69 protein-coding genes, 3 tRNA genes and 1 pseudogene are annotated in these 87,688 nt (G+C 47.2%); 49 read left to right on the forward strand and 24 right to left on the reverse strand.

The genetic code is table 11. The annotated features are described in order from the left end of the window. Positions 1–159: pseudogene (locus BUB86_RS17935) on the forward strand (DNA-binding protein); the annotation flags it as partial. 68 nt (positions 160–227) lie between these two features. Next, the gene (locus tag BUB86_RS17560; protein ID WP_175549419.1) at positions 228–329 is read left to right on the forward strand and encodes a smalltalk protein; all 102 of its coding nucleotides are present in this window, start codon (positions 228–230) and stop codon (positions 327–329) included. 228 nt (positions 330–557) lie between these two features. Here the strand turns inward: BUB86_RS17560 and BUB86_RS05265 are convergent, their stop codons facing one another. Then, a complete protein-coding gene (locus tag BUB86_RS05265) occupies positions 558–1,124 on the reverse strand; it encodes a porin family protein (RefSeq protein ID WP_073206749.1) in 567 nt (188 codons plus the stop codon). Between the two features lie 122 nt (positions 1,125–1,246). Beyond that, a complete protein-coding gene (gene xerD, locus BUB86_RS05270; RefSeq protein WP_073206561.1) occupies positions 1,247–2,152 on the reverse strand; it encodes a site-specific tyrosine recombinase XerD in 906 nt (301 codons plus the stop codon). A 93-nt stretch (positions 2,153–2,245) separates the two neighbouring features. Between xerD and aroQ the strand changes: the two genes are divergently transcribed. The 13 genes from aroQ (at position 2,246) to BUB86_RS05335 (ending at position 13,836) form a co-directional block, all read left to right on the forward strand. Continuing rightward, on the forward strand, positions 2,246–2,671 hold the full coding sequence (aroQ, locus tag BUB86_RS05275; RefSeq protein ID WP_073206563.1) for a type II 3-dehydroquinate dehydratase: 426 nt from the start codon (positions 2,246–2,248) through the stop codon (positions 2,669–2,671). Between the two features lie 3 nt (positions 2,672–2,674). After that, on the forward strand, positions 2,675–3,304 hold the full coding sequence (locus tag BUB86_RS05280) for an O-methyltransferase (RefSeq protein ID WP_073206566.1): 630 nt from the start codon (positions 2,675–2,677) through the stop codon (positions 3,302–3,304). 42 nt (positions 3,305–3,346) lie between these two features. After that, positions 3,347–3,682, forward strand: coding sequence for a 30S ribosome-binding factor RbfA (gene rbfA, locus BUB86_RS05285; RefSeq protein WP_073206569.1), 336 nt, complete (start codon positions 3,347–3,349; stop codon positions 3,680–3,682). Next, on the forward strand, positions 3,679–4,908 hold the full coding sequence (locus BUB86_RS05290; RefSeq protein ID WP_073206572.1) for an FtsX-like permease family protein: 1,230 nt from the start codon (positions 3,679–3,681) through the stop codon (positions 4,906–4,908). The genes rbfA and BUB86_RS05290 overlap by 4 nt, the downstream gene beginning before the upstream one ends. 105 nt (positions 4,909–5,013) lie before the next feature. Continuing rightward, entirely contained in the window at positions 5,014–7,833 is a 2,820-nt protein-coding gene (locus BUB86_RS05295) for a M16 family metallopeptidase (RefSeq protein ID WP_073206575.1), read from the forward strand. Between the two features lie 20 nt (positions 7,834–7,853). Next, on the forward strand, positions 7,854–9,110 hold the full coding sequence (metK, locus tag BUB86_RS05300; protein WP_073206578.1) for a methionine adenosyltransferase: 1,257 nt from the start codon (positions 7,854–7,856) through the stop codon (positions 9,108–9,110). 6 nt (positions 9,111–9,116) lie between these two features. After that, entirely contained in the window at positions 9,117–10,133 is a 1,017-nt protein-coding gene (locus tag BUB86_RS05305) for a DUF4271 domain-containing protein (RefSeq protein WP_073206581.1), read from the forward strand. Between the two features lie 7 nt (positions 10,134–10,140). Continuing rightward, positions 10,141–10,890, forward strand: coding sequence for a uroporphyrinogen-III synthase (locus BUB86_RS05310; protein WP_073206584.1), 750 nt, complete (start codon positions 10,141–10,143; stop codon positions 10,888–10,890). 6 nt (positions 10,891–10,896) lie between these two features. After that, entirely contained in the window at positions 10,897–11,280 is a 384-nt protein-coding gene (rnpA, locus tag BUB86_RS05315; RefSeq protein ID WP_073206588.1) for a ribonuclease P protein component, read from the forward strand. Between the two features lie 4 nt (positions 11,281–11,284). Next, positions 11,285–11,515, forward strand: a complete 231-nt coding sequence (yidD, locus tag BUB86_RS05320; RefSeq protein ID WP_073206591.1) for a membrane protein insertion efficiency factor YidD — start codon at positions 11,285–11,287, stop codon at positions 11,513–11,515. A 47-nt stretch (positions 11,516–11,562) separates the two neighbouring features. Next, complete coding sequence (gene tyrS / locus BUB86_RS05325; protein ID WP_073206593.1) at positions 11,563–12,861, forward strand: tyrosine--tRNA ligase; 1,299 nt, start codon at positions 11,563–11,565, stop codon at positions 12,859–12,861. A 67-nt stretch (positions 12,862–12,928) separates the two neighbouring features. Then, a tRNA-Gln gene (locus BUB86_RS05330) sits at positions 12,929–12,999 on the forward strand. 33 nt (positions 13,000–13,032) lie between these two features. Further along, the gene (locus BUB86_RS05335; protein ID WP_073206595.1) at positions 13,033–13,836 is read left to right on the forward strand and encodes a gluconate 5-dehydrogenase; all 804 of its coding nucleotides are present in this window, start codon (positions 13,033–13,035) and stop codon (positions 13,834–13,836) included. Positions 13,837–13,911: 75 nt separating this feature from the next. Here the strand turns inward: BUB86_RS05335 and BUB86_RS05340 are convergent, their stop codons facing one another. Continuing rightward, complete coding sequence (locus tag BUB86_RS05340; protein ID WP_073206597.1) at positions 13,912–14,181, reverse strand: HU family DNA-binding protein; 270 nt, start codon at positions 14,179–14,181, stop codon at positions 13,912–13,914. Between the two features lie 245 nt (positions 14,182–14,426). Between BUB86_RS05340 and BUB86_RS05345 the strand changes: the two genes are divergently transcribed. From BUB86_RS05345 to secDF, 3 genes are all read left to right on the forward strand, one after another. Beyond that, on the forward strand, positions 14,427–15,374 hold the full coding sequence (locus BUB86_RS05345) for a rhomboid family intramembrane serine protease (protein WP_073206752.1): 948 nt from the start codon (positions 14,427–14,429) through the stop codon (positions 15,372–15,374). Further along, on the forward strand, positions 15,371–16,468 hold the full coding sequence (locus BUB86_RS05350) for an endonuclease/exonuclease/phosphatase family protein (protein WP_073206600.1): 1,098 nt from the start codon (positions 15,371–15,373) through the stop codon (positions 16,466–16,468). The genes BUB86_RS05345 and BUB86_RS05350 overlap by 4 nt, the downstream gene beginning before the upstream one ends. Positions 16,469–16,582: 114 nt before the next feature. Beyond that, positions 16,583–19,624 carry a protein translocase subunit SecDF gene (secDF, locus tag BUB86_RS05355; protein ID WP_073206603.1) on the forward strand — a complete coding sequence of 1,014 codons (3,042 nt, stop codon included), beginning with the start codon at positions 16,583–16,585 and terminating at the stop codon, positions 19,622–19,624. A 127-nt stretch (positions 19,625–19,751) separates the two neighbouring features. On the opposite strand, the gene BUB86_RS17565 is transcribed toward secDF, so the two are convergent. Next, positions 19,752–19,823 (reverse strand) — tRNA-Arg (locus tag BUB86_RS17565). Between the two features lie 50 nt (positions 19,824–19,873). After that, complete coding sequence (locus BUB86_RS05360) at positions 19,874–22,687, reverse strand: family 43 glycosylhydrolase (RefSeq protein WP_081373114.1); 2,814 nt, start codon at positions 22,685–22,687, stop codon at positions 19,874–19,876. A gap of 108 nt (positions 22,688–22,795) precedes the next feature. Here BUB86_RS05360 and BUB86_RS05365 point away from each other — a divergent pair, with 108 nt between their 5' ends. Then, a complete protein-coding gene (locus tag BUB86_RS05365; RefSeq protein WP_073206608.1) occupies positions 22,796–24,844 on the forward strand; it encodes a hypothetical protein in 2,049 nt (682 codons plus the stop codon). A 15-nt stretch (positions 24,845–24,859) separates the two neighbouring features. Here BUB86_RS05365 and BUB86_RS05370 read toward each other — a convergent pair whose 3' ends face one another. The 6 genes from BUB86_RS05370 to BUB86_RS05395 all read right to left on the reverse strand — a co-directional run bounded on the left by BUB86_RS05370 (position 24,860) and on the right by BUB86_RS05395 (position 33,639). Continuing rightward, complete coding sequence (locus tag BUB86_RS05370) at positions 24,860–26,020, reverse strand: MalY/PatB family protein (RefSeq protein WP_073206611.1); 1,161 nt, start codon at positions 26,018–26,020, stop codon at positions 24,860–24,862. Next, positions 26,017–26,862: a DUF3737 family protein gene (locus BUB86_RS05375; RefSeq protein WP_073206614.1), complete on the reverse strand. Its 846-nt coding sequence runs from the start codon at positions 26,860–26,862 to the stop codon at positions 26,017–26,019. Before BUB86_RS05375 ends, BUB86_RS05370 begins: the two co-directional genes overlap by 4 nt. Before the next feature lie 114 nt (positions 26,863–26,976). Continuing rightward, complete coding sequence (locus tag BUB86_RS05380) at positions 26,977–27,402, reverse strand: DUF3836 domain-containing protein (RefSeq protein ID WP_081373115.1); 426 nt, start codon at positions 27,400–27,402, stop codon at positions 26,977–26,979. Positions 27,403–27,496: 94 nt separating this feature from the next. Then, positions 27,497–29,761: a glycoside hydrolase family 3 C-terminal domain-containing protein gene (locus tag BUB86_RS05385; RefSeq protein WP_254795099.1), complete on the reverse strand. Its 2,265-nt coding sequence runs from the start codon at positions 29,759–29,761 to the stop codon at positions 27,497–27,499. A 110-nt stretch (positions 29,762–29,871) separates the two neighbouring features. Beyond that, entirely contained in the window at positions 29,872–31,686 is a 1,815-nt protein-coding gene (locus BUB86_RS05390; RefSeq protein ID WP_073206622.1) for a glycoside hydrolase family 2 protein, read from the reverse strand. Positions 31,687–31,701: 15 nt separating this feature from the next. After that, positions 31,702–33,639: a glycoside hydrolase family 97 protein gene (locus tag BUB86_RS05395; RefSeq protein ID WP_073206626.1), complete on the reverse strand. Its 1,938-nt coding sequence runs from the start codon at positions 33,637–33,639 to the stop codon at positions 31,702–31,704. 162 nt (positions 33,640–33,801) lie between these two features. Between BUB86_RS05395 and BUB86_RS05400 the strand changes: the two genes are divergently transcribed. After that, complete coding sequence (locus BUB86_RS05400; protein ID WP_073206628.1) at positions 33,802–35,097, forward strand: sensor histidine kinase; 1,296 nt, start codon at positions 33,802–33,804, stop codon at positions 35,095–35,097. Beyond that, positions 35,094–35,795: a response regulator transcription factor gene (locus BUB86_RS05405; RefSeq protein ID WP_073206632.1), complete on the forward strand. Its 702-nt coding sequence runs from the start codon at positions 35,094–35,096 to the stop codon at positions 35,793–35,795. The genes BUB86_RS05400 and BUB86_RS05405 overlap by 4 nt, the downstream gene beginning before the upstream one ends. Positions 35,796–35,918: 123 nt before the next feature. Here BUB86_RS05405 and BUB86_RS05410 read toward each other — a convergent pair whose 3' ends face one another. The 3 genes from BUB86_RS05410 to BUB86_RS05420 all read right to left on the reverse strand — a co-directional run bounded on the left by BUB86_RS05410 (position 35,919) and on the right by BUB86_RS05420 (position 38,622). After that, a complete protein-coding gene (locus tag BUB86_RS05410; protein ID WP_073206635.1) occupies positions 35,919–36,695 on the reverse strand; it encodes a hypothetical protein in 777 nt (258 codons plus the stop codon). 93 nt (positions 36,696–36,788) lie between these two features. Further along, entirely contained in the window at positions 36,789–37,778 is a 990-nt protein-coding gene (locus BUB86_RS05415) for a GNAT family N-acetyltransferase (protein ID WP_073206755.1), read from the reverse strand. 19 nt (positions 37,779–37,797) lie between these two features. Beyond that, complete coding sequence (locus BUB86_RS05420) at positions 37,798–38,622, reverse strand: glycerol acyltransferase (RefSeq protein ID WP_073206638.1); 825 nt, start codon at positions 38,620–38,622, stop codon at positions 37,798–37,800. A gap of 213 nt (positions 38,623–38,835) precedes the next feature. Here BUB86_RS05420 and mraZ point away from each other — a divergent pair, with 213 nt between their 5' ends. From mraZ to ftsZ, 13 genes are read left to right on the forward strand one after another with little or no spacing between them, the layout of a single operon-like run. Continuing rightward, the gene (gene mraZ, locus BUB86_RS05425) at positions 38,836–39,291 is read left to right on the forward strand and encodes a division/cell wall cluster transcriptional repressor MraZ (RefSeq protein ID WP_073206641.1); all 456 of its coding nucleotides are present in this window, start codon (positions 38,836–38,838) and stop codon (positions 39,289–39,291) included. Further along, positions 39,288–40,202: a 16S rRNA (cytosine(1402)-N(4))-methyltransferase RsmH gene (gene rsmH, locus BUB86_RS05430; protein ID WP_073206644.1), complete on the forward strand. Its 915-nt coding sequence runs from the start codon at positions 39,288–39,290 to the stop codon at positions 40,200–40,202. The genes mraZ and rsmH overlap by 4 nt, the downstream gene beginning before the upstream one ends. Beyond that, on the forward strand, positions 40,202–40,708 hold the full coding sequence (locus BUB86_RS05435) for an FtsL-like putative cell division protein (protein ID WP_254795100.1): 507 nt from the start codon (positions 40,202–40,204) through the stop codon (positions 40,706–40,708). Before rsmH ends, BUB86_RS05435 begins: the two co-directional genes overlap by 1 nt. A 9-nt stretch (positions 40,709–40,717) precedes the next feature. After that, positions 40,718–42,841 (forward strand): penicillin-binding protein, encoded by a 2,124-nt coding sequence (locus BUB86_RS05440; protein ID WP_073206649.1) that lies wholly within the window; start codon positions 40,718–40,720, stop codon positions 42,839–42,841. A 23-nt stretch (positions 42,842–42,864) separates the two neighbouring features. Beyond that, a complete protein-coding gene (locus tag BUB86_RS05445) occupies positions 42,865–44,316 on the forward strand; it encodes a UDP-N-acetylmuramoyl-L-alanyl-D-glutamate--2,6-diaminopimelate ligase (RefSeq protein WP_073206652.1) in 1,452 nt (483 codons plus the stop codon). Between the two features lie 11 nt (positions 44,317–44,327). Continuing rightward, on the forward strand, positions 44,328–45,599 hold the full coding sequence (locus BUB86_RS05450) for a phospho-N-acetylmuramoyl-pentapeptide-transferase (RefSeq protein ID WP_073206654.1): 1,272 nt from the start codon (positions 44,328–44,330) through the stop codon (positions 45,597–45,599). 8 nt (positions 45,600–45,607) lie between these two features. Continuing rightward, a complete protein-coding gene (gene murD / locus BUB86_RS05455) occupies positions 45,608–46,939 on the forward strand; it encodes a UDP-N-acetylmuramoyl-L-alanine--D-glutamate ligase (RefSeq protein ID WP_073206657.1) in 1,332 nt (443 codons plus the stop codon). A gap of 41 nt (positions 46,940–46,980) precedes the next feature. Further along, entirely contained in the window at positions 46,981–48,216 is a 1,236-nt protein-coding gene (locus tag BUB86_RS05460; RefSeq protein ID WP_073206660.1) for an FtsW/RodA/SpoVE family cell cycle protein, read from the forward strand. A 43-nt stretch (positions 48,217–48,259) separates the two neighbouring features. Then, positions 48,260–49,366 (forward strand): undecaprenyldiphospho-muramoylpentapeptide beta-N-acetylglucosaminyltransferase, encoded by a 1,107-nt coding sequence (gene murG, locus BUB86_RS05465; RefSeq protein ID WP_073206663.1) that lies wholly within the window; start codon positions 48,260–48,262, stop codon positions 49,364–49,366. Positions 49,367–49,371: 5 nt separating this feature from the next. After that, on the forward strand, positions 49,372–50,745 hold the full coding sequence (murC, locus tag BUB86_RS05470) for a UDP-N-acetylmuramate--L-alanine ligase (RefSeq protein WP_073206665.1): 1,374 nt from the start codon (positions 49,372–49,374) through the stop codon (positions 50,743–50,745). 6 nt (positions 50,746–50,751) lie between these two features. Beyond that, positions 50,752–51,516, forward strand: coding sequence for a cell division protein FtsQ/DivIB (locus BUB86_RS05475; protein ID WP_073206668.1), 765 nt, complete (start codon positions 50,752–50,754; stop codon positions 51,514–51,516). Positions 51,517–51,522: 6 nt separating this feature from the next. Beyond that, positions 51,523–52,977: a cell division protein FtsA gene (ftsA, locus tag BUB86_RS05480; RefSeq protein WP_073206671.1), complete on the forward strand. Its 1,455-nt coding sequence runs from the start codon at positions 51,523–51,525 to the stop codon at positions 52,975–52,977. A gap of 15 nt (positions 52,978–52,992) precedes the next feature. Next, the gene (ftsZ, locus tag BUB86_RS05485; protein ID WP_073206674.1) at positions 52,993–54,327 is read left to right on the forward strand and encodes a cell division protein FtsZ; all 1,335 of its coding nucleotides are present in this window, start codon (positions 52,993–52,995) and stop codon (positions 54,325–54,327) included. Between the two features lie 9 nt (positions 54,328–54,336). On the opposite strand, the gene recO is transcribed toward ftsZ, so the two are convergent. Continuing rightward, positions 54,337–55,062, reverse strand: a complete 726-nt coding sequence (recO, locus tag BUB86_RS05490; RefSeq protein WP_073206677.1) for a DNA repair protein RecO — start codon at positions 55,060–55,062, stop codon at positions 54,337–54,339. 104 nt (positions 55,063–55,166) lie between these two features. On the opposite strand from recO, the gene BUB86_RS17570 reads away from it, so the two are divergent. The 3 genes from BUB86_RS17570 to gyrB all read left to right on the forward strand — a co-directional run bounded on the left by BUB86_RS17570 (position 55,167) and on the right by gyrB (position 57,765). Continuing rightward, a tRNA-Glu gene (locus BUB86_RS17570) sits at positions 55,167–55,238 on the forward strand. Positions 55,239–55,395: 157 nt separating this feature from the next. Next, positions 55,396–55,650: a 30S ribosomal protein S20 gene (gene rpsT / locus BUB86_RS05495; protein ID WP_073206680.1), complete on the forward strand. Its 255-nt coding sequence runs from the start codon at positions 55,396–55,398 to the stop codon at positions 55,648–55,650. Between the two features lie 138 nt (positions 55,651–55,788). Continuing rightward, positions 55,789–57,765: a DNA topoisomerase (ATP-hydrolyzing) subunit B gene (gene gyrB / locus BUB86_RS05500; protein ID WP_073206683.1), complete on the forward strand. Its 1,977-nt coding sequence runs from the start codon at positions 55,789–55,791 to the stop codon at positions 57,763–57,765. 380 nt (positions 57,766–58,145) lie between these two features. On the opposite strand, the gene BUB86_RS05505 is transcribed toward gyrB, so the two are convergent. Beyond that, positions 58,146–61,022, reverse strand: a complete 2,877-nt coding sequence (locus tag BUB86_RS05505) for a two-component regulator propeller domain-containing protein (RefSeq protein ID WP_081373116.1) — start codon at positions 61,020–61,022, stop codon at positions 58,146–58,148. Positions 61,023–62,135: 1,113 nt separating this feature from the next. On the opposite strand from BUB86_RS05505, the gene BUB86_RS17940 reads away from it, so the two are divergent. From BUB86_RS17940 to BUB86_RS05535, 6 genes are all read left to right on the forward strand, one after another. Then, positions 62,136–63,302, forward strand: coding sequence for a glycoside hydrolase family 43 protein (locus tag BUB86_RS17940; RefSeq protein WP_410543928.1), 1,167 nt, complete (start codon positions 62,136–62,138; stop codon positions 63,300–63,302). A gap of 149 nt (positions 63,303–63,451) precedes the next feature. Then, a complete protein-coding gene (locus tag BUB86_RS05515; RefSeq protein ID WP_175549420.1) occupies positions 63,452–66,736 on the forward strand; it encodes a SusC/RagA family TonB-linked outer membrane protein in 3,285 nt (1,094 codons plus the stop codon). Between the two features lie 13 nt (positions 66,737–66,749). Then, the gene (locus BUB86_RS05520; protein ID WP_073206761.1) at positions 66,750–68,780 is read left to right on the forward strand and encodes a RagB/SusD family nutrient uptake outer membrane protein; all 2,031 of its coding nucleotides are present in this window, start codon (positions 66,750–66,752) and stop codon (positions 68,778–68,780) included. 156 nt (positions 68,781–68,936) lie between these two features. Beyond that, positions 68,937–71,186, forward strand: a complete 2,250-nt coding sequence (locus BUB86_RS05525) for a glycoside hydrolase family 88 protein (protein ID WP_410543927.1) — start codon at positions 68,937–68,939, stop codon at positions 71,184–71,186. Continuing rightward, positions 71,179–72,945, forward strand: coding sequence for a heparinase II/III family protein (locus BUB86_RS05530; RefSeq protein ID WP_073206691.1), 1,767 nt, complete (start codon positions 71,179–71,181; stop codon positions 72,943–72,945). The genes BUB86_RS05525 and BUB86_RS05530 overlap by 8 nt, the downstream gene beginning before the upstream one ends. Before the next feature lie 38 nt (positions 72,946–72,983). Further along, the gene (locus BUB86_RS05535) at positions 72,984–74,204 is read left to right on the forward strand and encodes a DUF2264 domain-containing protein (RefSeq protein WP_410543929.1); all 1,221 of its coding nucleotides are present in this window, start codon (positions 72,984–72,986) and stop codon (positions 74,202–74,204) included. A gap of 37 nt (positions 74,205–74,241) precedes the next feature. Here the strand turns inward: BUB86_RS05535 and bcp are convergent, their stop codons facing one another. Beyond that, positions 74,242–74,694: a thioredoxin-dependent thiol peroxidase gene (gene bcp / locus BUB86_RS05540; RefSeq protein ID WP_073206696.1), complete on the reverse strand. Its 453-nt coding sequence runs from the start codon at positions 74,692–74,694 to the stop codon at positions 74,242–74,244. A gap of 145 nt (positions 74,695–74,839) precedes the next feature. On the opposite strand from bcp, the gene BUB86_RS05545 reads away from it, so the two are divergent. The 6 genes from BUB86_RS05545 (at position 74,840) to BUB86_RS05570 (ending at position 82,361) form a co-directional block, all read left to right on the forward strand. After that, positions 74,840–75,991, forward strand: a complete 1,152-nt coding sequence (locus BUB86_RS05545; protein ID WP_073206698.1) for a hypothetical protein — start codon at positions 74,840–74,842, stop codon at positions 75,989–75,991. A gap of 3 nt (positions 75,992–75,994) precedes the next feature. After that, complete coding sequence (locus BUB86_RS05550; RefSeq protein WP_073206701.1) at positions 75,995–77,155, forward strand: class I SAM-dependent methyltransferase; 1,161 nt, start codon at positions 75,995–75,997, stop codon at positions 77,153–77,155. 70 nt (positions 77,156–77,225) lie between these two features. After that, positions 77,226–78,380 carry an N-acetyltransferase gene (locus tag BUB86_RS05555; RefSeq protein ID WP_073206703.1) on the forward strand — a complete coding sequence of 385 codons (1,155 nt, stop codon included), beginning with the start codon at positions 77,226–77,228 and terminating at the stop codon, positions 78,378–78,380. Continuing rightward, on the forward strand, positions 78,377–80,326 hold the full coding sequence (locus BUB86_RS05560) for a DNA topoisomerase IV subunit B (RefSeq protein WP_073206705.1): 1,950 nt from the start codon (positions 78,377–78,379) through the stop codon (positions 80,324–80,326). The genes BUB86_RS05555 and BUB86_RS05560 overlap by 4 nt, the downstream gene beginning before the upstream one ends. A gap of 89 nt (positions 80,327–80,415) precedes the next feature. Beyond that, a complete protein-coding gene (locus BUB86_RS05565; RefSeq protein WP_073206708.1) occupies positions 80,416–80,769 on the forward strand; it encodes a four helix bundle protein in 354 nt (117 codons plus the stop codon). Then, positions 80,766–82,361, forward strand: a complete 1,596-nt coding sequence (locus BUB86_RS05570; protein WP_081373117.1) for a S41 family peptidase — start codon at positions 80,766–80,768, stop codon at positions 82,359–82,361. Before BUB86_RS05565 ends, BUB86_RS05570 begins: the two co-directional genes overlap by 4 nt. Before the next feature lies 1 nt (position 82,362). On the opposite strand, the gene BUB86_RS05575 is transcribed toward BUB86_RS05570, so the two are convergent. The 7 genes from BUB86_RS05575 to BUB86_RS05605 all read right to left on the reverse strand — a co-directional run. Beyond that, positions 82,363–83,151, reverse strand: coding sequence for a Cof-type HAD-IIB family hydrolase (locus BUB86_RS05575; protein ID WP_073206710.1), 789 nt, complete (start codon positions 83,149–83,151; stop codon positions 82,363–82,365). Positions 83,152–83,155: 4 nt separating this feature from the next. After that, positions 83,156–83,563 (reverse strand): FMN-binding protein, encoded by a 408-nt coding sequence (locus BUB86_RS05580; protein ID WP_073206713.1) that lies wholly within the window; start codon positions 83,561–83,563, stop codon positions 83,156–83,158. A gap of 28 nt (positions 83,564–83,591) precedes the next feature. Then, on the reverse strand, positions 83,592–84,008 hold the full coding sequence (gene ybeY, locus BUB86_RS05585; protein ID WP_073206717.1) for an rRNA maturation RNase YbeY: 417 nt from the start codon (positions 84,006–84,008) through the stop codon (positions 83,592–83,594). A gap of 3 nt (positions 84,009–84,011) precedes the next feature. Continuing rightward, entirely contained in the window at positions 84,012–84,461 is a 450-nt protein-coding gene (gene coaD / locus BUB86_RS05590) for a pantetheine-phosphate adenylyltransferase (RefSeq protein WP_073206720.1), read from the reverse strand. A gap of 19 nt (positions 84,462–84,480) precedes the next feature. Then, the gene (gene ruvB / locus BUB86_RS05595) at positions 84,481–85,515 is read right to left on the reverse strand and encodes a Holliday junction branch migration DNA helicase RuvB (protein ID WP_073206723.1); all 1,035 of its coding nucleotides are present in this window, start codon (positions 85,513–85,515) and stop codon (positions 84,481–84,483) included. After that, positions 85,516–86,094, reverse strand: a complete 579-nt coding sequence (locus tag BUB86_RS05600; protein ID WP_073206726.1) for a LemA family protein — start codon at positions 86,092–86,094, stop codon at positions 85,516–85,518. It lies immediately after the preceding gene. A gap of 223 nt (positions 86,095–86,317) precedes the next feature. Continuing rightward, on the reverse strand, positions 86,318–87,688 hold a 1,371-nt coding region (locus BUB86_RS05605), incomplete at its 5' end, for an ABC transporter ATP-binding protein (protein WP_139261437.1).

The raw sequence follows: 87,688 nt of genomic DNA on the forward strand, positions 1-87,688 counted from the left end.
GACCTGAAGGACGAACTGGCCGCAACCGCCGTACAGATCAGCTGCTACGACCGCGACGGCAAGGAGGTGAAGCGCGTAACCAGCACCGACAGCGGCGACATCGAGAATCCCGAAGATGACGGCCCAACCGGCGGCCTCACCCCTAACCCTGGGGATTAAGGAGTAATCGGGGGTACCCCCGTACCCCCGCTACCGAAAGTACTAACCATTTAAAACAAAAAACAACTATGACCAAGAAAGAAACCATCAAATTCATCGTGCAGATTATTGCATCTGTGGCTACGGCCATACTGACTGCCCTCGGAGCTACCTCTTGCATGGGCGTATAACCTAAAATAAAAGCACTCGTTATGAGTGCTTTTTTTGGTGTGGGCCAAATGAGTGCATGCATTTTCTTTGAAGTAAGCAAGAATTTCCATATCTTTGTACCATGTTTAGTATTACGCATGCGCGTACATATAATATAAGTAAATTGAAGGTTATTTGGTTTTACACAGTATAAAAAAAATGCCCTCCCAGTTAGGGAAGGCATTCATTGTAATAATTACTATCCTAAATTAGAATGGGATCTTGTAACCAAGAGTGATTGTGAAGTAGCTGTGCTTAGAGTCACTATCCTTAGCGGCCTTAGTAATACCCCAATTGTAACGAGCGTCGAGAACAACGCCGCCGACCTCGTAAGACAGACCAACTGGTACGCTGAAAGCAAAGCCCTTAACACCATCAATATCTGCACTTGCGCCATCAGCGGTAAGCTTCTTCTTTACATTAAATCCAGGCTGAACACCGGCTTTGATAGCAAATCCACGAGCTACATAGTAGTTAGCCAGGACGGGGATGTTGATGTAGTCAAGCTTCATTGTAATACCATCGTTAATACCCTTACCCTTAGCACCCTGCATAGAATACAGAGCACCGAAACTGATCTCAAAATTCTCGGCTGCACCAACAGCAAATTCTGCACCTGCTGCCAAACCTACACGCATTTTTGTGTTATCGGCCTTTGTCATTGTAGCAAGGTTTACACCAGCCATTGGCTTAATTGACCACTGACCTACTTCGTTCTGAGCGTTTGCACTCAACGTTGCAACCATCATGGCTGCGATAAAAAATAGTTTTTTCATAATCATTGTCTTTTGTTAATTAATAGATTAATGTAAATATCACGGCGCAAAGATACGAAAATATTAAATACAAAGCACATTTTTTAACCTTTTTAACAAAAGCGGCGTTTTTTCGACAAAAATCACCTCTTCTTCATGTTCCTTGGGTGGTGCTCGAGGATTTCCTGGCGCAGGGTGCTGGTATCTACGTGGGTGTAGATCTCGGTGGTGCCGATATCCTCGTGGCCCAGCAGGGCCTGGATGAAACGCAGGTCGGCACCGCCCTCGAGCAGGGCTGTGGCAAAGGAATGACGAAGGGTGTGGGGCGAGATGGTTTTCTGAATGCCCGCTTCCTTGGCCTGGGCCTTGATCATAATAAGAATCATGGTACGCGTAAGGTGGGCTCCGCGACGATTCAGGAACACATAGTCTTCCTCGCCAGCTTTTATCTTCATCAGATTACGATCGCAGAACCAATACTTAAGCTCTTCGATAGCCTTGGGCGATATGGGCACCAGGCGCTCTTTAGAGCCTTTACCCATCACACGCACGTACTCCTCGTCGAGATACAGATCGGAAAGCTTCAGGTTTACCAGCTCGCTTACTCGCAGTCCGCATGAGAAAAGCACCTCGATGATGGCCCGATTGCGATGCCCCTCCCACTTAGAAAGGTCGATACTTGCCTCCAGGCGGTCGACCTCCTGGGTGGAGAGCACCTCGGGCAGGTGGTCGCCTATCTGTGGCGACTCGAGCAGCTCGGTAGGGTCGTCGTCGCGATAGCCATCGAGCTGTACGAACCTGAAGAAACTGCGTATGCCGCTGAGTATACGGCACTGCGAGCGGGGATGAATACCAATATCGTGCAATCCAGCAGAAAAATGTTCGAGATCCTGAAGAGTAACCTCGCAGATATCTTTCTGCTCGCGACTGAGATAATCGAGCAGTTTACGGAGGTCGCGCTGATAGGCATCGAGCGTATTGCCCGACATGTTGCGCTGCAGCTTCAGATAGCGCACATAAGCCCTTACAACATCTTTTTGGTTACTCATTTGTAAAAATTTGCTGCAAAGATACTATATTTTTTCTATATATAAAAAATATTTCGTACCTTTGCACCCGAATTAATGCATTAATAGAAAAAAATGAAGATTCTGATTATCAATGGTCCCAACCTCAACTTGTTGGGGCAACGGGAGCCAGGCATCTATGGTTCGTCATCGTTCGACAGCTATCTGCCGGAGCTGTGTAGGCGATTCGCCGACACAGCTATCGAGTACTTTCAGAGCAATGTTGAGGGTGAGCTGATCAACAAGATGCAGGAGGTGGGCTTTACCTACGACGGCATCGTGCTGAACGCAGGCGCCTACACCCACACATCTATCGCTCTGCAGGATTGCATCCGCTCGCTGAAGTGCCCTGTTATCGAGGTTCACATCTCGAACGTGCATCAGCGCGAGGAGTTCCGCCACAAGTCGATGATATCGTGCGCCTGCAAGGGCGTGATACTTGGCTTCGGTCTCGATTCATACCGTCTGGCCATTGAGGCTCTTAGAGGAGCGAAGGAGTAAGGAGTGAAGGAGTTAGAGGATTACATCCTGCAGCACACGGAGCCAGAGCCGGAGTATCTGTACCGGTTGTGGCGCGCCACCTACATACACACCATTCACGGACGTATGTCGAGCGGGCATCTGCAAGGCCGACTGCTCAAGATGCTGGTAAGGATGATTCGCCCCAAGAACATCCTGGAGATAGGCACCTTCAGCGGATACAGTGCCCTATCGATGGCTGAGGGACTGGACGAAGGTGGGCGCCTGTACACCTTCGAGATAAACGACGAGATGGAGGACTTTACCCGCCCCTGGATAGAAGGTTCGCCCTGGGCCGACAAGATTGAGTTCATCATAGGCGATGCACTACAGGAGGCCCCCAAGCTGGGCATAGAGTTCGACCTGGCCTTTATGGATGGCGACAAGCGCACCTACCAGGACTGCTACGAGATGGTGATGAGCATACTGAAGCCCGGAGGATTTATACTGGCCGACAACACGCTTTGGGACGGGCACGTGATTGACCACGCCTACGACAAAGACCGCCAGACACAGGGCATAGAGACATTTAACGACTACATAGCCCGCGACCAGCGAGTGGAGCAAGTGATACTACCCCTGCGCGACGGCTTAACACTAATAAGAAAGAAATAATGGTCAATGTTCAATGGTCAATGTTCAATAAATTAATATAACATGCAAGAGACAAGACAAAACAAAATTGCGAGAATGCTGCAGAAGGAGCTCTCGCTGATATTCCAGCAGCAGACACGCGCCATGCACGGTGTGATGATATCGGTGACACGCGCCAAGATATCACCCGACCTGAGTATCTGCACCGCCTACCTGAGCGTATTCCCCAGCGAGAAGGGCGAAGAGATACTGACCAACGTGAATGCCAACGCCAAGCAGATAAGATACGAACTGGGAACTCGCGTAAGAAACCAGATGCGTATCATCCCCGAACTGCGATTCTTTATCGACGACTCGCTCGATTATATCGAGCATATCGATGAACTGCTGAAGAAATGAATTTTCCCTTCTTCATAGCCCGAAGGTATCTGTTCTCAAAGAAATCCACTCATGCCATCAACGTGATCAGTGGAATTTCTGTGATTGGGGTTGCCGTGGCCACAATGGCGCTGGTGGTAACACTATCGGTATTCAACGGATTCCACGACATGGTAGCATCGTTCTTTACCAGCTTCGACCCGCAGCTGAAGGTGATGCCAGCCGAAGGAAAGACGATTGCGGCCGACGACCCGATACTGACAGAGATACGCCAACTGCCAGAGATAGAGGTGGCTACAGAGACCGTGGAGGACATGGCGCTGGCCATCTACCGCGGGCGACAGGCTATGGTGGTGATAAAGGGAGTAGACGACAACTTCAGCCAGCTAACCCACATCAACGAGATACTGGTGGGCGATGGCGATTTCAGTCTGCACGCAGCAGATATGGACTACGGCACCCTGGGCATACGATTGGCAGAGACGCTAGGCACAGGCTATACCTACGAAGAGCCCATACGCATATACGCCCCAAAGCGAGAAGGACAGCTGGATATGACCAATCCTGACGATGCCTTTGAAGAAGACGAGCTCTATTCGCCAGGCGTATTGTTCAACATGAAGCAGTCGCGCTACGACAAGAACTACATACTTACCAGCATCAGTTTCGCTCGCAGAATATTCGGACAGCAAGGCATGCTGTCGTCGCTCGAACTGAGACTGAAGCCCGGTAGCAACTTCGACAATGTAAAGAGCAAGATAAAGAAACTATGTGGCGAGAAGTTTGTGGTGAAAGACCGCTTTGAGCAGCAAGACGACACCTTTAAGATCATGAAGATAGAAAAGCTGATAGCCTACATCTTCCTGACCTTTATCCTGATGGTGGCATGCTTTAACATCATCGGCTCGCTATCGATGCTGATTATCGACAAGAAAGACGATGTGGTAACACTGCGCAATCTTGGCGCATCAGACAAGCAGATAGTCAGGATATTCCTATTCGAAGGCCGAATGATATCTGCCATCGGAGCCACCATAGGAATCGTTATCGGACTTACATTATGCTGGATTCAGCAACGATATGGTGTAGTGGCCTTAGGCTCATCCAGCGGCACATTTGTAATCAACGCCTACCCTGTAAGTGTGCATCCCGAGGATATCATCCTCGTGTTTATAACAGTACTCATAGTAGGTTTCCTCTCTGTATGGTATCCAGTACGCTACTTCGCTAAGCGATTATTAGTGTAGAAAAGTCAAGTTTAACGTAGCTTTAACGTAGAATATGCTGCAAATATAAAAAAAAGGTGTAACTTTGCACCCGATTATTACATTATGTAGCAACCAAAACTTAAAATGAAGATGAAGAAATTTCTATCGACCATTATGCTGACAATGTTCGGCGTAGTAGCAATGATGGCTCAGATGCAGATGCCATCAATTCCAAACGATCCCGATGTTCGCATCGGAAAACTTGACAACGGATTAACCTATTACATCCGTCACAACAACTGGCCTGAGAACCGTGCTGAGTTCTATATTGCTCAGAAGGTAGGTTCTATTCAGGAGGACGACGATCAGCGCGGTCTGGCTCACTTCCTTGAGCACATGGCCTTCAACGGATCGAAGCATTTTAAAGGCAACGAGCTGCTGCGCTGGTGCGAAAGCATCGGTGTGAAGTTTGGTACCGACCTGAATGCTTACACATCGATCGACCAGACTGTTTACAACATCAGTAACGTTCCAACAACCCGCGAGGGCATCGTAGACTCTTGTCTGCTGATTCTCTTCGACTGGGCCGACGGACTGCTGCTGGAGCAAGAGGAGATTGAGAAGGAGCGCGGCGTAATCCACGAGGAGTGGCGTCTGAGCACCGATGCCCAGATGCGTATGCTGGAGCGCGACCTGCCCAAGCTCTATCCCGGTTCTAAATATGGCTACCGCATGCCTATCGGACTGATGGAAATCATCGACAACTTTGAGCGCCCATTCCTGCAGGCATACTACGAGAAGTGGTATCGCCCCGACAACCAGGGTATCATTGTTGTAGGTGATGTTGACGTAGACAAGGTAGAACAGAAGATTAAGAATATGTTCAGCGGCATTGCACTGCCCAAGAACCCAGCAAAAGTTGAGAAATATCCTGTACCCGACAATGCTGAGCCAATCATCGTTATCGACAAGGATAAGGAGCAGCAGTACAACCTCATAATGATGATGATGAAGCACGAGGCATTCCCCGACTCGCTGAAGGGAACCATGGCCTACCTGCTGACCGACTACATGAAGGATGCTGCACTCACCATGCTGAACGACCGACTGAAAGAGTATGCCCAGAAGCCTGAGAGCCCATTCCTGCAGGCATCTACTTCGGATGGAGACTACCTGCTCTCTAGCACTGTAGACGCGCTCGATTTCAGTATCCTGCCAAAGGACGGACAGGCCGAAGCTGCACTCGAGGCTGTACTCACCGAGGCACGCCGTGCTGCTGAGTTCGGATTCACTCCTACAGAGTACAACCGCTTTAAGGCCGACTTCCAGAGCAGCCTCGACAAGCAGTATTCTAACAAGGACAAGCGATTCAACCGTCAGTTCGTAAACCAGTATGTTCAGCACTTCCTGGCTAAAGAGCCCATTCCAAGCATCGACTATACTCACGAGACGATGAAGCAGATTATACCGGTTATCCCCATCGAGGCAGTCAACGCACAGATTAAGGAGCTGGTATCTCAGAACGACAGCAACCTCGTATTGTTGAACTTCAACAATGAGAAGGAGGGCGCCACATATCCTACTGAGGACGGTTTCAAGAAGGCCATCGCTGCTGCACGCGCTGCACAGATCGAGGCATATGTTGACAACGTGAAGGACGAGCCTCTGATGACTACCCTGCCTAAGAAGGGCAAGATTAAGAAGGAGACTAAGAACGATAAGTTCGGATACACAGAGCTGACACTCTCGAACGGCGTGAAGGTTGTTCTGAAGAATACCGACCTGAAGAAAGACCAGGTCATACTGCGTGCCGAAGGCTTCGGAGGTTCAGCACTCTACGGAGAGAAGGACTTTGCCAACATCAAGATGTTCGACGACGTGATTGAGGCCAGCGGACTTGGAAACTTCTCGCACACAGAACTCGAGAAGGCCTTGGCTGGTAAGATTGCCAGTGCAACGCTCACAATGAGCACATACCGCCAGCTCATCAGCGGTAGCTCTACTCCAAAGGATGTTGAGACCATGCTGCAGCTGGTTTACCTCTACTTCACCAACATCAATAAGGACCAGAAGTCGTTCGACAACACAATGACCCTTGTTGAGACCGTGCTGAAGAACCGCCTGTTGGAGCCAGAGAATGTATTTAACGACTCGTTAAACGCAACTCTGAATAGTCACAACCCACGCTTCAGCACCATAGAAGCAGCCGACCTGAAGAACGTAGACTACGACCGCGTTCTGCAGATTGCAAAGGAGCGCACAGCTAACGCTGCTGCCTACGAGTTCACCATCATCGGTAACTTCGACGAGGCAACCATCCGTCCGCTCATCGAGCAGTACATCGCTTCGCTGCCTGCACAGAAGAAGGTGGTTAAGAGCAAGGAAGTTGACACCGACTTCACTGGCAAGCTTGTAAACAGCTTCAAGCAGAAGGCCGAGACTCCAAAGGCCATGGCAACTATGTACTGGTATTCTAAGGACATTCCTTATACTCTTGAGAATAGCGTAAAGGCAACCATCGCAGGACAGATCCTGATGATGGAATATCTGAAGAAGATACGCGAGGATGCCAGCGCTGCCTATACCGTTGGTGCTGGTGCCAACATGACCCGCAACGACTTTGGTTCACAAGTTTACCTCCTTGCCAGATGCCCCATGAAGCCAGAAAAGGCAGATGTTGCAACACAGATTATGCGCGACGAGGTGAACAACATGACTAAGACCTGCGATGCCGACAAGCTGCAGAAGGTTAAGGAGTATCTGCTGAAGAACCTGGGCGACCAGCGCAAGCAGAACAGCTACTGGCTTGGACGCATCAACACATGGCGCAAGTACAATCTGGACTTCGACACCGACTACGAGAAAGTGGTTAACGCCCAGACTACTGAGTCCATCAGTGCATTTGTAGCCGAACTGCTGAAGGCAGGTAACGCTGCAGAGGTAATCATGATGCCCGCAGAATAGTATTAATTAAAATATAAAGAATGAGTTATCTATTTTCATCAGAATCAGTATCTGAGGGCCATCCAGATAAGGTGGCCGATCAGATATCTGATACAATACTAGACCAGTTCCTGGCATACGACCCGAAGGCGCGCTGCGCCATCGAGTCGTTTGTCACTACAGGTCAGGTAGTAATCATGGGTGAGGTCCGCAGTGATGTATATATCGACCTGCAGACCCTGGCCCGCAATACCATCAAACGCATTGGCTATACCAAAGCAGAGTATCAGTTCGACGGTGATTCGTGTGGAATCCTGAGTGCTATCCACGAGCAAAGCGCCGACATCAACCGCGGTGTTGATAACGGCAACGAGGACGAACAGGGAGCCGGAGACCAGGGTATGATGTTTGGTTATGCTACTAACGAGACAGAAAGCTACATGCCAGTAAGTCTCGACTTGGCTCACCTGATTATGCGCACACTTGCCGATATCCGCAAGGAGGGTAAGGAGATGACCTATCTGCGCCCAGATGCCAAAAGTCAGGTAACAGTACAGTACTCGGACGAGGGAATCCCCGAGCGTATCGACACCATCGTTGTATCAACACAGCACGATGAATTCGATGAGGACGAGAAGATGCTGGCCAAGATCAAGGACGACGTGATCAACATCCTGATTCCAAGAGTTAAGAAACAGATTAACTCGCAGAAGGTGCTCGACTTGTTCGGACTCGACATCAAGTACTACGTGAACCCAACAGGTAAGTTTGTTATCGGTGGCCCTCATGGCGACACAGGTCTTACTGGCCGTAAGATTATTGTAGACACTTACGGAGGTAAGGGTGCCCACGGAGGTGGTGCCTTCTCAGGCAAGGATTCATCGAAGGTTGACCGCAGTGCAGCCTATGCAGCCCGTCATATCGCCAAAAACATGGTTGCTGCAGGTGTAGCCGACGAGATGCTGGTACAGATTAGTTACGCCATTGGTGTGGCTAAGCCTATGAACATCTACGTGAATACCTACGGCCGTAGCAACGTACAGATGAGTGATGGCGAGATTGCCAAGAAGATAGAGAAACTCTTCGATTTGCGTCCGAAAGCCATCGAGCGCACACTGAAACTGCGCCAGCCCATGTACAGCGAGACAGCTGCCTATGGACACATGGGGCGTAAGTGTGAAGTTGTGAAGAAGACCTTTACCAGCCACTACCACGAAACAAAGACCATCGATGTGGAGTTGTTTACATGGGAGAAGCTGGACCGTGTTGAGGACATACGTAAAGAGTTCGGACTATAATCGAATATGTTGCAGAACGATAGCATCCTAACTACTATATCTACTGCACGTACAGATACGATAGCAGTACATTCGGCAAAACCGCAGACACCCTACGAGGTGCTGCGGTTGTTGCCTAAAGATGCTACACCCGCCCAACAGGACTCAGCCATACAGGAATGGTTCGAGCCCAAAGAAATCCACTATAGCAGTAGGCCCGACACACTACATCTGCCTGGTCAGGAAAGACCTCGCGACCTGAAGGAAGTAAATCTTCCACATTATTATCGTGAGAATTTCTTTTCGAACAACACGATGTACCATCCAGAGTTGAGTACAGAACGAATTGGCACATCAGGCACCCCAATCCCCTACTCTTTTCAGAATGATAGCTTTGTAACAGGCATACTCATCATCTGTTTCCTACTCATCACCTTCGTTCTGTCACGAATATCAGATTTCCTGCTGCGACAAGCTAAGCATTTCTTCTCAACCCAGAAGTCAGAACAGACACTTACAGAAACCGGAAGCGAAATCAAGTTCCAATTCCTGTTTCTGTTTATCACATGTTTGCTTTATGCCCTACTCTATTTCTTCTACACCACCCATTTCATTGCCAACACCTTTATCTTCTCATCAGAATACATACTATTGGTCATCTTTAGTGGGGCAATAATTAGCTACATGGTCATTAGAATGTTGTTGTATACAATCGTCAACAATACATTCTTTACCAATAAGAAAAATTTACAATTACAAGAGTCATTACTACTCATAACCTCGTTAGAGGGAGTAGCATTATTCCCATTAGTACTACTGATGGCATATTTCCAATATCCACTTCAAAATGCCATCATTTATACCGTAACTATACTAATTTTTGCCAAAATACTAACATTTTATAAGTCTTATACTATCTTTTTTAATCAAAAAGGTGGTTTTCTACAAATATTTTTGTACTTTTGTGCCCTCGAAATGATACCTTTAATTGTGCTTTGGAGCGGATTACTGGTAATAACAGAAAATTTGAAAATAAATATTTAGGACACATATGATCAAAAAGATTCTGGTTTCACAACCCAAACCATCTAGTGAGAAGTCGCCATATTTCGATATTGCGAACAAGTTTGGTGTTGAATTGGTTTTCCGTCCATTCATCAAGGTGGAGGGAATCAGCTCAAAGGATTTCCGTGCACAGAAGGTGAGCATTTTGGATCACACTGCCATTGTATTCACCTCACGTCATGCTATTGACCATTTCTTCAACATGGCCAAGGAACTCAGAATTAACATTCCTGAGGACATGAAGTATTTCTGTGTTACCGAGACTATCGCACTGTACATCCAAAAATATGTTCAGTACAGAAAGCGCAAGATATTCTTTGGCGAGACAGGTCGTATTGACGATCTGATTCCAACAATGGTGAAGCACAAGACTGAGAAGTATCTCGTTCCACTGAGCGACGTACATACCGACAGCCTTGCAAATCTGCTTGACTCAAAGAAGTTGCAGCACACCGAGTGCGTTATGTACAAGACCGTGAGCAACGACTTCACTGAGGAAGAGGTAAAGAACTTCGATTATGACATGCTGATTTTCTTCAGCCCTGCAGGAATCGAATCGCTGACCAAGAACTTCCCCAACTTCAAGCAAGACAAGATTGCTATCGCCACTTTTGGTCCTGCAACAGCAAAGGCAGCTAAGGAAGCAGGGTTGCGTTTGGATATCGAAGCTCCTAACGAGAAATACCCATCGATGACTGGTGCTCTACAGCACTACCTGTTTGAAATACAAGATTAAGGATTGATGACGACGGCTCCTACATTCAAGAAAGAGGAGCGCATCGTCAGCAATCTGCTGATAGAAACGCTCTTTGAGAAAGGCAACAGCCAGTCGCTGGCAGCCTATCCTCTAAGAGCGGTATATCTAAAAACCGAGCATCGCGAAGGATGTGCCCCCGTACAACTACTGATCAGCGTACCAAAGAAAAAGTTCAAGCATGCCGTTGACAGGAACAGAGTTAAGCGACAGATACGCGAGGCATATCGCAAGAATAAGGCATTACTCGAAGGCACAGTAGCCGAAGGAAAAATGCTTTTGATTGCCATCATCTGGTTGAGCGATAAGCACTTCGCCACTAACGAAGTAGAGAAAAAAGTGATAAGCCTTCTGAAACAAATGGCAAAATAAAAACATGAAGAAGCTATCACACTACATATCTATATTATTGGTATTGCCAATACGCTTTTACCAGATATGCATATCTCCACTTCTAGGTCCCTCATGCCGATTCACTCCCACATGCAGCGAATATGCCAAGCAAGCCATTATGAAACATGGCCCCATAAAGGGGTTGGCCCTTGCTATCTGGCGAATACTGAGATGCAACCCATGGGGCGGATCAGGCTACGATCCAGTGCCATAGATTACCAGATATACCAGAAGTACTAGAAATAATAGAATAAAAGATATATGAAGAAAAATTTTGTAGAAGAACTGAAATGGCGCGGTATGCTGGCACAAATGATGCCAGGAACTGAAGAACTGCTCCAGAAAGAGATGGTAACAGCATATCTGGGTACCGATCCAACAGCCGATTCGCTGCATATCGGACACCTTTGCGGTATCATGATGCTCCGTCACCTTCAGCGTTGCGGACATCGTCCGGTGATTCTTGTTGGTGGTGCCACCGGTATGATTGGCGACCCCTCAGGTAAGAGCCAGGAGCGCAATCTGCTTAACGACGAGACACTTCGACACAACCAGGAGTGCATCAAGAAGCAGGTAGCTAAATTCCTCGACTTTGAGTCGAAGGAGCCAAATGCTGCTATTATGGTAAACAACTACGACTGGATGAAGGACTTTACTTTCCTTGATTTCGCTCGTGAGGTTGGTAAGCACATTACTGTAAACTATATGATGGCTAAGGAGAGCGTACAGCAGCGCCTGAACGGTACTGCCCGCGACGGTCTCTCATTCACAGAGTTCACCTATCAGCTTCTTCAGGGTTACGACTTCCTGTATCTCTACCAGCATCTTGGCGTAAAGCTTCAGTTGGGCGGTAACGACCAGTGGGGCAACATGACTACAGGTACAGAGCTTATCCGCCGCACACTTGGCAACGAGGTTGAGACATTTGCCCTCACCTGCCCTCTTATCACCAAGAGCGACGGTAAGAAGTTCGGTAAGACAGAAAGCGGTAACATCTGGCTCGATCCAGTGCGCACCACCCCATATAAGTTCTACCAGTTCTGGCTCAACGTGAGCGACGACGATGCTGAGCGCTATATCAAAATCTTCACATCGCTCGAGAAAGACGTGATCGACGCACTCGTAGAGGAGCACAAGCAGGATCCTGGCCGCCGTGTACTGCAGAAGCGCCTGGCAGAAGAGGTAACCGTAATGGTTCACTCTCAGGAGGCTCTCGACACTGCTATCGAGGCATCAAATATCCTGTTTGGCAAATCAACCAAGGAAGGACTTGAGAAACTTGACGAGCAGACACTGCTCGATGTATTCGACGGCGTGCCTCAGTTCGAAATCTCAAAGGATCAGCTTGGTCAGCCCGCTATCGAACTGCTCACCACTGCAGCACCAGTATTCCCATCAAAGGGCGAAATGCGCAAGATGGTTCAGGGTGGAGGCGTATCGCTGAACAAGGAGAAAATTACCGATCAGAATCGCGCAATCACAGCCGAGGATCTGATTGACGGCAAATATCTTCTGGCCCAGAAAGGTAAGAAGAATTACTACTTACTGATAGTAAAATAATAATAAGGTGGTAAAAATTTGGCGGATTGCCAAAAATTTACTACCTTTGCACCCGCATAGGATGCATTGGACGATGGTGTAATGGTAACACTACAGGTTTTGGTTCTGTCATTCCCGGTTCGAATCCGAGTCGTCCAACTACTAAAGAACAAATTCTAAAACAAACGAATTATGGCAAATCTATTTTCATTAGAAGGTAAGAATGCATGGATTACTGGTGCATCTTACGGAATTGGTTTCAACATTGCTAAGGCATTTGTTGCAGCAGGTATTAAGACAATTATCTTCAACGACATTAACGAAGCTGCCCTACAGCGCGGTCTCGACAACTACAAAGAGGCTGGCATCGACAACGTTAAGGGTTATGTATGCGACGTTACCGACGAGAACGCTGTTAAGGCTCTCGTAGAGAAGATTCACGCTGAGGTTGGTCAGATCGACATTCTGGTAAACAATGCAGGTATCATCAAGCGCATTCCTATGCACGAGATGAAGCGTGCCGAGTTCCAGCAGGTAATCGATATCGACTTGGTTGGTCCATTTATCTGTTCATCGGCCGTTATTCCTGAGATGATGGAGCGCCGCGAGGGTAAGATTATCAATATCTGCTCAATGATGTCTGAGCTGGGACGTGAGACTGTTTCTGCATATGCAGCAGCCAAGGGTGGCCTGAAGATGCTTACTCGCAACATCTGCTCTGAGTATGGTGAGTATAACATCCAGTGTAACGGTATTGGCCCTGGTTATATCGCTACTCCACAGACAGCTCCTCTGCGTGAGCGTCAGGCCGACGGTAGCCGCCATCCATTCGACTCATTCATCTGCGCCAAGACTCCTGCCGGACGTTGGCTCGATCCTTCAGAGTTGGGTGGCCCTGCTGTATTCCTTGCTTCACATGCATCAGATGCAGTTAACGGACACGTACTCTATGTTGATGGTGGAATCTTGGCTTACATCGGCAAGCAGCCTAAATAAGCACACTTGATACACAAAATAAATAATGGGGACCCTGAAAAGGATCCCCAAAATTTTTATTTACAATTTTGTAAATTAGAGAGCAGCAGTAAGCTCTGCACCAGCCTTGAACTTAGCAACCTTCTTAGCAGCAATATTAATCTTCTGCTTTGTCAGAGGATTGATACCCTCACGAGCAGGGCGCTCGCTTACACTGAATGTACCGAAACCTACGAGAGCAATCTTGTCACCCTTTGCCAGAGCGTCCTTAATAGCTACTACTGTTGCGTCGAGAGCTTTCTTAGCGTCAACCTTTGAGATGCCTGCACCTGCTGCAATCTTCTCTACCAATTCTGTTTTGTTCATAATCTTTAAAATTTTAATGAATTATTAATAGTAATAACTGTTGTATAGTCGAAATCTGTCGCAAATATAAAGCAAAGTATTCAAACAAACAACAAAAAAACAGAAAAAATTCGTTTTTTGATAAAAAATAGTTGTATTCGCGCACTTTTTGGCCTTTAAAACAGATATTTTTAGTAATTTTGCCGCCAAAAGATAACAAAAGGCGTATTTGCCGAATAATTATTAATTAATAAGTAAAAGTTATGATGTTCCGCATACCACCCATTACAAAGAATCTGCTTATCATTAACCTGATAGCATTCTTAGCTACCGTAGTTTTGCAACTGCGAGGTGTAGACTTGGCAGATATTGGAGGTCTGCATTTCTTTATGGCAAACGACTTCCATTACTATCAGTTCATCACCTATTTATTTCTTCACGCCAATTTTATGCATATTCTCAGCAATATGTTTGGCCTATGGATGTTTGGTTGTGTCATCGAAAACGTATGGGGGCCAAAGAAATTCCTTTTTTATTACATTACATGTGGCATTGGAGCCGGAATCCTACAGGAAATAGCTCAATTGGGACAGTTCTATATGACTATCACCGCTCAAGACCCAAGTGTTACTTTTAGCGAGATATTTGCTATTGGTCAGCAACTAAGCGGACAACTTAATGCCTGGACCACCATTGGTGCATCAGGTGCGGTATATGCAGTAATCCTAGCATTCGGTATGACATTCCCCAACGAGCGATTGTTTATCATTCCATTCCCCTTCCCTATCAAGGCCAAGTGGTTTGTATTAGGATATGTGGCCATCGAGTTCTTCTCGGCCTTAGGTTCTAGCGGCGATGGCGTGGCTCACACGGCTCACCTTGGCGGCATGCTTTTCGGATTCCTGATGATTCGTTATTGGAATCGCCATCCTAACTCTGGATTCGATCGCGGTCGCGGCCAACAGTTCTTTGAGAACTTGAAGCGCAACTTTGAGCAGCGCCAGAGCAATCAGGGTAGCGGATATAGCAATCCCAATATGCATGCCAATCGTGGCAGCAGAGCTACCAAGGACGACGATATGGAGTTCAACGCCCGCAAACGCCAGAATCAGGCAGAAATCGACGCTATTCTTGACAAGATACGCAAGAGTGGTTATGATAGTCTTACAAAAGAAGAGAAGAAACGACTCTTCGATGCAAGCAACCAGTCATGATTAAGCAGCTGAAAACGCTTACTGTCAACATGGTAGCAGGAGCCAACGTGGCTACAATCCTGCTCATGGTTCTAGCAGGATATGCCGACCGCATAAACCCTGTTGAGCACCCCATGCTATCGTGTATGGGCATGACATTCCCTATATTTCTTATTGCCAACATGCTGTTTGTATTCTTCTGGCTCACGTTCAAGTGGCGCAGAGTGTGGATTCCCATTGTGGGCTATATCATTGTATACGGTCCGCTTACGCTCTACATGCCTCTGCATCTTGCTCAGGAGGAACCTAAGGAAGGTACAATAAAAATCATATCCTACAACGTTTGCACCTATGGCGGTAACTATAAGTACGAACAAGGATTTGAAACCGTTTACGACTACCTGAGTCGGCAAAACGCCGACATAGCTTGTCTGCAAGAAGACGTTGACACCTGGCGCCGATACGTCAAGAACTGGTACGAAAAGATCTACCCGTACAACGATACCGTCATCTTCAACCCTAACGATGGGGCTATCAATGGCGTAGGCATTCACACGCGTTTTCCTATTATCAGGAGAGAACGCATACCTTATGAGTCGCACGCCAATGGTTCTGTTGCCTATTTTTTAAAGGTTAACAAAGACACTATCATCGTGATTAACAACCACTTAGAGGGAACACACCTCAGCAATGAGGAGCGCGACAGATACAAGCAGATGATATCGGGCAAAATGGAGAAGGATACTGCTAAGGCCGAGACGCTCTACCTGTTCGAAAAACTGGGCAAATATGCCGCAATACGTGCTCCTGAAGCCGAGGCTGTACACGAGTTTATCGAGGCCCATAAAGAGTACCCGATAATCGTGTGCGGCGACTTCAACGACAACCCCATTTCGTACGCTCATCGCACCATCGCGAAGGGGTTAACCGACTGCTATGAAGCCACTGGAAAAGGCATCGGTTTGTCATATAATCAGAAAGGATTTTATGTGCGCATTGACAACATTTTGGTGTCAAGTCACTTTGAGCCATATAACTGCCGAATTGACAATAAAATGGACGCAAGTGACCATTATCCCATCATTTGTACCCTAAAAATGAAGGATAACCCCTAAAATTCTAACGAATTTTGCCAATAAATTTTTCCTTGTGAAAAAAAAAGCCTATATTTGCACGCTATTTTATACGCGAACAAAATAAATTATAAATATACAACAATTAAAATCAAAATGCAAAACAAAGGAATTGTAAAATTTATCGCAGTGCTTTTGGTTCTCGTGTGCTGCTTCTACCTTTCCTTCTCGTTCGTAACACGCCATTACGAAAGTAAGGCTGCTGCTATGGGCGAAGAGGCAGGTGCGGAGTACCTCGATTCAATCAACAACGAGAAGGTGTACATGGGCATCTATTCTCTTAAGCAGTGCCGTGAGATGGAAATTGGCCTGGGTCTAGACCTGAAGGGCGGTATGAACGTAATTCTTGAGGTATCAGTACCTGATGTGGTTGACGTACTTGCTGACCACAAGACCGATGCCGCCTACAAGAAGGCTATGGAGCTGGCCAAGAAGGAAGAGGAGACAAGTCAGAACGACTTCATCTCTCTGTTCATTAAGTATTGGAAGCAGGAAGGCAACGGCCGTCCACTTGCTGCCATTTTTGCTACCCAGCAGATGAAGGGCAAGGTTAGCACATCGTCAAGCGACTCAGAAGTTGAGAACGCTCTTCGTGCCGAGGTGCAGAGTGCCGTTGATAACTCATTCAATGTAGTTCGTAACCGTATCGATAAGTTCGGCGTTGTACAGCCAAACATCCAGAAGCTTGAGGGCCAGAGCGGCCGTATCATGGTTGAGATGCCTGGTATCAAGGAGCCTGAGCGTGTTCGTAAGCTCCTCCAGGGTTCAGCTAACCTTGAGTTCTGGGAGACATACAACTCACAGGAGGTTACTCCTCTGCTCTCTCAGCTCAACCAGCGTTGGGCAGCTCAGGGTGGCGAGGTAGTAGAAGATTCTGCTGCTGTAGACAGTGTTGCTACTGCTGCCGTTGCTGATAGTGCTAAGGCTACAACTGGCGATCTGGCATCTAAGCTGGCTAAGAAGGATAACGCTAAGGACAACAAGGCTCTTGAGCAGGCTAAGAAGCAGAACCCTCTGTTCTCTATCTTCCAGCCTACACAGGGCAACTCACTGGCCGTAGTTGGTTATGCTAACGCTCGCGATACTGCCGAGATTAACAAGATTATCTACTCTGAACTGGCTAACCGCATCTTCCCTGCCGAGCTGAAACTTCGCTGGGGTGCTCAGCCAGAGGACTTCGGAGGTCAGAATACTAAGGGCGACATCTTTGAGCTCTATGCTCTGAAGGTTACTGAGCCTTCAGGTCGTGCTCCACTGGAGGGTGATGTTATCACCAGCGCTAAGGACGACTTCGACCAGATGGGTCACCCTTCTGTATCAATGCAGATGAACTCTGACGGTGCACGTCGCTGGAGCCAGATCACAAAGCAAAACATCGGTAAGGCCGTAGCTATCGTGCTCGACGATGCCGTTTACTCTGCTCCACGTATCCTCACTCAGATTGACGGTGGTAACTCTCAGATTACTGGTAACTTCACCATCGAGGCTACTAAGGACCTTGCTAACACTCTGAACTCTGGTAAGATGCCAGCTCCTACACGTATCGTACAGGAGGAGGTTGTTGGTCCTTCACTCGGTGCTCAGTCAATCCAGCAGGGTATCATCTCGTTCATCGTTGCATTCGTGCTGCTGATGATTTACATGATCATGCTTTACGGCTTTGTTCCTGGTATCCTTTCAGATATCGCACTGCTGTTCAACCTGTTCTTCACTCTGGGTATTCTCACCTCGTTCCAGGCCGCTCTTACAATGCCTGGTATCGCCGGTATCGTACTTACTCTGGGTACTGCAGTTGACGCCAACGTGCTTATCTATGAACGTATCAAGGAGGAGCTGAAGAAGGGTCTTGGTGTAAAGGAGGCTCTGAACAAGGGTTACTCTAACGCTTTCAGCGCTATCTTCGACTCTAACTTCACTTCACTGATTACTGGTATCATCCTGCTCTACTTCGGTACAGGTCCTGTTAAGGGATTCGCTACCACTTGGATCATCGGTATTGTTATCTCATTCTTCACAGCTGTTTACCTCACACGTGTGGTTTACGATTACATGCTGAGCAAGGATAAGTGGACAAACCTCACCTTCGTAACTGGTTACTCTAAGAACCTGATGCAGAACGCTAAGTTCAACTTCATGGGTTCATATAAGAAGACTTATGGTATCTGGGCTGCTGCAGCTGTAGTTTGCATTGGTTCGTTCTTTGTTCGCGGCTTGAGCCAGAGCATCGACTTCACCGGTGGTCGTAACTACGTAGTAACACTCGACAACCAGACTCCTGTTGAGGAGGTTCGTAAGGCTATGGCCGGTGCATTCATCAACACCATTGGCGAGAAGGCTAATCAGGAGGCTAACACCTCTGTTATCGCTCTGGGTACTGATGGTAAGACCGTTCGTATCTCTACCAACTGGGATATCGAGAGCAACAATCCTGAGGTTGACGACAAGGCTGAAACAATCCTGTTCAATGCTCTGAAGAAGGCTGGTCTCGTTAGCCAGTCAAGCGTAGAGAAGTTCAAGAATCCTGATGTTCGCGAGGGTGGTTCAATCATCAGCTCTGCCAAGGTAGGTCCTTCAGTAGCTAAGGATATCACTCACGGTGCTATCATCAGCGTATGTATCGCTCTGATTGCTATCTTCCTCTACATCCTGCTGCGTTTCCGCAACCTTGCATTCTCAGTAGGTGCAGTTGTAGCTCTGGCTCTGGATGCTCTGCTCGTAATCGGTGTTTACTCACTGTGCTGGGGCTGGGTTCCAATGTCGCTCGAGATCGACCAGGTATTCATCGGTGCTATCCTTACCGTTATCGGTTACTCTATCAACGATAAGGTGGTTGTATTCGACCGTATCCGTGAGAACCTTGGCCTCTACGCTAAGCGCGACCGTCAGCAGCTGTTCAACGAGTCACTAAACCAGACTCTGGCTCGTACCATCAACACCTCTGTAACCACTCTGATTGTGCTGCTGGCTATCTTCATCCTTGGTGGTGATAGCATCCGCTCGTTCTCTCTGGCCATGATTCTTGGTGTTGTATTCGGAACTCTCAGCTCACTGTTCATCGCTGCTCCTACAGCATTCCTGTGGATGGGCCGCACCATCAAGGACGATGAGACTCTGCCTGAGGCTCCTGCTGCAAAGTAAATAGAACTTTTATAGCATTATTGTCATAAATGAGAGCTGCATTCCAACATCGGAGTGCAGCTCTTTTTTTATTGCCATCATAAAAAAAATACACGTACGCATACGCGCACGTGTACATAAATAAGAGTACCCCGACCGCGAATCGAACGCGGAACTAAGTCTTAGGAGGACCTTGTTATATCCATTTAACTATCAGGGCAGCGTGTGTTTCTGCGTGCAAAGGTACGAGTTTTCCGTCAATCAACCAAACTATTGGGCAAAATTCTGCTCGAAACAGTCGAATTGGGCCATCGATGATGAGGTTTTACGCCTAGACTTGACTTGGTCTGTAGGCTCATAGCAGAACAAACCTACACGGATACCCTTCCAATATCCTCCTCGCATGCTGAAAGACGAACCAGCAGGATGATAATTTCTGCCATCAAAACTATAATAGAACTGGTGGCGATTCTGTTCTGAATCATTGGCAACCTTTAACCACACTTCTTTATATATACCTTTTTTTATCACCTTGCGCTTTCCACCAAACTCCACAAAAACTCCGTTTTTACAGAGCCCTACGCCACAAAACAGCTTTCCAGAACAGAAGAGACCGGCATAACTGGAACCTGAGACACTCACCTTGGTGATACTCTCACTTTGAAATCCAACAACTTTTTGAGTTAACATATTTCTAACCTGCTTTAAACTATCAGCAGGAAGTGCCTTAAGTGTGAGCCATCCCTTACGGTCAGTAAGATTCCAATGTGTATCAACAGGATTATGATTCCACTGCCATTGTAAACCCAATGAACCAGAGAAGTCGTCAGAGGTTTTCAAAGGGGTTGATACGGGCGATGAAATTGGCTTTTTCCATGCAGCAACTGGCTCACCTACACCGTTCTTGTCGTAATCTACGCCAATGACAGGCCAATCTGCCTCCCAACGGGCTGGCTGCAGATGAACCACACGCCCCAAAACAGGTGTCTCCTGAAAGTGGTAGAACCACCACGAACCATCGGGCGCATCTACAAGTGCACCTTGATGAGGACCATTTATCCGTGTAGAACCTTGCTCTAACACAATACGTCCCTCATAAGGGCCATAGATACTACGAGAACGCAATACTGTTTGCCAACCAGTACCTACACCTCCCTCTGGAATGATCAGATAATAGTAGCCATGCCGTTTCATAAACTTTGTTCCTTCGGCTACAGGACCTTCGTAAACTGTCTTACCCTCATCGAGCAGTGTTTTACCATCTGCCGACATGCGATGAACGATAATCGGACCTGCTCCATACTGACTACGGCCTAGATAAGCCTGTCCATCTTCATCCCAGAACGGGCACGGATCCTCCCACTTGGCCACGCGCTTAACAAGATGCAAAGGCGCCCAAGGGCCTTTAGGATCTTTAGCTGTAGACATATAGAGTCCTTCTTCGGGCGTACAGAAGTAGACGTAGAAAAGACCATTATGATAGCGAATACTTGGCGCCCACGAACCACCGGCATAATGCTGGTTTGCATCCCACCCCGGCTCATCAAAACGATGATAAATCTGGCTGATATAGCGCCAGTTCACCATATCATCGCTCTTCAGTACCTGCATTCCCATAAAGTGGAAATCAGAAGCCACCATATAATATTTATTTCCCACGCGGATAACGTCGGGATCAGAGAAATCGGCATTAAGTACAGGATTATGATAGGTGCCATCACCCTGATCTCCCCACCCCTGAGCATCAACCTCAACAAAATCAGGGCGCACATCTGGTTCATCAGTTAGAATATTTACATTTTCAAACTGTACATTACGAGCATGACGCACATAGAATCCCTTGGCTGGCAGATTGCCCCACATGGTTGCCTCAGGATAACTAGAAGCCTTTTCATTGGCGATAGAATCAGCAATTTCCGCTAACTGAGAAGTCTTTACCCCACCCTTATGATGCAGCGTAATATTAGAAAGCCACACGTTACGAACAGGATGACCAGGCAATCCTGTTACCGAACAGCCCATAGAGCCTGCATGACGAATCTGAACATTATCAATCCTAACGCCATCTATATGTCCCACATGGTCAATATGCAGCCCCGCCTTATAACCTCGACCACGATTGCCCAAACGGACAAAGATGGGCGATTCCGTTCCCTCTACAGTAAAATCAGAGATATTAACGTTCTCCATCACACCTCCGTCAACTATTTCGAGCGAAACAGCAGATGAACCAATCCACTGCCCGAAGAACTTTTCGTGCTGATTGTAACTAGGTTTCACCACGATGCCGCTGATATTGATATTACGGAAACCACCATTTGTCTCAGTACCCAACTTCACAGCGTTACAATGACTCGACACCACACAATCGCTGATACGCACATTCTCGCAAAGGCGTGGCGAAGTGCTTTTAAGCGTAATTCCGTCATCATCGCTATCAGCTATCATCCCCCGCACTATTACCTCGTGGCAACCATCTATATCGAGTGCATCATTATTATAATTGTTGCGATTAAAAACCTTAATTCCATTGATAATAAGGCGATCGCAGGCCAGATAGTGCTGCATCCAGCAACCTGAATTACGTAATGTAACACCCCGCACCATAATATCCTGACTCTGGATGAAACGAATGAGATGTGGACGGGTGATGCCCTCATCGTTCCACGATAGTTTCTTGAAAGCCCTACCACGACCATCGATAGTACCCAAACCATCGATCGACACATCCTGAACACCATCGGCATAGATGAGCTGAATGGTTGTAGTCTGCGTGCGGAGCGACAAATAATCCGATTTCATCGGGATATAATCATCTAATCGGGTACTTCCAAAGAGCGTAGCACCCTGTTCCAGATAAAGATGCACATGGCTTTTAAGTTGTATGGTACCTATTTTGTACATACCAGCAGGAACCACCACTCTACCTCCACCTGCCTGCGAACAAGCATTGATAGCACTCTGAAGTGCATGAGTACTAAGCACTGTGGTGTCGTTTTTGGCACCATAATCCTTGATGTTATAGTCGGCTGCGTGCATAGATAATGCACACGCTGACATGAGAATAGTTACAATTACTTTCATATATGTTGCAAAGTTAAACAATTCAGCGTAATAACGTAGCTTTAATGATGGTTTTTTACTATCTTTGCAAGCAAAATATCGAAATTAAAATCAATTTACCCCTATTTTATGAAGAAACTATTTATTCTACCTCTGCTGCTATTTGCCGCGTTGTCGGTCAACGCACAGAACCCCTATCTCCCACTCTGGGAACATCTGCCTGATGGCGAACCACGTGTTTTCGAGGATCCCGACAACCCAGGCAAACTGCGTGCATACATCATCGGATCGCACGACACCAAATATACTGATTATTGCGGTAGCGACATACGCATGTGGTCGGCACCAGTTGAAGACCTGACCCAATGGCGCGATGAGGGACCGATATTTACCTATTATGTTGACGGACAATGGGACACCATGTTTGCCCCCGACCTGGTAGAGGTGAAGGACAAGGCTACTGGCAAAAAGACCTACTACCTTTATCCTCACTCTCGCGGATGGCAGCGTGTGCCAATGGTTTGTAAAGGCGACAGGCCAAACGGACCTTTCACCCCTATCAATCTGACAGAGGATGGCCGTAAGTGTCTTCCTGGTTCGCTTATCGATTTCGACCCATCGGTATTCATCGAGAACATCACCAATAAGAAGGATAAGGACTACGACAAGGGCTACCGTGCCTACGTATTCTATGGATTCCAGCACTCTACAGCCTGCGAGCTGGATCAGAACACCATGTACTCTATGCGTCCGGGCACAGAACTGCACGACTACTTTATCCCCGCATCGGCCAGCTACGGCAAGGTGCGCGATCCAGAGGGCACACAGTATCCTGCACTCTATAAAGGTCAGAACCCTGGCGAATTCAACTTCTTCGAGGCTTCAAGCATCCGTCAGGTTGGCAACAAGTACGTCATGGTATTCTCAGGCTATAGTGGTCCTGAATACGGACAGGGTTCAACAAACTCTGCGCTTCGTTATGCCTTTGGCGATTCACCCTTAGGTCCCTGGCGCTCTGGTGGTGTATTGGTCGACTCGCGTGGCGTAGTTGAGGGCGAGAACAGCGCCAAACTTATCACCACTAACGCCGCACACAACACCCACGGCTCGCTACAGGAAATAAACGGCCAGTGGTACGTGTTCTATCATCGTCCGCCACGTGGTTTCGGCTACGCTCGTCAGGCAATGGTAGCCCCGGTAAAGATAACCTGGGACAAGAAACCTGTTGCAAAGGGCGGTACTGTAAAAATAACTGGTTATGACCCATATACCGATAAGGCAGGTAACAACGTGTGGACAGCCAAGGCTAGTGATGGCACAGAGTATACAGGCGCAGAAGTAACATCTGAGGGATTCCAGATCTATGGTCTGCCACCATACGCCTACTATTCTGCAGGTATTGCCTGCTTTATGACTGGAGGCACAAACAGCAACGAGTGGATGCAAGATAATCACGACATTTGGAACAACTCTATGGATCTGGCAGGCATCACCAACACAGGCATCGTAGGCTTTAAGTACTTCGGATTTGGTGGACTGGTGAGGGACACCAAGGGTATCAAGGCCTTTAAAGGAGCACAAAAAGGCGATGGAACCACACTGAACCTGAACCTGACTCCTGGCGGACACGGTGCATTTAAGATTCACGTACGCCTCGACAACGCATGGAATGGCGAGGAGATTGCAGTAATCGATGTACCAGCCGATGCACCACGTACAGCAAACATCTACAAGGTAGCCGTTCCTGCCGTTGAGGGACTCACAGGCAAGCACGCCATCTATCTGGTAGCCGAAGGTGCTGACATCAAGACTCCTGCGCGCCCACAGTGGGGCCCACGTCGTGGACCTCAGCGCCCACAGGGATTGTTCGATCTGCACGGAATCGGATTCTCAAAAGCAGGCGAGAAGTTCGAGGCACCAGCAGTGCCTCAGGTTACTATCGAACTCAATGGCACCAAGTTGATTATCCCTGACACACCAATCCGCTTTACCAATCAAAACGGATATACCGACCAGACACGTTATCAGGTTTATGGCAAGACGGGAAAGGATGGCAACACCATCAAGTGCTCTGCTAGTGCACCTGGAGTAACTTTCAAGATCGGAAACGTTGTAGATGGCCGTTGTGCCATCAAAGCAACATACAACGGACTGACTAAGATTTTCCTGATTAACTAAATAAAGGATGCACTTTTAATCGAGTGCATCCTTTATTCTTTTCAAGGCTTCCATCAAACGTGAGCGTTGTGTTGCTATGTTTATTCGCACATACCCCTCACCCGATTGCGGACCATACATGGTGCCTGGATTAAGCCATACCTTGGCTTCACTTAACAGACGATCGCATAAATCTTGTGAAGTTTCGCCCATCTGGCTGATATCTACCCAACACAAGTAAGTGCCCTCAAGCTTACAAACATGCCACTGAGGAATGTTCTTCTCGATGAAATCGCACAAAAACTGGTAATTACCATATAGATATTCATTAAGTGCGTCAATCCAATCCTCGCTATCGTTATAGGCCGCTTTTAAAGCAACAGGGCCAAATGGGTTCAGGTCACACACTTCATTGATATTGATGGCACGATCCAAACGACGGCGCCACTCGGGTTGCGAGCAGATGATATTAGCCACCTGCAATCCTGCGATGTTAAACGACTTGGAGGGGGAGTTAAGTATCACGCTATTTTGGCGGCACGACTCGCTAACCGCAGCAAAAGGTTGGAACTTACTTCCAGGCATCATCAGCTCGCAATGGATCTCGTCGCTTACCACTTTAACACCATACTTAAGACATATATCGTTCATATGCATTAACTCGGTCTTACTCCAAACACGCCCTGTGGGATTGTGAGGGTTGCAAAGCAAGAAAACAGTAGTCTTCTCATCAGCACACTTAGCCTCAAAATCAGCCCAGTCAACCTCAAAGCTATCGTCCTTTCTCACCAAAACGGTTTCAAGCACCTCACAACCGTTATTGCGGACGGAAGAGAAGAAACAGTTATAATCAGGCGATAGAATCAGAACTTTCTCACCGGGCATAGTCAAGGCCTTGATGGCCACAGACATAGCAGGAACAACACCAGTAGTATACAGAATCTCTTCGCGCTGTATAGCCCAGTCATGACGACGCTGGAACCACGAGATTACAGCATCATAGTAGCTATCGTCTACGTGAGTGTAGCCAAACACACCGTGTTCAGCACGCTTACGGATGGCTTCCTGAATGGCAGGTGCAGCCTTGAAGTCCATATCGGCCACCCACAGAGGAATGACTTCATCGCACTCCATCTCATCCCACTTAACGCAGCCCGTGTTGCGTCTATCAATTAACTCATCGAAATTGTAGTTCATTGCCTTGTTTCTATCTTACAACTATTAGGTTGGCGTACGTTTTCATCGATGGTAATGCTACCGATGGAATCGGCAATAATGTGGCCAGAAGTAGGATTCTTGATGTTCTCAATATGTCCCTTAATATCAGCCTCGACCTCAGCATACTCGAATACACGATCGCACGCTGCATCGAAAGTACAACTCTCGAGCACCAGATTCTGAGCGTAGCAAAGCAGCTGCTCGCCAGCCAGATGGCAGTTAACCAATCGCACATTCTTAGAATGCCAGGCCAGGTACTCGCCATCGAGGGTAGAATCGTAGATAGTGATGTTCTCGCACTCCCAGAACGAATCCTTTGTAACAATGTTAGCATTGTGAATCTCTACATTCTTACAATACTGGAACACATATTTGGCATCGCTCTCTAATCCATCAACATAGATATTCTGCGAAAACATAAAAGGATAAGTGCCTTCGTGCAGCTTAACATTCTTAAGTTTCAGCCCGTCGACCTTCCAGAAGGTTTCATCGGCATCGTTAATCACTACGTTTTCAAGTTCCACATTCTTCATCTCGCGGAAGAACTTAGGGCCATCGATGGTGCAGTCTTTCATCACCAAATCGTTAGTATACCAGATGGCCGAACGAGAACCTGGTGCAAAATAGCAGCGCTCTATACGTGCACCATCAACATGCCACCAAGGATACTTTCCATAAAACTTGCTATCATAACACTCCATGCGCTGGCATTGTTTAATACCAGATTCGCCATCAACAATCACGATGTTCTCTAGTCTAAGATCGTGAGTTGCAAACAGAGGTCGCTCACCTCCAAATTCTTTGTCTTTTATCAGTTTCATTGTTTTTGTATATATTCGTCTGCAAAGGTACAAATAAAAATCCGTAATCAGGTTACCCCAATTACGGATTCTGATACCCATTTAAGGGTTTTTATAATTTAAAGAGAGAGAATTCTACTTCACAGCAAGAAGATTGCCATCTAGCGGCTCCATAACAACCATACGCGAGGTAAGATACATATTATCATGAGTCTCGTTCATCTTGTAGGTCTTAACCGATGTGAGATTTGGAGCCTGTGAACGATAGAGTGTAACCTCTGATGGGAGATCGTAGGCCTGTTTGTCAGCATTCCACGAGCTAACCTCTACGTTATAGCCATTCTTATAGTACTTATAAGTAAGACGGCTGCTCTTCTGCCACTCTTTTGTGGCCTCATCCCAGCTCAGAGTCTCCTTGTTGGAGAGTCTTCCCTGCTCATCATACTCATAGCGATACTCGATCTTCTGAGCTACAGTGTTATCAGTGCTCTGTGCATTTGCCTTGAAATTAGCGTTGAAGTACATTGTCAGTACCATTGCTGCTGTGATGATTGCTTCCATATCTCTATAGTTTTAATTGTTATTTTATCTGTTTGACGTTGCAAAGGTACGAAAAGTTGCACGAGCGTTGAGTTATCTTAATGTTATCTTTAGGTTAAATCTGTTTTACCTCCGAAAAATAGTACTTTCTCAGCGGGATATTAACAGCTTCGCCAGTCAGATTTATCTGCTGTTGCAACCTGATATCCTGCGACGATGCACCTATCTTAATAATATACTGTCCTGCCTTGATATTCCACTGGCGCTGGCCCTCATGACTGTAGTAGCCAAGCTGCTCGGTGTACATCTTAACACTGATCTTCTTGCTCTCGCCTGGCTTCAGCGATACACGGGCAAAGCCTTGCAGCTGGATGGGGCGGATGTTTTTATTTCCATCAGCTGGCGACAGATAAATCTGAGCCACCTCATCAGCTGCCATTTTACCGCTATTCTTAACATCGAAGGTAATGTTAAAACTCTCGTCCTTGGTAGTAACCTCAGGAGTAACCTCAAGGTTAGAGTACTCGAATGTGGTATAGCTTAAGCCATAGCCGAATGGCCACTGAACACGAGGATCCTTCTCAGCAGAGTAATTATAGCAGATAGGCTCGTTGATTTCGACATTAGGATAGCTGACAGAGAGCTTAGCTGATGGAGAAATCTTTCCATAAAGGATATCTGCCACAGCGTTTCCTCCTTCCTCGCCTGGATACCAGGCCTGGATGACAGCAGCGCACTTCTCAGCAAGACCTGAAACAACCTGAGCACGTCCACCAAACATCACCAAAACTACAGGCTTACCTGTGTTGATGAGTTCCTGAACATATTCCTCCTGTTTTCCTGGCAGGCGCAGTCCCTGACGATCGCGGTTCTCACCACAAAGCATTACGTTCTCGCCTACAGCTGCAACAATCACATCACAGTCCTGAGCCATACGCAAAGCCTCAGCCTTATCAGTACGCTCACCAGCATCAACCTTACGATGCAGGAGGTTATACTCCCAGGCACGTGCATCGCCCAGCTCGCTGAACTTAGTCTCAATCTCTTCAGTCCAATCGCAACCACGAGAATACATCACGTTCATACCCTCTGGCTTGCGAGAGGCCATAGCCTCAAGCAACTTAACAATATGAGGATTCTCCGATTTATAGTCGAGCATCTTCCAGAAGTACGACATGGCAGGATAAGTATAGTCGCCACACATTGCCCAGATAGAGTTGGCATTAGGACCAGTAAGCAGCACATTCTTTACACCCTTCAAAGGCAGTACGCCATTGTTCTCAAGCAGAACAATCGACTGACTGGCAATATCGTAAGCTGTCTGACGCTCCTCAGGGGTATCAAGTTTGATATCCTCCTTAGAATAGAGATAGGCATCCTTATCAAAGAGTCCAGCACGGAACTTAACACGAAGTACATTCTTAACAGCACGCTCCAGTACCTCAGGCTTTACAAGGCCTTTGTCAATAGCCTCCTGCAGATGCTGATAGTTGGCACCAAAGGGGAAGTCGACATCGTTGCCTGCATTGATGGCAGCGGCAGCCTTCTCAAGGGCAGTTTCGATGTTTGGAATCTGATCGATAGCTGTATAATCGCTAACCACCATACCATCGAAACCCACATATCCCCGAAGAATATCCTGCAGTATCTCGCTATTAGCAACACATCTGGTGCCATGAACATCATGATATCCTGGCATCACAGCTACGCTACCAGTAAGACGGATCATCGTCTCATGAGGCAGAAGAATCTCTTCCATCATCTCCTTCTCGTCAGCATCGCCTCCGCCACCATAGCCCAGATAATGTTTTGAGCAAGCACCAACGCCCTTCTTCATGTTGCCCTGCTGCAAGCCCTTAACAAAGGCTGTACCCATAACGGCTGAAAGATAGCCATCCTCACCATACGATTCCTCCAAACGATTGAAACTTGGTGTGCGACATACGTCAACCATTGGCGAAAGGGCCAATATACCCCCCATCTTACGCAACTGAGTACTTGTCTGACGAGTTTTGAGTTCAGCCAATTCAGGGTTAAACGAACCTGCCTGACCTATCTGCTGAGGATAGATAGTAGATCCTAGGGTATTGATACCAGAGAGTACCTCCTCGTGCAGAAGAGCAGGAATGCCGTTGGGCGTATTGTGCATCAGCCAGTCTTGAATGGCAATAGCACGATCGCGAAGATCCTGAGGTTCGCGAGGCTGCTGCATACAGAACTGCGAGAAGTGACCGATGCCAAAGGGTATCAACTCCTTGCACTTGGCCGTATCGAGTTTACCCTGTTCATCGAAGAGTTCATCCATATACATACTCTTCAACTGTGCAATGCGCTCCTCCTGAGGCATCTTCTGGTAGAGTTCATCAATTTGCTGTTCCATGTCTGTTGCTTGAGTGTTACAACTTACTAGTAGTGCAGAAAGCCCCGTTATGACCAAACTGCCAATAGTATTTAGATTCTTCATCATTGGATTTATTACCTTATTTATTATTACTTGCTTTCATACCACTTTTTCAACACATAGAAGGCCTTCTTCTTCTCGCCCTTGTCGCTGAACAAGCCCTTACGGTTATAGTAGTCCTGAACACCTGGCAGTACTCTACGAGGCGAACGGAAGTCTTTCAGAATCCAAGGAGTAGTACCAGCAAGACCCTCAATCTTATCGAGCATAGCAATATTCTCGATATACAGATTCTCCTGGAACTCCTCAGTCCATCGCTGGTTCTTGGCGCCATGATAACCATATCTGGCTCCACCACCAAACTCGCTGATGATGACTGGCTTATTGTATGGAATCTCCCACTTCATCTTGGGTGCATCGTTCACATCGCGATACCAACCAATATACTGGTTGAAGCTAACCACATCAACATACTGATTCATGTTATCGTTCAGGCGATTAACGTAGTTTGAAGCACCTGTTACCTCCATAGCCATAGAGATAAGACGCGTATTATCTAAGCTACGTGCATACTTGGCCAGACGACCCAAGAAATCATCGCGCTGAGCTGAATGAGGTGTCTCGTTGGCGATACTCCAGATGATTATATTTGCACGATTATGGTCGCGAGCAATCATATCTGTGAGTTGCTGCTTAGCATTCTCGAAAGTCTTAGGATTGGTCCATGCGATAGTCCAATAGCAAGGAATCTCCGACCACACCAGGATGCCCTGACGTTCAGCCTCGCGAACCATATTCTCACTGTGTGGATAGTGAGCCAGACGAACGTAGTTACAACCTAACTCCTTAGCCCAACCTAGCAGGGTACGAGCATCCTCAACAGAATTGGCACGACCACCTCCATTTGGTTTCTCTTCATGGATAGAGATACCCTTCAGGAAGATAGGTTTACCATTCAGCAGTATCTGCTTGTCGCGAGTCTCAATCGTGCGGAAGCCTATCTCGTCAGTAAGCTTTGATGTGTCGAGCGAGAGGTTAACCTGATAGAGTTTGGGATTCTCAGGGCACCAGAGCTGGAGTTTCTTAGCTGCCACCTTGAGTGTAGCGCTCACTTTGCCTTCAGCATCAGTAGTAAGCTGCTGTTCCAGTTTCAGTTCTGGTATATGTACACAAACCTTGTGCCCTGCCTCCTTGACGTTAAGCTTTGCAGTAAACGAGATTTCTCTCTGCTTGGCCTTATCGGCAGCCTTCTTGAGTTGCAGGCTATAGTCCTCGAGATATGTCATGGGCACCTTAACCAGCTTCACATCGCGAGTGATACCACCATAGTTCCACCAATCGAATATCAACGTGGGCACATCTTCAGCATGACGCTTGTTGTCTACCTTTACAACCACCACATTCTCGCCATCTTTCAGCAGATTGGTGATGTCGTAGTTGAATGGTGTGAAACCACCCACATGGTGACCTGCCCTCTTGCCGTTAACCCAAACATAACTATCGTAGTTGACTGCGCCAAAATACAAGAAGGTGCGATAATCGCTCATGGTCTTTGCCTCGAAGCTCTTCTTGAACCATACAGTTCCCTCGTAGAAGAACAAGCGCTCGTCCTGAGTATTCCAGTCAGAAGGAATCTTCATGGTTGGCGACTTATCGAAGTCGTACTCAATCAAGTCTTCTGGCTTCTGTGGCTTGGCATTCTTAAAGAATCCATACGCCATTGGTTTCATACGATAATCGTAGTAGCCCTCTTCCTGAACATCTACGATATAATTCCAATCGCCATTCAGCGAACAACTCTCGTATGCATTGATATTCTGAATCAATGGCAACGTTACTTCCTCAGCTGAAGCTGTGAGCACAAAGCCCACTGCCAGCATCATAGCAGATAGTAATTTTTTCATATTACTTCGTATATTTTATTTAATAATCAATCCTCCATTGGGTTGGATAGTAATCTTTGCTATTCCTTTCTTATCCACCTTAACAGTAGTCTTAGTAGGTTCGCCCTTCTGATTGTCTACATAAAGAGTAGCAACCTTTCCTGCAAACATCGGGAGCTGAAGATTCAGCTTAAGTGGCTCCTTCTGAGCGTTCAGCCCAGCGATATACCAATCGGCACCGTGACGACGAGCCAGAACAACATACTTGCCAGGATAGCCATCTACGAACTGAGTCTCATCCCATGTAGCAGGAAGCTGACGCAGGAAATCGAGCTCGAACTGAGGCAACTCTGTGAGGTTGTTTGGATACATAGCCACACACTGGATTGAAGTCTGGTTGGTGATACCAGAAGCCATCTCGAAGATATCGGTAGTCTTGCGAGAGTGACGACTCTTGTTGTCGCGACTCATGTGCTTATTCATAATCACTCCACCCCAATCCATCGAGGCGATGGCGTTACGACAGAATGGATGCAGACACAGATCGAATGGCTCATGGATAGCAGCACCCTCGCCAAAGAATACATTCTCGCTGGCCAAAACTGCCTCTGATGCTACGTAGTTAGGGAACATACGCTCCCATCCGCGAGGCAGAGTGCAACCATGGAAAATGACCTGAATATCATAGCGATTGGCATCAACCATGATATCCTCGTAGAGGCGCAGCGTTTCCTGCTTGTCGCCTCCAAAGAAATCTACTTTGATTCCCTTTACGCCAATCTTCTGCAACCAAGCAAACTCGCGATTGCGTGCAAGCGATGAGTTCAAGCAATTACGTGGTCCCTGAGGTGCATCGTTCCAAGCGCCATTAGAGTTATACCAAAGCATCAGCGATACGCCCTTGCTCTGAGCATACTTTGAAAGTTCTACCATACGGTCGCGACCTATCTGGGCATCCCAAAGGGCATCAACCAAGCAATACTCATAGCCCATAATAGAAGCAAGGTCGATGAGTTTTACCTGATCATCGTAGTTCGTGGCGCCATCCTGCCAGAGTAGCCAACTCCATGTATAGCGTCCCGACTTATAATCGTAAGCAGGTTCGTACAGAGGATCCACCACGTCGTAGCTTACTGTAGTCTCTACAATTGGCTTCAAAGTCTTACCAACGGTAATGGTGCGCCAAGGAGTCTCAGCAGGCAACGACATAGCCACGAACTCAGAGCCGAAGCCACCATTCTCGCCTTTATCAGGAAATGCGATGGTATAGCCGCTTTCTGGCTGATAGTCAGACAGATGCGTTCCACAATAAGTGCCAGTAGTACCTGTCTCGCTTACCAAAGCCCATCCTTCAGAAAGATGGAACAAACATGGGAAGGTATAGCCACGACCATAGTGTGACTTATCTGTCAGCTTACCATCAACGCTGTAACCCTCTTCGTAGCTTGGTTTTGTCTGAGCCCAACCTGTTTCAGGTCCAATCTGTGGAGTGATAAAAGTAGTGGTTCCATCGGGGAAATTAAAACTGGTGGCCTCACCAAATATCAAAGTACGCTGCTTGTCGCGTGGGCCTTTCTTGATGCCATATCTGAAAGCCACATCGTTATCAGACACCATAAAGGTGATGTTCATCTGGAGTTTCTGCTGATTCTCGAGAGTCAACACAAGCTTGTTGGCTTTATAGTCAACATGTGATGTCTTGATATTGCGAATATCATACTGCTTCTCAACAGCCTCAGTCTTGCTGCCAACAATCTTCAGTCCGTTGATAAGATCGCCAATGCTAGTGTTAAGGCCCAGATTTGATTTTGTTACCATCTGCTTACCATCAAGCGACACACAATAAGTGGCCTTTCCGCCTTCATCGCTTATGGTTACTTCAAGATTTCCACTTGGAGATTTCACCTTTACCTCTTCAGCCCGACAAAGGCCTACAGCCATTAAGGCTGCTACAAATAACAATTTTCTGGTCATACTACTTCTATTATTCTGGTTTTTGGTTGCAAAGATACGAATTATATATTAAGGTAGGAAGTCCCCCTGCGTTAACAAATTGTAAAAATCACACTTCTAAGATAGTCTTTTCTATTATTGGGCGTCTTATCTGAGAAAAAAGAATTAATTTTGCAAACAGTTATGCATACGGGTAAGTATAAATATGTGTCGATAGTAAGCGCAGTAGCAGTATTACTGTTGCTGGCTCTATACATGTGGATGACCTACCGCTCTGTAACCAAGGACATCACAGAGCGTGCAGGTAACCAGCTTACTTGGGCCATGTTCTACGAGAGTTACACTCGAGCCGATATCGTAACTAAAGGCGATACGCTCAATTTGCCTGATGCCAGAGGAAATCTTTCGCTTGCCTCATCAGTAGAGGGAATGAACGATGCCTTGAGCGCCAAGTACCACTCAGAGATATCGCTGGATACAGTAGCCATCTATGTAGATTCACTCCTAAGTGTGGCAGATATTAATCGCAATGTAACCATCTTGGAGGTTGATGCTTCGAGAAAGGTGCTCAGACGAAATAACGATAGAAACACATCCTTTTCGCTCCTGACTCATCCAGTCAGCATCCGCAGAGACCAATCAAAGGCGATACAGATAGCACTTAACAACCCCTACCCAGAGTTGGCGCAAAAGCTGAGTCCGCTATTCCTGATTAGTGCCATCATCCTTGGTTTCTTTGCCATCATCATCGTCCAACTGCTAAGATTCATCACAGAGCAGGAGCAGATGGCAGAACTACGCAACGACTTCTCGTATGCGATGGTTCACGACATGAAATCGCCGCTTTCATCGATAATCATGGGTGCTCACTTCCTGCATAGCGGCAAGGTTGACGACAAGCCACAAATCAAAGAAAAGTACTACACGATTATCGAGGATGAGGCAGAACACTTGTTGGCCCTAGTCAACAAGCTGCTCACCATCTCTAAACTCGAGAACAAAAAACTCATTCTGAACAAGTGGGACATCTATCTTGAGCCAATAATCAACGATTTAATCGACAAAACCAAGGCTAAAGCCACCAAACCGCTTGAGATTGTAACAGACCTCAAGGTAAAGAATGTTCTGGCTGATGAGCAATACCTGACTGAGGCCATAGCTAATCTACTGGACAACGCCATCAAATACTCAAGAGAAGAGATAAAAATCAAGATTTCAACGATAGATACAGACAAAAACGTGCTCCTGAAGGTGCGCGATAACGGTATAGGTATCACCAGGGAAGAACAGAAGATTATCTTCGACAAGTTCGGACGTGCTGCTATCCACGAGAAGAATCGCAAAGGCGGCGTTTCAGGCTTTGGATTAGGTCTGAACTACGTAGACCAAGTGATGCAAGCCCATGGAGGAAAGGTGACTGTATCAAGCGAGAAGGACAAATTTTCAGAATTTACACTTTATATCCCAAAGAACGTATGATCAAGTTATTGCTAGTTGAAGACGACGAATCGCTCGCATACATCGAGAAGACAGGTCTGGAAGACATTATTGGTGGCTACGAGGTAAGCACAGCCAAGAATGGCAAGGAAGGTGTGAAAGCATGGGAAGAAATTCACCCAGACGTTATCATCTCAGATATCGACATGCCCGTAATGAATGGCTTCGAGATGGTAGAACGCATCCGCGAGACTGATGGCGATGTCATCATCATCTTTACCTCGGCCCTCACATCGCCAAACGATGTCAAGGCTGGCTATCGCTTAGGCATCAACAACTACGTCAAAAAACCATTCGTTCCAGAAGAGCTCGACGCTCATATCCAGGCACTTATGAAGATGCGTGGAGGCGCCAAGACCCAGAACGAGACAAGTCACTATAAGTTAGGCAAATACACATTGGATGCCAACCACGCCACACTTCGCAATGATGAAACTGGCGCCACTCAGACTATCACTCAGCGAGAGGCGCAAATTCTCCAATTACTGGCTGAGAACAAGAACAATGTGGTGCGTAGAGAAGCCATCTTGAGCCGCTTCTGGAATACAGAAGATGACTACTTTGCATCGAGAAGTCTCGATGTATTCATCAATAAGCTTCGCAAAGTATTGGCAGACGAACCCAAGATCAACCTCAAAACCGTTCGAGGCATCGGCTTGCAATTGCTAGTAGAAGCCTAATTCATTACTTAAGGGCAGCACCAGTACTTACGTAGGCGCACTCCAGTACTTCCGTTAGAGGACTCGAGTACTTTAGGCAGAGGACTGCAGTCCTTCAGTAGGAGGACTGAGAGCGCATAACTACTAATCAATTGGTTTAGTAGGCTCTAACACCTTCATAGCATAAACAAGGAAATAAATTGTTGCTACTAAAGGAAGGAAAGCAAACCAACCCCAAGATGTTCCTATCGAACTAAGAATAACAATCCAATAGGCCACATCTCCTATTATAACGGGTACTACACTACGCGAATACTCATAGATCCAGCCTTCGGCCAAAGCAATAATGAAACCTATAGTTGCAAATGAAGTCTGAGATACAAGAATTAAAAAAACACCCATAACACCTGCATAAAAAGGAATTATCACAACGGGGCGATGTTTCCAATCCAATATCTCACGCAGCACAGCACCATATATAACAAGGTTATCCGTAGCTTCTATGATAACAATCAGCAAAATTGAATAAACGGGATGAGAGCGCATCCATCCAATTGACTCCTGCACCGAATCGCCCCAGAAAAGCTCTTGCGAAGGCATCGCATTATTCAGTATGGCAATAGTTGCAAAGAAAATGACCATACACACATAAACCTTCAAACGAGACTTCTTTGGCGCACGACCTAAAGTATAGCTGGCAAAACCAAGCTTCAGGAACACCCAGTTAAGTATGATGCACAATAATAATATCAATGCGGAACCTGCATAAACCATCACACTCATTGATGTGGTAGTTCCCACCTCATTTCCATAGAATCCATCGATGAAACCGGCAATTAATCCCAGCATAGCACCACCTATGAATATCACAACGAGTGTGATACCCAACGCCAAAAGTAGATACATCATTGCCTTCTTCATCGCCTTTGCATTCTTTTATCTGGGTGCAAAGGTACGATGAAAATCTTAAAGTAATATAAAAAGGAATGTTATCTTTACGTTAAATCTTTTAACTTACTTTTCTTTGTAGATAACTTTGTTAGCTCCGCTGGTAATCTTCAGAGCCTCAGGATGTTCCTTGATAAACGAGTCGATGTGACGCACACGCTTCTCCTCAAGAATCTCATCCACAGCAATCAGGATACCAGTTTCCTCAACATCGCCAAAGCCATAGTTGATAGCAGTACCAAACAGCTTCATGGTTGGCGAAAGACTCATGTAGGCATTAACTAATGGTGGGATGTTATAACCCAACTTGCGGATTTCGCCATTAAGCACCCTATAGTCATCTTTAAACGATTTTCCTGCAAAAAGATTCTCCAATTCCTTCGGATCTGTATCCAATTCTAGCGGTTTCATCGGTATAATCAGCTTCTCCTTGTCATCAAAATGTTTCTTCAAGAAGTAGAGAATCATATCGCGACCCTTGCGGATATACGAAGGATACATAGTCATTTTACCAAAGAAATACTTAACGTTTGGCTTGATAACCGTAAGCGCACCAAGTCCATCCCACAGATTATCTAGAGCAAACAGACTCTTGGCTCCCATACGAGAACTCTGATAAGGAAGAGAGACAAATGAACGTCCGAGTTCGATGGTCCAAGGCGCATATTCCTTAATAAACTTGTCAGAGAAATGGAACATATGACTGGTAGCCAGAATGGGCTGGCCCTTTTCATCGTAATCCCAGTCGGTACCAAGCAGATATCTATAGCCACCAATAATCTCTTCAGCCTCAGGGTTCCACACTATCAACTGCTTGTAACAGTTTTCACAAATATCGAATTCATCGATATCCATATCCTTACCGGTACCACCACCTGCCTCGCGGAAAGCTATCTCACGAAGTCGGCCTATCTCCTTCATCACATTAGGAGCATTATGAGCTGTTACGACATAGATTTCATTGTGGCTCTTGTTCGTCATACGAAGCTGACGATCGGGAGTGAGTTCACTCTTGAGCACTTCTTTGGCTATAGGCTGGATAATTTCTTGTTCCATTCTCTCTTTCTTAAGTTGTTTATAGTTTATAGACTTGTTCACGCACAAATTCTGCCCATTCCATCGGAGTTTTTGACTTATCAAACGTCTGCCAGGGAATAGGCTTACCTATCTTTACTTCAAAGCTCTTGTGTACATTTTTGTACATTTCATCGACAAGAAACAGCATAGCCAGATTAAATGGCAGATGCTTATCGCTGAAGTTGGCCAAGCGATAGAAGAACTTACTGTTCTCGCCACTAAAATGAATGGGCACCACATCGCGCTGATATTCTACACTCTTTGAAATAAAGGTCTTTTTCCAAGGGATATCCTGAATAACACCATTCTTCTTACGAGAACAGATGCCAGCAGGGAACATCAGCATGTGATGATCGCTCTTGAATCCTGCTTCAACCATTGCTGGGAAGTTGCGACTCTGGTTACCCGTCTTGTTGATAGGGATACACAATGGAGCAAGACCTGGAAGATTCATCAACAGATCGTTAACCAGATAACGGAATCGCCCATCATAAAATCTGCCAATAATGGCTCCAAGTGCCACACCATCTTCACCGCCCAATGGGTGATTGCTTACAAAAGTATATAGTTTGCCATCGTTGGGGTCAGGTAGATTCTCCTTTCCAACGATGTTCAGAGTCATATCGAGGTATCTAACACATTCCTCCAACCACTCTACACCAACCTTATCACGACTCTCCCAAAGAAAAGCGTTAACCTGGTCTTGATGGGCTATCTTTTTTAGCCAATTAACCAATGGACGAGGCACAAATTTAGCCTTCGCGCCCATCTTTCCTTTGAGGATCTGATCAATGTCGATCGTTTGCTCAGTTACTGTTGTCATTTCTCTCATGCACTAACGCGTTGCAAAAATAGCACATTTCTTTGAATAATGAGCAAAAAAAGAAGAAAAAACTTTGTTTTTAAATGTATTTAGGACTGAAAGGGGGGCGTAATCAACAAAAAAAGGTTAAAAACAAAAAAAAGTGGGGAATTGTGGCGTAAAGTGGGGAAAAATGACTAACTTTGCGCCAAATTTATTATTAAATAGGTACGTATGCGATTTATAGGTAATATAGAGGCCAAAACAGACGCTAAGGGAAGAGCCTTCCTGCCAGCCGTTTTCCGCAAGGTGCTTCAGGCATCTGGCGAGGATGGGCTGGTGCTGAGAAAGGATGTCTTCCAGAACTGTCTGGTCCTATATCCTGAAAGTGTATGGAACGAGCGACTCGACCTTTTGAAATCACAGCTCCGCCCATGGAAGCAGGCGCACCAGCAGATATTCCGCCAGTTTGTATCCGAGGCGGAGGTAGTGACACTTGATGGCAACGGAAGATTCTTAATCTCAAAGCGACTGATGAAAGTAGCCGAGATCGAGCAGGACCTCCAGTTTATCGGAATGGACAATACCATCGAGATTTGGGCACCCGAAAAACTTAAAGAAACATTAAAGAGCGAAGAGGAATTCGGAATCGAACTTGAGAACATCATGAACGTCAGCGACAATCTATGATTATTACTGCCGAAACATATCACGTACCAGTGCTACTCAATGAGAGCATAGACGGACTTGCCATCAAGTCCGATGGTGTCTATGTTGATGTAACCTTCGGAGGTGGAGGTCATAGCAAGGAAATATTACGCAGACTGGGTGAAAAGGGACATTTATACAGTTTCGACCAAGATCCTGATGCTGAAAAGAACATTGTTGATGACAATCGCTTCACTTTTGTCCGTAGCAACTTCAGATACTTGAAGAACTGGATGCGCTATTACGGTGTAGACCACATCGATGGATTGCTGGCCGACCTTGGCGTATCAAGTCATCACTTTGATGACGAAACACGCGGGTTCTCATTCCGTTTCGACGCTCCATTAGACATGCGAATGAACAAGCGCGCAGGAACCACTGCTGCTGAGATACTTAACAACTACGACGAGGAGCAGTTGGCAGACATCTTCTATATATATGGAGAGCTGAAGAATGCCAGGAAGATTGCTTCAACCATCGTAAAGACTCGCAACGAGAAGAAGATAGAAACTACTGGCGACTTGATGAATGTCACAGAACGACTATTCCAGCGTGAAAGAGAGAAGAAAGAGATGGCAAAGATGTTCCAGGCCCTGAGAATAGAGGTCAACCACGAGATGGACGCCCTGAAGGAGATGCTGAATGGAGCGATGGACATGCTATGCGAAGGTGGACGCCTCTCAGTTATCACCTACCACTCGCTCGAAGACCGTATCGTAAAGAACATGATGAAAGCAGGCAATGTGGAAGGTAAGATTAAACAGGACTTCTTTGGACGCATTGAAGCCCCCTTCCGCCTAGTTAATAATAAGGTAATAGTACCCAGCGACGAGGAGCAGCAGCAGAACCCACGAAGCAGAAGCGCCAAACTGAGAGTGGCCGAAAAGATATAATGAAGAGAAAAGAGATGGAGAATAAGGACAGCATAGAACTGGAAATGCAGGAAATCATCGAGGAGCAACCAGCGACTAAAGAGGAAGTTAGTCTAAAGGAAGAAGCCTCTGAGATGAAGGAGCATGCCAAGAAAACCATCCAGAAGATTAAGGAACAAGTGAAGGAAGAGGATACTCGTCCCACGTCGTCCTTGAACCTCAGGACTATTCTTGGTGGCGACTTCTTGACTGCAGAGATGGTGCGCAAACAGATTTGGCTAGTTGTGCTCATGGTGTTCTTTACCATCATCTATGTGGCCTCAAGATACCAGTGCCAGCAAGACCTGATTGCCATCGACAAGCTAGAGAAGGAATTGCTTGATGCCAAATACAAGGCACTATCAAGTTCAAGCACTCTCACAGAGATGTGTCGCGAGAGTCACGTACTGGATGCTCTCAAACAGAATAACGATAGTTTGCTGCATATTTCAGACCAGCCACCATATATAATTAATGTACCAGAATAAAAAGAAGAGATGAGTAAGTTCAATAACGATAAGGTCATGCCACGCTACTTCGCTATCGCAGTAGTACTTACGCTTATTGGTTTTGCCGTAGTAGGCAAGGCCATGTACATCATGACTGCCAAAAAGGATTATTGGACTCAGGTAGCATCTCGTTTGAAACGCGATAGCGTGGTTGTTAAGCCTAATCGCGGAAACATTCTAAGCTGCGATGGTCAGTTAATGGCCAGCAGTATTCCTGAATACAAGCTTTATATGGACTTCCAGGCTGGAGCCGACGATTCTACAGGCATGCACAACCGCGACTCCATCTGGGCAGCAAATATCGATACCATCTGTTACGGATTGAACCAAATATTTCCACAAAAATCTGCAGCAGAATTTAAAGCCAACCTGATGGAAGGCAAGCACAAAGTACAAAAGAACGGAACTGTTGGCGCCCGCCATTGGGATATATGGCCAAGACGCGTAGACTACAACACGTTCTGTGAGGTACACAACCTGCCTATCTTTAAAGAACGCACATATAAAGGCGGATTCCATTGGGAGACCTACAACTCTCGTCGCAGGCCTTTCGGAACATTGGCTCGACGTACCATCGGAGAGATGTTTGGTGCTAAGGATAGCGCCAAAAACGGTCTGGAACTATCACTCGACACGCTGCTCCGAGGCAAAAACGGCTTAATGCATCGCAGAAAGATTCTGAGCAAGTATCTTGACATTCCTGTGCTATCGCCAGAAGATGGTGTGGATGTAGTAACAACCATCGATGTTGGCATGCAGGATTTAGCTGAGCGTGCCCTTATTGATGAGTTGAAGGAGATTAACGGTGAGATGGGCGTTGCCATCCTGATGGAGGTAAAAACCGGCGATGTAAAAGCTATCGTAAATATGACCAGAGGTCAGGACGGTAATTATTATGAGATGGTGAACAACGCCATCAGCTATCGTTGCGAACCAGGATCAGTATTCAAGGTAGCTTCGTTCCTTGTAGCGTTAGACGATGGAGTGATTGATACTACCATGACCATCCCTACAGGATGCGGCGTGATGGAGATGCACGGCCGCCCCATGAAGGATCACAACTGGCGTCGTGGCGGATATGGAACCATCAATGTGGCTCGTGCGCTCGAAGTAAGCTCGAACATCGGAGTGAGCTACCTCATCGACAAGTATTACGGCCACAACCCTAGAAAATATGTTGAGGGTCTGTATCGCATAGGTATTCACGAGGATCTGAAGCTGCCGTTGGTAGGTTATCACACCCCAATGATTCGTATGCCAGACACCAAGACAACAGACAAATCAAAATATTGGAGTAAGACCACCCTGCCCTGGATGAGTATAGGTTACGAAACCCAGATAGCACCCATCAACACCGTTGCATTCTATAATGCTATCGCCAACGATGGCAAGATGATGCAGCCTCGCTTCATCAAACAGTTGGTAAAGAACGGCGAGGTTATCAGGGAGTTCGAGCCCGTAGTACTGAAGGAGCGTATTGCCAAGCCCCAGACCATCAAGACCATGCAGACCATCTTGGAGCATGTGGTAAGTCAGGGATTGGGAAAGAAAGCTGGTTCAAGATCATTTAAGGTTGCAGGTAAAACAGGTACAGCTCAGGTGGCCGACCAGTACGGAAGCTACCACTCAGGCGTTACCCGCTATTGGCTCAGCTTCGCAGGATTCTTCCCTGCTGACAATCCACGCTACACCTGCATCGTATGTCTGAAGAAATCAGGCCTTCCTGCTTCAGGTGGTGGTATGAGTGGTGTAGTATTCCATCATATAGCCGAAGGCGTGATGGCTCAGAATCTGAAACGTAGTGTTGATGCTGCACGCGACGCATCATCTGTTTTGACGCCAGATGTAAAGAGGGGCGACAACACAGCTGCCAACCTTGTTTTGGCAAGTCTCGGAACAAAGGCCTCGAATCAGAGTAGCACCAACTATCGCGAGAGCAGCAAGCGCCTAGTACCCGATGTTACGGGAATGGGTGCGAAAGATGCCGTATATCTGTTAGAAAGTAGGCACATAAAGGCCAGAGTAAAAGGTAGAGGAAAAGTAAAGTCACAAAGTATCCACGCTGGAACTGCCATTAAGCAGGGCATGGTGTGTGAACTCATTTTAGATTAATATATATAATAAGGTATAGAGATATGAGATTAAACGAATTGCTCAAAAATGTAGAAGTAATTAACACCTTTGGGAATACAGAGGTGGAGATTACTGGTGTCAATATCGACTCTCGTCGTATTGAGAAAGGCCATCTGTTCGTTGCCATTCCAGGCACGGTAACCGATGGCCACAAGTTCATCCCAAAGGCAATTGAACTGGGAGCAGCTGCTGTTCTGTGCGAGAAGATGCCAGAAGAGCAGACTGCAGGAGTAACATACATCCAGGTAGCATCAACAGAAGATGCTGTAGGTAAGGTCGCTACCCTATTCTATGGCGACCCTTCGAGAAAATTAAAACTTGTAGGAGTTACAGGTACTAACGGCAAGACCACCATTGCCACCTTATTATATAATATGTTCCGCAAGTTCGGACATAAGTGTGGTCTGCTGTCTACTGTATGCAACTATATCGAGGGTGAGGCAATACCTGCCGACCATACTACCCCTGACCCCATCGAGCTGAACCGCTTGTTAGCCCAGATGGTAGATGCAGGTTGCGAATATGCCTTTATGGAGTGCTCAAGTCACGCCATCGCACAGAAGCGTATCGGCGGTTTGAAGTTTGCAGGTGGATTATTCACCAACTTGACACGCGACCATCTTGATTACCACAAGACTTTCGAGAACTATCGCGATGCCAAGAAGGCATTCTTCGATGGCCTCGACAAAGAAGCCTTTGCCATCACTAATGCTGATGACAAGAACGGAATGATTATGGTTCAGAACTGTAAAGCACAGGTAAAGACCTATTCTACCCGTACTATGGCAGACTTCAAGGCCAAGATTATCGAGTGTCACTTCGAGGGCATGTATCTCGACATCAATGGCAAGGAAGTTGGCGTGCAGTTCATTGGCAAGTTCAACGTCAGCAACCTGTTGGCAGTATATGGAGCAGCTGTTATGCTTGGCAAGAAGCCTGAGGACATTCTGCTGATTCTCAGCACACTGAAGAGCGTTAACGGACGTTTGGAGCCCATCCACTCACCTGAAGGCTATACAGCCATCGTTGACTATGCTCACACGCCAGATGCCCTTGAGAATGTGCTTAACGCCATCCACGAGGTTCTTAACGGCAAGGGCAAGGTTATCACCGTATGTGGTGCTGGTGGCAATCGTGACAAGGGTAAACGCCCATTGATGGCCCAGGAGGCTGTTAAGCAGAGTGACAAGGTGATTATTACATCCGACAATCCACGATTCGAGGAGCCTCAGGATATCATCAACGACATGCTGGCCGGCCTCGACCAAAAGCAGATGAAGAAGGTGCTAAGCATTGTTGATCGTCGTGAAGCCATCCGTACAGCCAGCATGCTGGCCGAGAAGGGCGATGTCATCCTTATAGCAGGTAAAGGCCATGAGGACTATCAGGAGATTAAGGGAGTGAAGCACCACTTCGACGACAAGGAAGTAGTAAAGGAAATCTTTAATTCTTAATACCATAGCTTATGTTATACTATCTGTTCAGATTCCTCGATCAATACAACATACCAGGATCGCACATGTGGGCCTACATTTCATTCCGCTCACTATTAACGCTGATTCTGTCGTTGCTTATCTCTGCATGGTTTGGCGAGAAGTTCATCAAATGGATGAAACGCAGAAGCATCTTTGAGACAGAGCGCGATCCAAGTATCGACCCCTTTGGAGTAGAGAAGAAAGGCGTGCCAACCATGGGTGGCATCATCATCATCATGAGCATACTTGTTCCTGTATTACTTTTCGGACGTCTCCGTAACACCTATCTTATCCTGATGGTCATCACCACCGTATGGCTGGGATTCCTTGGATTCCTCGACGACTATATTAAGATATTCAAGCGCAACAAGGATGGCTTGAAGGGAAAGTACAAGATTGTAGGTCAGGTAAGTATTGGGTTTATCGTAGGCCTTACACTATGGCTCAGTCCCGATGTTGTGGTACGCGAGAACGTCAACGTTCAGCAGCAGAACCAGGAGATCGTAGTCAAGCACAAAAAAGATGCTGTAAAATCACTCCACACCACCATACCATTTATCAAGAACCACAACTTGAACTACTCTAACATCATGTCGTTCTGTGGTAAGTATAAGGTAGCAGCAGGTTGGGTACTCTTTGTGCTGATGACCATTCTGGTTGTAACAGCAGTATCTAATGGAGCCAACCTGAACGACGGTATGGATGGCATGTGTGCAGGAAACTCCGCCATCATAGGCGTCGCGTTAGGCATCCTGGCTTATGTATCATCACACATAGGCTATGCCTCGTATTTCGACATTATGTACATCCCGCACTCTGAAGAGTTGGTAGTCTTCCTCTGTGCCTTCATCGGAGCCATGATCGGTTTCCTTTGGTACAACGCTTATCCCGCTCAGGTGTTTATGGGCGATACAGGTTCACTTACCATTGGTGGTATCATTGGCGTTGCAGCCATCATCATCCACAAGGAGCTGTTGCTCCCCATCCTCTGCGGTATCTTCTTCGTTGAGAGCCTGAGTGTAATTATCCAGACCCAGTGGTTCAAGATGATGAAGCGCAAGGGTCAGCGTGTTCGCGTGTTCCGCGCTACACCTATCCACGACAACTTCCGCAAGCTCGATTCTCAACTTGATGCAACCAGTAAGTATATTCTGAAGGGCTGGCCTCATCGTCCGTTCCACGAGTCGAAGATTACCATTCGATTCTGGATTACCACGATTATTCTGGCAGCACTCACCATCATAACATTAAAGATGCGATAAATATAGATATGAAAAGAATCGTTATATTAGGAGCAGGCGAAAGTGGCGCAGGAGCCGCTGTTCTCGCCAAGAAAGAAGGATTCGACGTGTTTGTATCAGACATGTCGAAGATTGCCGACAAGTACAAGAAGCAGTTAGACAACCATCAGATTGAGTGGGAAGAGGGACAGCATACAGAAGAGAAGATTCTGAATGCCGATGAGATTATCAAGAGTCCTGGTATCCCTGATACCGCTCCTATGATCCAGAAGATCATTGCCAAGGGCATCCACATCATCAGCGAGATTGAGTTTGCCGGTCGTTACACAAACTCTAAGATGATCTGTATCACAGGCTCTAATGGCAAGACCACCACTACCTCGCTTATTTATCACATCTTTAAGGAGGCAGGCTACGATGCAGGTCTGGCAGGCAACATTGGTAACTCTCTGGCACTTCAGGTAGCCGAGGATCCACACGAATACTATATCATCGAGTTGAGCTCATTCCAACTCGACAACATGTACGATTTCCGTGCCGATATCGCCATCCTGCTGAATATCACCCCCGACCATCTGGACCGTTATAACTTCGAGATGCAGAACTACGTAGATGCCAAGATGCGTATCATCCAGAACCAGACTCCAAAAGATGCATTCATCTACTGGGCCGACGATCCTATCATCAAGCGCGAACTGGAGAAATACGACATCAAGTCAATCCAGTATCCATTCTCTGAGCTGAAGGAAAAAGGTGTGATTGGTTATATCGAGGAAGGACAGTATAAGATTGAGAAGCCCGAGCCATTCAATATGGAGCAGGAGAGCCTCAGCCTTACTGGTAAACACAACATCTATAACTCTCTGGCCGCAGGTATCGCTGCCGACATTGCAGGTATCAAGAAAGAAGAGATTCGCAAGAGTCTTAGCGACTTCCCTGGCGTGGAGCATCGTCTGGAGAAAGTTTGCACCGTTCGTGGCGTGCAGTATATCAACGACTCAAAGGCAACCAACGTCGATGCTTGCTGGTATGCACTCGAGGCCATGAAGACCAAGGTTATACTGATTATCGGCGGTAAGGATAAGGGTAACGATTACAATCCTATCAAGCCACTTGTTAAGGAGAAGTGCTCTGGCATCGTATATCTCGGTGCCGACAACCAGAAACTGCACGATAACTTCGACAATCTGGGGATCCCCGTTCGCGACACCCACTCTATGAAGGAGTGTATGGAGGCCTGTTACGAGATGGCTCAGCCCGGCGAGACCGTATTGCTGAGTCCATGCTGCGCTTCTTTCGACCTCTTCAAGAACATGGAAGACCGAGGTGAGCAATTTAAAGAATTAGCAAGAAGTCTCTAGAAGAAACTAGAAATACTAGTCATACTAGATATACTAGAAATATGAACAAGAAAATAGGAAACATCTTTAAAGGAGATAAGGTCATCTGGATGGTATTCTTCTTCCTCTGCATGATCAGTATCGTCGAAGTATTCTCTGCTTCGAGCAACCTGACATACAAGAGCCAGAACTATCTGGGTCCTATCGTCTTCCACACCGTCACCATTATTCTTGGTGCCGTGGTAGCGGTAGTAACGCTCAACATCCCGTGCCGATACTTCAAGCTGATGACGCCTTTCTTGCTCATTATCACCGTCATCCTGTTGCTATGGGTATTGGCTACAGGCGAGAAGACCGGCGATGCCAGCCGATGGATTAATATCTTCGGCCTTACCTTCCAGCCCTCTGAGATAGCCAAGGGAACAGTAGTATTGGCAACGGCACAGATACTTAGCGCCATGCAAAGAGAGAATGGTGCCGATAAAAAAGCATTTAAGTACATTCTCTGTATCGTAGCACCTATAGCCATGCTGATTATGGTCGAGAACCTGTCTACCGCAGCCCTGCTATGTTCAGTAGTATTCCTGATGATGTTTATCGGGCGCGTTCCGCTTATTCAGTTAGGCAAGCTGATGGGATTTGTTGTAGGCCTCACCTTAATAGGATTACTGCTGATTATGGCAGTAGGTAACGACAACAATGTAGCTGTAGATAAGGCTAAGACCGAACAAGTATCAGCTCCAAAGGAGAAGAGCAAACTTGAGAAGATTCTACACCGCGCTGACACTTGGAAATCGCGTATTAAGAAGTTCTCTAACAAAGAGGTTATCACCCCCGACCAGTACGACCTTGACAAAGATGCCCAGGTGGCTCACGCTAATATTGCCATTGTATCGAGTAACATCATCGGTAAGGGGCCAGGTCAGTCGGTAGAACGCGACTTCCTGTCACAGGCATTCTCCGACTTCATCTTTGCTATCGTCATCGAGGAATTGGGAATCATCGGTGCATCGTTCGTCGTGCTGCTATACATCGTGTTGCTATACCGTACAGCACGCATTGCCAGTAAGTGCGAAAACAACTTCCCTGCCTTTCTTGCTATGGGATTAGCCCTCCTACTTGTCATTCAGGCTGCCTTCAATATGCTGGTGGCAGTTGGTATCGCTCCTGTTACCGGTCAGCCACTCCCACTTATCAGTAAAGGTGGTACTTCTACCATCATCAACTGCGCCTACATTGGAGTTATATTAAGTGTTAGCCGCTCTGCGAAAAAAAGGCAGCCAAAAATAGCTGAATAAGAAATATAATTTGTAATTTTGCACGCAACAATTAAAAAAAGATATGGAAGAACTTAGAGTCATCATTAGCGGAGGCGGTACTGGGGGACACATTTTCCCAGCCGTTTCAATAGCAAATGCCGTGAAATCACTTCGTCCAGATGCTAAGATTCTATTTGTGGGCGCACTTGGACGTATGGAGATGCAACGTGTACCTGCAGCAGGCTACGAGATCAAGGGTTTGCCTATCTGCGGTTTTGATCGTAAGAATTTACTGAAGAACTTCAAGGTTCTTTATAAGATATGGAAGAGTCAGCGCATGGCCAAGTCTATCATCAAGGACTTCAAGCCTCAGGTAGCGGTAGGAGTTGGTGGTTATGCCAGCGGCCCAACTCTTAACAAGGCGGCTGCTATGGGCATACCCTGCCTCATTCAGGAGCAGAACTCGTATGCCGGCGTTACCAACAAGCTGCTCGCTAAGAAAGCCGAGAAGATTTGTGTGGCTTACGAGGGAATGGAGCGATTCTTCCCCGCTGAAAAGATTATTCTGACCGGCAACCCTGTTCGTCAGGCATTGCTCGACACCAAGATCTCACAAGAAGATGCTATCAAGTCGTTCGGACTCGATCCTTCAAAGAAAACCATTCTGTTGGTAGGCGGTAGTCTGGGTGCCCGAACCATTAACGAGAGTGTACTCCAGCATCTCGACCTGATCAAGGCTGCCGATGCTCAGTTCATCTGGCAGACAGGTAAATACTACAGCGCTGAGATTGCCGAGAGACTCAAGGGCGAAAACATCCCTAACCTCAAGGTTACCGATTTTATTACCGATATGGGTGCCGCCTACAAGGCAGCCGACCTCGTTATCAGCCGTGCAGGCGCCAGCAGTATCTCTGAGTTCTGCCTGATTGGCAAACCTGTTATCCTGGTACCAAGTCCGAATGTGGCCGAGGATCACCAGACCAAGAATGCATTGGCTCTGGCTAACCGCGATGCAGCCATCTACGTGAAGGATGCCGATGCTCCAGCCACATTGCTCGAGCTGGCCATCAAGACTGTTGCCGACGAGCAGAAGCTCAAGTCGCTCAGCGAGAACGTTTTAAAACTCGCTCTGCCCGATTCAGCCGACATCATTGCAAAGGAAGTCATCAAATTGGCAGAGAAAAAGTAACGATTATGGAATTAAAAGATATCAAAGCAGTATATTTCGTAGGAGCAGGTGGCATTGGAATGAGTGCCATCGCCCGCTATTTTATTAAGAAGGGACTTGTTGTAGCTGGCTACGACAAGACGCCATCCGACCTTACAAAACGACTCGAAACCGAAGGCATGCTCATTCATTATGAAGAGAATGTCGATGAGATTCCGCATGAGTGCAAGAAGAAAGAGTCATGTCTGGTCATCTACACGCCAGCTATCCCTGCCGAGCACCAGGAGCTGAAATTCTTCCGCGAGAACGGATTCGAGATTCAGAAGCGTGCTCAGGTTCTTGGCACACTCACTCAGAGCCACAAGGGCCTTTGCGTAGCAGGTACTCATGGCAAGACCACTACTTCTACCATGTGTGCCCACATCATGCACCAGAGTCAACTTGACTGTAATGCCTTCCTTGGAGGTATCTCTAAGAACTATGGCACTAACTATATTCTGTCAGATTCTGACTTTGTAGTGATTGAAGCCGACGAGTTTGACCGTTCCTTCCATTGGCTCCGTCCTTGGATGAGCGTCATCACTTCTACCGACCCCGATCATCTGGACATCTATGGCACCAAGGAGGCTTATCTCCAGAGTTTCCGTCATTATACTGAACTCATCCAGCCAGGCGGTGCCCTGATTATCCATCGCGATCTGGAGATGAAGGAGAACATTCAGCCAGGTGTGCGTCGTTACGACTACGGTCTCACCGAGGGCGACTTCCATGCCGAGAACATCGTCATTGAGAATGGCGAGATCACTTTCGACTTCATCTCTCCTATCGAGAGCATCAAGGGTGTACAGCTAGGCCAGCCAGTGCCCATCAACATCGAGAACGGTATTGCTGCTATGGCAATGGCACAGCTCAACGGCTGTACTGCTGCAGAGCTGAAATATGGTATGCAGACCTATGGAGGTGTCGACCGTCGTTTCGACTTTAAGATTAAGACCGATAAGATGGTATTCCTGAGCGACTATGCTCACCACCCCAAGGAGATCTACCAAAGCGCTAAGAGCATCCGTGAGTTGTATAAGAACAAGCACATCACAGCTATCTTCCAACCTCACCTCTATACCCGTACACGCGATTTCTACAAGGACTTCGCCGATGCGCTGAGTCAGCTTGACGAGGTTATACTCACAGAAATCTATCCTGCTCGCGAGTTACCCATCGAGGGCGTCACCTCAAAACTCATCTATGACAACCTGAAGCCAGGTGTCAAGAAAGAAATGATACAGAAGGCTGATGTACTCGACTACATCAAGCACCACGACTTCGAGGTACTCATTGTTCTCGGAGCTGGCGACCTTGACAATCAGGTTCCTCAGATTACAAAGATTTTAAACAACAAATAATCATTGATGACTATCAACTTCAACTGGAAACAGATTCTCATCGTAGCCTGCAACGTTATCGTTGGCATCTACTTGGTACTGGCCGTCACAGCTTTCAACAACCCCGACGAGGCCATGGCCGAGCAGTGCACAGAGGTGAAGATCGACATCGAGCAGGAATCGATGGAAGGTTTCCTGAATCCAGGCGAAGTCAAGAAGTTACTCTCACAGTATAAGCTATACCCACTATCTCAGCCCATGAACACCATCTCTCCACGAAAGATGGAAGAGACGCTACTGAAGAGTCCGTTTGTAGAGAAAGTCGAGTGCTACAAGACACTAAGCGGACATGTATGTATCAACATCAAGCAGCGCATACCTGTCATCAGAATCATGGCAATCAATGGAGATAGCTACTATCTCGACCATCATGGCAACATCATGCCAGAATCAGGTTACGCCACCGACATTCTGATAGCAACAGGAAATATCACCAAAAGATACGCTCAGAACGTATTATCGAAGGTTGCCAACAAGATTGTCAGCAACAGTTTCTGGCGCAATCAGGCTGTGCAGCTTAACGTACTGCCCAACCAGACTCTTGAGATGGTACCACGCGTTGGCGACCACATCGCATTTCTTGGCAGTCCAAACAACATCGACACCAAGCTCGAGCGTCTTCGCAAGTTCTATATCTACGGATTGAACAAGGCCGGATGGAACAAGTATAACTATATTAATGTGGAGTTTAACAACCAGATTATATGTAAAAAGAATAACAGACAAATATAATAAGAGATGGCAGCAAAGGAATTTATTGTAGCAATTGAACTCGGTTCGTCAAAAGTAACCGGAATCGCGGGACAGAAGAATCTCGACGGCAGCATCAATGTGCTTGCTATGGTCAAGGAGGAGTCTTCTTCGTTCATCCGCAAAGGTGTGGTTTACAATATCGACAAGACCGCACAATGCCTTACCAGTATTATCAAGAAACTGGAGAATCAGCTCAAGACCCAGATCACACAAGTCTACGTAGGCGTAGGCGGACAATCTATCCGCAGCGTTAAGAACGTAGTAACCAAAGATCTTCCTGGCGAAACCATCATCACTCAGGACATGGTGATAGAACTGATGGATGCCAACCGCAACATGACATACCCCGACCAGGAGATTCTGGATGCTGCCGTACAGGAATACAAAGTAGGAACCCAGTTCCAGCTGGATCCCGTGGGCATTCAAGCCACCCATCTCGAAGGCCACTTCCTGAACATCCTGGAGCGTAAGGCTTTCTATCGCAACCTTAACAAGTGCTTCGAAACAGCCGGCATCAATGTTGCCGAAATGTACCTGGCACCACTTGCACTTGCCGACAGCGTGCTGACCGAGGTTGAAAAGCGCTCAGGCTGCGCACTCGTCGATTTGGGCTACGACACTACCACCGTATCCGTTTATTCTAAGAACATCCTGCGCCATCTTGCCGTCATTCCCCTTGGTAGCAACAACATCACCAAAGATATAGCATCACTCCAGATGGAAGAGAGCGATGCCGAGCGCATGAAACTGAAATACGGTTCAGCATATACCGAAAATAGTGATATAGACAATGATCTGAAATACTCTATCGATCCCGATCGTCAAGTAGAGAGCCGCAAGTTCATCGAGATTGTCGAGGGACGCCTTGAGGAGATTATCGAGAACGTATGGTACCAGATTCCATCTGAGTACTACGACAAGCTGCTCGGAGGTATCATTCTGACCGGTGGCGGCTCGAATATGAAGAACATCGAGAAGGCATTCGTAAACCATACTCATGTCGACAAGATCCGCATTGCCAAATTTGTATCGCAGACCATCATTACTAACAACGAGGAGATTAAGTCGCACAATGGCATGCTGAACACCGTATTGGGACTGCTAGCAAAGGGCGACATCAACTGCGCAGGCGATGCCTTCGATCCTAACGGCGACCTGTTTGCCAGTCTGAAACCTCAGACACTTCACCCCACTAACGACCAGCGCCCTGCCCGTCAGGCAACCGATATCCCTGCAGGTGTAATCCGTACCGAAGCCGAGAAACAGAAGGCTGAAGAAGAGAAGCGCCGCCAGCAGGAGGAGGAAGAGCGCGCACGCCAGGAGGAAGAGCGCCTGAAGCAGGAAGAAGAGGCCCGCATCCGCAAGGAAAACAGCACTTGGAACAAGCTGAAGAAGGGTATCCTGAAGTTTGGTAAGTCGATTGTCGAAGAAGAAGATTAAAAAAAGCAGAAGATTATGGAGAACAATATGAACGTAGATATCCTTGACTTCGGAGCACCGGAGAAGGAGCATAGCATCATCAAAGTTATTGGTGTTGGTGGTGGCGGCGGCAACGCAGTTAACCACATGTACCGTGAGGGCATTCACGATGTAACATTCGTGCTTTGCAACACCGACAACCAGGCACTTAACGATTCGCCCGTACCCGTACATCTCCAGTTGGGTAAGGAGGGACTAGGAGCAGGCAACAAGCCCGAGAAAGCCCGCCAGGCAGCAGAAGAGAGCATCGAGGACATCCGTACCATGCTGAGCGACGGCACCCGCATGGCCTTTATCACTGCCGGTATGGGGGGTGGCACCGGCACCGGTGCAGCTCCAGTTATCGCACGTGTTTCCAAGGAGCTTGGCATTCTTACCGTTGGTATCGTCACCATCCCCTTCCGTTTCGAGGGCGATCGCAAGATCGACCAGGCTCTCGACGGTGTCGAGGAGATGTCGAAACACGTTGATGCACTGCTGGTTATTAACAACGAGCGCCTTCGCGAAATCTATCCCGAACTCTCTGTACTCGACGCTTTCGGAAAGGCCGACGACACACTGAGTGTGGCTGCCAAGTCTATTGCAGAGATTATTACCGTTCACGGACTCATCAACCTCGACTTCAACGATGTAAAGACCGTACTGAAGGATGGTGGCGTTGCTATCATGTCAACCGGTTATGGCGAGGGCGAAGGCCGTGTTAAGAAGGCTATCGAGGATGCACTGAACTCACCTCTGCTCAACGACAACGACATCTTCAACTCTAAGAAGATTCTGCTCTCTATCTCGTTTGCAGGTTCTAAGGATGGTCAGTCATCACTCATGATGGAAGAGATGAACGACGTAAACGACTTCATGGCCAAGTTCGGCAACGACTTCGAAATCAAATGGGGACTTGCAACCGACCTTGAACTGGGCAAGAAGGTAAAGGTAACCATTCTGGCCACAGGTTTCGGCATCGAAAACGTAGATGGCATGGGCGGCCACCTCAAGAAGCATAGCCAGGAAGACATCAACCGAATTGCTGCCGAGCAGGAGAAGGCTGCCGAACGACAGGACCGTCGTAACCGCTACTATGGCGGCGAGGGCGCTACCAAGCGTTATAAGCGCCGTCCTAACATCTACCTGTTCCGTCCTGAGGATCTTGACAACGACGATGTCATCTCAGCTGTAGAGCAGACACCTACCTACAAGCGCACCCGTGAGATTCTTGACAGCATCAACTCGCAGGCCAGCAACGAGGTAGTTGTTATCGACGAGGCTGCTCAGGATCCACAGGAGCCCATACAGGGCACCATCAAATTCATGTAAATTCGCGCCTTACTGATATAAGGCTTGCAATACTTCTATCGACTTCATCTCTGGAAAATCCGGCAGATGAAGTCGATAATAGTTAATCGACACTTCGAGCAGGCGGTTCCTGTCGTCGTGCGACATACGGAACAGATGCATCGTCGGAAAATCCATACGCATCATCAGCTGCACCTTCTGCGCCTCCTCAGGATGCAAAAAGTCGCGATGTACGGGCGGATTCCTCATAAACTCACTCTCTCTAAGGTCAAAGTAATCACCAGCCTCGTAGTCATCCAGATTAGGATAGAAGCCCAGGAATCGTGTCAGTCTCATCAGAAACACCAGATGGAAGTTGGCAAAGTTACTTTGCTGCCCATCCAGCCATACGATACTATACTCCAGATAATCGTATAGCAGGTCATTACGCTGTTCCGACCGCAGCGCATAATACAGAAACTCTGCCACAAACAGCGATATAGCCAGCTTATCAGGCTCAAAGGGGATAGATGCAAAAGGCGTCATCATCCTCACATCATTCAACTTCTGCAGCTGCAGCTTAGGGCGTATGTCGGTTTCAATCTCCAATAGTGTAAGAGGCTGAAAAAATTGCTTCTTAATCTTGCTTTTAGGTGCCTTGGGTATGCTCACGATAAACGACTGCCTACCAAACGCTTTGGTAAACATATCCACAATCAGTCGCGACTCGCCATACTTGAGCGAATGTAGCACAATAGCCTGAGTTTTCGTCAACATATCGGTGCAAAGATACACATTTTATCTGTAAAATGTTATTTTTTACTAAAAAAATTTGGTAGAATGGAAAAATAGTAGTACTTTTGCACCCGCATTTCATGGACGGTCCCTTCGTCTATCGGTTAGGACGAGAGATTTTCATTCTCTAAAGAGGAGTTCGACTCTCCTAGGGACTACAAATTTAAATCTTCCATCTGCACAGCCATGTGCTACCATACTCTAAGGATGGGACAAGGTGGTAGAGGGCTCCTTCCGAGAAGCCCGCCCAGGGCAGCCTTAACGACGTAAGACCCATAAGCTTTATAATTAACAATTTAAAATTTCAAAACAAACATGGCAAATCACAAGTCATCAGTGAAGAGAATCCGTCAGGAGAAGAAAAGAGCACTTCACAACCACTACTACGCAAAGACAATGCGTAATGCAGTTCGCAAGCTCCGTGCTACCACAAACAAGGAAGAGGCTGTAGCTCTGTATCCAAAGGTACAGAAGATGCTGGACAAGCTGGCTAAGACCAACGTTATCCACAAGAACAAGGCCGCAAACCTGAAGTCAAGCCTTGCACTGCACGTTAATCAGCTGGGATAATTTTCTACCCATTGATAAGATTTAAGCCGTAGCCCGATAAGGGTTGCGGCTTTCTTTTTTGGTTTTTTAGCAGATAAACTATGTTTATCTGAACTTTTTTTTGTACCTTTGCAACCAATTAGTGCAATTAAGAACAAAATGACAGAAGAACAACTGAACCAAGAACAAAATTACTCCGCGAGTAACATTCAGGTACTCGAGGGTCTGGAAGCCGTACGTAAGCGCCCTGCTATGTACATTGGCGACATCAGTGAGAAAGGTCTCCACCATCTGGTAAACGAAACCGTCGACAACTCTATCGACGAGGCGATGGCTGGCTATTGTACTCACATCGAAGTAACTATCAACGAAGATAATTCTATCACCGTACAGGATAACGGTCGTGGTATCCCTGTAGACGAGCACGAGAAGATGCACAAGAGTGCGCTCGAGGTAGTAATGACAGTGCTCCACGCCGGAGGTAAGTTCGACAAGGGTTCCTATAAAGTATCAGGAGGTCTGCACGGTGTGGGTGTAAGCTGTGTTAACGCCCTCTCTACCCACATGATGTCGCAGGTATTCCGTAATGGTCATATCTACCAGCAGGAATACGAGAAGGGTAAGCCCCTCTACGACGTTAAGATTGTAGGCGACACTGATAAGACCGGTACCCGCCAGCAGTTCTGGCCCGATGGCAGCATTTTTACCACTACCGAGTATAAGTACGACATCATCGCTAAGCGTATGCGCGAGCTGGCCTATCTTAATGCCGGTATCACCATCACACTGACCGACCTTCGTCCTGATGAGGAAGGCAATCTCCGCCAGCCCGAGGTGTTCCACGCCAAGGAGGGATTGAAGGAATTTGTGCGCTACGTCGATCGTCACCGCACCTCAATCATCGGCGATCCTATCTGTCTGAAGACCGAGAAGGACGGTGTGCCCATCGAGGTAGCTCTGCTCTACAACAGCGACTATTCAGAGAATATTCACTCTTACGTTAATAATATCAACACCATCGAGGGTGGTACCCACCTCACAGGTTTCCGTATTGCCCTAGCCCGTGCACTGAAGAAGTATGCCGACGAGGACGATCAGCTGCGCAAGCAGATTGAGAAGGCCAAGATTGAGGTGGCACAGGACGACTTCCGCGAGGGTCTCACAGCTATCATCTCTGTAAAGGTAGCCGAGCCTCAGTTCGAGGGCCAGACAAAGACCAAGCTGGGTAACAGCGAGGTAAACGGAGCCGTACAGAAGGCCGTAGGCGAGGCTATGACCAATTATCTGGAAGAGCACCCCAAAGAGGCTCACACCATCTGCGAGAAGGTTATTCTAGCCGCCACAGCACGTATCGCAGCCCGCAAGGCCCGTGAGAGCGTACAGCGCAAGAATCCTATGACCGGTGGTGGTCTGCCCGGAAAGCTGGCCGACTGCTCTAACAAGGATCCCAAGGAGTGCGAGATCTTCCTCGTCGAGGGAGACTCAGCCGGTGGTTCTGCCAAGCAGGGCCGCGACCGCCACTTCCAGGCCATCCTGCCCCTGCGTGGTAAGATTCTGAACGTAGAAAAGGTACAGTGGCACCGTGTGTTCGAGGCAGAGTCGGTTATGAACATCATCCAGAGTATCGGTGTACGTTTCGGCGTAGACGGCGAAGACTCTAAGGATGCCAATATCGACAAGCTGCGTTACGACAAGATCATCATCATGACCGACGCCGACGTCGATGGTTCTCACATCGACACACTGATCATGACACTCTTCTATCGCTTCATGCCACAGGTTATTCAGGGTGGCCACCTCTACATCGCTACTCCACCACTCTACAAGTGTACTTATAAGAAGACCTCTGAGTACTGCTACACCGAGCAGCAGCGTCAGGCCTTTATCGATAAGTATGTAGCTGGTAACGGCGACGACAAGGCACTGCACACTCAGCGCTACAAAGGTCTTGGTGAGATGAACCCCGAGCAGCTGTGGGAGACCACCATGAATCCCGAAAACCGCTTGCTCAAGCAGGTAACCATCGAGAATGCTGCCGAGGCCGACGAGATCTTCTCAATGCTGATGGGCGATGACGTAGAACCACGCCGCGAGTTCATCGAGAAGAACGCCACCTACGCCAATATCGACGCATAAGCAACATATTTGCTATCATATACCGAACCACCCCCATAACTCTATGGGGGTGGTTTTTGTTTGCTCGCCAGTCCTCTGCCTAGAGGACTTGAGTCCTCCTACTAAAGGATTGCAGTCCTCTAGGCAGAGGACTGCAATCCCGATTACGTAAAGACTGAGCTTACTATTAATCTATCCTTCCTAGAAAAAACATATTAATACGTTTTCGTTTTTTAGCATCACACTTATTATATTACACAAAAACTCTGGCTATTCATATTTTAAAGAATTTAATAACCATTCGTAAAACAAGAGCTTCTCTTCTAGGACTCTTAGCGATTTGTATTGACTATCAACAACTATTCTTAGTTTATTGATTAATTCGAGAGCAAAGATATGCATTATTCTTCGTCATAATTTAGGTACTCGCTGGGGAGCATGCCGAACTCTTTCTTGAAGCACTTAGTGAAATACTTGGGGGTGTTGAATCCAACCTCCATGGAGAGTTCGGTCATCTTGATGTCGGGGCGCTGGCGCAATAGTCTGCAGGCCTCCTTCAGGCGTATACTGTTGATGAAGCCTGTTACGTTCTGATCGGTCAGTGCTCGAAGCTTATTATAAAGGGTTGACGACGAGACACACATGTCAGAGGCAAACTGCTCGCGGTCGTAGTCGCTATCGTTGATATGCTGCTTCACGCAGTCGATGGCCCTGCTCAGAAATTGCTCATCGGGCGACGAGTGCTGCTGCTCCTCGGCCTCGAGGGCCTTGCGTGCGCCTTCGTACTGCTGCATCACCATCAGCTCGCGATAGTGAAGCAACTCACTCACGCGCTGCTGCAGGCGGGCTCGGCGGTTTACCCTGGCCTTATACCACTCCTTAACGCCATAGATAGCGGCTACAAGCAGAACGGCATAGATGATGTAGGCCCACCATGAGCGATACCAAGGTGGAAGCACCTTGATCTCGATGGGATAAGGCATCTCTACCACACGTCCGTAACTATCGGCTGCGCGAAGTTTCAGGCTATAAACGCCCGGTGGCAGATTCTGATAGGTGGCAGCACGGCTCTGTGCATCGGTATTATGCCAGTCGCGGTCGTAGCCCTCAAGGAAATAGGAATAACGGCATTGTTCCTGATTCTGATAGGTGAGCAAGGCAAACTCGATAGAGAACTTGCGAGTATCCGATGGAATCGTGATTTTTTTAGTAAAGAAAGGCTGTTCTTGCGAGATGGCGTTGCGCTTCAGTGAGTCGTTCCAGAGATAAGGATTATCGTCGATAATCAACTCGGTAACAACCAGCTTGGGCGATGTGCCCTGCTGCCAGCGTTCTATCTCGGAGGTGTTAAACGAGAAGAAGCCCTTGGCGCTGCCATAGAACAACTCGCTACCGAAGCTGAAGGCGCCGTTCGACGAGAAGTTAATGGCCTCGATACCGTCTTCCATATTATAGGTGGTAGTGCCCTGGCCGTTGGCCAACGTGAGACGTACCAATCCCTTATCGGTAGAAAGCCATATCTTGCCGTTATCATCGCCCTGTATAGAGTAGATACTACCCATACCAATATAATATCGGTGGTTAACGGGCTCGAACCGATCGGTTTCATCGTTAAGCAGAAACAGTCCACCGCTATTGGAGATAGCCCAAAGCTGACGGTTGGCATCCTCGTAGACAGTAGTAGCCTCGTCGATGGCGTAATTCTGCGCTGCAGGCGCATACTGATGGTAGGTCCACGACTTAGGATTATCAGCGCTACCCGTAATACGTATGATGCCATGATCCTCGGTAGACACCCAGATACGATGCTGATGATCTTCGGATATAGACAACACATGACAATTGCTGAAATCGCGTCCTGATTCGTTCATCTTCAGTATCTGCCCCTGGGTTTCAGAGAAGGCGATGCCTATTCCATTATTCTGCCCTACAAGTATCGATCCGTTTTTCAGAACATGAAGGGCGCTTACCTCGCTATCGCCTAAGAAAGGCGTACTGCCACGAGCCAACAGATGGGCTGGGCGGCCTTCATGCCACACCAGTATGCCGCGCGAACTGGCCAGCCAGATTGAGCTGTCAGGGCGCACTATCATGTCGGAGATGGTATGTACGTAGACACCCTGCTGGCCTGTCATGCTTTCCAAACCAGGGATATGATTGTTGTACAACACGCTACCAGCTTGACGGTCGTACAGAGCCAGACCATAAGGTTGCAAGCCCAACCAGAAACGATTGCCATCGGTGGTAAAGACCTTCTGAACACGGTTTACCGGCAACTCGAGTCCATCAGGGTTCAGATGATAGAAGTGGAAGGGAGAAGGGCGGGTGCTGAGGTGCACGATACCATTATCGCGGGTAAGTGCCCAAAGATTTCCCATTCCATCGGTCACCATGTCATAACAGAATGACAGTATGGGGTAGTTTTGTACGTCTGTCTCATCGTCAAGGTCAACACGGGTAAGGCCCTCAATACAGCAGCCCCACACAGCATGACTCATGGAATCTTCTACTAAACTATGGAATGTACGGAAATCGACTCTGCCATCGTTCATCTTATGCATATCAGGAGACTTCTCGTTGTCAGGATGGTCAAGCCGCACTATGCCATGTTCCCATGTACCAATCCATAGCCGCCCTCTACTATCCATCAACATGGTCTGGGCTGTATTGCGCTCGCTTAAACGAGGATAACCTACAATCTTCCCACTTTTCTTGTTAAGACGAAACAGTCCTCCCTCCCAGGTTCCAATATAGATATTTCCGCGATTATCCTCTGCAAACGAGATAACACCAAAAGAGATGTTGATATCGATGAAACCGTCGGTTTTCTTATCATATCTAAAGACACCGGCATTTGTACCAGCCCAAACAACACCTTCTTTATCGGTATGAAGAGCGTTAATTAATCGGGCTTGATTACCTGGCAGATGATATATCTTGAACGTACCCCTACGGCGATCATAAAGTGCAAGTCCGTCGCGAGTTCCTATCCAGAGACCATCATTAAGATCTTCTGCTATCGAGCGTACATAATTATTGGGGAGTATGCCTGGAGTATAGGCATTATTACGATAGTATTTGAAACTATATCCATCAAATGATCTGAATCCCTGGTCTGTACCTACCCACATCATGCCATAGCGATCGAAGATGAGCTTTCGTGCTTCCTCGATGCCCTGGACAGGCGTCTGCGACATGATTCTGAGTGATACGCGACAGGCACAGACCACCTCACAAATTCCAAAAACTGCTATTAATAGTAAAAGTACACGTTTCATTAGTTAGCTATTTTCTGCCCGCAAAGGTACTAAACTTTTGCCAATCATCAAAGAAAAAAGCAAAAATAACAATATGTTTACCCTAAATAATGATATTGAACCATTGATATAAATCAATTATTGTACTTTTGCACCTGCAAAACCAAATGATAACTCAAAATGAAGAAAGGATTACTATTCGCATCGTTGCTTCTGGCCTTAGTTGCTCAGATTGATGCCAAAACAAAAAAAGTGCTCACAGAAAAGGACATGGGTGCTTACCTGTTTACGTACTTTAACGACCCCACACACTCGTTGTTTATGGCTATCAGCTACGATGGATATACTTTTACGGCTGTGAATAACGGCGAGCCCATCATTTCTGGCGATTCAATCGCAGACCAGAGGGGAATACGCGATCCACATATCTATAGAGCTCCGAATGGCAAATTCTATATCGCCATGACCGACCTTCATGTTTTTGGTCGCGAGATGGGATTGCGTGCCACACAATGGGAGCGTCCTGATGAATTCGGATGGGGTAACAATCGCGGACTGGTATTGATGGCCAGCGACGATTTGATACATTGGACTCACCATGAGGCACGTATAGATAAGCTTTTCCCTGAGAAGTTTGGCAAAATTGGATGCGCATGGGCTCCACAAACCATTTGGGATCCAGCTGTAGGCAAACCAATGGTGTACTTTACTATACGTCAGCATGCAGGCGGGCGTACCAAACTGTATTACAGTTATGCCAACGAGGAATTTACTACGCTCGAGACCGAGCCTCAACTGCTGTTTGAGTATCCCGACGAAAAGATTCAGGTACTTGATGCCGACATATGCCCAATGCCCGACGGACGCTACTTTATGAGCTATGTGGCCCAAGAGAACCCTGGTGGCATCAAATACATGATTTCAGACAAAATCAATCATTTCAACGATTATCATGCCGAGCAGATAGATGGTGAGAACAGAGGCTGTGAGGCACCTAACGTATGGAAGCGCATAGGTCAGAAGAAATGGGTGGTGATGTACGACATCTACAGCGTGAACCCTCATAACTTCGGTTTCGTAGAGACTAGCGACTTCAAGACCTTTAAGCCTTTGGGCCGTTTCAACGAGGGTGTTATGAAAGCCACCAACTTCTCATCGCCCAAGCATGGCTCGGTGATCCACATCACAAAGGCAGAGGCTAAGCGCATAGAGAAATACTGGAACGAGCAGCAGAAGAAGCCAAAGATGATTCGCTCTGGCGAAATATGGCCCGATGCCAGCGGACGTCATATCAATGCGCACGGAGGTGGCATCATGAAGTATGGCGACACTTATTACTGGTTTGGCGAAAACAAGTGCGACACCACCTCATCGGCTATGATTGGTGTACAATGTTATTCGTCGAAAGATCTGCTGAACTGGCAGAACCGAGGCGTTGCACTCTACGTGAGCGACGACAGAAGGAGCGACATTACGCGTGGTTGCGTGCTAGAGCGCCCCAAGGTTATATATAATAAGGTAACAAAGAAATTCTGCATGTGGTTCCATCTGGAGCTGAAGGGTAAAGGTTATAGCGCTGCCCGATATGGTGTAGCCGTGAGCGACAGACCAGAAGGGCCATATAAATTCTTGTATTCACAGCGTGCAAATGCAGGTACCTATCCCGTTGAATTCGGCAAAAACGAATTGGCCGTTGTTGATACACTGAACATTGACAACTTTAAGAAGTGGTGGACACCTACCTGGCTTGAGGCTATCAAGAAAGGACTGTTCCTGAAGCGCGATTTTGGTACAGGACAGATGGCTCGCGATATGACGCTTTATATCGACGATGACGGCAAGGCCTACCATATCTTCTCGTCAGAAGACAACCTGACGCTTCATATAGCAGAGCTGACTAATGATTATCTGCACCACTCAGGTCGTTACACCCGCGTAGCCCCTGGAGGACAGAACGAGGCACCTGCCATCTTCAAGAAAGACGGTACTTACTGGATGATTACCTCTGGTTGTACCGGTTGGGCACCTAATGCTGCACGCATGTTCTCGGCTCCTAGCATCTGGGGACCTTGGACTCAGCATCCTAATCCTTGTGTAGGCCCTAAGTCGGAGATTACCTTCGAAGGACAGTCGACCTATATCCTGCCCTACGGCGATGAGTTTATCTTCATGGCCGACATCTGGCGCCCTAAGCACCCAAGTGATGCACGCTACATCTGGTTGCCTATAGAATTTGAGGGAGGAAAGCCTGTTATCAGGTGGCGTGATGCGTGGAATCTCAGTGAAATGGGGAAGAAATAACGATTTGTTCCCCAAATTTCACGCATTGTTTCCCTTGATTTATATCAATCGTTGTATCTTTGCACCCGAGATTTTTTTGAACTGATTATTGTAATCATACATATTAATTATTATACTAACATTAACAGTAAAACTAAAAACAGTATCAAATGAAGTATGCTAATTTGACACTTCCATCCAAGAAGCTATGCTTCGTGATGGCGTTGGCAGCAGGAACCATGTCGTTCCCATTGTCAGCAACGGCAGAACCGGCTGTTCAGGCTACACAGCAAAGTGGAGTTCTGAAAGGTCAGGTCGTTGACAAGCAGGGTGAGCCCGTTATTGGTGCTACCATTAAAGTAAAGAATGTCGAAAACGTAGGTACCGTTACCGATTTCGATGGTTATTTTGATTTAAAAGGAGCCCCCTCCAGTGGAACGATTGTTGTTTCATACATCGGATTCAAGACTAAGGAGGTAACCTTCAAGAGTGGTCAGACTCTGAATATCATAATCGAGGAAGATTCTGAAACACTTCAGGAGGTAGTAGTAGTAGGTTATGGTACTATGCGCAAGAAGGACCTGACAGGTTCGGTAGTACAGATTGACCCAAGTAAGCTAGCCGATCAGAATCCTGGCAGTGTACAGGACCTGTTGCGTGGCACACCTGGACTGCAGATTGGTTTCGACTCATCGGCTAAGGGTTCAGGAGCCAGCATCCAGCTACGTGGTCAGAACTCTCTTTATACCGACGGTTCGCACAACTCTCCACTTATCATCCTTGATGGTATGCAGTTTGCTGGCGAATTGTCAGAGATTAACCCTGACGACATCGAGCAGATTGACGTTCTTAAGGATGCCTCATCTGCAGCCATCTACGGTGCTAAGGCTGCAAGCGGTGTCATCATCATTACCACAAAGAAGGGTAAGAACGGCAAGCCAACTATCAATGTTAGCATGAATCTTGCAGCTAACACCAAGGCAGCCTATCGCGATGTATTCAAACCCAGCGAGTATATGACTTACCGTGAGGATTGGTACAAGGCTCAGACTTATGGTTACCGTGAGGACGGCACATGGGGATATTATGGTAAGGACAGTGGAATACCTGTAGGTTATTATGATAACTTCAATAATCTATCACAGTATGGTATCTCACAAGACCAATGGGCAAGCAATGGTCCTAAGACCCAGCAGGCAGGCGAGTCGATGTTGAGTCTGTACGCACGTCGTATGGGATTTGATGCAGATGCAGCTCTGGTTATGGAGAACTTCCTGGCAGGTAAAACCTACGATTGGGAAGACGCTACTTTCCGTACAGGATTTAACCAAGATTACAACGCTAGCATTTCAGGCGCAACTGAAAATGTAAATTATTACCTGGGATTTGGCTACCTTAACAAACAAGGTGCTATTCAGGGTGATGAGTACAAGGCTTATCGCGCTAACATGAAACTCAATGCAAAGATTACAAACTGGCTCGAAGTTGGTGCTAACGTTAACTTCCAGGATCGTAGTGATACCTCACAGCCTGTACCTCTGGGCAGTAACTACTGGGATGACAACCAGCTCCGCGAGTCGCCATACGCTTCACGCTATGATGCTAATGGAAACGAGATTCAATATCCTCGTACAGGTAACCCGACAAATGGCGGTTATAACTATCACTTCCAGCAGCAGTATATCGATCTGGAGAAGGGCTACACTGTTCTTAATACCATTTTTAATGCAAAAATAACATTACCATTCGGTATTACATATCAGTTTAATATTGCTCCACGCTACCAGTGGTTCTATGACCGTTACTGGATGTCGGCAGAGTTGCCAAACAGCAATGCCTCTGATCGCGGTTCAAACCGTAACTCTTCGAAAACATTCAACTGGAATCTCAACAATACTCTGACATGGGATCGTACATTTGCTGATCTTCATCACATTACACTGACTCTTGTTCAGGAAGCAGAAGATAACAGATATTGGAGTGACAACATCTCTGCCCGTAATATCACACCAACCGATGTGCTTGGCTTCCACTACATTTCTGGTGCCAACAAAGAGCAGAGCTCATTCTCAACCAACGATACACACTATTCAGCAGCAGCATACCTGGGACGTCTGTTCTATGGATTCATGGACCGCTATATGGTAACAGCTACTGTACGTCGCGATGGTTACTCTGCTTTTGGTCAGAACAATCCATGGGCTAACTTCTGGTCACTGGGTGCTAGTTGGATTCTCTCTGAAGAGAAGTTCGCAAAGGATTGGAAGTGGCTCGACATGGCTAAAGTACGTCTGAGCTATGGTACTAATGGTAATCGTTCGCTCAGCGATACTTATCTTGCTCTTTCTAATCTAGCCAACGGTGGTCTGTATGCTTACTACAAATACGGCTCAACCACACAGGAAGTACTGAATGCCTTGAGTGTAAGCCGTCTTGGTAATCCTAACCTGGAATGGGAGAAGACCTCTTCTTGGAACTTTGGTGTAGACTTCTCAGTACTTAGCAAGCGACTCTCTGGTAGTATTGATGTTTACCACAAGCGTACTCATGATATGATTATGGCTCAGCGCCTGCCTAACTTTACTGGATTCTCAAGCATCACAACTAACCTTGGTGAGGTAACCAACACAGGTTTTGAAATCACTCTGAATAGCCGCAATATTGATACACCAGACTTCAAGTGGAACACATCTGTGGGCTTCTCTTACAACAAGAACAAAATCAAACATCTGTACTACGAGTATGACGAGGATGGCAAGGAAATGGACGACACAAGCAACGGTTGGTTCATTGGCAAGCCTATCGGCGAGATCTGGTATTGGAAGACCGACGGCATCTGGCAGGCCAATGAGGCTGAACAGGCTGCTCTCGTCAATCAAAAGCCTGGCGATCCAAAGGTAGTAAACGTTTATACAGAGGACGACAAGATTCTGTCGGATGGAACAAGAGTACCTGTATACAACGATAAGGACCGAGTATATCAGGGAACAACCCAGCCACCAATTTACTGGAATATGCGAAATGACTTCACATTCTTGAAGGACTTCACATTCTCATTCTCTATGTACAGCTATATGGGCCACAAGAGTCGTGCCGGTTACTGGCTGAATGGTGACAACTCTGGTTCTATGTTTACACAGACCTGCAATACATTTAAGAAAGAATACTGGACACCAGCCAATCCAACCAACGAGTATGCTCGTCTGAATGCTGTTGGCCCTTCAGGTGTAACAGGAATCGAGAAAGTATACAACCGTAGTTTTGTTCGTCTTGACAACATTACGCTTGGCTATACACTGCCACGCGAGCTGACTAACAAATGGGGTATTCAGCGCGTTCATGTAACTGCTGGTATCAACAATGTTCTCACTATTGACAGTTGGGAATACGGCGATCCAGAGACAGGAGGTTTTGCTAACCGTCAGTTCCAGTTCGGTCTTAATGTAACACTTTAAAATGATAAATCGTATGAAAATCAATAAGAACAATATATTCCGTGGAGGACTTATGATGGTCCTTGCAGGAACCATGGTAGGCTGTTCGGATAGTTTCCTAGAGCAGGATCCGCTGTCATTCTATGAGCCAGCTACCACTTACAGCACAGAAGCAGGTCTACAGGCTGCCCTTGCACAATGTGACAAACAGTTGAAAACTTACCGTATTGATGGTAACTGGAATAACGTTGGTATCTTTACCAACTACCTGATGTCGGATGTTGGTATGTATGCCAAGACCGACATGGGTGGTGGATTCCAGGATAACTTCGATGCCAAGCTTACTCCTACATCAGGTATGGCCGGTGGTGGCGACGGCAACTACATGCAGCGTTTCTGGGATCAAGGTTTTAGCATGGTAAAATATGCCAATACTATTCTTTCGTATATCGATAATGTGAAAGGACTTGACGACGCTACACGAGATGCCTATAAAGGTCGTGCCTACTTCCATCGCGCTTATGCTTACTATAACCTCGCTCTTCAGTTTGGCGATATTCCTTTGGTAACAAAGCTTATCAGCGTGCCTAAGCGTAACTATACATCAGCCAGCAAGGAGGCTATTTTCAAGATGCTGGTTCACGACCTGGAGTTTGCTGTGCAGCATGTTCCAGCACAAGCCAATATGAGCTATGTGGGTCAGGTAAATCAGGAAGGATGTATGCACCTACTCGTTAAGTGCTACCTCGCTGTAGGCGAATATGCTAAGGCTGAAGCTATGGCTACCGACTTGATTAACAATCACGGTTTGAAGCTGATGACTGAGAACTTCGGTACATGGCAGCCATCAGGTGAGGAGAATACATGGAAGGTTACCCGTAACGTGGTTTGGGACTTGCATCGCACTCCCAATATCGCTAACCCTGCCAACAAGGAGACCATCATGATGATCTCTAACTCTAACGATCAGGACTTCACCACTTATAATGTAATGCGTGCTTGCTTCGCACACTGGAGTAATGGTATCATCCGCGATCCTCATGGACTTGGCGGTCCTGGACAGAACATTGCACGTAATAACGGTGACTACAATGCAGAACTCGACTGGGTACGCGCTGCCGGACGTGGTATTGCTGTAAACCGTACTTCTTACTATTATAACAAGACCATCTGGAACTACGATGGAGAGACTGACTGGCAAGACCTACGCCACAACCGCGAAGTTGGTAACTGGATGGAGATGGAAGACTTTAAGTACAACAACAAGAAGTCTGATTTCTACGGTAAGAACTATCAACTCTATGCTACTGAGGACTATGTTGATCCATCAGATCCTTCAAAGGTTCTCGTACACAAGGGCGACATTCTCTGCTCTGATACTATCCGTAGCTGGTATCCAACTCCTCTCTATCAGGTATACATCCTCGATACTCCTAACGAAGAGAATATGGGCGCTAACCAGTTCCAGGGCGCATCAGGTAAGGGCGCAAATGGTGACATGTACCTGTTCCGTCTGGCAGAGACCTATCTGCTGCGTGCCGAGGCCCGTTTCTATCAAGGAAATGCCACTGGTGCTGCTGATGACGTAAATGCAATCCGCAAACGTGCAAATGCCAAGAAGATGTTCACTACAGTTACTATTGGTGACATCATGTCAGAGCGTGCTCGTGAACTCTATCTCGAGGAATTCCGTCAGGCTGAAATGGTTCGTGTTAGCTGGTGTCTTGCCCGCAGCGGAAAACCAGATGAGTGGGGCAATACCTACGACCTGAACACATGGGACAAGCAAGAAGGCACAGACCTTAAAGGCGGTAGTTATTGGTTCCGTCGTTGCACTACTTATAATGTATTCAATCACGACTACGGTAAGGGTCAGCAAGGTAACCAAACTTTCGAGTACAAGATCAATAAGCACAATCTGTTCTGGCCTGTTCCTAATTCGGCTATTACAGCAAACAACAAAGGAACTTTACGACAGAATTTTGGTTACGACGGCTATAACGACAACATCCCAATGTGGACTAATTGGGAAGAAGCTGTTGCCGACGAGGAGTCAGCTAATTAAATACTGATTTTTCTAGACATAATTAGGTTATAAGTTAGTATTTCTAAGGCGAAGGGGCGGGCTATGTAATTGTAGACTGCCCCTTTTATTAAGAATTAACTAAATTATCATGCGGTAATATAAAAAACTTTGTATTTTTGCACGCGAATTAAAACAATGATTATGAGGAGACTACTTATGGCTATCTGCATCTTCTCGGCTGCCACATTGCAGGCTAAACAATGGACGACAGAAGAAGTAAAGGATGCAATTAAAAAGGTTAATACTTACTGGCAGACCAACAATCCTGCCGAGGTGCGTTCGTTCTGGGATAATGCTGCCTATCATACAGGCAACATGGAGGTGTATAAGCTGCTGCAGGATAAGCAGATGCTTAATTACAGTATCCGTTGGGCAGAGCATAACAAGTGGAAGGGTGCTACTGAAACCGACCCTGCCAAGTGGAAGTACAAGCAGTATGGCGAAGGGCAGGATTATGTGCTCTTTGGCGACTGGCAGATATGTTTCCAGACGTATATAGACCTATATAACCTCAAACCCAACAAAAAGAAAGTGGCTCGTGCCAAGGAGGTAATGGGCTATGAGGCCGATTCGAAAGCCAACGACTACTGGTGGTGGGCCGATGCGCTCTACATGGTGATGCCTGTTATGACCAAGATGTACAAGCTGACTGGCGACGAGAAATACCTCGATAAGCTCTATGCAAACATCTGCTATAGCGACAGCATCATGCTGGACAAGGATACAGGGCTCTATTTCCGTGATGGCAAGTATGTTTATCCCAAGCATAAGACTGCCAGTGGACAGAAGGATTTCTGGGCGCGTGGCGACGGATGGGTGCTGGCAGGTCTGGCTAAGGTGCTGCAAGATATGCCCAAAACGTACAAGCATCATGCTTTCTTTGTACAAAAATTCATGAATCTGGCTCAGGGCGTTAAGAAGCTTCAGCAGCCTGAAGGCCACTGGACTCGCTCTATGATGGATCCCTATCAGGCGCCTGGTTACGAGACATCGGGTACAGCTTTCTTCTGTTATGGCATACTGTGGGGTGTGAACAACGGCTATCTGCCAAAGAAGGAATACGACCCCGTGATTGCGAAAGCATGGGATTATCTCTCAACAGTTGCCTTGCAGGCCAATGGTAAGATTGGTTATGTTCAGCCTATAGGCGAGCGTGCCATTCCCGGACAGAAGGTTGATGCCAACAGCGAGGCAAACTTCGGCGTTGGTGCTTTCCTGCTGGCTGCCTGCGAATACTACAGGTATCTACAGGCACCCAAGGTAACGCTTACTTTCAATAACAAGAGCAATCAGCAGCGCCAAGAGGTGGTTGAGGTTTCTTGGCAGGACATCTGCAAACAGTTAGGCATTAGCTCTGACGATGACATCGTTATAGAAAACAGACTAGGACTAGAGGTTGACTATCAAAAGACATACGACGACAAACTACTACTTTATACATCACTGCATCCTAACGGGAAGGCAGTATACACCGTTTGTAAGGGCAAGCCCTCTGAAGCCAAGGCTTATACAATGGGAAAGGTCTATCCCTATCGTAAAGACGATCTGGCTTGGGAGAACGACCTTGGCGCCTATCGTATCTATGGACCTGCATTGCAGAAAACAGGTGAGCGCTCTTTTGGTATCGACGTATGGGTAAAGAACACACCTGAACTGGTGGTAGAGAACCGCTACCTAATGGACCGCTACGGAAATACTCTGGAAGATTCACTCAGAAAGGCAGGACAGAAGGTGGCCCTGAGAGATATCGATAATCGCACATCGTTCCACTACGACCATGGTAATGGCATGGATGCCTACGGTGTTGGTCCATCGTTAGGCTGTGGTGCACCAGCACTTGTCAAGAACGACAAGCTGGTTCTGCCTTATTGCTATCAGACTTACCAGATACTAGACAACGGTCCACTGCGATTCACCGTAAAGCTGGACTTTGCTCCTAATGCCGACGGTATTACCGAGCACCGACTGATGAGCTTGGACAGAGGAACTCATTTTAACCGCATGACGGTATGGTACGACGGTATTAAACAGCCCATGGGCTTTGCATCGGGTGTGGTTTTACATGGCGACAAGAGTCTGATTCTGGGTAAGAACTACGTTCAGTATGCCGACCCTACAGACCACCCTGACCTCAATCAGTCGCAGGTTTATGTAGCAACTCTGTTCCCTGAAGGTGTAGATGAAACTTGTATGCAGGAGGGTGAGTTGAATCATGGCTTGGGCATTGTGCGCAATTATAAGGGTGAGCCTTATACCTATTACTTCGGTTCGGCATGGAGCCGTTATGATGTAGGCTCGCAAGCCCAGTGGCAGGTGGTTATCGATGATTTCTTTAATCGCTTGCAACAGCCTATCGTATATCAGATAAGTAACATACATGAATAAAAAGATTCTCCTCCTCTTTGCTTGCCTAGCCTCGGTACTGACTGCTAGCTCACAGCAATCATCACTGCTGCCTAAGGCAGATGATGCTTTCTGGCGCGACTCTATCCCCATGGAGATGCGCCAAAGCTATATTGAATATGGTGAACAGTATCTGGGCCATTCATGGACAGTGCTGCCATGGACTGTGTTTGCCGAGAACAAGATAAACGGCAATCGCGTAAACTACGAGAAGATATGTTTCGAGAAGCGACGCCAGCTGGCAGCACTTGTGATGGCTGAGATCATGGAAGGCAAAGGCAGATTCACAAATGACATCATTAATGGAATGGGCAGTTTCTGCGAGGAGACCTGGTGGGGCATTCCTGCCCACTATGGAAAGCGCATTCCATTGACGAGACTACAGGAGGTAGACCTTTTCAATGCTGAGACTGCCAGCCTCATAGTATGGACACGATACATGCTAGAGAAACAGTTCGATACATTCTCGCCCGATCTCTGCAAGCGCATAGACCGCGAAATAGAGCAGCGCATACTGATACCAGCAGTTGCCAACAACTACTGGTGGAAGACGGCAGGCATGAACTGGAACCCATGGATATGCAGCAACTGGCTAACATGTGTGCTGATATGCGAGAAAGACGAAACACGTAAGGCAGAAGCCATCGCACAAATAAAGAAGGCCACACAAGCCTTTATCGATGCCTATCCAGAAGATGGAGGCTGCGATGAAGGACCTGGCTATTGGGACCGTGCTGCTGCCTCGATGTTCGAAGTCATGCGACTTCTGAACTATGGTGCTGACAATCCCAAAGTTCGCAAAATGGCTGCTTATGCCTATAAGACATATATCGGCAACGACTACTGCGTAAACTTTGCCGATGCTCATGAGAATAAAGCCATTCAGCAGGTTAACATCGTTTATCCGTTCGGACTATGGCTTGGCGATAAGACCATGCGTGAGTTCGGGGCCTATCTGGGGCGCCAGAAGCATGTGCTTAACAAGCCTGCAGCACTATACGACAAGAGCGGAAATTTCCCTACTCTTGGTCGCGAACTGATGTTTCTACGGCATATCCGTGCATTCATTGCCGAAAAGCCACACGAACCATTATTGAAAGACGTCTGGTTGCCCGACCTACAGATCATGACTGCCCGCAGGAGCCAACTATTTGTTGCCATGAAAGGCGGTCATAATGGCGAGAGTCACAACCATAATGATGTAGGTTCATTTATTGTTTACGCCAACAACGAACCTCTATTCATTGATCCAGGCGTAGGCGAATATACTGCCAAGACATTTGGTAAGGATCGTTATAATATCTGGACCATGCAGTCGCAGTATCATAATCTGCCACAAATTAATGGTGTTGACCAGAAAGACGGCAAGAAATATTCAGCCAAGGTGATTAGCCACAAAGACGGTGTGCTGTGTCTTGACATTGCAGACGCCTACCCTACCGAAGCAAAGGTAAACACATGGAAACGTACAATTTCAACAGGCAAATCGGCCATCACCGTTACAGAGGAATACCAACTGGCCAACTATAGCCAACCTACACGTATCATGCTCATCACACTCGACCCAGACGCTGTGAAACGTATACATTACAACACCAACGAGCTATCGGCATCGGTCGAGGACATCAGTCATTTGCTCGATCCATTGTTACAAGATATATGGGGAAAGAAGATGTACCGTATTGTATTAACAGTAAAATCGACAAAAACAAACAATAAAATTAAATATTCTATCCAATGAAAAGAGTCATTGTACTGATAGCAGCCATAGCACTGCTTATGCCTCTACAGGCAGCCAAGAAGGCAAAACAACCCCAACAAACCGACCGTGAGTATTGGTGCTCTATCGCCTATAAGATGGCACAGCCCGTACTGGAGAACATGGCTAAAGGCGAACTACAGAAGAACATGAAGACCGAGTTCTCGCCATCGTTCGATAATCGCGACCGTAGTGTAGTCTATATGGAAACATTCGGTCGTCTGATGGCCGGCATTGCTCCCTGGCTCACTCTGCCTGATGACGATACTGCCGAAGGCAAGCAACGCAAGCAGCTACGCGAGTGGGCATTGGCATCGTATAAAAATGCCGTAGATCCAAATTCGCCCGACTATCTGTGCTGGGGTAAGGCCGGTCAGAATCTGGTTGATGCTGCTTACATCGCCGAATCATTTCTTCGTGCTTGGGACACCCTTTGGCTCCCCCTCGACAATGTAACCAAAGAACGATATATCAAGGAGTTCCAGAGTCTGCGTAAGATTGACCCGCCATACACCAACTGGTTTCTCTTCTCGTCAACCATCGAGAGCCTGCTGGCCAAGGCAGGAGCTCAGTACGATGAGTTCCGTGTAAATACCACTTGTCGCAAAGTTGAAGAATGGTATGTTGGCGACGGCTGGTATGCCGACGGCCCAGTGTTTGCCTTCGACTACTATTCCAGCTACGTGTTCCATGCCATGTACCTTGAAACACTTCAAGCCATGGTCGATGCCAAGGCCAACACACGTCTGGACTATCAGAAGTACTACGACCGAGCCTTGAAGCGCGCCCAGAAATTAGCTATCATCCTGGAGCGATTCATCTCGCCCGAAGGAACCTTCCCTGTATTTGGTCGCTCTATTCCTTACCGTACAGCCGCTATGCAGCCTTTGGCCCTGATGGCATGGTATCAGAAGTTGCCTAAGGAGCTTAGCAACGGACAGGTACGTGCAGCACTTACCAAGGTACATCATCGTATGTTCGATATACAGAAGAATTTCAACGATGCTGGCTATCTTACGATTGGTTTCTGTGGGCATCAGCCTGAGGTGGCCGACTGGTATACCAACAACGGTTCACTCTACCTGACAAGTCTTAGCTTTATGCCATTAGGCTTGCCAGCCAACCATCCTTTCTGGACAGATGAAGCACAGCCTTGGACACAGGTAAAAGCATGGAATGGTCAGTCTTTCCCCAAAGATCACCGCTGGTCAGACGATATTAAGACTTATGACAAGTGGTAATCGCTTGGACGGATGCCAAGATGTGCCGTTTGCTTTTCTATCGGTTCAGTATCTGTTCGGCATGCTCTTTGGTTTTAACCTGCTTACCAGCAAAGATCTGTTCGATGAGACCCTCTTCGTTGATAATAAAAGTAGTGCGGATGGTGCCCATGGTCTTCTTGCCATACATCGATTTCTCACCCCAAGCGCCCATCGCCTCAAGCAAGGTGTGGTCAACATCGGCAATCAATGGAAATGGCAACTCATGTTTTTCTTTAAACTTGACATGTGAGGCTGCAGAGTCCTTACTTACGCCAACAACCTCATAGCCAGCACCTTGCAACTCGCTAAACCTATCACGCAGATTGCAAGCTTCAGCCGTACAACCACTCGTATTGTCCTTAGGATAGAAGTACAACACCAGCTTACGCCCCTTGTAATCACTCAGCCGGATTTCACGTCCCTGCTCGTCCTTGCCCAATACCTCAGGCGCCTTGTCTCCGATATTCATAATCCAATGTTTTTAGTTTAACCGTTGCAAATATAGCGCATTTCTGTTAAACAACCAAAGATTCGAGCACTTTTGACTTGTTTTAAAGATTTCTTTCGTATCTTTGCAGCCAGAATAATATAACATCAGTAAAACTCAACAACTTATGGATATAGCCATCTACACACTTACATCCGAACTACACGACGAGAAAGCCGTTGGAGCTGTTACTCAAGAGTTTCTGAGTAGCCTTGGCATTGATTACACCCTGAAGGGCAATGATTATACCGACTATGGTTGTCATACGCTGTCAGTCATTTATGTCCGCACAGGCGGTACCGAGGGTATTTTCAAGCGTCTGTTACCTCAACTCAGACAGCAGTCACAGGCTCCATTCTATCTGCTCACATCAGGTAAGAGCAACTCGTTGGCAGCATCGATGGAAATCCTGTCTTATCTGCAGCAGAACTACATGCAGGGCGAGATTATCCACGGTAGCGCTGACTATATCGCCCAGCGATTGGCAACACTATCTAAAATGAGCGAGGCCAGAAAGAGGTTGAAAGACACTCGCTATGGCATCATCGGCCAACCTTCCGACTGGTTGATTTCCAGCGCAGCCGATCCCAAAGCAGTAAAAACCAGGCTGGGTATCGACTTGATAGAAGTGCCCATTGAAGAACTGATTGAGGGGATCGACAAGATTGCTGAGGGCGATATGCCCAATCGGATCTACGAAGCCCTGAAAGTGATTGTAGACAAGTACCTATTACAAGGTTTTACACTGAGATGTTTCGACTTACTGACAGCAGTTCACAACACTGGCTGTCTAGCTTTGGCGCGCTTGAATGCCGAAGGGATTGTTGCAGGCTGCGAAGGCGATGTGCCTGCCATGTTGTCGATGGCAATCACCAATGCATTGCTTGGTGTATCAGGATTCCAGGCCAATCCATCTCAGATTAATCCAGAAACGGGTGAAATGTTGTTTGCCCACTGTACCATACCATTAAATATGGTAGAACGGTACGAACTTGACACGCACTTCGAATCAGGCATTGGCGTTGGAATCAGAGGCTACATGAAGGAAGGACCAGTAACCATCTTCAAGGTATCGGGCGATTTGAAACGCAATTTTATGGCTGAGGGAAAACTTGTCAGGAATCAGGCAAAACCTGACTTATGTCGCACTCAGCAGGTTATACAACTCACTGACAGTCAGCAGGCAAGCTATTTCCTGACGCGTCCTATTGGCAACCACCACATCATCACGCCAGGCAACAACAGCAAGCTGTTTGAAGATTTTATGGCATCACTTTAAGCTATGAACGAGGCAACACTCGAGTTTATCCGTATTCATGCTAACGAGGATGTACGTCAGTTAGCTTTCTTAGGGAAGAAACACCCTGAGGTTGACATGACGTATGCCCTTGACCAGATATCAGGCCGACAGAAAGCCCGTACAAAGATACCATCGTGGGCCGCTATCGATGGTATCGTGTATCCGCCCCATCTCTCTATGGAGCAGTGTTCAAGTGAGAGAACTGCCAGATACAAAGCCCAGATAGCAGGCCAAGGAACTAAGATTGTAGACCTAACAGCTGGGTTCGGCGTTGATATGGCATTTATGTCGGCAGGGTTCAGCGAGGCAGTTCACGTAGAGCAGCAACCACAATTATGCGCCATTTCATCGGAGAATTATAAACGTTTGGGGTTAAATCATATCCAAGTAGTTTGCAGCGATGGCGTGGCGTATCTTCACCAGATGGAGCATGCCGATTTGATATTCATCGATCCTGCCCGTCGAGACCAACATGGTGGTCGCACCTATGGTATAGCCGACTGTACTCCAAACGTTTTAGAAATCATCGATGAAATGCTGGAAAAATCAAACCGTGTTATCATCAAGTTATCACCCATGCTTGATTGGCAGAAGGCTGTAAGCGATGTCAACCATGTCAGCCAGGTTCATATCATATCAGTAGGCAACGAATGCAAGGAGCTGCTTTTGGTAGTGGAGAAAGAAGAAAAACCACTTCAGGTATTCTGCACTAACGATGACAGTGTGTTCAGTTTCTATCCTAACGATGAAATCGGCGATTTTTATTCGCCTTCAGAATCCCCCAAATACCTGTACGAGCCCAATGCATCAGTAATGAAGGCCGGTTGTTTCAATCTTATCTCAGAACATTTCAACATCATTCAGCCCGACTCCAACAGCCATCTATTTATATCAGATAGGATAGTAGAAGACTTTCCTGGTCGAGGGTTCGTTATTGACCGGGTTTGCACCATGAACAAACGAGACCTGAAAGAGACACTTGCAGGCATCGACAAAGCCAACATTGCCACCAGGAACTTCCCACTATCAGTAGCCGACCTCCGAAAGAGACTCAAATTGAAAGATGGTGGCGAGGTGTATATTTTCGCCACAACCGATACAAAGAAGGGCCATCTGCTCATGGTTTGCCGAAAAATATCTTAATATTTTTTGTTATTTGCCGCTTTTTCTTTATCTTTGCAACGTTTTTATGCTTAACGAACAAAGATAGAGTATGTCTGCAGTAGAAATTAGAAAGGTTACAGATAAAAAGAGCCTTAGGGCCTTTATCGACTTCCATTACGACTTGTATAAGGGCAATCAGTATGATGCGCCCAATCTGTTCAGTGACGAAATGCATACCTTGAGTAAAGACAAGAATGCCGCCTTTGAGTTTTGCGAGGCTGAGTATTTTCTGGCTTACAAGGATGGTAAGATTGCTGGACGCATAGCTGGCATCATTAATCATCGTGCCAATGACCGTTGGGAGCGTCAGAGTGTTCGCTTCGGATGGGTAGATTTCATCGATGATATAGAGGTAAGCCGCGCCTTGTTCCAGGCAGTGGAAGACTGGGGACGCTCGAAAGGCATGACAGAGATTGTTGGTCCGCTGGGATTTACAGATATGGACCCCGAAGGTATGCTGATAGAGGGTTTCGACGAATTGGGCACGATGGCTACCATCTATAATTATCCCTATTATCCCAAGCACATTGAGCAGTTGGGCGAGTGGGTGAAGGACAACGACTATGTGGAGTTTAAGCTCATAGTGCCTAAGGACGGTATGCCTGAAAAGTACAAGAAGGTGGCTGAGATGGTGATGAAACGCTATAACCTCCATCCTATACACCCCAAGCGCAGTCAGGTATTCGGAAAGGAGCAGTACGGTCGCAAGGTACTTGATGTAGTCAACAAGTCGTTTGGTAACCTGTATGGCTATTCCCAGATGACAGAGGCACAGATAGACGAATATTTGAAGATGTACTTCCCTATACTCGATATGAATATGCTCTGCCTGATTGAAGACTGGAATACCCCCAACCATGATGTTATCGGTATCGGTATCAGTATCACCTCGATGACACGCGCCCTGCAGAAATGCCGCAAGGGTCGTCTGTGGCCTTTCGGCTGGTGGCACTGTCTGATGGCCCTCAAGTTCCATAAGGCCGAATGTCTGGACCTGATGCTTGTAGGCGTACTGCCTGAATACCAGCAGAAGGGTGTGAATGCATTGTTGTTCTATGATCTCATTCCTTGGTATCAGAAATACGGATTTAAATGGGGCGAGACCAATGTTGAGATGGAGACAAACGAGAAAGTGCAGAGCCAGTGGCAGTATCTGGAGCACACTCAACATAAACGCAGAAGATGTTTCAAAAAGAATCTATGAACGAAGATAACAACCTGATTAATCCCGAAACCGTCAACTACGACGAAGGTAATATTCAGACGTTGACGGGACTTGAGCACATTCGTCTTCGCCCAGGTATGTATATTGGCCGATTGGGCGACGGTTCATCTGTAGAAGATGGTATTTACGTGCTATTGAAAGAAGTTTTTGATAACTCTATCGACGAATTCAAGATGAAGGCCGGCGATAGAATTGAAGTAAACGTAGAGGACAATCTACGTATATCGGTTCGTGACTATGGCCGAGGCATTCCACAGGGAAAACTGATTGAGTCTGTAAGCATCCTGAACACCAGCGGAAAGTTCGACTCAAAGGCCTTTAAGAAGTCTATCGGACTTAACGGTGTGGGTGTAAAAGCCGTCAACGCACTGAGTAGCCACTTCGAGGTACATAGCTATCGCGAAGGCAAGGTACGCAAAGCCGTATTTGAATGCGGCAAACTGATTAGCGATGTTACCGAGCCATCGCAGGACGAGAACGGAACATACATCTATTTCGAACCCGATGCCACCAAGTTCATCAACTACCAGTTCCACGATGAAATCGTGGAAAACATGCTGCGCAACTACACATACCTGAACATCGGACTTACCATCATGTATAATGGTCGCCGCATCCTGTCACGCCACGGACTGGAGGACTTGCTGAAGGACCGCATGACCAGCGATGCCCTCTACCCCATTGTACACCTTCAGGGCGAAGACATCGAGATAGCATTCACCCATGCCAATCAGTATGGCGAGGAATACTATTCGTTTGTCAACGGCCAGCACACCACTCAGGGCGGAACCCACCAGAGTGCATTCAAGGAGCATATTGCCCGTACCATCAAGGAGTTTTACGGCAAATACGAGTATGGCGATATCCGTACAGGTATCGTAGCCGCTATCGCCATCAATGTTGAGGAACCGTTGTTCGAGAGTCAGACAAAGATTAAACTCGGTTCGCTAACGATGGCTCCCGATGGTGGTGTGAGCATCAACAAATACATTGGCGACTTCATCAAACAAGAGGTTGACAACTACCTGCATATCCATCAGGATGTGGCCGAGGTGCTTGAGAATAAGATTAAGGAGAGCGAACGCGATCGCAAAGCTATGGCAGGTGTTACCAAGCTAGCCCGCGAGCGTGCCAAGAAAGCCAACCTGCATAACCGCAAGTTGCGCGACTGCCGCATCCACTACAGCGATGTCAAGAACGATCGCAAAGAGGAATCATGCATCTTCATCACCGAGGGTGATTCAGCCAGCGGAAGCATCACCAAGAGCCGCGATGTGAATACCCAGGCTGTATTCTCGCTACGAGGCAAACCACTTAACTGCTTCGGACTCACCAAGAAGGTTGTTTACGAAAACGAGGAATTCAACCTGCTTCAGGCAGCTCTTGATATTGAGGATGGCTTAGACACCTTGAGATATAATAAGGTGATTGTGGCTACCGACGCCGATGTCGATGGTATGCACATCCGCCTGCTCATCATCACCTTCTTCCTTCAGTTCTTCCCCGAACTCATCAAGAAAGGACACGTCTACGTTCTGCAGACACCGCTTTTCCGTGTCCGCAATCGCCGTACTAAGATCAAGAACAAGAAGGCTATTGCCGAAGCTGATGCTAAGTCAGATAAGAAGAGTGACTTTATTACCCGCTACTGCTATAGCGATGAAGAGCGTCAGAAGGCTATTGAGGAACTTGGACCTGATCCCGAAATCACCCGATTCAAAGGTCTTGGCGAGATCTCGCCCGATGAATTCGCAGGTTTCATTGGTCCCGACATCCGCCTGGAGCAAGTAACACTGCACAAGACTGACCAAGTACAGAAACTTTTGGAGTACTACATGGGCAAGAATACCATGGAGCGTCAGAACTTTATTATTGATAATCTGGTGGTAGAAGAAGACCGCCCCGAAGAAGAGTTTGGAGAGTGAGAAGGTGAGAAAGTGAGAAAGTGAGAAAGTGAGAAAGTGAGAAAGTGAGAAAGTGAGAAAGTGAGAAGGTGAGAAAGTGAGAAGGTAAGATGAAGAAAAGAAATGTAATTTCTGAACTCAGTATTGAATTTGCTCTTCGAATCATAAAACTATACAAATACTTATGTGATGAGAAACATGAGTATGATATGTCTCGACAAATATATCGCAGTGGTACAAGTATAGGTGCAAATATTGCAGAAAGTAACAATGCCCAGAGTAAAGCAGACTACATCAACAAATTAAGCATAGCACTTAAAGAAGCTGATGAAACTGAGTATTGGCTTACTTTATTATGTTTATCTGGCATAATCAGTGAATCTGAGCATGATTCTATTCAGAAAGATTTAGATATTATAATAGGAACATTGATTAACATCATAAAGAAAGTAAAAGAACAATGAAAAAAATATTGATAATAATTGCTTTGGTGTTCTCACCTTCTCACCTTCTCACCTTCTCACCTGTTTATGCGCAGTTTCGTATCAACCAAAGTGATGATTCGCCACTGCGTAAACTGCAGTTTGCAGAGATTGCTATCAGCAATCTGTATGTCGACAATGTTGATGAAAAGAAATTAGTTGAGGATGCCATTCGTGGCATGCTTGACAAGCTCGACCCACATTCATCGTACATGACACCTAAAGAAGTGAAGGAAGCAAACGAGCCCCTTAACGGAAACTTCGAGGGTATCGGTGTACAATTCAACATGATCGAGGACACTCTATTGGTTATCCAACCTGTCACTAACGGACCATCAGAGAAGGTAGGCATTATTGCCGGCGACAGAATCATATCAGTAAATGATTCAGCCATCGCAGGCGTAAAGATGCCCAAGGAGGAAATCATGAAGCGCCTGCGCGGTCCAAAGGGCACCAAAGTAAAACTAGGTATTATCCGCCAGGGCATTAAGGATAAACTGACCTTTACGGTTGTACGCGATAAGATTCCCGTAAAGTCGGTAGATGCGGTCTATATGATCCGTCCACAGATTGGCTATATCCGAATCGGCAATTTCGGTGCTACCACCCATCAGGAGTTCCTCTCAGGACTTAAAACCCTGCGCGATCAGGGCATGAAGCACCTGATTCTCGACCTTCAGGAAAATGGTGGAGGTTATCTTAAAGCCGCAGTCGACATTGCCAACGAATTTCTGCAGCGCAACGATCTCATCGTTTATACCGAAGGTCGCAAAGTGCCACGCACAGAGTATAAAGCCGATGGCGGCGGTGTGTTCCGCGAAGGCAAGATAGTAGTACTGGTAGATAGCTATACTGCTTCAGCAGCCGAGATTGTAACAGGTGCTATTCAGGATCAGGATCGCGGCATCGTTGTGGGCCGCCGTACATTCGGCAAGGGCCTTGTTCAGCGTCCGCTCGACATGCCCGATGGCTCTATGATACGTCTTACCATTGCCCACTACTACACCCCATCGGGCCGATGCATACAGAAACCCTATACTAAAGGCGACAACCGCGATTATGCGATGGATGTGATTAATCGCCTGAAGAGTGGTGAACTTACAAATGCCGACAGCATACACTTTGCCGATTCGCTGAAGTACGAAACACTTAGAGAACATCGCACAGTATATGGTGGTGGCGGCATCATGCCTGATGAATACATCCCGTTAGACACCACTATCTATACCAAGTTCCACCGCGAACTGACTGCCAAGAGCATTGTTCTGCAACAGAATCTGCGCTATGTAGATAATCATCGCAAACAGCTCAAGAAGGCATGGACTTCATTCGAGGATTATAAGCAGCGTTTCGAGGTGCCACAGAGTCTGGTTGATGCCATCCTGAAGGAGGGCGAGAAACAGAAGATCAAACCAAGAGACAAGGCTGAGCTCGAGAAGACCCTACCCCACCTTCGCCTGCAGCTAAAAGCCTTGATAGCACGCGACATATGGGATATGAGCGAGTACTATTCTATCTACAACGAAGAAAATGAGATGGTAAAGCGCGCCCTCAAAGTGATGGAAAAACAATAAGTTATATCAAGCCAAAGTGGCTTAAAGCATATCTGATGCCGTCTTCGTCGACAGAAGTTGTCACGAAGTCGGCTTCTTTTTTCAGGTCGTCGATAGCGTTACCCATAGCCACACCTATGCCGGCCCTGCGAATCATCGTTGTGTCGTTACCACCATCACCAAAAGCCATGGTGTATTGAGGGTCAAGTGCCTCGTGCTGAGCCATAGCAAGCAGTCCCTCACCCTTATCAGCACCCTTAGCCGTTACATCGGTAAAGGCAGGATGCCAGCGGCCCGATGTACATCCTGGCAGTCTGGCCATCAACTCTGCTTCGTAATCCTTGTCAAAAAATGGCGTTATCTGCAGTATACGCTGCTGCAACACGTGCTCTACAGGCTTGGCCAGATTCAGATTCTCCACAGCCAGGTGCTGACGGAAAATCATATCCACATCACCATTTGGATCCAGCACAGCTACATCCTTCTCGCCTATCACTATGATACCGTATTGCTTATCAATGCTGTCTGCAACCACCAGTCTGGCTTCATCCTGCGGTATGGCCTTGCAAGTCACCACGTCATCACCTACATAGCACAGGGCGCCGTTTGTGGTCACATATCCGTCAATCAGGTGCTCTATAGCCCCAAGGTTGGTAATAATAATAGGTGGGCGGCCGGTAGCTATAAACACCTTATGTCCGTTAGCCTTGGCTTGGGTCAAAGCCAAGATAGCAGAAGGCGGAATCTGGTGAGACTCAAAGCTTACCAAGGTTCCGTCTATATCAAAAAACAGTGCGTAACGTTGTTGCATACCGTTACTTCTTGTGATTCTGGTAGTAGTCCAATCCCAGCTTCACATTATCGATAACGGCATTCGATGAGTAGGTAGCGCCTGTAACAGCGTCAACCTTCAGCTTCTGGGCATCCTTTACCTTCATACCATTCCACTTCTCCAGCAGAGCCTTCTTCACCTTGAGGAAGTACTTGGGAGTCTCCTGGTTCTTCAGTGCCTCAATCTTAACTACCTTATTCTTTTCGATATAAATCTTCAGTGGGGTTGTGCCCAGATAACCCTGCACATCCTTACCAAGTGTAGTGGTATTAATAACGGTAACACCGTTTTCTTTTGTCATTGTCTGGTCGCCAGCCATCCAGCTCTGCAGCATCAGGGCAGCAGCAACAATCGAGCAACAGCTCAAAGCTTTCATTCCACTCTTTTTCATTTCATTTTTATATTATCCTTCCAACAAATTATTTCTCCAGCATAGCCAGGGCCTTGTCTTCGGCGGCTTCCATAATCTCGCGCTCACCTGGGCCCTTGTCGTTAATACCGCACAGGTGCAGAATGCCGTGTATAATCACGCGGTGCAGTTCCTCGTCGTATGGACGTCCGAACTTATCGGCATTGGTAAACACGGTGTCGAGCGATATATACAAGTCGCCACTGATGGTCTTACCCTCGGTATAATCGAAGGTTATGATATCTGTATAATAGTCGTGCCCCAGATACTGATTGTTCACCTCCAATATCTTCTCATCGTTCACAAACAGATAACCTATCTCGCCCACCTTCTTACCGTAGCTGGCAGCAACGTTGCGTATCCAGCTTGTTGTTTCGCGTTTCTTGATATGAGGGAACTTTACGCCCTCTGCTTCGTATATAACCATATCTTATCCTTTTTTCGGTAAATAAGCACTTACGTCTACACCAAAGTGCTGCAACTCGCGCACTGCACTCGACGATACACTGGCCAGCTCGGGCTCAGTATACAGTAGGATGGTCTCAATGCCGCCTAACTTTCGGTTAAAGTCGGCCTGCCATTGTTCGTACTCAAAATCGCTAACGGTGCGCACACCTTTCACGATGAATTGGGCGTTTTCTGCCTTTGCAAAGTCCATGGCCAGCCCATGGTATGGCTTTACCTCTATACGTTTTTCGTCGGCATACAGATTCTTGATCACCTGCATACGTTCCTCGGCCGACGGCATATCAGGCTTATGCACATTGTCGCCCACCACTCCTATAACCAGTCGATCGAAGAGTGGCAATGCACGACGCACGATGGAATCGTGACCAATGGTATAGGGATTAAAACTCCCAACAAATATTCCTGTCTTCATACCTCCTCAACTTCTTCATCTAATCAAACAGACTCGGTTGCATGATGTTCCCACCATATGGGTTGCGGCCAAAGTGCTTGTAGGCCAGTTCTGTCACCATGCGTCCGCGAGGCGTGCGCTTGATGAAGCCCTCCATAATCAGGAATGGCTCGTACACCTCCTCAACCGTACCGGCATCCTCACCGATAGCAGTGGCGATGGTAGTGATGCCCACAGGTCCGCCCTTGAACTTATCGATGATGGTCAGCAGAATCTTATTATCGATTTCATCGAGACCATACTTATCTATGTTCAGTGCCGTCAGGGCTATCTTGGTTATCTTAGTGTCAATCATGCCGTTGCCCTTCACCTGTGCAAAGTCGCGCACTCGGCGCAGCAGGGCGTTAGCTATACGTGGCGTTCCACGAGAACGACCTGCTATCTCCAACGCAGCATCCTCTGTGATGGGTACTCCCAGAATACCTGCCGAGCGCTCTATGATGGTCTGCAGTGTCTTGGGCTCGTAGTACTCCAAGTGCATGTTGATACCAAAACGGGCTCGCAGTGGAGCCGTCAGCAGTCCGCTACGCGTGGTGGCACCCACCAGGGTAAACGGGTTCAAGTCTATCTGTATGCTGCGTGCCGAAGGACCTTTATCAATCATGATGTCGATGCGGTAATCCTCCATGGCGCTGTACAGATACTCCTCAACCACAGGCGACAGTCGGTGTATCTCGTCGATAAACAGCACGTCGTTCTTTTCGAGCGATGTCAGGATACCGGCCAGATCGCCAGGTTTGTCGAGCACTGGTCCACTTGTAATCTTGAATCCCACGCCCAGCTCGTTGGCGATGATATTCGACAGGGTGGTCTTTCCCAGTCCTGGAGGACCATGCAGCAAGGTGTGGTCCAGAGGCTCGCCACGATACTTGGCAGCCTCTACAAACACCTCCAGATTCTCTACCACCTTCTTCTGGCCGCTGAAGTCGCTGAAACTCAGCGGGCGCAGGGCATTCTCAAAGTCTTTCTCGCCCTGTGCAAAGCGTTCCTCACGTATATCGAAATCTTCGCTCATTTATTTCTTGAACGCCTCATCAAGGTTAGGATACTCTTTCTTCTGCTCGTTGTCTACCTTCAGATAGTCCTTCACATCGAAGTGCAGCATCTGAGCCACGAAGCTCGAAGGCCACTGACGAACCATACGGTTCATCTTTGTGGCAGTATCGTTATATACCATACGCGAAATGCGTACTTTCTCCTCATATTCTCTCTGTCCCTCCTGGGCCTTGATATACAGGTCGCTGGCTTTCAGCTCAGGATACTGTTCTACTACTACGTTCAGGCGGCCCATCATCTGCCCAAGCAGATCGGCCTGCTGGTTGATGGCAGCTGGTGTGTTGGCAGGGGCGTTACCACCGCGAGCCTGCACCGTCTGTATAATCGTCTCACTCTCGTGTGCGGCATACTGTGCAGCAGTCTTAGCCAGCGCTATCACTGCATCGAAACGCGAATTAAGCTGAACCTCAATCTGGCTCAGTGCATTCTTACACAACTCGTCAAGGTTTACCAGCGTGCGCTGGGTAGAAATAAAGTAGCCAACGACTACAAGCGCCAAGGCAACAATAATTCCTAAAGTCATTCCTAATATTGCCATAATCTACGTATATTAATGGTTTTATGGCGGCAAAGGTACAAAAATTCCTCCATATCCGTATAGATACAGAGGAATTTTTTGTGATTTATTAGGAGTAGAGTAAATTCTCTAATAAAAAGCTATATGCGGTTTCGCCACACCTTTTTTATTGTTAAAGGTCAGTTTAATTCAGTTGGCCTATTATGAGATTCTTTTTTCACAGTTGCGTAAAAGACGATGTCATTTAGAGGCTAACAACTTCGTTGCATAACTCACTGACAGCCTTTCGGTGGGTGATGAAAAGCATGGTCTTTTGTGGGTAGGTCGTAAAGAGACGGTGATACAGTTCGCGCTCCGTGGGTTCGTCGAGGGAGCTGCTGATCTCGTCAAGCAGAAGGATGTCGCCACCGTGGAGCAGACCACGGGCAATAGCGATACGCTGGGCCTGTCCCTCGCTGAGTCCGCTGCCGCGCTCACCCAGTTCGGTGTCTATTCCCTCGGGCAGGTCGAAGACGAAGTCAGCACAGGCGGTATGCAGCACCTCGCGCAGTTCGTCGTCGGAGGCATCGGGCTTGGCCAGTTGCAGGTTATAGCGGATGGTGCCGCTCATCAGCGTATTGCCCTGTGGCACGAAACACAATTCACCGCCCATAGCAACCTGTCCGCTGGTAGGCTCGATAAATCCGAGTATCAAGCGGAACAGCGTGGTCTTTCCAATACCCGTCTCGCCCATGATGGCAGTCTTTGAGCCTTCCTTGAATTCATGAGTGAAGTGGGAAAGTATCTCCCGGTCGCCCTTGGCATAGCGGAAAGAGACATTGTTGAAGTTGATGCCTTTAGAACTTGTTTTGCCTGTCCGTGCAACAGTTGGCTCTTGCGTTGTCTGTTCCAACTCTTCGAGCCGGTCAATGCTGGCTGTTGCATGTATCACCTCTGGCACCATGTTCAGCAATTGCAGAATAGGGCCTTGAATCATACTTACAAGTTGCAGAAATGAGGTCATTACACCAAAGGTAATCGTGCCGTTGCGCAGTCCAATGCCTCCCCATACAAATGCCATCAGATAGCCAAGACCGAAGGCACAACCCATAATGAGTCGCGTGACGATGGTAAACCGTAGGCGTCGCATCACGTTTCCACGAAGCCGTTGCTGCATCGAGTCGAGTCTGTCGGTAATCCACTGCTCCGAGCCTAAGGAACGCAGCACGGCATTATGCTCCATGCCTTCCTGCACCTGCATTTGGATGCGACTTTCGTCTTGCCGGATATCGAGCGTCATGGTGCGCAACCGACGGGCAATCAGTTTGCCGAAAACGATGGCCAATGGTGTCAGTAACAGCAATGCCCATGCCAGCCGTTCGTCGAACCAGCGCATCAGCAGGAAGGCGCCGCAGAGTTTGATGCCTGTAATCACCATTTCGGGCAGGGTATCTGTCGTGACCTTTGTCACCTGTTCAATGTCCTTAGCCAGTCGCGAGGACACGTCTCCTGAGTGCAGTTCGTCGCCCGTGAACAACTGTCTGTGAAACAACCTGCCGAAGATGCGGAGGCGCAGGGCGTTCGACTGCCGTACATTTGCTGAGGTTTTCAGCCAATAGCCCACTTGTCTCAACAC

Origin of the sequence: Xylanibacter ruminicola, assembly GCF_900142525.1 — a bacterium.
In the GTDB taxonomy this organism is placed as follows: Bacteria; Bacteroidota; Bacteroidia; order Bacteroidales; family Bacteroidaceae; genus Prevotella; species Prevotella ruminicola_A.

Excerpts from the sequence above, each read along its gene's own strand:
- BUB86_RS05555 (WP_073206703.1), top strand. The coding sequence starts at position 77,226 with ATGTCTGCAGTAGAAATTAGAAAGGTTACAGATAAAAAGAGCCTTAGG.
- rpsT (WP_073206680.1), top strand. The coding sequence starts at position 55,396 with ATGGCAAATCACAAGTCATCAGTGAAGAGAATCCGTCAGGAGAAGAAA.
- BUB86_RS05295 (WP_073206575.1), top strand. The coding sequence starts at position 5,014 with ATGAAGATGAAGAAATTTCTATCGACCATTATGCTGACAATGTTCGGC.
- BUB86_RS05575 (WP_073206710.1), bottom strand. The coding sequence starts at position 83,151 with ATGCAACAACGTTACGCACTGTTTTTTGATATAGACGGAACCTTGGTA.
- tyrS (WP_073206593.1), top strand. The coding sequence starts at position 11,563 with ATGAAGAAAAATTTTGTAGAAGAACTGAAATGGCGCGGTATGCTGGCA.
- murC (WP_073206665.1), top strand. The coding sequence starts at position 49,372 with ATGGAATTAAAAGATATCAAAGCAGTATATTTCGTAGGAGCAGGTGGC.
- BUB86_RS05565 (WP_073206708.1), top strand. The coding sequence starts at position 80,416 with ATGAAGAAAAGAAATGTAATTTCTGAACTCAGTATTGAATTTGCTCTT.
- BUB86_RS05385 (WP_254795099.1), bottom strand. The coding sequence starts at position 29,761 with ATGGAACAGCAAATTGATGAACTCTACCAGAAGATGCCTCAGGAGGAG.
- BUB86_RS05415 (WP_073206755.1), bottom strand. The coding sequence starts at position 37,778 with ATGGAACAAGAAATTATCCAGCCTATAGCCAAAGAAGTGCTCAAGAGT.
- ftsA (WP_073206671.1), top strand. The coding sequence starts at position 51,523 with ATGGCAGCAAAGGAATTTATTGTAGCAATTGAACTCGGTTCGTCAAAA.
- murG (WP_073206663.1), top strand. The coding sequence starts at position 48,260 with ATGGAAGAACTTAGAGTCATCATTAGCGGAGGCGGTACTGGGGGACAC.
- BUB86_RS05345 (WP_073206752.1), top strand. The coding sequence starts at position 14,427 with ATGTTCCGCATACCACCCATTACAAAGAATCTGCTTATCATTAACCTG.
- BUB86_RS05520 (WP_073206761.1), top strand. The coding sequence starts at position 66,750 with ATGAAAATCAATAAGAACAATATATTCCGTGGAGGACTTATGATGGTC.
- xerD (WP_073206561.1), bottom strand. The coding sequence starts at position 2,152 with ATGAGTAACCAAAAAGATGTTGTAAGGGCTTATGTGCGCTATCTGAAG.
- BUB86_RS05545 (WP_073206698.1), top strand. The coding sequence starts at position 74,840 with ATGGATATAGCCATCTACACACTTACATCCGAACTACACGACGAGAAA.
- BUB86_RS05400 (WP_073206628.1), top strand. The coding sequence starts at position 33,802 with ATGCATACGGGTAAGTATAAATATGTGTCGATAGTAAGCGCAGTAGCA.
- rnpA (WP_073206588.1), top strand. The coding sequence starts at position 10,897 with ATGACGACGGCTCCTACATTCAAGAAAGAGGAGCGCATCGTCAGCAAT.
- BUB86_RS05570 (WP_081373117.1), top strand. The coding sequence starts at position 80,766 with ATGAAAAAAATATTGATAATAATTGCTTTGGTGTTCTCACCTTCTCAC.
- BUB86_RS05535 (WP_410543929.1), top strand. The coding sequence starts at position 72,984 with ATGCCTCTACAGGCAGCCAAGAAGGCAAAACAACCCCAACAAACCGAC.
- BUB86_RS05365 (WP_073206608.1), top strand. The coding sequence starts at position 22,796 with ATGAAGAAACTATTTATTCTACCTCTGCTGCTATTTGCCGCGTTGTCG.
- ftsZ (WP_073206674.1), top strand. The coding sequence starts at position 52,993 with ATGGAGAACAATATGAACGTAGATATCCTTGACTTCGGAGCACCGGAG.
- BUB86_RS05445 (WP_073206652.1), top strand. The coding sequence starts at position 42,865 with ATGAGATTAAACGAATTGCTCAAAAATGTAGAAGTAATTAACACCTTT.
- BUB86_RS05600 (WP_073206726.1), bottom strand. The coding sequence starts at position 86,094 with ATGGCAATATTAGGAATGACTTTAGGAATTATTGTTGCCTTGGCGCTT.
- ybeY (WP_073206717.1), bottom strand. The coding sequence starts at position 84,008 with ATGGTTATATACGAAGCAGAGGGCGTAAAGTTCCCTCATATCAAGAAA.
- BUB86_RS05290 (WP_073206572.1), top strand. The coding sequence starts at position 3,679 with ATGAATTTTCCCTTCTTCATAGCCCGAAGGTATCTGTTCTCAAAGAAA.
- BUB86_RS17560 (WP_175549419.1), top strand. The coding sequence starts at position 228 with ATGACCAAGAAAGAAACCATCAAATTCATCGTGCAGATTATTGCATCT.
- BUB86_RS05435 (WP_254795100.1), top strand. The coding sequence starts at position 40,202 with ATGAAGAGAAAAGAGATGGAGAATAAGGACAGCATAGAACTGGAAATG.
- BUB86_RS05395 (WP_073206626.1), bottom strand. The coding sequence starts at position 33,639 with ATGACCAGAAAATTGTTATTTGTAGCAGCCTTAATGGCTGTAGGCCTT.
- BUB86_RS05515 (WP_175549420.1), top strand. The coding sequence starts at position 63,452 with ATGAAGTATGCTAATTTGACACTTCCATCCAAGAAGCTATGCTTCGTG.
- BUB86_RS05460 (WP_073206660.1), top strand. The coding sequence starts at position 46,981 with ATGAACAAGAAAATAGGAAACATCTTTAAAGGAGATAAGGTCATCTGG.
- gyrB (WP_073206683.1), top strand. The coding sequence starts at position 55,789 with ATGACAGAAGAACAACTGAACCAAGAACAAAATTACTCCGCGAGTAAC.
- BUB86_RS05560 (WP_073206705.1), top strand. The coding sequence starts at position 78,377 with ATGAACGAAGATAACAACCTGATTAATCCCGAAACCGTCAACTACGAC.
- BUB86_RS05390 (WP_073206622.1), bottom strand. The coding sequence starts at position 31,686 with ATGAAAAAATTACTATCTGCTATGATGCTGGCAGTGGGCTTTGTGCTC.
- aroQ (WP_073206563.1), top strand. The coding sequence starts at position 2,246 with ATGAAGATTCTGATTATCAATGGTCCCAACCTCAACTTGTTGGGGCAA.
- secDF (WP_073206603.1), top strand. The coding sequence starts at position 16,583 with ATGCAAAACAAAGGAATTGTAAAATTTATCGCAGTGCTTTTGGTTCTC.
- murD (WP_073206657.1), top strand. The coding sequence starts at position 45,608 with ATGAAAAGAATCGTTATATTAGGAGCAGGCGAAAGTGGCGCAGGAGCC.
- coaD (WP_073206720.1), bottom strand. The coding sequence starts at position 84,461 with ATGAAGACAGGAATATTTGTTGGGAGTTTTAATCCCTATACCATTGGT.
- BUB86_RS05580 (WP_073206713.1), bottom strand. The coding sequence starts at position 83,563 with ATGAAAAAGAGTGGAATGAAAGCTTTGAGCTGTTGCTCGATTGTTGCT.
- rsmH (WP_073206644.1), top strand. The coding sequence starts at position 39,288 with ATGATTATTACTGCCGAAACATATCACGTACCAGTGCTACTCAATGAG.
- yidD (WP_073206591.1), top strand. The coding sequence starts at position 11,285 with ATGAAGAAGCTATCACACTACATATCTATATTATTGGTATTGCCAATA.
- BUB86_RS05310 (WP_073206584.1), top strand. The coding sequence starts at position 10,141 with ATGATCAAAAAGATTCTGGTTTCACAACCCAAACCATCTAGTGAGAAG.
- BUB86_RS05370 (WP_073206611.1), bottom strand. The coding sequence starts at position 26,020 with ATGAACTACAATTTCGATGAGTTAATTGATAGACGCAACACGGGCTGC.
- BUB86_RS05410 (WP_073206635.1), bottom strand. The coding sequence starts at position 36,695 with ATGAAGAAGGCAATGATGTATCTACTTTTGGCGTTGGGTATCACACTC.
- BUB86_RS05550 (WP_073206701.1), top strand. The coding sequence starts at position 75,995 with ATGAACGAGGCAACACTCGAGTTTATCCGTATTCATGCTAACGAGGAT.
- BUB86_RS05420 (WP_073206638.1), bottom strand. The coding sequence starts at position 38,622 with ATGACAACAGTAACTGAGCAAACGATCGACATTGATCAGATCCTCAAA.
- BUB86_RS05360 (WP_081373114.1), bottom strand. The coding sequence starts at position 22,687 with ATGAAAGTAATTGTAACTATTCTCATGTCAGCGTGTGCATTATCTATG.
- BUB86_RS05335 (WP_073206595.1), top strand. The coding sequence starts at position 13,033 with ATGGCAAATCTATTTTCATTAGAAGGTAAGAATGCATGGATTACTGGT.
- recO (WP_073206677.1), bottom strand. The coding sequence starts at position 55,062 with ATGTTGACGAAAACTCAGGCTATTGTGCTACATTCGCTCAAGTATGGC.
- BUB86_RS05305 (WP_073206581.1), top strand. The coding sequence starts at position 9,117 with ATGTTGCAGAACGATAGCATCCTAACTACTATATCTACTGCACGTACA.
- BUB86_RS05350 (WP_073206600.1), top strand. The coding sequence starts at position 15,371 with ATGATTAAGCAGCTGAAAACGCTTACTGTCAACATGGTAGCAGGAGCC.
- BUB86_RS05375 (WP_073206614.1), bottom strand. The coding sequence starts at position 26,862 with ATGAAACTGATAAAAGACAAAGAATTTGGAGGTGAGCGACCTCTGTTT.
- ruvB (WP_073206723.1), bottom strand. The coding sequence starts at position 85,515 with ATGAGCGAAGATTTCGATATACGTGAGGAACGCTTTGCACAGGGCGAG.
- BUB86_RS05505 (WP_081373116.1), bottom strand. The coding sequence starts at position 61,022 with ATGAAACGTGTACTTTTACTATTAATAGCAGTTTTTGGAATTTGTGAG.
- BUB86_RS05475 (WP_073206668.1), top strand. The coding sequence starts at position 50,752 with ATGACTATCAACTTCAACTGGAAACAGATTCTCATCGTAGCCTGCAAC.
- BUB86_RS05440 (WP_073206649.1), top strand. The coding sequence starts at position 40,718 with ATGAGTAAGTTCAATAACGATAAGGTCATGCCACGCTACTTCGCTATC.
- BUB86_RS05530 (WP_073206691.1), top strand. The coding sequence starts at position 71,179 with ATGAATAAAAAGATTCTCCTCCTCTTTGCTTGCCTAGCCTCGGTACTG.
- metK (WP_073206578.1), top strand. The coding sequence starts at position 7,854 with ATGAGTTATCTATTTTCATCAGAATCAGTATCTGAGGGCCATCCAGAT.
- rbfA (WP_073206569.1), top strand. The coding sequence starts at position 3,347 with ATGCAAGAGACAAGACAAAACAAAATTGCGAGAATGCTGCAGAAGGAG.
- bcp (WP_073206696.1), bottom strand. The coding sequence starts at position 74,694 with ATGAATATCGGAGACAAGGCGCCTGAGGTATTGGGCAAGGACGAGCAG.
- BUB86_RS05525 (WP_410543927.1), top strand. The coding sequence starts at position 68,937 with ATGATTATGAGGAGACTACTTATGGCTATCTGCATCTTCTCGGCTGCC.
- BUB86_RS05265 (WP_073206749.1), bottom strand. The coding sequence starts at position 1,124 with ATGAAAAAACTATTTTTTATCGCAGCCATGATGGTTGCAACGTTGAGT.
- BUB86_RS05450 (WP_073206654.1), top strand. The coding sequence starts at position 44,328 with ATGTTATACTATCTGTTCAGATTCCTCGATCAATACAACATACCAGGA.
- mraZ (WP_073206641.1), top strand. The coding sequence starts at position 38,836 with ATGCGATTTATAGGTAATATAGAGGCCAAAACAGACGCTAAGGGAAGA.
- BUB86_RS05380 (WP_081373115.1), bottom strand. The coding sequence starts at position 27,402 with ATGGAAGCAATCATCACAGCAGCAATGGTACTGACAATGTACTTCAAC.
- BUB86_RS05405 (WP_073206632.1), top strand. The coding sequence starts at position 35,094 with ATGATCAAGTTATTGCTAGTTGAAGACGACGAATCGCTCGCATACATC.
- BUB86_RS17940 (WP_410543928.1), top strand. The coding sequence starts at position 62,136 with ATGAAAGCCACCAACTTCTCATCGCCCAAGCATGGCTCGGTGATCCAC.
- BUB86_RS05340 (WP_073206597.1), bottom strand. The coding sequence starts at position 14,181 with ATGAACAAAACAGAATTGGTAGAGAAGATTGCAGCAGGTGCAGGCATC.